Origin of the sequence: Ruegeria sp. HKCCD6428, from assembly GCF_013110595.1 — a bacterium.
In the GTDB taxonomy this organism is placed as follows: domain Bacteria; phylum Pseudomonadota; class Alphaproteobacteria; order Rhodobacterales; family Rhodobacteraceae; genus Ruegeria.
The window spans coordinates 1-112,350 of record NZ_WVQX01000005.1 but is presented as its reverse complement, the minus strand read 5'-3'; the positions used below and the strand labels follow the sequence as shown (position 1 = coordinate 112,350).

Genomic DNA, 112,350 nt, shown 5'->3' with positions numbered 1-112,350 from the left:
GGGCGCGACTGGGGCAGTTCCTGCACCACAAACATCATTCTAACCGGCCCCCATCCTTGTGTCTGGTGGATGTTTTTCCAGTGCATGTAAGCACTGTGTCGCAGGAATACCCGGAAAAGACCGAGCGTCGGCGCAAATGGTTTTCGCCGAAAAAAGCAGCGCTAAAGGTCGATTCTCATGAGCTTGCTGAATTGTTGCGCGACTTTAAGCCGTACTCACATTAAAGTAGCATCTGATAGGCTTGATATTGTCACCTTGATCGGTATCTATTCGCCAATCGTTTTTTTGGACTGAACATGATTCAATACGCGTTGAAATGCAGCGAAGGCCACAGTTTCGACAGTTGGTTCCAATCCGCAGAAGCCTATGACAAGCTGGCCTCTGTGGGTATGGTCACCTGCGCGGTTTGCGGGTGCACACAGGTTGAGAAAGCGGTCATGACGCCACGCGTCCGCCCGGCGCGGAATGCCCGGAAGGAAAGTGAAATCCGTTCCGCCCCGGAACAAAAGATCGACGTTGCCACCCCATCGCCCGAAGTTGAGAAGGTTTTGGCCGAGATGCGCCGCCATGTCGAAGAAAACTCGGATTATGTCGGGAAAGATTTCGCCAGTGAGGCGCGCAAGATTCATCTGGGCGAGGCGCCGGAGCGTGCCATTTACGGAGAAGCCAAGCTGGATGAGGCGAAATCCCTGATCGAAGATGGCGTGCCGGTGGCTCCGCTGCCGTTTGTCCCCAGCAGAAAGACCAATTGATCATGCACATCATGATCACCGGCGCCAATCGCGGCATCGGGCAAGCCCTGGCAAAGGGTTACGTGAACCGGGGGGACAAAGTCACTGGGACGGCGCGTGACGGCAGCATGCAGGTGCGTCTGGATGTGGCCGATCCCGTGCAGCAATCAGCCATGGCAGAACAGATGAAAGACCAGCCTGTCGACCTGCTGGTCTGCAATGCCGGCGTGTATCTGGACAAGGGGCATTCGATCGATGGCTATCCGGCCGACATGTGGGCGCACAGCTTTGCGGTAAATGTCACGGGGGTTTTTCTGACGATACAGACCCTGTTGCCCAACCTGCGCGCCGCGGGCGGCAAAGTTGCGATCCTTTCGTCGAAAATGGCGTCGCACACGCTTGCACCGGGTGGCAGTTACATCTATCGCGCGTCCAAGGCGGCGGCTCTGAACCTGGGGCGGAATCTGGCGATGGATCTCAAAGATGACGGGATTGCCGTCGGCATCTATCATCCGGGCTGGGTTCAGACGGATATGGGCGGTGCAGCGGCGGATATCGATGTGGATCAGGCCGTATCCGGCCTGATTGAACGATTTGATGCCTTGTCTCTAAGCACTACGGGCTGTTTTGAAACCTATGACGGGCAACCGCACGCCTACTGAGAGGCCAATGCGGCTTTGGGGATTTCGAAGACCTCACCAGGTTCAATGTAGACCACCATCATATCGCCTCGCGTTTCATGTGAGATTTTCGAGGTCGAATTGCTGGATTCCGGCACACCATCCTTGAAATAGATATTGCGCACATGTCCGCCTCCCAAGGCCACTGCGACCGTTATGCTTCCGTCATCATGGCGGCGCAGTTCGGCGTGGCAGCTTTGTACGGGATCACCGGCATTTGCAGCGCAGGGAATTGTGCCCAGCGCGTTCTTGCCATCTGTCCCGGCGACACTCGCGACCTGGGCCAGTGCAGGCGATGACAATAGGACTAAGGCGAGGGCTAGGCGAAACATAAAGAACCTCTTGATCTGGTTGGTGTCCTTAGGCTGACATTGCGCCAGTGCAATGTAAAGCGGCCCTGCGCCGCAGGGGCGACCGCTTTGCGCCCTTGCCCTTGCGGTGCCCCTCGCTTATGAGGCACGGAACTTCTAATCCAAGGCGCGGAGACTTTTGCCCCCATGCCCGTACTCGTAATGAAATTCGGCGGCACATCGGTCGCCAATCTGGACCGCATCCGCCGCGCCGCCAAACGTATCGGCGTTGAAGTTGCCAAGGGCTATGACGTGATCGTCATCGTCTCGGCCATGTCGGGCAAGACCAACGAGCTTGTGGGCTGGGTGAACGAAACGTCGCCTCTGTTCGACGCCAGGGAATACGATGCCGTCGTGTCCTCGGGCGAGAACGTAACCGCTGGCCTGATGGCCCTGACCTTGCAGGAAATGGACATCCCCGCGCGCAGCTGGCAGGGCTGGCAGGTGCCGCTGCTGACCACCAGCGCGCACAGTCAGGCGCGGATCGAAGAAATTCCGACAGAGAACCTGAACCAGAAATTCAGCGAAGGTATGCGTGTTGCCGTGGTTGCCGGGTTCCAGGGCATCAGCCCGGAAGGCCGGATCACGACATTGGGCCGGGGTGGGTCGGATACAACGGCGGTTGCCTTTGCAGCAGCCTTCGACGCCGAACGCTGCGATATCTATACGGACGTTGATGGCGTCTATACCACCGATCCACGCATCTGCGAAAAGGCACGTAAGCTGGACCGCATCTCGTTCGAAGAAATGCTGGAACTGGCGTCGCTTGGTGCCAAGGTTCTGCAAACCCGCTCGGTCGAACTTGCGATGCGATACAAAGTGAAACTGCGCGTTCTCTCAAGCTTTGAAGAACAATCCGATGAGGCCGGCACGCTGGTCTGCGACGAGGAGGATATTATGGAATCCAATGTTGTGGCCGGTGTGGCCTATTCCCGCGACGAAGCCAAGATGACCGTTGTTTCCGTGGCCGACCGACCGGGCATCGCCACGACTATCTTCTCGGCGCTCAGCGAAGAGGGCGTGAATGTCGACATGATCGTCCAGAACATCTCGGACGAGGGGCGCACGGACATGACCTTTTCCTGTCCCACCGATCAGGTGGCCCGCGCCGAAAAAGCGCTGCTGGCGATCAAGGAAAAGGGCGAGCTGAACTATGCCGAACTGGTTGCAGATACTGATGTCTGCAAGGTCTCGGTTGTGGGTATCGGGATGCGCTCGCAATCGGGCGTGGCGGCCAAGATGTTCAAGGTGCTCTCGGATGAGGGGATCAACATCAAGGTCATTACAACCTCCGAGATCAAAATTTCCGTCCTTGTCGACAGGAAATACATGGAACTTGCTGTTCAGGCACTGCATGATGCCTTTGAACTGGACAAGGCGGCCTGAGCTTATCGGCCAAAGGTATCGCCTGACACACTAAATCGGTTGGGCCATGGCGGACGGCACGGAAACAGAATCCCGCAAGCTGCTGCGGCGGTTGCGCGAAGAAATGGCGAGCGAAGCCGCCGGTCAGGAACGTCTTGACCGGATCACGCACCTGATTGCCGACAGTATCAGGGCCGAGGTGTGTTCCATCTACCTGTTTCGCGATGAAGACACGCTGGAGCTTTGCGCGACCGAGGGGCTGTCTCCGGAAGCGGTCCATAAAACCCGGATGCGCATGGGCGAAGGTCTTGTGGGGCGGGTCGCCAAGTTCGGCAAGGTCGTCAACACCGCCGACGCGCCGTCGGCCAAGGGCTTTCGTTACATGCCGGAAACCGGCGAGGAACGATTTTCCTCGTTCCTTGGTGTGCCGGTTCAACGCCTTGGGGAAAAGCTGGGCGTTCTGGTCGTCCAGTCCCGCGAGGCGCGCGAGTTTTCCGCCGATGAGGTCTATGCGCTGGAAGTAGTGGCCATGGTGCTCGCCGAAATGGCCGAGCTTGGCGCCTTTGTCGGCGAAGGCGCGGCCCTGTCACCTCTGCACCAGCAATCGGTTCTGCTGCGCGGCGGCCCGGCGCAGGAAGGGTCTGCCGAAGGGCATGTCTGGCTGCACGAACCCCGCGTTGTGGTTACCAATCCCATTGCCGAAGACCCGCACAAAGAGCGCGAACGTTTGGTCGAGGCGGTGGAGGAACTGCGCGTTGGCGTCGACAAGATGCTCGAAATTTCGCAGGGCGGCGACAAGGAACAGCTGAAGGTTCTGGAAGCTTACCGCATGTTTGCCAATTCCAAAGGCTGGATGCGGCGGATGGAGGAAGACATAGCCCTGGGTCTCAGCGCCGAAGCTGCGGTTGAAAAAGAACAATCTCAGGCCCGGGCGCGCATGGGGCAGGTCACCGATCCGTACTTGCGTGAACGTCTTGCGGATCTGGACGATCTCAGCAATCGCCTGCTGCGCATCCTGACCGGGCAAGGCAAGACGGACAGTGCTGATCTGCCACCCGATCCGATCCTGATCGCGCGCAATATCGGCCCCGGCGACTTGCTGGAATACGGACGGGCGCTGAAGGGGATCGTGCTCGAAGAAGGCTCTGTCGGCAGTCATGCCACGATTGTTGCGCGGGCGCTTGCGATTCCTTTGGTCGTGCATGTGGGCCGGATCACCACCGAGGCCCTGAACGGAGATCACATTCTGGTGGATGGTGATCAGGGCGTTGTGCATCTGCGCCCGGAAGACAGCGTGGTCAGTGCCTTCCGCGACAAGATCGCGATGCAGGCAAAGGCGCAGGAACGTTATGCGTCGATCCGCGAAACACCCTGCGTGACGCGGGACGGATCGCGTATCAACCTTGTGATGAATGCAGGTCTGATGGCCGACCTGCCATCGCTTGGCACCTCGGGCGCTGAGGGCGTTGGCCTGTTCCGCACTGAACTGCAATTCCTGATCCGCAACCAGATGCCGAAACGGTCAGAACTGGTCAGCCAGTATCAGCGTGTTCTGGACGCGGCTGGTGGCAAAAGGGTGGTATTCCGCACACTCGATATCGGGTCGGACAAGGTTCTGCCCTATATGAAGCACGTGGCGGAACCAAACCCGGCGCTGGGCTGGCGCGCCATTCGGGTCGGTCTGGACAAGCGCGGCGTCATGCGGATGCAGTTGCAGGCCTTGCTGCGGGCGGCCAATGGCCGGCCGCTGACCATCATGTTCCCCTTTGTCGCACAGGCCGAGGAATATCGCGAAGCCCGCTGGGAAGTGAACAAAACCATCGAGCGGGAAAAGCGACTGGGCCATGTCCTGCCCGAAACGCTTGAAGTGGGCGCGATGCTGGAAACCCCGTCACTGGCCTTTGCACCGCAGAAGTTCTTTGACGAGGTGGATTTCATTTCGATTGGCGGGAACGATCTCAAGCAGTTCTTCTTTGCCGCTGACCGTGAGAACGAACTGGTCCGGCGCCGCTATGACACGCTGAATGTCAGCTTCCTGAGCCTGATGGAACGCATCGTCGAACGCTGCGATATCTCGGACACGCCACTCAGCTTCTGTGGTGAAGATGCAGGCCGCCCGGTCGAGGCTTTGTGCCTTGCGGCGATGGGGATACGGACGCTGTCGATGCGGCCTGCCTCGATCGGTCCGGTCAAAAGCCTGCTGTTGCGGTCCAATCTGGCGGAGGTTCGCAAAATCATCGCTGACGCGCGCCACCGCGGAGAGCAATCGGTGCGTCCTGCGGTCATGGACTGGCTGCGCCATCAGACCTGATGCGCTGAACGGCACGGTTTCTTCAAACTGTGCTTGATTTTTCATGGGCGGCTTTCTAATAGACAGGCAGTGTTAGCGATAACATGTCAGGTTTTGCGCGGAATCACGCCGTGCTAAGCTGATATCGGCAAATTCAGAAGGAGCCTGTGATGGTTTCACGCGTAATTCCGGTAGAGCCATTTGATCTGGTGCTTTTCGGTGCGACCGGCGATCTGGCGCAGCGTAAAATCCTGCCGGGCCTGTACCATCGCTTTGAGGTCGGCCAAATGCCCGACGGCGCGCGGATCATCGGTACGGCACGCTCTGATATCGACAATGACGGGTTTCGCGATCAGGTCCGCAAATCGATGGAACAGTTCGCGCCCGGTTTTTCCCGGGAAACATTGGATCAGTTTCTTGCCCATGTCGAATATGTGCCCGTGGATGCGCTGGGCGAGGCCGGGTGGTCCGATCTGAAAGAACGGATGCGCGAAGACGTCGTGCGGGCCTTTTATTTATCCGTTGGTCCAAGCCTTTTTTCGGGTATAGCGCAGCGGCTGCATGACGCCGGTCTTGCGACACCGGACAGCCGCATTGTCGTCGAAAAACCATTTGGGCACGATCTTGCCTCGGCGAAGGCGCTGAACGAAGGCTTGCGTGCCTGTTTCGAAGAACATCAGATTTACCGGATCGACCATTATCTGGGCAAAGAGACCGTGCAGAACCTGATGGCGCTGCGCTTTGCCAACTCGCTGTTCGAACCCCTCTGGAATTCGACCCATATCGACCACGTGCAGATCACGGTGGCCGAGACCGTAAGCGTCGAAGGGCGCGGGGCCTATTACGATCAGTCCGGCGCAATGCGGGACATGGTCCAGAACCATCTGGTTCAGTTGCTGTGTCTGACCGCAATGGAACCGCCGTCGAAATTCTCACCCAACGCGGTGCGCGACGAAAAGGTCAAGGTGATCGAAGCGCTCGAGCCCGTGGCCCAGTCTGACATCGCGCGCGGTCAGTACCGGGCCGAAAAGGGCGAGGGCGGTTATGTCGATCATGTCGGCAACCCCGCCAGCCGAACCGAAAGCTTCATCGCCCTCAAGGTTCATATCGGCAACTGGCGTTGGGCAGGTGTGCCGTTCTATCTGCGCACTGGCAAGCGTCTGCGCGCGCGGGAATCCGAAATCGCGGTGTTCTTCCGCGATCCGCCGCACACGATTTTTCCCAATGTCGGCCCTCTGCACGGAAACGTTCTGGTGATCCGGTTGCAGCCTGACGAAGGCATCACCCTGCGCACCACGATCAAGGATCCGGGGCCGGGGGGCTTCCGGCTGTCGGATGTTGCGCTGGACATGAGCTTTGCCGATGCACTTGGGGCCGAAGCGCAAGCCCCCGACGCTTATGAGCGGCTGATCATGGATGTCATCCGTGGCGATCAGACACTGTTCATGCGTGGGGACGAGGCCGAGGCCGCCTGGGCTTGGGTCGATCCCATCATTCAGGGCTGGGAGCAGCGCGGAGACTGCCCATCCCGATACGATCAGGGCAGTTCAGGCCCCGAAGAAGCATTGATGCTGATGCATCGCGACGGGCGCCGCTGGCGTCAGATCGGAGGGTAATCATGGTTCACTCAGTCATTTCCGATGTCACCAAACGGATCATCGACCGCAGCGCCGATCTGCGCGGCCCACATCTTGAACGGATGGAGCAGGCCAGATCCAAGGGTCCTGCCCGTGCGCATCTGTCCTGTAGCGGTCAGGCCCATGCCTATGCGGGCGCAGGCGAAGATCAGCAATCGATGGCCACCGGCACCGCCGGCAATCTGGGCATTGTCACCGCTTATAATGACATGCTTTCGGCCCATCAGCCGTTTGAACGTTATCCCGCCCTGATCCGCGACGCGATCCGCGCCGCCGGCGGAACGGCACAGGTGGCAGGCGGTGTGCCAGCCATGTGCGACGGTGTCACCCAGGGCGAAGCGGGGATGGAGCTGTCGCTGTTCTCGCGCGACGTCATCGCGCTGGCAACCGGTGTGGCGCTTAGCCACAACACCTATGACGCGGCTGTTTTTCTTGGGGTGTGTGACAAGATTGTGCCCGGCTTGATCATCGGCGCGCAGGCCTTTGGCCATCTGCCGGCCGTATTCCTGCCCGCAGGCCCGATGACCAGCGGCTTGCCGAACGACGAAAAAGCCAAGGTCCGACAGAAATTCGCCGCCGGGGAAGTGGACCGCGAAGAGCTGATGAAGGCTGAAATGGCGGCCTATCACGGCCCCGGCACCTGTACCTTTTATGGCACCGCCAATACCAACCAGATGCTGATGGAGTTTATGGGGCTGCACCTGCCGGGTTCCAGCTTCGTCAATCCGAATACCCCGCTGCGTGACGCCCTGACCGAGGAAGGCGCGCGCCGTGCCCTGTCGCTCAGCGCGCTGGGCAACAGCTATACACCGGTCTGTCAGGTTCTGGATGAACGCGCTTTCGTCAATGGCATCGTCGGTCTGATGGCGACCGGTGGTTCAACCAATCTGCTGATCCACCTGATCGCCATGGCGCGCGCTGGTGGTATCGTGTTGGACTGGCAGGATTTTTCCGATATTTCCGCTGTGGTTCCGCTGGTTGCGCGGGTTTATCCCAACGGCCTGGCGGATGTGAACCATTACCACGCGGCCGGCGGACTTGGGTACACGATCGGTACATTGCTTGAACAAGGCTTGCTGCACCCGGACACGCTGACCGTCGCAGGGCAGGGGCTGCACAACTATACCAAGGAACCCAAACTGATCGATGGTGAGTTGATCTGGCAGGATGGTTCGGGACACAGCCTGAACGAAAAGATCCTGCGCCCGGCCAATGACCCGTTCCAGCCCACCGGGGGCCTGTCGCGCCTGACCGGTAATCTGGGCACCGGGGTCATGAAAGTATCAGCCGTCGCGCCAGAACATCAGGTCGTCGAAGCACCCGTGCGGGTGTTCCACGATCAGGATGAGGTCAAAGCCGCATTCAAGGCCGGAGAGTTCACTGATGACGTCATCGTCGTGGTCCGCTTTCAGGGGCCAAAGGCCAATGGGATGCCTGAACTGCATTCTCTGACCCCGATACTGTCGATCCTGCAAGGCAGGGGGCAAAAGGTGGCGCTGGTCACAGATGGTCGCATGTCGGGTGCATCCGGCAAAGTACCCGCCGCCATCCATGTCTGCCCCGAGGCGCTGGACGGCGGGCCCATCGCCTACCTGCAAGACGGTGATATCCTGCGTGTCGACGCGGTCAACGGCGACCTGGATATCCTGACCAAAGGGGTATTGGACCGGTCCCCCGCCACCGCCGACCTTTCTGCCAATCAACACGGTGTCGGGCGCGATCTCTTCGCTGCGTTCCGGCAGAATGTCGGGTCCGCCGACACTGGCGCCAGCATATTCGGAGCGTAATAGATGTCCAAAACTCAACGCACCCGCGAAATCTGCGCCCTGGCGCCCATTGTTCCGGTGCTGGTTGTCGATGACGCCGCACAGGCCCGCCCGCTGGCCGAGGCGCTGATCGCCGGCGGCTTGCCCGCGCTCGAGGTGACCTTGCGCACCCCGGCGGCACTGGATGCGATCAAGGTCATGTCCGAGGTGCCCGGCGGCGTGGTCGGTGCAGGCACACTGGTCACGCCCGAAGATGTCCGCGCTGCCAAAAAAGCGGGTGCGCTTTTCGGCGTTTCCCCCGGTGCCACGGATGCCCTGATCGCGGCCTGCGAGGCCGAAGACCTGCCGCTGCTGCCCGGTGCCGCGACGGCAAGCGAGGCTATGGCGTTGCTGGAAAAGGGCTATGACATGCTGAAATTCTTCCCGGCCGAGGCGTCGGGCGGCGCGCCCGCGCTCAAGGCAATCGGCGCGCCGCTGCCCCAGATCAGCTTCTGTCCGACGGGGGGCGTGTCCCCCTCCAACGCCCGCGACTACCTGTCATTGCCCAACGTGATCTGCGCTGGTGGAAGCTGGGTCGCACCAAAGCAAATGGTCGAAAACGGCGATTGGGCCGGGATCGAGACACTTGCGCGCGAGGCGTCGAAGCTGGCGGATTGACGCCGCGCGGCCTCTCGGTAATGTGGGCGTCAATTCATACAGGTTGACCCCATGACACAGACAGTTGCCCTTTCCCAGGGGCGGACATATTTGGCCATTCCGGGCCCTTCGGTCATGCCGGATGCGGTTTTGCAAGCCATGCATCGTCCGTCGCCCAACATCTATGATGGCGAACTTATTGATATGATGCCCGGCCTGACGCGCGATCTGTGCCGGGTTGCCGGCACAAAGCACAACGTTGCCATCTATATCGCCAATGGCCACGGCACCTGGGAGGCGGCACTGTCCAACGTGATCGCCCCCGGCGAAACCGTTCTGGCCCCTGCCTCGGGCAGGTTCACCCATGGCTGGGCAGAAATGGCCGAAGGGATCGGGGCAAAGGTCCAATTGATCGATTTCGGCACCTCGTCAGCCTGGGATTTCGACCGGATCGCAGACGCGTTGCGTGCGGATCGAAACCACCAGATCAAGGCGGTTCTGGCGGTCCACGTGGATACATCCAGTTCGATCCGGAACGACATCCCGGCGCTGCGCAGGCTTCTGGACGACCTGCAACACCCGGCGCTGTTGATGGCAGACTGCATTGCCTCGTTGGGTTGTGACAGGTTCGAGATGGATGGCTGGGGCGTCGATGTCACAGTTGCCGCTTGCCAAAAAGGCCTGATGACTCCGGCGGGCATCGGCTTTGTTTTCTTCAACGAGAAAGCACAAACCAAACGGGCCACCATGCCGCGCGTTTCGCACTATTGGGACTGGCAGCCGCGCGCTAATCCAGAACTGTTCTATCAGTATTTCAACGGCACCGCGCCCACGCACCACCTCTACGGCCTGCGCGCCGCGCTTGATCTGATCCATGCAGAGGGGATCGAACAGGTCTGGGCCCGCCATGAGCGCCTGGCCAATGCCATCTGGGCGGCCTGTGAGACCTGGGCCGAAGGCGGCATGTTGTACCTGAACGTCGCCGACCGTGCCTTTCGCAGCCACGCCGTCACGGCCCTGCGATTGACGGAAGGTCGCGGCACGGCCCTGCGTACGTTCACCGAAACCCGGTTGGGCCTGACATTGGGCATCGGCTTGGGGATGGAGGATTATGACAGCTGTTTCCGTCTCGGTCATATGGGGCATATCAACGGGCAGATGGTCATGGCGATTCTGGGCGGTGTGGAAACGGGCATGGCTGCACTTGACATATCGCGTGGAAAGGGGGCCCTCGAAGCCGCCGCCGCCGTGCTGGCGGCCTGACACCCTTCGGGCGTCTCCGCAGGATCCGCCTCTTCATCTGGCCAAAAATATCCTCGGGGGGAATCGCGCCTTGGCGCGATGGGGGGCAGACAGCCCCCCTTTTCTGTCCGACTGGGCGCAAAGGGATCAATCAGCGCACCCGCGCAACCGCGAGCGCCTCGGGCAAAGCGGCGGCGAACGCATCCAGATCAGACGCCGGGCCACAGCTCACCCGAATGCACCTGTTCTGCGGTGCCGCGAACGGCATTCGGACAAAAATCCCCTGCGCCACCAGGGCGTCCAGCACGGCCTTGGCAAAATCCCCGTCGCGCCCGCAGTCAATCGCCACGAAATTGGTGGCCGAAGGCAGGGCCGCCAATCCGTTTTCCCGGGCAATCGTACCGATCCGCGCGCGCGCCTCTGCGATCTGCGCCTGAACATGCTCCAGCCACGCGCCATCCTGCAAAGCCGCCAAAGCACCGGCCTGTGCGGCGCGGTTCATGCCGAAATGGTTGCGCACCTTGTTGAAGGCCGCGATCAGATCTGGCGTGCCCATGGCATAGCCAACCCGCGCACCCGCCATGCCATAGACCTTCGAGAAGGTCCGCATCCGGATTACGCGCGGATCATCTATACTGACAGGTGCCGCCGTCCCTTCGGGCGCACATTCCACATAGGCCTCATCCAGAACCAGAAGGCACCCATCAGGCAAGGCATCCATGGCAGCCACGATGTCCGCGCCGGAATGCCAGCTGCCCATCGGATTGTCCGGATTGGCCAGATAGACCAGCTTGGCACCAACCTCAGCTGCCTTGGCAAAAAGCGCCGAGGGGTCCTCGTGATCACCTGAATACGGCACTTTGTGAAGAATGCCGCCGAACCCGGCCACATGATAGTTGAAGGTCGGATAGGCCCCGTCCGAGGTGACAACCGCATCCCCGGGCCCGACGATCAGCCGCACCAGATAGCCCAGCAGCCCGTCAATACCTTCGCCCACGACGATATTTTCCGGAGATACGCCGTGATGGTCGGCCAAAGCATGGCGCAGGTCATGGTTTTCGGGGTCACCGTACATCCAGATCTCTGACGCGGCTTGCGCCATGGCCTCGATCGCGCGGGGCGAGGGGCCGAAAATGCTCTCATTGGCGCCCAGTCGGGCCACAAAGGACGCGCCGCGCTGGCGCTCTTGCGTTTCCGGGCCGACAAAGGGCACGGTGGCGGGCAGGGATTGGGCAAGCGGGGTGTATCGAGGTCCGGTCATGTCCGCAGATAACCCCAAGCCCGATCGATGAGCAAGCGCGCACAGGCGTTGGGCGTGCTGGAAAAGAAGTATGAATAAAGGAGCGCAGATGCGCATTCTCTCGATCGTTATTCTCCTGGGGCTCGCCTATCTTCTGATCTGGCCGGTCCCGGTAAAACCTGTCGCCGTCAAAATGCCGGAAGATGCCGGGTTTGTCAGGGATTTCGTTGAAAACACGGCACTGGATGCGGCGCAGCTGATCCCCCTGCCGGGTCAAGAGATCGGGCCCGAAGACATCGCCGTCATGCCAGATGGGGCGATCTACACAACCGGCCTGTCAGGTACCCTTTACCGCATCGACGGGGTGGAACCGGTCGAGGTTGACCAACTTGGTGGGCGTCCCCTGGGCCTCAAGGCCGGACCGGATGGCGCGCTTTACATCGCTGACAGCTATCGGGGGGTGATGCGTTGGACCGGTCCGGGCACATTGGACACGCTGGTGGGCGACATCAACGGCGCCCCGGTAATCTACGCCAACCAGCTGGATGTGGCGCGGGATGGCACGATCTACTTCTCGAATTCATCTGACCGCTTCGATCCTGAAACCATGGGCGGGACCAAACCGACCTCTGTCCTCACCATCTGGGAACAGTCCGATACGGGTTACGTCGCGCGTCGCACACCCGATGGCCGCACCGAGAAAATCGCCGAGGGCTTTGTCTATACCAACGGTGTCGCACTTTCACCTGACGAGGATTTTCTGCTGATCGCGGAAACAGGTCGCGCGCGCGTGCACAAGCTGTGGCTGACCGGACCAAATGCAGGGCGGCAGGAGATCCTGCTGGAAAACCTGCCCGGCTATCCCGACAACCTCGAGGCTCAGGGCGACGGCACCTATTGGATGGCCTTTGCCAGCCCGCGTGTCCCGTCCGAGGCGCTGATGCCGTACCCGTTCCTGCGCAAGGTGATCTGGCGATTGGGTCCGGCAGTGCGCCCCGCGCCGATCCATCGCGGCATGATGGTGCAGTTCGATGGCGAAGGAACGATCCTGCGCACGCTACAGGACCCGCAAGGCCGCTTGGGCATCACGACCGGGGGCAAGATTGCGGGGGATCAGTTCTATGTCATGACCCTCGATTCCCCGTGGTTCGGGCGAATGCCCGTCAGCGACATGCCCTGACGTCGCAGTGGTATTTGGCCCTCTGTCCGGGCATGTTTGTCACGATTGAATTACCGGAGGTCCTCCATGTCACGCGTATCCGTTGCCTATCAAAACCACGTTGCCCATGTCACTCTGACCCGAGGCGACAAGATGAATGCGCTGGATGATGCAATGATCAAGGCGCTTTTGTCCGCCGGGCAAGAGGTCGCTGCGTCGGACGCCCGTGCCGTGGTTCTGTCCGGCGAAGGCAAAAGCTTTTGCGCCGGGCTCGACATGGCAAGCTTTGCCAAGATGGCCCATATGGACCCCACGGAATGGCTGATGACCCGCAGCCATGAAGACGCCAACGAGATGCAGGAGCTGGCGCTGATCTGGCGTCGCGTACCGGTTCCGGTGATCTGCGCAATTCAGGGCGTGGCTTATGGCGGTGGCCTGCAAATCGCGCTGGGCGCGGATATCCGTATCGCGCATCCCGAAGCGAAACTGGCCGTGATGGAGATGAAATGGGGCATCATTCCCGATATGGGCGGAATGGTTCTGCTGCCCCGGCTGGTCCGGTCGGACGTGCTGCGGCTGCTGACCTACACGGCCCGCCCGATCGGTGCGCCGCAGGCGGCGGAGTGGGGCCTTGTGACGCAATTGTCCGACGATCCGCTGACCGAAGCGTTGGCCATTGCCGAAAACATCGCGGGTCAAAGCCCTTCGGCCATCCGTGCTGCCAAGCGTCTGATCGAGGTTGCCGAAACTCAGTCCCGCGCAGACATTCTGATGGCGGAATCCGCTGAGCAGGTGGAACTGATTGGCAAACCCGACCAGATGGAAGTTGTCATGGCGCAGATGCAGGGCCGCAAGCCCGTGTTCAAATGATCACCGCATGAAGGCCCGCCGTGCGTCGCGGGCCATATTGTAGCGCATTTCCAGATCGGCGATACGGGCCATTGCGGCCTTACGCTCGGCGGGGCCCGTCAGGGTCGCATAATCGTGCCGCGCTGTGTCGAGCTGCTTTTTGATGTCGAATTCTTCCGGCAACACGCCTGCCTGCGCCATGATCCGATGGCTGGCGGCGGTGGCCGGATCGCTCAATGCCTCGGATGACCGGTCAGGCAGTGGTTGGCCTTCGCCCTCGAGGCCCTGCAACTGACCCTCGGCCTGGGCTTTCTTGATCTGGCGCTCGACCAGTTTTCCCAACGCTCCAAACATGGCCTCTTCATACTTGCTTTGAAGTGCGGTTTGAACCCGTTTAGCGAAAGCGTAGTTTCACAAGATAGGCCATCCCGCCTGCCAGCAAGCCCCAGACCGCCGCACCAAGCCCGAACGCGGTGATCCCTGATGCAGTGATGGCAAAGGTCAGGATGGCCGCTTCGCGCTCGGCCGGAACTTCCAGCGCGGCGGATGTGGCATTGGCCATCACCCCGATCAGCGCAACACCGGTCAGCGTGCCCATCAACAGTGGATCGGCATGAATGGCGAACCCGGTAATCGCCACGGCGAACACCCCGAACAGGCAATAGAACAATCCACCCATCACGGCAGACCAATAGCGTTGCGCGGGGTCGGGGTGGCTGTCCTCGTTCGCGCACATCGCAGCGGTGATCGCCGCAAGGCAGGTGGCGGGGGCACCGAACGGAGAAGACAAGATGCTGGAAATACCCACGGACGAGAACAGTTTGCCGGTCTGCGGCGCATAGCCAAAGCTGCGGATCACCGCGATGCCGGGGATGTTCTGGGTCGCCATCGTGACGATGAACAGCGGCACGGCAATCCCGATGACCGAAGCCACAGAGAAGCTGGGCGTGGTCCAGACCGGAGCCGCGATCCATTGCTTCGGCGTCAGCGACGCGTCCCCGGCGTTCAGAACGACGACGGCTGCCGCTGCCACGACCGCAGCCGGAACGGCAAACAGGCGGTTGATCCGGCCGGCGATGAACCATGTCAGAATTACCGGCAAGGCTTGCCATGGCAGGTCAACCGCTGCCTGAAAGGGCAATATGCAAAGCGGCAGCAAGACGCCCCCCAACATGGCCTGCGCCAGGGTCGTCGGTATAGCCGCAGCCATTCGCCCCAATGGTCGCCACAGCCCGGCCAACACGGTCAAAGCCCCTGCACAAAGGAACGCGCCTGTCGCTTCGGCAAACCCCAGCGCAGGTGTGGCGGAAACCGCCAGTAGGGCCGCACCCGGCGTGGACCAGGCCACGCTGATCGGCTGTCGGTACCACAGGCTCAGCACGATGGCGGTCAGGCCCATGGCGATCGCCGCCATCATCAATCCGGACGCCGCCTGCGCCGGGGACGCGCCCATCGCCGCCAACCCCTGCAAGACGATCGGGAAAGAGCTGAAAAAACCGACGATTGCCACAACCAGCCCGGTCGAGACTGTCTGGAGCGGTGGGGCATTGTGCGTCATGACGGCCTCGGAGAAATGTGTTCGCTGATTGCTAACAAGCAGGGGCAGGGTCGGGCAAGGCCCGAGCGTGCAAAAGAAAACCCCGCCGTTGTGGCCGCGGCGGGGTTCCGGATTTGAGTATTTGTGAAAAGATGAAGATCAGGCGATTTCGGTCAGTCGGGCCAGCGCCTCGTTCAGTTTCGCCTCTTCCTCTTCGCGGGCGACGAGGTTGGCTTTGGCCTCTTCCACGACCTCTGCGGGGGCCGAGGCCACGAATTTCGGGTTGTTCAGACGGCCACGCAGGCCACCAAGTTCCTTGGCCAGCTTGCCCTTGGCCTTTTCCAGCCGTTCCTTTTCCGCGCCGATGTCGATGATATCCGCCAGCGGCAGGCCAAAGGACGCGCCGGGCGCCGCGATAGAGATGGTGCCCTTGGGCAGCGTGTCGGCCTTGGTCAGGCTGTCGATCCGGGCCAGTCGCTTGATCAGCGCCTCGTTCCGGTCCCAGGCGGCCTGGCCGTGGGCGTCGATCTCGGTCACCAGCATCGGCACGTACAAACCGGCCGGAACGCGCATCTGGGCGCGGGCCGAACGGGTGTTCTCGATCACCGAGATCACCCAGTTCATTTCGCGATCCGCGTCGGCATCGACCAGTTCGGCGGCGGCATAGGTCGGCCAGTCGGCATGCACCAACATCTTGGCGCGGGTGCCGGTCAGGCCCCACAGTTCCTCGGTAATGAATGGCATGATCGGGTGCAGCAGGACCAGGCACTGATCCAGAACCCAGCGCATGGTGGCGCGGGTTTCAGCCTGGGCCTCGGCGTCATCGCCTTGCAGCAGAGGTTTGGACAGTTCCACATACCAGTCACAGACCTTGCCCCAGACAAAGGCATAAAGCCCGTTCGCCGCGTCGTTGAAGCGGTAACTGCCCAGCGCCGCGTCGACCTCTTCGCGCACCCGGGCGGTTTCGCCGATGATCCAGCGGTTCACGGCGGCCTTGGGTTTCAGATCGGCAACGTCCAGCTGCGGAACGGCGTCGGTGAAAACTTCGTTCATCTCGGCAAAGCGGACGGCGTTCCACAGTTTGGTGCCAAAGTTGCGATAACCGGTGATGCGTTCGCGGGAGAGTTTCAGCACCCCGCCAATCGCCGCCATCGACGCGTTGGTGAAGCGCAGCGCGTCGGCGCCGAATTCGTCCACAATCTCCAGTGGGTCGATGACGTTGCCGGTGGTCTTGGACATCTTCTTGCCCTTCTCGTCGCGGACGAGCTGGTGCAGGTAAACGGTGTGGAATGGGATCTGATCGACCACGGCCAGCTGCATCATCATCATCCGGGCGACCCAGAAGAACAGGATGTCGAAACCGGTGATCAGGACATCGGTGGGGAAGTAGCGCTGCAACTCTTCGGTCTGTTCGGGCCAGCCCAGCGTGCCGATGGGCCACAGGCCGGAGGAGAACCACGTGTCCAGCACGTCAGGGTCGCGCCACACCGGGTAAACCAGCTTGGTCGGGTCCTGTTCAACGGCGTACTGCGCCAGGCTTTCGGCGAACCGATGGATCGCCTCCTGCTTGTCGGCGACTTCGATCACGGTCGCGTGGCTCAGAGGGCTGGGAATGTCCGCATTGTCGTCCAGGAACTTTTCGGTAACGGCCTCAAAGCTCGCGGCACATTCCATGACATTGCCACGGTGCAGCATGCCGCCTTCGTTCAGCAAACGACCCAATTCAACCAGATCAAGGTCGCCATCATTCTCGTCGTCAATGAAGTCTTCTGCCGACAGGTCGAGACCATACCAAACCGGAATCTGATGCCCCCACCACAGTTGGCGGCTGATACACCAGGGCTCGATATTTTCCAGCCAGTGGTAATAGGTCTTCTCGCCCGACTCGGGGATGATCTTGACCGTGCCGTCCTTGACCGCGTCCAGCGCAGGGCCGACGACCTTGGCGGCATCGACGAACCACTGATCGGTGAACATCGGCTCGATCACCACCTTCGACCGGTCGCCGAAGGGCTGCATGATCGGTTTGCTTTCGACCAGCGGCACCAGCGTGTCGGCGCCTTCCTGATCCGGCTTCAAAGCGGTTGATCCCAGGCGCGGATCATCCGCGCGGGTCATCACAGCCAGACCATCAGCCGTGATCTCTTCCACCACCTTGGCTCGCGCTTCGAACCGGTCGAGTCCACGCAGATGATCCGGCACGAGATTGATCGCGTCGATTTCGTTCTCGGTGAACGCGCGCCCACGCGCATAGTCCTGCGCCTTGCCTGCCTCTTCGGCATAAGGAGCCCCATCGGCGCGCATCGCGCCCTTGGTGTCCATCAGGCGGTACATCGGAATACCACCGCGTTTGGCGACCATGTTGTCATTGAAGTCATGCGCGCCGGTGATCTTCACCGCGCCCGAGCCGAAATTCGGGTCGGGGTAGTCATCGGTGATGATCGGGATCTGGCGGCGATGCTCTTTCGGACCAACCGGGATTTCGCACAGCTTGCCGACGATCGGCGCATAGCGTTCGTCCGAGGGGTGCACCGCAACCGCGCCGTCGCCTAGCATGGTTTCGGGGCGGGTGGTGGCGATGGAAATATAATCCCGCTCCTCGCGGAAGATCACATTCCCATCTTCATCTTTTTCCAAATACTCATATGTCTCACCGCCCGCCAAAGGGTACTTGAAGTGCCACATATGGCCGGCAACCTCGATATTCTCGACCTCGAGGTCCGAAATCGCGGTTTCGAAATGCGGGTCCCAGTTGACCAGCCGCTTGCCGCGATAGATCAGGCCTTTGTCGTACATGTCGACAAAAACCTTGATGACCGCGTCGTGGAAGTTGGGGCTGTTTTCGTGGCCCGTGCGCGGATCGCCCGCCGCACCGGCCATGGTAAATGCGTTGCGCGACCAGTCGCAGGAAGAGCCGAGGCGCTTCAGCTGCTCGATGATAGTGCCGCCGTATTCACCCTTCCATTCCCAGACTTTCTCCAGAAACTTTTCGCGGCCCAATTCGTTGCGGCTGGGTTGTTGGGTGGCGGCCAGCATCTTCTCAACCTGCATCTGGGTTGCGATACCGGCGTGATCCTGCCCGGGCTGCCACAACGTGTCAAAGCCACGCATCCGGTGCCAGCGGATCAGAATGTCCTGTAGAGTGTTGTTGAATGCATGGCCCACATGCAGCGCACCGGTCACGTTCGGCGGCGGGATCATGATGCAAAAGCTCTCGTCGCGCGATTTGTTCGCGCCTGCCTTGAAGGCTCCGGCCTGTTCCCAGGCCTCATAAATGCGGGCCTCGGCCTCGGCCGCGTTGAATGTCTTTTCCATCGCCATGGGATGCGTCCTGCGTCAACAAATTCGGGTCAGCGCCTGCAATAGCGAATGCGCGCGGCAAGGGGAAGGCCTAGTGCGCCTAAGCCACGCCAAAGCGTGCTTTGAAATAGGCGTCAACGCGTTGATAGGCGGGTTCATGGAAATCCAGCGTCAGCAGCGAATGATCCTTGCCGGGATATTCGACGGTTTCCAGCAGATTGCCGAATGCCTGTTCAAGCGCCCGCATCAGTTTCTTTGGTGCAAGCTTGTCTTCGGAATACCGCATCGCCAGACCGGGGCCTTTCGCGGCCATACCCGCAGAGGCCGCGCCGATGTCTTCAGCGCTCATATGCAGATGGCGGCCCCCGAGGATCGGCAGCGCAGTTTGGCTGGCTACCCCGCCCAGAACGGCGTCTTCGGCCATGAGGGTAAGGGCAAAACTGCCGGTCAGGCACATACCGATGACGCCCACACCCGCGCTGTTTTCGCGCTGCTTGATTTCACGGGTCAGGGCGCGCATCCATCCTGCAATGGGGCTCTGCTTGCCACGGGCGAAAATGTTGAACTCGCGCCGTACGCAGAACAACCGGGCCATGTTCTTGCCCATTTCAACCTTGCCATAGGTTCCAAACAAATGAGGCAGGTAGACGCGAAAGCCGGATGCGTTGAGCTTGGCGGACAACGCCAGCGTTTCGGGCCCGATCCCGGGCAGTTCCTGAAGGATCAGGATCGGTGGGCCTTCGCCGCCGACATAAACGTCATGTGTGGTCGACTGCCCGCTGGTCATCAGGGCAGAGAAAGGAAAAACGGTATCATGCGTCCAGCTCATGGCCCAAGGCTAGCCGAACATCCTTTGGGCGCAAACGAATTTCGGTGAACCCCGCTGGACATCGCCGGGTCGCGGGCTAGGCTCGCCCCTGATATCGCGCAGGAGGGCCACCCATGGAAAAGTTCGGCAGAAGCCAGCCGGTGAAACGGACCGAGGATCAACGGTTCCTGACCGGGCAGGGGCGTTACATGGATGATGCGGTGCCCGGGAACGCTTTGTTTGCCGCATTCTTCCGCAGCCCGGTGGCGCATGGTGACATCACGTCTCTGGATGTCGAGGCCGCACGGGCTGCCGACGGCGTTCGGCTGGTCATGACGCTGGACGATCTGGCAGCATCAGGCATCGATACGGTGCTGAATGCGGCCGTCTTGCAGAACCGGGATGGGTCCAGGGCCGCTGCGCCCGATCGGCACATGCTGGCCAGGGATCGCGTGCGTTTCGTGGGCGAGCCGGTGGCAGTTGTCATTGCGGATACCCTGACGCAGGCGCAGGACGCGGTTGAATTGATCTGGATGGATACGCAAGAGCGCCCGGCCAAGTTGGACGTCGAGGCCGGGGGCGAGATCCTGCACGTGGAAGCGCCCGAGAACCGTGCGTTCGATTGGGGGTTGGGCGACGAAACCGCGACCCAGGCAGCCTTTCAGGCGGCCGCGCATACCGTGTCGCTGAACGTCACCGACAACAGGGTCATCATCAGTTCGCTGGAGCCGCGCGGATGTCAGGCGAACTGGTCCGAGGGGCGCCTGCATTTCTCCTACGGAGGTCAGGGCGTATGGGCGATGAAGGCCCAACTGGCACAAAAACTGAAACTGGATGCGGACGACATACGCGTCACGACCCCGGATGTGGGTGGTGGTTTCGGTATGAAAGTCATGCCGTACCCTGAATATTTCTGCGTCTCCGTGGCGGCGATGAAGCTGGGTCAGCCGGTGCACTGGATGTCCGACCGATCCGAGGCGATGCTGTCTGATCATCATGGCCGCGATCTGACCTCGCTGGCCGAGCTGGCCTTTGACGCCGATCACAAGATCACCGCCTATCGGGTCCACAGCAAGGTGAACCTTGGCGCATACAACAGCCACTTTGGTCAGGCGATCCAGACCAGCCTGTTCAGCAAAGTGCTGATGGGTGTCTATGACGTCCAGACCACTTATTTGCGGGTCGAAGGCTTTTATACGAACACGACGCAGGTGGATGCGTATCGCGGTGCGGGCCGCCCCGAGGCGATTTACGTGCTTGAACGCGCGATGGACCGCGCCGCGCGTGAACTGGGCGTTGACCCATGGGAACTGCGGAGCAGGAATTTCATCCGCCCCGGCGATTTCCCCTACACCACTTCCACCGGCGAAACGTATGATGTCGGCGATTTCGACATGGTTTTCACCCGCGCGGCCGACCAGACCACAGGGTTCGAGGCCCGCAAAGCTGCGGATGCCGAACGCGGTCTGATCCGGGGGCAGGGTCTCTGTTACTATATCGAAAGCATTTTGGGGGACCCTTCCGAAAACGCGAAGGTCGCGTTTTGCGAGGATGGAACGGTGAATCTTTACGTCGGCACACAATCGAACGGGCAGGGGCATGAGACGGTCTACGCCCAGTTCCTGTCAGATCAGACGGGTATCCCCATGGACAAGATCACCGTCATTCAGGGCGATACCGACCGGCTTGCCCATGGCGGCGGCACTGGCGGGTCCCGCTCGGTCACGGTGCAAAGCACGGCCACCCTGGCCACGATTGACAAGATGATCGCCGCATTCACGCCTTATCTTGCCGATAAGATGGGGGTAGAGGAAAATGATGTGAGTTTTGACCACGAGACATTCCGAGCGCCGGGCTCCAACCTGACGCCGACCCTGACCGAAGCCGCCGAGATGGCGCGTGCCGATGGTCGAACGGATCTGCTGCAACATGAGGCCCGCGCCAATCTGGATGCGCGCAGCTACCCGAACGGCGCGCATGTTGCCGAAGTCGTGATCGATTCTTGCACCGGCGAAACCTGGGTGGATCGCTACACGGTGGTTGACGATTTTGGCAATCTTATCAACCCGATGCTGGCCGAAGGGCAGGTGCATGGCGGGGTGGTGCAGGGTATCGGCCAGGCCCTGACCGAACATGTCGTGCACGATGCACATGGGCAACTGCTCACGGCTTCGTTTATGGATTACGCCTTGCCCCGTGCAACCGACATACCCATGATTAAGTTTACCTCGGCGCCGGTTCCGTCAACCTCGAACCCGATGGGGATGAAAGGGTGTGGCGAGGCTGGCACCGTGGGCGCACTGGCCGCTGTCGCGAACGCGGTTCAGGATGCGCTCTGGGACCACGGGGTGCGGCAGGCGGACATGCCTTTCACACCTCACAAAGTATGGGAATTGCTGACGCATGAATCTGTCGCGGCTGAGTAGAAAGGTTCTGGGATGGCTCGGGCGCCCTTTGCGGTCCGAGCATTCCGCCGAGACGCGGCACCGCGAACCGATCAGCCATGTCATCATTCTTGATGGCACCATGTCCACTCTGGTACCGGGGTTTGAAACCCACGCCGGTCAGACATTTCGCCTGTGCTGCGAGATGGGCAGCAAGGTTTCGGTGTTCTACGAGGCAGGCGTGCAGTGGGAAAGCTGGAAGTCCTCGCTGGACGTGATGATGGGCCGGGGCATCAACCGCCAGATCCGTCGCGCCTATGGGTATTTGGCGTCCCGCTACAAGCCGGGCGACAAGATCTTTTTCATCGGCTATTCGCGCGGTGCCTATGGCGTGCGCAGTCTGGCCGGCGTGATCGACATGATCGGCCTGCTCAAGGCGGAACACGCCACCGAGCGAAACATACTGCAAGCGTATCGCCACTATGAATGCAATCCAGACGGCATCGCCGCCAGCGAATTCCGCCGACGTTTCTGCCACGACGGGGTCGAGATCGAGATGATCGGCGTCTGGGACACGGTCAAGGCGCTGGGTTTGCGTCTGCCGCTGCTGTGGCGCTGGGCCGAAGAGAAGCACGCCTTTCACAACCATCAGCTGGGCCCGGTCACCCGCCACGGGTATCACGCTTTGGCGCTGGATGAGACGCGCGAAGTGTTCGAACCAGTTCTGTGGACCTGCACGCCCGAGTTCAAGGGCCATGTGGAGCAGGTCTGGTTCCGTGGAACCCATGGCGACATAGGTGGCCAATTGAACGGCTACGAAGAGGCGCGGCCGCTGAGCAACATTTCCCTGATCTGGATGCTGGACAAGGCGGAATTGCACGGTCTGACATTGCCCGACGGCTGGCGCGATCGGTTTCCCATTGACCCCCATGCGCCGTCGGTTGGCACATGGCGCGGTTGGGGCAAGATTTTCCTGCTGCGAAAGCACCGCAAGGTCGGGCAGGACCCGTCAGAACGCCTGCATGTTTCCGTTTCGCCGGACGAACTGCCCGGATGGGTGGCGATGCCGAACCTGCCGACACATCCCGCGCAGTGAAAGGCTGCCATGTGCCAGTGACTCCAAGATCACCGGCACTTCAATGTCAGGTTCGAGCCCAAAGCAGACAATCTCGGAACGAAATGATATGTTCGCAGAACCAGAGGCGCTCATACATTCAGGAACCGTACTTTACGGAGGTCGGATGAATGATCATGCGTATTTTTCAGGTCGTGACACGGCCGGGCAAAGAGGAAGAGTTCAGCAAGTTCTTCCATGAAACAGCTATCCCCTTGATGAGAGGTACCAAGGGCATCGTTCAAGTGTTTCCTGGTGCCGCACGTGCTGACACACCGCGAGAGTTCAGCTTTGTGATGATTTGGGAAAACCTGGAGTCACTAAAGGCTTTTGTCGGCGATAACTACCAGAGCCCGCATATCGATCCGGCGGAAGCCGAATTGGTCGAGTCGCGTTCGATCAAGCATTATGAACTGGTTCAATAAGAGCGATGGCTTGAATGCAAGGAAGCAATTAGGGGGAAACAATGATCAAGGGGAAATGCGGTTGCGGAGCCGTAACGTATCAGATGACGTCACCACCCATGTTCGTGCATTGCTGCCACTGCGGCGAATGTCAGCGGCAAACCGGAGCGGCCTACGTCTTGAACGCCATCATTGAGGCTGATCGCGTGCAGTTTGAGGGGCCAATCACTGAACATGAGCTCTCTACTCCAAGCGGGAAAGGTCAGATCATTACGCGCTGTAGGGATTGTGGCGTCGCCGTTTTTAGCAGCTACATGATCCGCCTTGGCAAGCTAAGGTACGTGCGTGTCGGAACATTGAACAACCCGGATCAATGTCCTCCGAATGTACAGATTTTCACCAACAGCAAGCAGGCTTGGGTGCCACTCAGCAAAGACATTCCTATCTTTGAGGAATTTTACAAATTCGATGAGGTGTGGCCGCCCAATGCGTTGGACCGTTTGGAGATAGCTCTTTCCTGACGGGTCAGTCGCTCGGGCCATAAGGTCCGCATTGTCCGCAAAGCTGACGCTCCGAACTAAAACACCCTCGCAGCATTCAGCGAGGGTGTTTTCTTTGTAAGAACCAGTTACGCCTTGCGTCGTTTTTGACTATGCAACGCCTCCGATAAGAGGCGCGGCGAAACGCCTGCGCCCTTTTCACGTTCCATAGACATGATTTAGGTTCTTGTGTTCGCAATTACCGCCGACGATCCCTGCGCGAGCTCATCGGCTGGAAGGCCACGCCCACATGCGCCTCGCAATAGGGTTTGCCCGCCTCAACCGGAAGGCCGCAGAACCAGAAATCCTCGGTCGCGGGGTCGCCCACGGGCCACTTGCAGGTTTTCTCTGTCAATTCCATCAGAGTCAGCTTCTTGGCTTTCTTTTCAACCTCGTTGACCTTGGCCAGCGCCTCGGGGCTGATCTCGTTGGCCGATGGCTGCGGTGGCAGCGGCTGACCGGCGGGGATGATCTGACGGCGGGCCGGAACGACCGGTTTCGCCTCGGCGGTCGGGGCCGGGGCCGGACGCGCCGGTTCGGTCTTGGGCGCAGGTTTGGGCTTGGCCTCGGCCTTTGGGGCGGGCGCCGGTTTTTCTTTCGGTTCCGCCTTGGCCGGGGATGCGCCTGCCGTCCGGTTCGACAGGCCCAGGCGGTGCACCTTGCCGATCACCGCATTGCGGGTCACGCCGCCCAGTTCCTTGGCAATCTGGCTGGCCGACTGGCCTTCGCCCCACATCTTCTTCAGCAGTTCAACACGCTCGTCTGTCCAGGACATCGTTAGCCTTTCAAAAGCGGAAAGCGGCCCCGGATTCGGGCCGCCTTGGGAATTCGTCTCAGCCCCCTATTCTAAACACTGCTGCCCGAGTTACAAGCTGTCTTCGAATCAGGTTGAGGGCAAATCATGCAAAATCCCGCAGATCAGACCGCGCGTCGCTTCGGAGCAGTCAACTGGATGGGCCTGTACACGCTGGCGCAGCGCGAAACCCTGCGTTTTCTGGCCGTCTGGACGCAGACGGTTCTGGCACCACTGGTTACGGCGGGGCTGTTCCTGTTGATCTTCACCATCGCCATCGGACCCAGTCGGCCCGATGTCATGGGGGTGCCGTTTGTGATGTTTCTGGCACCGGGGATCATGATGATGACGGTGATCCAGAATGCCTTTGCCAATACCTCGTCCTCGATGGTGATCGCCAAGGTGCAGGGCAATATCGTCGATACTTTGATGCCACCGCTGTCACCGCTCGAGATTCTGCTGGGCTATCTCGCGGGTGGCATTGCCCGAGGCGTGATGATCGCACTGGTGATCTCGATTGCGTTCTTGGTCTTGCTCTCCATTGCGCCTCAGCACCCCCTGATCGCGCTGACCTTTGTTGTTCTGGGTGGGGCATTAATGGGCGCGTTGGGCCTGTTTGCCGGTATCTTCGCCAACAAGTTCGACCAGATGGCAGCAATCACCAACTTTATCGTCACGCCGCTGGCCTTCCTGTCGGGTACGTTCTACTCGGTCGAGGCGCTGCCGCCCGTGCTGAACCGCCTGACCCACCTGAACCCGGTGTTCTATCTGATCGATGGTTTGCGCTATGGAATGATCGGAGTGTCCGACAGCTCTCCGTGGCTGGGGATGGCGGTATGTACGTTTGCGACTTTCGTGATCGGAGCCATCACCTGGCTGATGCTGCGCACCGGATATCGCCTCAAGGCTTAGGGCGGCCTGGCCATCGCGGCTGGTTGCAAAGGCCGGGATACAGACCCACCCGTTCCCGCCGTGCGGGGCAGGCTCTCAGGCACGGCGCCGCACCGCTTCTCGCCAGACCAGGATCAGCCCGCCGGCCAGGATGGTCGCAGATCCGACCAGACTGATCCAGTCGGGGATCACATCAAAGACCGCAAAGTCGTAAAGGGCGGCAAAGATCAGCGTGGCATAGCTGATAGGGGCCACGAAGGATGCATCCGCCCGCGCCATGCCGTTGACGAAACAGGCCTGGGCGCAGGCCATCAGAACGCCGATCCCCACCAATGCCGCCCACTGCTGCGGGGTTGGCATCTGAAAGACGAAGCTGACGGCTAAAGTGGCGATCAGCAAACCCATCGCGTTGTTGATCAGCAGGATCTGCATCGGTGGCTCGCGCCCGGACAGCTTTTTGATGAAAATCAGCTCCATCCCGATCAGCGCAGCCGCCGCCAGCGCCAGAAGGGCTGCGGGCTGAAAGCTGGCGGGGGTCGGGCGCAGCAGGATCATCGCGCCCGTCAAGGCGACAGCCGCCGCCAGCCAGCGCCAAGGACCAACCCGCTCTTGCAGCAGCGGAATGGCCAGCACCATACCAAAGACAGGGTTCAGAAAGGATATGGCCGTCGCATCCGCCATCGGAATGAAGGCAACCGATGCGAACATCAATGTCACCCCCGCCCAGCCAAAACTGGTCCGCCCGACGTGAAGCCCCCAGTGGGGCCGCACCAACCGGGGCCGCAGAGTTGCAACCGCCAGCACAATCGCCAGCAGGGCAAACAGAAACCGCCCGTGACTGATCTGCATGGCGTGCAAGGGCGGGCCCAACGCATCCGTCCCCAGCGCCTTGGCCAGCAGCGTCGTCGCCGCGATAAAGGCGGTGGCGACAAAAATGAGCGCAGCGGCAAGCGGTGGATTGTGGTGCTTGGGTTGGAACATGGCCAAGCGGTGCGCGGTTGCACAGGCTTTGGCAAGGGCAAAATTCGATCCCTGCAAAATATCGGCTTCCCAACCTGCGCAAGCATCGCTATACGGTCGGCCATGATCAAACATGTGCATATCCAACTGCTCCGACGCCGACGCATCTTTGCGTAACCGGCCTGTTTGATCTCGTGTGCCCGGCAAATCGGCACAGAACTCACCAAAATTGTTGACGAACAGGGCCTTCGTGTATCACTCACGAGGCTCATACTACCTGAAAAGGATGATCCCATGATCCCGTCCGTTCTGCCGACCTATAACCGTGCGCCCCTGACATTCGTGAAGGGCGAAGGCGCCTGGCTGACCGAGGCGGATGGCCGACGTTTCTTGGACCTCGGCGCAGGGATCGCCGTGAACGCGCTGGGCCATGCCCATCCGGCATTGGTGGCCGCGCTGACGGACCAGGCCCATGCGCTGTGGCATGTCTCGAACCTGTACAACATTCCTCAGCAACAGGCGTTGGCTGACAAGCTGGTGGAACACAGTTTTGCCGATACGGTTTTCTTTACGAACTCCGGCACGGAATCCTGCGAACTGGCCGTGAAAATGGCCCGCAAGTATTTCTATAACAAAGATCAGCCCGAGCGGGTCGAGATCATCACTTTCGATGGTTCGTTCCACGGCCGGTCGTCAGCGGGCATCGCCGCTGCCGGGTCCGAGAAAATGACCAAGGGCTTCGGCCCTCTGCTGCCGGGTTTCGTGCATGTGGCCTTCGGCGATCTGGACGGCGTGACCGACGCCATCACCGACAAGACCGCCGCGATCCTGATCGAGCCCATCCAAGGCGAGGGCGGTATTCGCCCCGTCCCCGACGCCGAACTCAAGGCGCTGCGTCAGATCTGCGACGACAACGGGCTATTGCTGATCCTTGATGAAGTCCAGTGCGGCGTCGGCCGGACAGGCAAGCTCTTTGCCCATCAATGGGCCGGCATCACACCTGATATCATGATGGTCGCCAAAGGCATCGGCGGGGGCTTCCCGCTGGGGGCCGTCCTGGCGACGGAGGACGCGGCATCCGGCATGACCGCAGGCACCCACGGTTCGACCTATGGCGGCAACCCGCTGGGCTGCGCGGTGGGCTGCGCGGTGATCGATCATGTGGCAACACCTGCCTTTTTGGAAAGCGTCAACCGCAAGGCGGGCCTGCTGCGCCAAAAGCTCGAAGCCCTGATCGCAGATCACCCCGACGTGTTCGAAGAGGTGCGCGGATCGGGCCTGATGCTCGGCCTCAAGTGCAAGCCTGCCAATATCGACGTGGTCAATGCAGGTTATGACAACCTCGTCATCACCGTTCCCGCCGCCGACAACGTGATCCGCCTGTTGCCGTCTCTCACCCTGACCGAGGACGATATCGCTCAGGCCATGATCCGCCTCGACAAGGCCGCCCGGCAGATCGAGACCCAACTCCAAACCGCCTGACCTTCATCTTTTCCCAAATACTCCGGGGGTCCGGGGGCAGCGCCCCCGGCAACCGACAGCCAGGAAACGAACCGACATGAACCATTTTCTTGATATCCACAAAACCGATTCCACCGATCTGCGGGCCATGATCGATCAGGCGGGCGTGATGAAACAGGCGCGTTTGGGCCGCCCCAAGGCCGCCCCTGACGACGAACAACCGCTGAAAGATCGCATGGTGGCGCTGATCTTCGAAAAACCTTCGACGCGGACGCGCGTGTCTTTCGACGTGGGCGTGCGCCAGATGGGCGGGCAGACCATGGTGCTGTCCGGCAAGGACATGCAGCTGGGTCACGGCGAAACCATCGCCGACACCGCCCGCGTGCTGTCGCGCTATGTCGACATGATCATGATCCGCACCTTTGATGAAACCATCCTGACCGAAATGGCTGAATACTCGGACGTGCCGGTGATCAACGGCCTGACCGACCGCACCCATCCCTGCCAGATCATGGCTGACGTTCTGACATTCGAGGAACATCGCGGCCCCATCGCTGGCAAAAAGGTGGTCTGGACCGGTGATGGCAACAATGTCTGCGCTTCCTTCCTGCACGCCGCCGGTCAATTCGGATTCGATCTAACCTTCACCGGACCGGCTCAGCTTGACCCGGAAGAGGAGTTCATGGGGTTTGCCCGTCAAAAAGGTTCGAAAATCGTGATCGAAAGGGATCCGCACAAAGCGGTGGAAGGTGCGGACCTCGTCGTCGCGGATACCTGGGTTTCGATGCATGATTCCCAGTCGGCCAAAGAGCGCCGCCACAACATGCTGCGCCCATATCAGGTCAATGCTGAACTCATGTCGCATGCCAAACCGGATGCGCTGTTCATGCATTGCCTGCCGGCCCACCGCGAGGAAGAAGCGACCTCCGAGGTCATGGATGGACCGAACTCGGTCATTTTTGATGAAGCCGAAAACCGTCTGCATGCACAAAAGGCGGTGATGCGCTGGTGCCTAGGCGTCTAAGGGCGTCGACGGATATCCCAAACTTTCAATTTGGCGAGCGTACTTGCGCTCGCCAAGAGGACCAGCGCGCAAAGCGCTGTTTTGGTCACGATCTCCATCGTGCCTTCGATCAGCATGGCGTGAACAAGGCTGCCGACAATTGTCACCCCGGCCAGTGCGGTGTGGCTCAGCCGCCAAAGACGAAAGCGCTGGCGCAGACGTTTGCGGAAGACCCCTAACAGGGCCGCCCCGAAAGCGGCCCACATGGCAATGACACCCCAGGCCGAGAACGGCGTTGGCGATACGAACAACAACGCATCCACCACATCCGGCGGGCTGGTAAGCCACAACCCCGCGACATGGACCACAATCGCCAGCACCAGGGTCAGACCGATCCAGCGGTGAATGTGGCGGCTTATCACTGCGGACAAGCCCGGAAGGTATCTTCCGGCCAGAAGCGGCTGCAGCAACAGCAGGCCCAAGCTCAGAATTCCGGCAAACCCGGCGAGGATATAGGTTGGATCGCGCCACGCAAGATACGGGCTGCCTGCCGCAGCGATTAAAGGAACGGCAAGGGCGGCGATCAGGGTCGCCCAAATGACACCGGTTCGGATCACCGGGATCAGAGCGGTTGCAACACGAAATGCGCAGCCAGTGTCTTGTCTTTGGAACTGGACATCACAGGCCGCAGGAACACGGTTTCGAACGCGCCGCTGTCATAGGCCAGATGCCCGTGCGGTTGACCGAATGCAGGAACGATCTGCGGCATTTCCAGGCGGAATTCACCCTTTTCATCCGTCAAGGTCGCCCCATGGCTTTGCGGGTCACGCTCGTGCCCTTCTGTGGTATGGGCCCAGATCTGAATGCGCTGGCCGGGCAGGGGAGCGCCATCGCCCGCCCGTCGTACGGTGCCGGTCATCCAGAACCCGCCGCCACCGATCCGGTCCACGATTGGCGCACCGGGGCGATAGTTGTTCGATCCGCCCCGCATCGAAGGCGTCGGCGCAATCCCGGCTGCGCGGGCAGGCACCAAAAGCCCTGTGGCGCCGGTCGCCAAAACGGCAACACCTTGGGTGATCAGGGAACGACGGGACAGCAACGCATCTGTCATCGAGAAACCTCCAATACGCGATCCAATCTTGTCAGTCTGCGGCTTCCATCTGAAACATAGCATGTTTCTTTCAAAATCCGAGGCCGTGCGCGGTTGGATTCCCGCGCCCTCACGGTTCTGTGAGTGATTCCGGGTCGTCGAAACGAATCTCTTTGACCTCTGGCGGTGCGTGGTGCGATGCTCGGGGCCACCGAACCACATCGGGATGATCCTTCCATGACGACAGCAGATCTGGTTACACAGGAAGACATTGCCGCCTTCCAACGCGATGGCGCTATTGTTCTGCGGTCGAAATTCTCATCCGACTGGTTGTCATTGCTGCGTGCAGGTATCGACGCCGATCTTGACAATCCGACCGATAATTTCACCCGTCATACCAAGGATCCGAACGCCCCGGGCTATTACGAAGACTACTGGGCCTGGAACAAAATCTCGCAATTCAACGAATTCGTTCATAAGTCCCCCTGCGCACCGCTTGCCGCCGGGTTGCTGGGGGCGCCATCCATCAACCTTGTCATGGACAACTGGTTCCTGCGCGAGGCCGGCTCGACCTCGCGCCCGCCCTTCCATCAGGACCTGTCGTACTTCGACTTCGAAGGCACGATGTGCGTCCTTTGGCTGCCGCTGGAACCCGTGACCAAGGAAAACGGCATCGCATTCGTGAAGGGTTCACACCTGTGGGACAAGCTGTTCATGCGGGTGCGGTTTGCCGATGGGCATCCCAGCTATGAGCCCACCGAAGTCGCCGGGCTGACCTATCACCCGCCACCCGATGTCAATGCCGACCCCGGCGCGTATGAGTTGCTGCAATGGGATCTGGAGCTTGGGGATTGTATCTTTTTCGACATGCGAACGCTGCATGGCGGGCTGTCCTCGACCACGCCGTCGGAAACGGTGCGGCGCTTCACCCTTCGCATGACGGCACCTGATGGTGTCATCCGGTATCGCGGCGACTGGGCCAAGGACGAGCGCGCGCAGTTCGAGGCGGCAGGCTATGGCGAGGGGGATCGGATTGACGGGCCGTTTTTCCCGCAACTCTGGCCGCGTTGATTGGAACGGCGCCGCACTCAATCTGTGCGATTGTGCACTTTATGGGCTGCTTTGCGTGGCTATTTCTTACCTGAGTGAACGCGGGTGGCCTGACCATCTGCAACGAAGGGAGAGCTGAAATGAGTTGGAACCCGACACACAATCCGGACTGCATCTCGGAGAATCCGGCGCTGGACACATTAATCATCCCGCGTGCCCGTGACCTGGGAGGGTTCGAAGTGCGCCGCGCGTTGCCTTCGGTAAAACGACAGTTGGTGGGCCCGTTCATCTTTTTCGATCAAATGGGCCCCGCTGAATTCATCACCGAAGGCGGCATCGACGTGCGGCCCCACCCCCATATCGGACTGGGCACGGTCACCTATCTGTACCAGGGCGAATTCGAGCACCGTGACAGCCTTGGCACACATCAGATGATCTATCCCGGCGAGGTCAACTGGATGGTTGCAGGGCGTGGTGTCACCCATTCCGAGCGCACCAGTGACGAAACGCGCGGCAGGAAACACAGCCTGTTCGGCATTCAGACCTGGATCGCCTTGCCCGAAGCGCATGAGGATATGGCCCCGGATTTCGAACATCACAAACAGGCCGCGTTGCCGCATATTCAGGATGCAGGCGTCAGCGCCCGGTTGATCCTGGGTTCAGCCTATGGTGAGACCAGCCCGGTCACGATGCTGTCCGAAACCTTCTATCTCGACGTGCAATTGGAACCCGGCGCGTCTTTGCCTCTGCCTGACGACCACGAAGATCGAGGTGTCTATGTCACGCAAGGTTCGGTCGAAATCGCGGGTGACAGGTTTGACGAGGGCCGCATGATGGTGTTCCGGCCCGGGGACAAGCTGTCTGTCAAGGCCGGTGCGCTGGGCGCGCGGCTGATGCTGCTGGGCGGAGCGACCCTGAATGAAGACCGCTACATCTGGTGGAATTTCGTTTCGTCTTCGAAGGAAAAGATCGAAACCGCAACCCGTGAGTGGAAAAGCGCCGATTGGGCCAATGGTGCATTTCAACTGCCTCCGGGTGACGATCAGGAATTTATCCCTATTTCCAAAGAGCTTGAGCGCACCAAACCCCGGCTGGCCCGCTAGCGCGTGACGTCGGGGGCAAGCGGGCTTGTGTCACAGGACGTTTGCGGTGATCCTTTTCGGGTGTACCGGAGGGGGTATCATGAAACTTGTCCTTGCAGGCGCGGGCAGCATCGGCTGTTACTGTGGTGCTTTGCTGGCCCGGTCGGGGCACTCCGTGACCTTGCTGGGCCGCGCCCGTGTGCTGGACCCGATCCGAGAGCACGGGCTGAAGGTTACTGACTTTGATGGCCTTGATTACACGGTCCCGCCGGAATCTCTGACGCTCAGCGAAGATCCGGCCTGTCTGGATCAGGCCGAACTGGTCATCGTCACCGTCAAATCGGGTGCAACCGCAGACATGGCCGAACAAATTGAGCGCTTTGCGCGGCAGGATGCCCCGATCCTGTCCTGGCAAAACGGGATCGAGGCCGCCGAGACGTTGCGCAATGCCCTTCCCGGGCGCGACATACGCGCCGGAATGGTTCCGTTCAACGTGGTGCCAACTGCCCCCGCCACCTATCATCGGGCCACGTCCGGAGAGATCGTCATCCAAAGCGGTGCTGGTGATCTGGCCGCGCAGCTGAGCAGCGCAGACCTTCCCGTCACGTCCAGCGACCAGATCGAAGCCGTGCAATGGGGCAAGTTGGTGATCAACCTGAACAATGCGCTCAATGCCTTGTCGGGCCTCACGCTGGTGGATCAGCTGATGAACCGCGACTGGCGCAATCTCATGGCGGATCAGATGTCCGAGGCGCTGACCGTCCTCAAGGCGGCGGGTCATCCCGTGGCTTCGACCACACCGCTTCCGGCATGGATGACCCCGCATATTCTGCGGCTGCCGACACCGCTGTTCACCAGGATCGCGGCCCGGATGCTGACAATCGACCCGAGCGCGCGAACGTCCATGGCCTATGACCTCATGGCTGAGCGGCAAACGGAAATTGACAGCCTGCAAGGTCAAATCATCCGGATGGGTCACGAAACCGGAGTGCCGACACCCATCTGCACGCAGGTGTCTGACCTGATCAAACATGCACCCGATCACCCGTTGTCGCCGGAACAGATCAGGCTCTGACGTCATCCCTCAGGCGAACGCGGTCAGCACCCAGTAAATGACGGCCGACATGGTTGCGGCGGCGGGCACGGTGACTACCCACGCGGCCACGATGGTCATGAAATGCGACCGCCGTACCAGCTTGCGACGGCGGTATTCTTCCGGGGCAAGGTGTTGTGCTTTGCGTTGAAGCTTTCCCCGTTTGCGCCGGCGCTCGGAATCCCACTCGCGGTAGAAGCCGACGCCAAAGACTGCTCCAACAGCGATATGGGTCGAACTGACCGGCAGGCCAAGCCAGCTGGCCAGAATCACGGTGATCGCCGCCGACAGGGCAACGCAAAAGGCGCGTATCGGGTTCAGCTTTGTGATCTGGCGGCCCACCATCCGAATGAGCCTGGGGCCGAACAGGAACAGACCGAAGGAAATCCCGAACGCTCCGATGATCATCACCCAAAGCGGGATTGGAACTTTCGCGGCGAACTCTCCGAACTCGGCTGCGTGGACAATCGCAGCCAGCGGGCCGACCGCATTGGCCACGTCATTTGCGCCGTGGGCAAAGCTCAGGAACGTGGCCGAGATCACAAGCGGCAGGCCAAACAGCGTCTTCAGCGACCGGGTCCGGTTCTCCATCCCTTCGGATCTGCGTTTGACCCACGGGACGGTCACGGACCAGGTCAGCAGCCCCACGCCCAACCCGATCAACAGGGCCATCTTGGGGTCGATATGCACGATCCGTTGCAGGCCTTTGACGGACAGATAGGTGGCAAAGGCCCCCGCCATCACCGCCAAAAGGATAGGTACCCATTTTCGCGCGGCGGCGATCTTGTCGTCCTGATTTTGGATTTTCGACTTGATCAGCGCCAGAAAAGCCGCGGCAACCGCCCCCCCGAGCATCGGCGAAATCACCCAGCTGGCTGCAATTGCACTCATCGTGCCCCAGCTCACCGCGCTCAGGCCCGCTGCTGCAATGCCTGCACCCATCACCCCGCCCACGACTGAATGCGTTGTGGACACAGGGGCGCCGATCCAGGTCGCCAGGTTGACCCACATGGCCGAAGATATCAGCGCTGCCATCATGGCCCAGATGAACACCTCGCTGTTTTGCACCGAGGCGGGGTCGACAATCCCCTTTGAGATGGTCGAGACCACGTCACCCCCCGCAAGCAACGCACCTGCGCTTTCGGCTATGGCGGCGATCACGATGGCGCCGCCCATGGTAAGCACATTCGCACCGACCGCTGGGCCCATGTTGTTGGCCACGTCATTGGCACCGACATTGATCGCCATATAGGCCCCGAACGCGGCCGCCGCGACCACGACATTGCTGCCATCCGCCCGACCGAACAGGACCGCCGCCGTCAGCCCGGCAAGCGCCATGAAGGCCAGTGCGACCCCCGGTGCCAGCAGGTGGCGCGCGACATGGATGTTGGCGGTTTCGACCCGCGAAATTCGGTGCAGGTCGCTGTCCAACGTTTGCCAGCGTGGTTTCGGATTCGTGTCAGACATGAACTTGGTCAGATATTGAAAGATCGTGCGCCACTAACGGTATCCGGATGCTCAGGCAAGCTGGGTGCCATCGAAATGTTGCGAATTCCTTACAATCTGCGCAACAAAGCCTGAAGCTCGGGCTCTTGCACCAGGGTGGCAGCTTCAGCCGGCGCAAACCAGCCGCGCTCGCGCTGATCGGCCTCGGGAAAGTCATCGGCCAGCGCACGCACCGATATCCTGTAGACATTGGTCAATACCGGTTGCGCCGATCCGTCTTTGAGGATCTTGTCGTAGGTGAATTGGCCGATGGGTTCATCGTGAACCGCATCCGCGCGCACCCCGGCCTCTTCCCAGGCCTCCTGAAGGGCTGTTTCCGCGCCACTCAAACCATCGATGGGCCAGCCTTTCGGGATGATCCAGCGTTTGGTGTCACGGCTGGTGATCAGCAAGACCTGGTCCTGCCCGTCATAAGTGCGGGTGCACAACGCCGCAAACTGCACCCGTCGGGGGCGCAGGAACAGCGGTCGTCCTACCTCTTCCCAGATATTTTGCAGCCATGCATTCATCAGCTATTTTGTCAGTCTACTCTATGCCTTCAAAGTTGATACGACTTAACAACGGAAATGGTGAGTTTCAATTAAACCTTCCAGTTTTGGCCGGGTTTGGCCGATTTTTTGAGGGTTTTCTGGGTTGTTTTGTGGATTGTGGGCAAGGCTCGGGCTTTGCTGACGGCTCTAGTCACGTCTGCGTTTTGCCCTCAGCGTGGGATCAGCCTGGGTCGGGTCTTCGGGCCAGGGGTGTTTGGGGTATTGCGCCCTCATGTCCTTGCGTACATCCGCGTAAGAGCCTGCCCAGAAACCGGGCAGGTCACGCGTTATCTGGATCGGGCGCTGCGCCGGTGACAGCAGAGTGATCTTCAAAGGCTGGCCGCCGATCGCCGGGTGTCGGGTCACGCCAAACACTTCCTGCAAGCGGACCGAGATTTCCGGCACGGCCGCGCTGTAATCAATTGGAACCTTGCGCCCCAGCGGCGTTTCAAATGACCCCGGAGCTCGCCGGTCCAGTTCCTGCATCTGTGCCCAGTCCAACCGCGCGCGCAGGGCGGGCAAAAGGTCGAATTTCTTCCAGTCTTCAGCGCTTTTGACCCCTGACAGCATGGGCAGCAACCAGTCCTCCATGTCGGCCATCAGGCCTGCGACCGAAAAATCGGGCAGATCGACGCCATCGGCGCGCACCAGTTCGACACGGGCGGCCAAGCGCGCGGCGGCACCCTCCAGCCGCAGGCCAAGATCGCGTATCCCATCCAGCATCGCGCGGGCCACGGCGTCGTCCGGGACGTCCTTCCATATGCGGTCGTCCAATGTGATCGCGCCGAACCGCTCTTGCCGCCGCGACACGACCCGCCGCTCGCGTTTGGACCAGGCGCAGGTCTCGACCCAGCCGATCTGATCCGCGAACAGATCGCGGATGTCGCGTTCCGAAATCTGGGTGGCCATCCGGACCTTCGCCTCGCGCGGGTTGCCATCCGTGTCGATGGCGACCAGAAACGGCGCGTTGGCCAGTGAATCCGCACTGTCAAGAACAACGCCTTTCCCCCCTGACAGCACATAGCGCGGCGCGTCACCCTTGCGCCGCTGCCCGATGCGGTCAGGATAGGCCAGCGCAGCCATGGCGGCGGAGCTCAGATCGGCCGAGTCGCCCTTGACCTGTTTCCGCAGCCGTCTGGTCTCGGCATTGATCCGATCCACTGCGCCCATGTTGACCTGCCAGACCCTGTTGCGCTGAAAGGCCCGGGGATCGCGCAGCGCCTCTTGCCGCAGGGTGATATCCACCGGCGCACCGCGAAGGGGGTCACGCTCGGCCATCAACGCCGCCAACGGGGCGGCGTTCGGACCGGCCCGCACAAGCATGTGCCCCAGCCGGGTATGCAAGGGCAGTGCCGCCAGGGCGCGCCCATGTTCGGTGATCCGTCCATTGGTGTCGAGTGCGCCCAGCATCGTCAGCAAAGCCCGCGCCTCGGCCATCGTCCCTTCGGGAGGTGGAGTCAGGAAGGCAAGATCGGCCGGGTCGGCGCCCCACAGGGACAGCTCCAGCGCCAGCCCGGTCAGGTCAGCCGCTTCGATCTCGGCAGGCGGGTAGGCGGCCAGCGCACCGTCTTCCCCCTTCGACCAGAGCCGGTAACACACCCCTTCGGCCACCCGTCCGGCCCGGCCCGCGCGCTGTGTGGCCTCGGCCCGGGTCACCCGTTCGGTCACCAGCCGGGACATGCCCGATCCCGGATCGAACCGAGCCCGCCGGGCCTGTCCCATATCCACCACGACCTTGATGTCGGGGATCGTCAGCGAGGTTTCGGCAATCGACGTCGCCAGCACGACTTTGCGCCCATGTTCCACCGGGGCATTCGCGGCACGCTGGGCTGCAAAGGGCATGGCTCCGAATAACGGGCGCACCACGCAACTGTCGGGCAACCGACCGTTCAAAAGGCTTTCAGCGCGTCGGATTTCGCCCTCTCCTGGCAGGAAAACCAGAATTCCGCCGCCGGATTTTTGCGTCTCACGCTCGGCCTGCACCACCAGATCGATCAACGCATCCAACCGTCGCGCTTGCGGCCCCAATGGCCGATCCAGCCAGCGCGTCTCAACCGGAAAACTGCGCCCGTCCGATGTGACCAGAGGCGCCGCCATCAACGCACCGACGGGATCCGCATCCAGCGTGGCTGACATGGCCAGCAGGATCAGATCGTCCCGCAATGCGTCGGTCACCTCGAGGCACAAGGCCAGCCCCAGATCGGCGTTCAGAGATCGTTCGTGGAATTCATCGAAAATCACTGCGCCAATTCCCGGCAGATCCGGGTTGGATTGCAGCATCCGGGTCAGGATGCCCTCGGTCACCACCTCGATCCGGGTGTCTTTCGACACTTTCGCCTCGCCGCGCACACGGTATCCCACGGTCTGGCCCGCGCGCTCTCCCAACGTCTCGGCCATCCGTTCGGCCGCGGCCCGGGCCGCCAGCCGCCGGGGTTCCAGCATCACGATCCTGCCATCGCACAAACCCGCCTCGAGCATTGCCAGGGGAACCCGCGTGGTCTTGCCCGCCCCCGGTGAGGCCTGCAATACCGCGCGACCCTGCGCGCGCAATCTGTCCAGCAGTTCGGGAATGGCGTCGTCGATGGGCAGGCGTATCGTCATCCGGCTCTTATCGGCGATCATGCAGGTGGCGTCCAGTTCCTGCACCGCGCGTGTTCTGGTGACACTGGGGCTGCAGGTCCAACCCTGAACGGCCAAGCGACGCACGAATTGACGCAGCTTTCGCTTTGATCGTATTTCCGGCGACCTGCGGTCTGGACAAACACCCCCCGAGCGCGGCAACTATTCCTGCCTCTAGGATCGGGACAAGAATGCAGACAGACAGCCTCAGCGACAGGATTTTGAAGGGCGAGCGCCGGGCGCTGGCTCGCGCGATCACACTGGTGGAAAGCAATCGTGCCGATCATCGTGCACAGGCCAGCGAGCTGTTGGCCCAGCTCGCGGGATCGGGGCGTCAGGCGCTCCGGATCGGTTTGTCGGGTACGCCCGGGGTGGGCAAGTCCACCTTCATCGAAAGCTTTGGCATGATGCTGACGGGGCAGGGGCTGCGTGTCGCGGTTCTGGCAGTCGATCCCAGCTCTGCCCGTTCAGGGGGCTCGATTCTGGGGGACAAAACCCGGATGGAACGCCTGAGCCGCGAGAAGAACGCCTTTATCCGCCCCTCCCCCAGCCAGAGCCATCTCGGGGGCGTTGCCCGACGGACGCGTGAGGCCATCGCCCTATGCGAGGCCGCAGGCTATGACGTGGTGCTGATTGAAACCGTGGGCGTCGGGCAGTCCGAAACGGTGGTGTCCGAATTGTCGGACCTGTTCCTGTTGCTGTTGGCCCCGGCGGGTGGGGACGAATTGCAGGGTGTCAAACGTGGCATCATGGAGATGGCCGATATCATCCTGATCAACAAGGCGGATGGCGACCTGAAGGCCACGGCGACCCGGACATGCGCAGACTATGCCGGTGCGTTGCGATTGCTGCGCAAGCGCCCGCAGGATCCCGAAGGTTTCCCCAAGGCAATGACCGTTTCAGCGGTCGAAGAACAGGGGCTGGAGCAAGCCTGGCACGAGATGCAATTCCTGACCCGGTGGCGCCGCGACAACGGTATCTGGGAAGCCAACCGGGCCGCCCAGGCGCGATACTGGTTCGATCAGGAAGTCCGCCATGCCCTTCTGGCCCGGCTCGACACGCCGCAGGCCAAGGCCGAGATGGAACGCCTGAACGCCGAAGTCTCGGCCGGGCGTCTGAACCCGGCCCGCGCGGCCGAGGAACTGCTTGGCACGCTGAGCTGACGGGGTGAAAGGGGGCAAGGTTTCAAAGGCGGGCGCAAAATGAAAGAATTCGTTCGGTCCGTCTTGACCCTTCCTGCGATTCCCACTACACGCATCCAACCAGTTTTCGGGCGCGACTTCGGGTTGTGCCCCTTGTGATTTGGCCGAGGGCTTTGTGCCCGGCCTCCAGAAACAAAGGAAGAAACCATGTCGCGCCGTTGCGAACTGACCGGAAAAGGCCCGATGACTGGCAACAATGTCAGCCATGCCAAAAACAGAACTCGTCGTCGTTTCCTGCCGAACCTGAATGACGTTACCCTGCAGTCCGAGACCCTGGGCCGCGGCGTGAAGCTGCGCATCTCGGCAGCCGCCCTGCGTTCGGTTGACCACCGCGGTGGTCTGGACGCATTCCTGGCAAAAGCCAAGGATGAAGAACTGTCGGCGAACGCACTGAAAGTGAAGAAGGAAATCGCCAAGGCGCAAGCCACGGCCTAAGCCTTTTCGCGGATTGATTTTCAGGCCCTGCACCTCTTTGGTGCAGGGCTTTTTCGTTTTGAGCCGCCCGCTGCAGCCCGACACTGTTTTCAATTTCGAAATTATTTTCCGCTATTGGTGAATTGCTTCACATACGGAATGCCGAATCTGACCTATCGTCACTGTCATTCATCAGGCGGGGGCCTCACTATGACGTTAAAAAGTTTCTACCTTTTCCTGTTTCTGGCCGCGGTTTTTCGCAAAGCAATTTCGGCTTGTACGCGGATGCAGCGCAGGGTGAATCGTTCCCACACCAGCTTCAATACAAGCAAGGTGAAACGACCGGGAATTGATTACTGAAACCAGCTTCAAGCGCGACCCTTTGGCGCTTGAAGCTACTCTGCCGACTGACCTATACCCGGGTCAGGATGAGACCAGCCATAACACGATTCCTGCCTTATGTTCTGTCCCTGCTTTTGGTTCTGACCGGGCAGGGCCTTGCCGTGTCCCGCGGCATGGACAGGGCCGTGGGTCAGATGGTGTTGTGCACAGGCACCGGTCCGGTCGTTGTCTATATGGACGAAAACGGACAGCCCACCGCGCCACCGCATTACTGCCCGGATTACGCACTGTCCCTGATGGGCGCGGTCGCCGTTGCCCTGCCGCCCATGCCTATGGCGCCAGAGCGGGCGCAGATAGCGCCGCTGCGACATCTGGTCAATCAAATCGCCTTGCCGGTCCCCGGCACCCCGGCGCGCGCGCCGCCTGTACGTGTTTGAAGACGCTACTTTTTCAAACCTACAATACAGGAGAGGCACGATGTCCCTCAAAACTACTCTGTTTGCAACCCTGGCCGCCGTGACCCTGGCCATGCCTGCTTTTGCCGAAGGCACTATCAAAGTTGATGACGCCTATGCCCGGTCGTCGGGAAAGACCGCTAAGGCAGGCGCCGCGTTCATGATGATCCAGAATCTGGGCGATGCGGACGACCGTCTGGTCGGCGTGACGTCGGATGCCGCTGCCCGGGTTGAACTGCATACGCACAAAGTCGACGACAATGGCGTGGCCAAGATGGTGCATGTCGAGGAAGGCTTTGCCATTCCGGCAGGTGAAACCCACATGCTGAAACGTGGCGGCGACCACGTGATGTTCATGGGGCTGACCGAACCGTTCGAGCAGGACGCCATGGTTCCGGTGACGCTGATCTTTGAAAAGGCTGGCGAGGTTGAAATCGAAATCCCGGTCGATCTGGAGCGTCAGGACATGGGCGGGCACGGATCTCATTCGAACTAGGGCAACGCCTGTCTTCGGGCCGCGCTGCGGCCGTCATCCATGCGTCAGGCCGGGCATTGCCCGGCCTGTTGTTTCTGCGGCCGCCACTGGTGCTATTTGTTGATGGTTTTCATACCAACACGGTCACCGGCCTGGCGGAAACGGGATGCCAGCCAGAACATGACCGCGGCAATGGCCAGCGCCGAAAAGGCGATGCCCCATCCCAGCGCAACAAGCGCGACCGCTGGCCAGATCATCAAAACAAGTCCGACCACAAGCGCGACAAAACCCGAAACGCGCATGGAGCCGCGTTGAGGGTCTCTCTCGTGCATTTGCCCAGATGCCGCCAGCGAGCCGATCCCGATGATCAGCGCCCATGCGCCCATCAGGAAAAAGGCCAGTTTGACCGTCCCTTCCGGCCAGATCAGCAGGACAAGCCCGATCAGAAGCGCACCGATTGCAGCGCCGCCCATTACCCCACGACGCCCAACGCCCAAAAGCGTCAGGCCACCATCGAGGATCAGCAGCACACCAACCAGCCGCAGCAGCAACGCGATGCTGCCAGACGGCCAGAACAGTGCTGCAATACCGACAAGCCCAGCCAGTATTCCGCGCAGCAGAAAGGTCCACCACAGGCTGGAAAGCTGCTCTCCAAGCATGTCGCGCCCGGCCATGCTGCCTTCATCCAGAATTTCACCAGTCCGGGGGTCCTGATCCGTCATTTCTTGTCCTCCAGTCGTTTCGGGGGCAGTCTAACCGAATTAAGCGAGTGTTGTCTGTACTTTAACTGTGCGGCGCAAGCAGGTGCCCGACCCATCGCGGAACTGTCTGGGTCGCTTTGCCGACAAGTCTTTCATCAAACCCGGATGCGCCCGGCGACGGTTCCAGATTGATCTCGATCGTCCGAGCGCCCGCCGCTTGTGCCTCGTGCACGAACGCTGCCGCCGGATAAACCTGACCCGAGGTGCCAATGGCGGCAAAAAGCGACGCGCTGGTCAGGTGGTCATAAATCTCGTCCATGAAATAGGGCATCTCTCCAAACCAGACCACATCGGGCCGGGCCGTGGGCCGCGCACAGGCGGGGCAGGATTCCCCAACCGCCATTTCGGGCGGGGCGGTCCAGCGATGGCCACAGGCTGAACACAGCGCGCCCGCCAAAGTTCCGTGCATGTGGATGACATCCTTTGCGCCGCCGGCCTCGTGCAGGCTGTCCACGTTCTGGGTCACGATCACGACGTCCCCGGGCCAGTCCCGTTGGAGCCGGGCCAGTGCCTCATGAGCGGCATTGGGTTGAACTTTGGAGGCCTGAACCCGCCGCGCATTGTAAAACCCTTGAACCAGTGCAGGGTCGCGGGCGAATCCTTCCGGTGTGGCTACATCCTCGATGCGGTGCTGGGCCCATAATCCACCCTCATCGCGAAAGGTGCTCAACCCGCTTTCGGCGGATATTCCGGCCCCGGTCAGAATCACGATCTTTTCCATTTCTCCTCCGCGCGGTACAGCATGGTACATGTCACACCGTATCCTCTTTGTCTGCCTGGGCAATATCTGCCGCTCGCCTGCGGCAGAGGGCGTTTTTCGCGCCCGCGCGCCGCATCACGTAACCGATAGTGCCGGAACCATGGGCTGGCATGCGGGGAAACCGCCCTATGGCCCGATGCAGGCAGCTGCGAAGGTCAGGGGAATCGACTTGGGCGACCTGCGCGCCCGTCAGTTCACCGCTGCCGATTTCGACCGCTTCGACCTGATCCTGGGCATGGACGCCAACATCATCGCGGATATCGAGGATCTGCGCCCCGTCGGCAGTGACACCCCGGTGCGCCTGCTGACCGATTTCGCCCCTGAAGCCGGCGCGGATCATGTGCCTGACCCATATTACACGCGGGATTTCGATGGCGCTCTGGACCTGATCGAAGCGGCGGTCGAGGGGCTTGCCGCCCATCTGGACAGTTAGCCGCCGATCACCCGCAGCGATCCGCTCAGCCAGGGCAGTTTGGCCAAAGCCGGGTCAACGATCTGGTTCTGCATCAGACGCCGTGTCATGCCCGCCACCTCCTGCGGTACCTGATCGGACCAGCCCGTTCGCGCCAGCAATGATATGCTGCGCGAGAAATCCCCGAACGGGGCAGCGTGGGCCTCCAGCCCGTCATGGAACCGCGCGGCGCGCATGAAACCCAGCGGCGTCGTGATCGCCCAACCCAGACCCCGTGCAACCATGGCCATCAGCGCCATGTGCGAGCCGATCTCGAACCGTTCCTCGAACTCCTGCGCGCCGCGCGCCATATGCGCCTCGATCTGCCGGCTGATCAACTGCTCGCGGGCATAGCGCAGATACGGCAGGCTGTTCTGCACAGCCTCCACTCCGCCCGCCCCCTGAGGCGCAACCAGAATGAACGGATCCCGGACCAGAGGGTACTCGACCACCCCCTCCAGCACTTCTCCGCTATGGGCGGTGACGGCCATATGCAGGCGTTGTTCGGCCAAGGCCTCGAACAGATCGAGGCTCGACAAGGTGATCAGCTTGAAATTCGATCGGGTCAGACTGTCTGCCAGCAACGTGGCCAGCCGCGGGGTCAGATCATTGTCGAAGTCGTCGATCAGCCCGATGGACAAAGTGGTCAGATGCCCCAGATCCATGACTGACAATTCGCTTTGTGCCATTTGCAGCTCGGCCAGAACCGCCTCGGCGCGCACCAGAAAGCTGCGCCCGGCCTGTGTCAGGCGCATCGGTCGGCGCCCGTGATCGACCAGTTCGGTGCCCAGAGCCTTTTCCAGATTGCGCAACTGTTGGGAAACGGATGGCTGGCTGAGCCCCGTGATCTCGGCGGCCTGTGCCACCGATCCCGTCCGCGCCAAAGCCTCGAACACCTCAAGGCCCCGCAGGGTCAGCCCTTTCATCACCATAAGATACACCTTTCGCTGCGCCTTTCTGGGGCGCAGCGTGGATCAGGTCAAGGTTTCAGAAGGGCTTAGCTGCAGATCGCCTGTGCCATCTGGCCAAAGTTCTGATACCGGTCCCACAGCGCATCATCGCGCGCGGTCTGCGACATCTTTAACTGTTGCGCCTGATGGGGGTCAGTGAACCACTTGGCCACGGTTTTCTGATCGCTATGGGTAAGCGCCTGATCTGCTACGCGCTGGATGCAACTGCACCGATCCCGCGTCGCTGCTGACCGATCCGACGCCAGACACGCCCGCTTGATCTGCGCCGCGTCCGCAACCGGAGCCACAGCCGTCAGCGATGCCGCACAAAATGCGATTAAGAGTAACTGTTTCATGCTCATGCCTCGTTTTTGCCTGCCCGGAGGGATCTTGCGCCCCTCTCGGCCTGCGGCGAAGTATGAATCAAACTGGAGTTTGGATCAACGGACAAGATGCTGTTGATCAGGAATGTTGCCTCTTTTCTCTTCAGCGTCAGCCTCGCGGTTTCAACGGCATATGTATCCTGATCGACCAGGCTGCGAAAGAACAGATCATCCGGGTTCTGGCCGCTGGTGGATGGTGCCAGCAGCAGGCTTTCGGAAATTGCTCCGTTGGCGTTAATGACATTATGTGTCTCAAGCAGCAGATGATGGTAAATTGCACTGTTTTCTCTGCACAATGTTGCAATGCTCGCATCAACAAGGCTGATGGCTGGAACAAACACTTCGTTCTCTGCACAAAGGATTTCAGCCAAAGGGTGCGTAACCAGCATTCTGTGTTGCTGTGACACTTTCAAAGGCGCGAAATTCGAAAGCGTTCCCTCGGGAATTTCGACCATTCTGAAACGTCCGGCTGTGATGACAGCCTGTTCGCCCGTCCAGATGACGGGTAGATAGCCATTGTCACGGGTCCAAATCTCATCACCCGGCTTCAGCATTTCGATGGGGCGGTATCCGGATTTGGTTTCGATCAGTGTCCCACGGCAGTAGCAAATGGGGCTGACATATGCGTTTGATGCGAAGCTTGGGCCTTCTTGTGTACTGACGACCGTCAGAGGGACTCCGGCTGGTGGAAACTGTCCGGGTCCGCCGATGAATGCGATGCCCTCGACGGTTCCATATGCCGGTGATGAGTTGTTCACGTTGAACGCAACCGCCTGCCACGTGGTTGTCCCGTCTGTCAAAGTAATACCATATTCGGCTTCAACACGCGTGCCGCTGGCGAAAAGCGTAACATCGATTGTCTGATCGCCGTTTAACCGCTGATTGCCATCATTGTCGGAAAAGTTGGTGTCCGATCCGGCATCCGTGATGAAAACTTCGGTCGCAGTGCGCGAATTGATTGTAATCGTCTCGCCAATAAGATGTATCCCCGTGCCCTGATTGATCCCGTCCAGACCCTGCGCCACAGAGACGGACAATTGACCTTCACCCAACACAAAGATCGAATAATCGGCCAAGTCTTCCCTGCTTTCTGTTTTTGAAACGGCCAGATGATGCGATCATCTTAACTATTCGCTGATTTCGGGTAAATGCCGCTGAACAGAAAGGCGCGGGTGGGACCTTTTTTGCAACGCTTCAACGCTTGACGAGGGGCAAAACTCCCGACATATCCCACTCCATGACAGACCTCGCTCATATCCGCAATTTCTCCATCGTCGCGCATATCGACCATGGCAAATCCACCCTTGCTGACCGGCTCATCCAAGAGACCGGAACGGTCAAGGATCGCGACATGAAGGAACAGCTGCTCGACAGCATGGATATCGAGCGCGAACGCGGCATCACCATCAAGGCCAACACCGTCCGCATCGACTATACCGCCGACAATGGCGAACAGTATGTGCTGAACCTGATCGACACCCCCGGCCACGTGGATTTCGCCTACGAAGTCTCGCGGTCCATGCGCGCGGTCGAGGGTTCGCTGCTGGTGGTCGACTCGACCCAAGGGGTCGAGGCGCAGACATTGGCGAACGTGTATCAGGCCATCGACGCGGATCATGAGATCGTGCCGGTGCTGAACAAGATCGACCTGCCCGCGTCCGACTGTGACCGCGTGGCCGAACAGATCGAAGATGTGATCGGCATCGACGCGACCGATGCCATTCAGGTTTCCGCCAAAACGGGGCAGGGCATCCACGAAACTCTGGAAGCAATCGTACAGCACCTGCCCGCACCGAAGGGCAATCTGGACGCGCCTCTCAAGGCGATGCTGGTGGATTCGTGGTACGACGCCTATCTGGGCGTCATCGTTCTGGTCCGCATCATGGACGGAACGCTGAAAAAGGGCATGCGGGTGAAGTTCATGTCGAATGGCACCCTGCACCATGTCGACCGTGTCGGCGTCTTCCGGCCTGAGATGGAGATGGTTGACAGCCTTGGCCCCGGTGAGATCGGCTTCCTCACCGCATCCATCAAACAGGTCCGCGACACCCGCGTCGGTGACACCATCACCAATGACCGCAACGGCACCGAAGAGGCCCTTCCGGGCTTCAAACCCGCGCAGCCGGTGGTTTTCTGTGGTCTTTTCCCGGTGGACTCGGCCGAATTCGAAGACCTGCGGGATGCGATCGACAAACTGGCGCTCAACGATGCCAGCTTCAGCTTTGAAATGGAAACTTCGGCCGCACTCGGCTTTGGCTTCCGCTGCGGCTTCCTTGGCCTCTTGCACCTCGAGGTCATCCGCGACCGCATCGAACGCGAATACGATATCGAGCTCATCACCACCGCGCCGTCGGTGATCTATCACGTCTACATGAAAGACGGCGAGATGATCGAGCTGCACAACCCCGCCGACATGCCCGACCCCTCGAAGGTCGACCATATCGAGGAGCCGCGCATCAAGGCGACCATTCTGGTGCCAGACGAATACCTCGGCGACGTGCTGAAACTCTGCCAGGACCGCCGCGGCATCCAGCTGGACCTGACCTATGCAGGCAGCCGCGCCATGGTCGTCTATGACCTGCCGCTGAACGAGGTTGTCTTTGACTTCTACGACCGCCTGAAATCGGTGACCAAGGGCTATGCTTCGTTCGACTACCAGATGACCGGCTATACCGAGGACAATCTGGTCAAGATGTCGGTGCTGGTGAATGACGAACCGGTTGACGCGCTGTCAACCATGGTTCACCGCGACCGGGCCGAGATGCGGGGCCGGGCGATGTGCGAAAAGCTCAAGGACCTGATCCCGCGCCACATGTTCAAAATCCCGATCCAGGCCGCCATCGGAGGCAAGGTCATCGCCCGCGAGACCCTGTCCGCCCTGCGCAAGGACGTGACCGCCAAATGCTACGGAGGCGACGCCACGCGGAAACGCAAATTGCTGGACAAGCAGAAGGCGGGTAAGAAAAAGATGCGCCAGTTCGGGAAGGTCGATATCCCGCAGGAGGCGTTTATTTCGGCGTTGAAGATGGATAGTTAGGTGCGCGTTAGCTTTTTTAGCAACGCAGTAAATACTTTGTCTGGTCCGGTAGCTTCTTTGGCCTCAACTGACAGAACCTTGATTCCTGGTGTCGCTATTTCGTCTAACCAACTTGTTTCCGATGTAACGGATCCATCGGTAAATTCGTACTCTTCACTATCTTTGGAGTATGGAGAAGTGGCGGCTTCTATATAGTAAAGGCTTGCCTTCTCAGCGGGAACGCCAAACGCGATTGTCAAATTCTCAATTTTGCCTTGTGTGGCAGGAGAATACTCCATGTAGTCCCAACCTTCGGTCGCGATTTTTGTAAACTGATCTTTAATTAGTTCGCGTTGAATTAGAGTAATCGTCTTAGTGTCGCCCGGTAGCAGACACTTTTTAAACATAATAACAAGTACTTTGAAGCCTTTACTTAAGTCACTCGGTTTGGCTGGAAGAACCACAAGAGGAAGTTTGTTGTCAAATTCATCGCGTGCGATGATGTCAGCATACATCGCAAATTCCGCTTCGTTCTCGTATTCGCTAATTACAACTCCAAGGCAATCAATCCCTTCTTCAGGAACTTTGTAGATCATTTTTTGATAAAATGTATCGAACCCATTCTTATATGCTGGATCGGATTCCGAGCATTGACTGTTGAGCTCAACGTAGACTTTGGCATCTAGGTCTAGCTTATTGTTTCTCCTCAATTTTAGAAGGTCTGCACAGGCAGCTGTCATCTGTTCGTACGTGAAAGGGATCAGCGTTTTTTCGCTCCATTCCCGTTTTTCGTCCATGCCACGGATTTTGTCCATGATTTCAGTGGTTTTCGAGTAGGTTAGATCGGAAATTTCCAAATGCCTTTTTTCGGACAGCAGCATTTCATTGATAGCTGTGTCAAAGCTCAACATGTCAAAGTCGGAAGGTAACTGAATGACGTTCTCTTCTGGCAATTCTCTTAGCGAGGCAGAGATATTCGCGTTAATTGCGGCGGATATTACTTTTCCAACGTATTGGCTAAGCTTCCAATCTGAAGTCTCGCGAAAGGGCTTGTTGGGGTAGTCTTTTCGAAAGCTAAGACCCATAACTCGGTTTGGATCGTAGTTTTCAACCAGTTTGGAAGTAGGGAAATTTTCGAACAACCCGCCGTCAGCTTTGTCAGCATTAACAGTATCGTTGTGGTTCCTAAAAATAATCGGAATCGCACAACTGTCGACGACTGTTTGTACGCCCTCTTTTAGTGACTTGCCTTCAATGCTGAAGAAATCCACTTCTTGGTTATGTATGTCAGTTACGGTTACCTTTAGTGGATATTTGAGTGAAATCGTTTCTTTGTCATCCTTGATACCAGCGAGGCTGAAAATTTCATAAACTACCTCTTTTATCACGCTGTCCCGCAAGACGGTTGATCCAGAGATTGTCTTCCAGAAAACATCTGCCTTTGAGGGGGGCTTTAGTTGCGCGAGCCGTCGGCGCATGTTTTCTTGTTTGAAGTGCTCCCTGACTCTGTCTGCAGGAAGCCCCAAAGCGAGTACCAATCCTGCAATTGAGCCTGCCGATGACCCGGAAACCTCCGAGAAACTTAATTGACCGTCGTCAGTCAGTTTTTGAACTCCGTGAACCGCAGACAAAAGTGTCAACAGTTTAGCGCCGCCACCTTGCAGTACGATTTTCATCTCAATCATGCTAAAATAAACCTTTTGTAATATACCTTGCCTTAGTATCGTTGCTGCACCATCTATGCTAAGTCAATGACAATCATGGAGAAAAAAATGCTTGTTAAGTTGTTGAATATTATCGCATCCCAGACGAATGCGGCTAAATTGAATGGTATCTCTAAAATCGTTTGAAGTTTGACGGGAGAAGTTTGACGGGAAAGGTAAATGGAAAGCCCGCAAGCATCGGGCGGGCCTCAACGTGACTTCTGTCGTCACAAAACCCAATGCTCCTGCATGGTCACGCCGATTGGCCGATGTGAACATACGCCCCAACTAAGTCGGGCTTCACTCCAACCATTTGCCACTGTGACCCACCTCACAGCCTCGACACCGCCCCCCTGCTAATGTTGACGCGCCGGCAACCTCGGCAGGAGGCCCCTATGTCAACATCCATGATCCCCCTCATCGCCCTCGGGTCGGCGGGTCTTTATTCCGTTGCCATGATCTCGATGAAATTCTGGTGGAAACTCCCCGGTGTTGGTCTGACCCTTCTGATCGTCGCTACATTGCTGGCCGCCGCAACGCTGGAACTCGCCGCGCTGCGCAACGAACGGTTGGGCATCATCTATACCGGCATTCTGGGGGCCGAGGTCGTGCTGATCGCCATCGCCTCGTATTTCCTGTTTGGCGAGAACTTTTCCTATCGCGAGGGGATTGGCATCGCGCTGGTCATTGTCGGGACAGCTCTGGCCTGGGCCTGAAGCCCCATTCTAAGCCGCCGCTGAACCAATCATGAAGTTTCCCTTAAGTAAGTTGTAACCCGCCCGGGCGCTCCCAATCTGTTTACCAGACAGAAGGAGAGAGCCCATGACCAGATACATGACTGCCGGAGCAGCCGCTTTGGCCACGACCCTCGCCCTTGGAACGGCCGCGCTGGCCGATACCACGCCCGACCTGCGCGGCACCTGGCTGGGGTCCTACACGACCGTCCAGCCCAGCCATTACTACAAAGGCGATCAGCCCCGGTTCAATCAGGCCGAATGGATGCTGGATGTGCAGCTTCAGGACGGCAACGTTTTCTGGGGGCACAGCAAATGGCGTCGCGATGGCGATACCGACTGGAATGAATACGAGGCCACCGGCACCATCAGCCTCGATGGGGCGGGCAGCATCGGCATCGTCGAAACCTCACCTCTGCTGATCGGCGCGAATGCGTTGATCGATGCGCGGTACGAAGATGGCAAGATCTTTGCCGATTTCCGTAGCCTGCGGAACGGAACGACCTACAGCACCGTTCTGGAACGTCAGGTGAACTGAAGCGTGTCCGGCCCGGGCGATTGTAGGGGGTAAGTATCGCTGCTGCAATTTTGACTGCGGCGGAGGTTAGTAGGTTGCCACGCGCGGGTCGGACCGCTTCTCAAAAACGGAACAATCGTCTCCACAGCGAGGAGACGGGCCGGGCGGCCAGTTCACCGCCTGCGACAGGATCCAGACCACCCCGCGCAAGAATGCGGCGTTCCTCGGCACGGGTCATCTGGATCTCGCGAACCTTCAGCGCGGCTTCGCGCGCGGTGACATAGCTGCCGTCCGGTCCCGGTTCCATTCCGGGGATGTTGCGTCCCCGCGACCACATCCCGCGAATGCCCGACAGCGGATGTTTCCACCCGATTTCGTCATCATCCTGCAAATGCCAGATCCGCTTCGCTTCGGCGACCGAGACCAGAGCGGCCAGCGGTTTACCGTGCCGGGTCAGTATGATCACTTCTCGCGGGTCCTGTGCGCGGGTGACCAGAGCGCCCAAATGGGCGCGCGCATGGGAAATGGTGCAACGCATCGGCGAATCTCCGTATGTACGATTCGAAAGATTGGTGGTCCGAAAGTTGTACAAATCCTTCGATTCTCAACTAATGGCGCGTACGGTGGCCTTTGCGCCCGCAGCATTGGGCCAAAAACCGGGCTCAGGTTCAGGCCTGAAAATGTCCCGGGACAAACATGCGTGGAGTCGAAACTTCTCGGATTATCCACAAAGATTTCCCGGCAGATACCAACAGTTTATCCCCGTCTAATTTTCATGCTGCGGTGCTATTTTCTTGTCAGATACAAGGCATGCTGCAACAGTCTGAACACCACACAGGTTTTTCGGAACCGAAGGTGGGACGCAAAGGCCCGGGGGTCTTGGCAGAGAGACTGGATCTTAGGATTTGCGTTGAACTGCAATGGCTTACCGGTGGGTGATCAGCCGAGTGAGGGCTTCATGCCCAAGTCGGATGGTTACCTTCTCAGAAGGCCGATGCATGCTGTGATGTCTCTTCGGGGACAATGCAGTCGCTGCAGTCTCTCAGGGGGCTGTAGCAACTGGATCGGGTGCTCTTCGGAGCGCATCGACCCGGTAAGGCGTCAGGAGTGTCCGAAAGGATGCATGCAAAGACCGCGTCTGCGCACCTGGCGCCTTTTCCTTTGCCGGATTTCGGTTTCATACAGGCTACCACTCACCCCTGCCGAAAGGGACCGGGGCTCTTCTGCGTGTGCGAAAGAGCCCCGATTTAGCGTCAGATGATGCAATGCCGCGTCTATGCACCTGTAAGGGCAAGCTACCGCGGCATGCCGTGTCTTTCAACTATATATTGAGAGAAAGCCCGCGTGCGGCGCAAAATAAAGTGTATTACAGGCTTTCCTGCACGTCGGTTGCTGCGCCTTGGATGGCATCTCCGGCTTTTTCGATATCCTTGCCGGCGCCTTTGGCGGTTTCGCAGGCAGTCAGTGCAAACAGGCTCAGGCCCATCAGAATTACGCGGATCATGTTCGTCTCCTTGGTGCTCGATTGTTTTTCGGTAGCACCTTTTAGCAGCCGGAGCCAGTTCCTAGGTCCGGTCGTCGCTGCAGAAGAGCTCGTAAACGACTTCGAGCATGCGGCGGGGACGATCATCCGCCAGACGATAATAGATGGCTTTGCCTTCCCTGCGAGGTATCACCAACCCTTCAAGTCGCAGACGGGAAAGTTGCTGTGATACAGCGGCTTGTCTGGCGGACAGCAATTCTTCCAGTTCGGTGACGGATTTTTCACCGGACACCAGATGGCAGAGGATCATCAATCTGCCTTCGTGGCTTATTGCCTTGAGAAAATTGGAAGCGCGTGTCGCGTTGGTGACCATGCGGTCAAAATCTTCTTTTGACATGTCATTGGACAGCTGAGGAAGTGCCATCGATTGAGTTCCTTGCAAACCCGTTGGCCGGGTGTTGTTTCCGTTACGTAAAGAGACGTGAGTGTGAGACCCTTCACTACATGTTTCGTACATTCATTTCTATATGTATGAATCAAAATAGCGTGATGTATGAAAGGGGAATTCGGATTGAACGTTCCCGCAACGCGAGGGGGCAGATGATTCACTTTAAGGCGATCTGCGGATCGTTGCCGGAAACAACAGATGGTTCGCCTTGACGATTGATGATGATCGCTATTCGGTCAGCGTTCTCACTTGCCCCCCTTGCAGCCCCCCTTAGCCGACACTAAGACTCAGATAACACTTGTTGGGATATTGTCCCGATCCATAGCTAAACAGGCAGGTTACGAATGTTCGATCCCGTAGAAACCTACATGAATACACTTGTTCCCATGGTCGTTGAGCAGACCAGCCGGGGCGAGCGCGCCTATGATATTTTCTCCCGCCTGCTGAAAGAGCGGATCATATTCATCAACGGACCGATTCATGATGGGATGAGCCATCTTGTTGTGGCGCAATTGCTGCACCTCGAGGCGGAAAACCCCAACAAGGAAATCTCGATCTACATCAACTCGCCGGGCGGGGTGGTGACCAGCGGTTTGTCGATTTACGACACAATGCAATACATCAAGCCAAAATGTTCCACATTGGTGATCGGTCAGGCGGCTTCAATGGGCTCGGTCCTTTTGGCCGGGGGCGAGAAGGGAATGCGCTTTTCACTGCCCAACAGCCGCATCATGGTGCACCAGCCCAGTGGCGGATATCAGGGTCAGGCCAGCGACATCATGATTCACGCGGCCGAGACGCAAAAGCTGAAGGATCGCCTGTATGACATCTACGTACGTCATACGGGGCAGACGAAAAAGGCGGTCGAAAAAGCGCTGGATCGTGACAATTTCATGAGCCCGGAAGAGGCCAAGGAATGGGGTCACATCGACGAGATTGTCGAAAACCGAGCGAAAATGGACACGGAAGAGGCCTGAGGCCGATACCTCGCGTCACCGGCGCGGGGGTCATTTTGAGATTGTAGCCGCCAGAGTGCTGGCCTAAGCTGCACACACAGGTGTAAGCGCCCCCGAAAAGGGGCGCAGGGACGAAGCCCGAAAGGTAGATCATGGCGACGAATTCAGGCGGCGATGGAAAAAACACGCTCTACTGCAGCTTCTGTGGCAAAAGCCAGCATGAAGTCCGTAAGCTGATCGCAGGCCCCACAGTTTTCATCTGTGATGAATGTGTTGAGCTGTGCATGGACATCATCCGCGAAGAGACCAAGGCCAGCGGGCTGAAGTCATCTGACGGTGTTCCGACGCCCAAGGATATCTGCGAAGTACTGGACGATTATGTAATCGGTCAGGCCACGGCAAAGCGGGTTCTGTCGGTGGCCGTTCACAACCATTACAAGCGTTTGAACCACGCTCAGAAAGCGGGCAGCGATATCGAGCTGGCAAAGTCGAATATCCTGCTGATCGGTCCGACCGGTTGCGGTAAGACGCTGCTGGCGCAAACGCTGGCGCGTATTCTGGATGTGCCGTTTACCATGGCCGACGCGACGACCCTGACCGAAGCCGGCTATGTGGGTGAGGATGTCGAAAACATCATCCTCAAGCTGTTGCAGGCGAGTGAGTACAACGTCGAACGCGCGCAGCGCGGCATCGTCTATATCGATGAGGTCGACAAGATTACCCGCAAATCCGAAAACCCTTCGATCACGCGTGACGTGTCGGGTGAGGGCGTGCAGCAGGCCTTGCTGAAACTGATGGAAGGGACAGTGGCCAGCGTCCCTCCACAGGGTGGCCGCAAGCATCCCCAGCAGGAATTCCTGCAAGTTGATACGACGAACATTCTGTTCATCTGTGGCGGCGCGTTCGCGGGTCTGGACAAGATCATCGCGCAGCGTGGCAAAGGCTCGGCCATGGGCTTTGGTGCCGATGTGCGCGACAATGACGACCGCGGTGTGGGTGAGATATTCAAGGATCTGGAGCCCGAGGATCTGCTGAAATTCGGGCTGATCCCGGAATTCGTCGGTCGTCTGCCGGTTCTGGCGACGCTTGAGGATTTGGATGAAGACGCGCTGGTGACCATCCTGACCAAACCCAAGAACGCATTGGTCAAGCAATACCAGCGTTTGTTCGAACTGGAAGATGTTGAACTGGCCTTTACGGATGATGCCTTGAAGGCAATCGCAAAAAAGGCCATCGAGCGCAAAACCGGTGCGCGCGGTCTGCGGTCTATTCTCGAGGATATTCTGCTGGACACCATGTTCGAACTGCCGGGCATGAAAAATGTCAGCGAGGTTGTGGTGAACGAAGAGGCGGTGATGTCCGACGCGCAGCCGCTGTTCATCTATGCCGATGCGGCCAAGGAATCGGCCTCGGCGGGCTGAGGCCGGGCTATTTGCCGCGACGGTGGGACTTCACTTGAACCGGTTCAGGGGGCTCTGCCCCCGCTGCCCTTCGGGCATCCCCCCGGAATATTTTTAGCCAGATGAAGCTGTGGATCCGTCGCTCGCACATGGGTGTCGGCGCAGTTAGGCGGCGGAAGCTTTAGCAAGTTTTCGAACCACAAAGGTGACGAATTATGGCAGTGAAGCGCATTTCTTCGGGCGGTGAGTTCGAAGCCAAGGTCGGGTACTGCCGTGCGGTGGTCGCGGGCGGATGGGTTCACGTCGCCGGGACCGTCGGGCAGGGCGAGGACGTGGTGGCGCAATGCCGGTCTGCGCTGGACATCATCGGCAAAGCGCTGTCTGAGGCGGGCGCAGGCTTTGACGATGTGGTTCGGGTCACATACATGCTGCCCGATCGCAACGAGTTCGAGCCGTGCTGGCCGATCCTGGCCGAAACTTTTGGCACCAATCCTCCGGCAGCGACAATGATTGAATGCGGTTTGATTGATCCGAAATACAGGATCGAGATCGAAGTGACCGCCTTTCTGCCGGAGTGACGCAGGTGGTATCAGGGCACTGGACCTTGGCGGGCCTTTGGTCCATACCTTTCTTCGACGAAATGCCGGAGGTACCCGATGGGAATCCTGAACAGTCTTTTGCGAGCCGTGACCTGGTGGAATGGGTCAACTTTGAACACTCAGATCTACACTGCACGCAAGGGCGTGAAAGTGGGCGAAGACAATGAAGGCAACGTGTTCTATCGCAATGCCGATGACAGCAAGCGTTGGGTTATCTTCAATGGCGAGGCCGAAGCCAGCCGGGTTGATCCTGAATGGCATGGTTGGTTGCATCGCACTTGGGACGAACCTCCGACAGATAAACCGCTGCCGCATAAATCCTGGGAAAAACCACATCAGGAAAACCTGACTGGCACCGCGCTGGCCTATGCTCCTGCCGGATCTCTGCGTCGCGCGGAACCGGTTGAACGTAAGGACTATGAGGCCTGGAGCCCGGAATAAACGAGGCGAAAATGTCGACCCATAACTGGACCGAAGTTCTTGTCGGCGGCGTCGTTTTGGCCGGTGCTGTGGCATTTGGTGTCTATGCCAGCCAATCGACGGGCTTGTCGCAAGGGGCTGCTGGATATGAACTGGGTGCGTCTTTCAGATCTCTGGAGGGGGTGGGTGTCGGCACGGATGTTCGCCTTGCCGGCGTCAAGATCGGAACCGTAACGGGCGTCACCCTGAACCCTGAAACCTACCGCGCAGACACGACTTTCACGATTGCGGACGGGATTCTGGTGCCGGACGACAGTGCCATTGTCATTTCCTCAGAAGGTCTGCTGGGGGGCAATTTCGTCGAGGTGATGCCCGGTGGGTCGCCATTCTACTTTGATCCCGGCGATGAGATCGAGGATACGCAGGGCGCGGTCAGCCTGATTTCTCTTCTGGTCAAGTTCGTAGCCGGAGACGGCAGCGAATGATACGCGCCGCGTTTCTTGCCTTGTTGCTGGCCGCCACTGGTGCGGCTGCGCAGCAGAAAGTTCAATCTGGACCCGGGGCAATGTTGCGGGGCCTCGACAAGGTCAACGGCCAGACCGTCGATGTTGAATTGAAAACCGGCGAGACGGCAGCGGTATTTGGGCTGGATGTTGCCTTGGGAGATTGCCGTTTTCCCGTTGACAATCCAACGGGTGACGCGTTCGCCTATCTGACCATCTGGGAGAGCGGGAAGGCGGATCAGCTGTTTGACGGTTGGATGATCGCAACCTCCCCCGCGTTGAACGCGCTGGATCACGCGCGTTATGACGTTTGGGTCATACGGTGTATCACACCTGCCGCCGACTGATTCAGCGGTGCCGTGAAATCGGCGCTGTGGTTCAAGGCCTCTTCCAGCTCTTTCTTGTAGGCGCCGCGCGGAATTTCGATTGCGCCCAAAGAGGCCAGATGCGCGGTCAGAAACTGCGTGTCAAACAGACGGAATCCGGTTTGCCTCAGGCGGTCCACAAGATAGGCAAGGGCGATTTTCGAGGCGTCTTTGCGTCTTGAAAACATGCTTTCGCCGAAGAATGCTGCGCCCAGGGTCACGCCATAGACGCCCCCCACCAGCGTGTTGTTTTCCCAGACTTCCAGTGAATGCGCATGCCCGGTTTGGTGCAACTGACGGTACAGGTCATGAAGTTCGGCGTTGATCCAGGTATCTGCCCTGTCGGCACACCCGTCGACGACGCCGGAAAAGTCCTGGTCGATCGAGATATCGAACCCGCAGTTTCGGATACGGCGCGCCAGGCTTCGGGAAATGTGGAATCCGTCCAGTGGAAAGACGCCGCGAAACTTGGGATCGACCCAAAACAGCTCGGGGTCATCGCGATGCTCGGCCATCGGAAAGATACCGATGGAATAGCCATGCAACAAAAGTTCGGGGGACAGGCTCATGTCAGGTATGAGGCAACCGGAGGGCAGGGGCCCTCCGGTCCTTGGTGACTATTGTTCCATGTTCTCCGCAAGCCAGCGCTCCAGCCAGTGGATGTTGTAGTCGCCGCTGCGCAGATCGGGTTCCTGCAACAGTGCGTGGAACAGAGGGACCGTGGTATCGATACCGTCGACAATCAATTCCCCCAGTGCGCGTTCCAGTCGGGCCAGCGCTTCGGCCCGGTCACGGCCCTGCACGATCAGCTTGGCGATCAGAGAGTCATAATAGGGTGGAATCGAATACCCGTCATAGAGAGCCGAGTCCATTCGAACGCCAAGGCCCCCCGGCGCGTGGTACGCGGTGATCTTGCCGGGGCAGGGCGAGAAATTTGGCAGCTTTTCGGCGTTGATCCGAACCTCGATGGCGTGGCCGTTGATTTCCAGATCGTCCTGACCGAACGACATCGGCTCACCCGCTGCGACAAGGATTTGTTCGCGCACCAGATCGACGCCAAAGATACCTTCGGTGACTGGGTGTTCCACCTGAAGTCGAGTGTTCATTTCGATGAAATAGAACTCGCCATTTTCGTAGAGGAACTCGATGGTGCCGGCACCGATATAGTTGATTTTCGCGACCGCATCCGCGCAGATCTTTCCGATCCTGGCGCGTTCTTCGGGTGTTATGCAGGGGCCGGGGGCCTCTTCGAACACCTTCTGGTGGCGCCGCTGAAGCGAACAATCCCGTTCGCCCAGATGAACAGCCTTGCCTTTACCGTCGCCAAACACCTGAATTTCGATATGGCGCGGCGTGGTCAGGTATTTCTCGATATAGACTTCGTCATTGCCAAAAGCGGCCTTGCCCTCGGCCCGCGCAGTCATGAAGGCGCTTTCCATTTCGTCAGCGTTCATCGCAACTTTCATGCCGCGACCACCGCCGCCTGCGGTAGCCTTGATGATGACCGGATAGCCGAATTCCTCACCGATCTTCTTGGCCGTCGCAAGATCCGGCACGCCGCCGTCTGATCCCGGCACGCAAGGCACGCCCAGAGCCTTCATCGTGTCCTTGGCCGTAATCTTGTCGCCCATGACGCGGATGTGTTCCGCGGTGGGGCCGATGAACGTGATGCCGTGATCTTCGACGATCTGCACGAACTCGGCATTCTCGGACAGGAAGCCATAGCCAGGGTGGATCGCCTGCGCACCGGTGATTTCACAGGCCGAAATGATCGCGGGCACGGACAGGTAGCTTTGGGGGCTGGGCGGGGGGCCGATGCAGACCGATTCGTCCGCCATGCGCACATGCATTGCGTCGCTGTCCGCGGTGGAGTGGACGGCTACCGTCTTAATCCCCATCTCGCGGGCGGCGCGGATGACGCGCAGGGCGATCTCGCCTCGGTTGGCAATCAGGATCTTGTCGAACATGGGCCCGCCTTACTCGATGATGACCAGAGGTGTACCGAATTCCACAGCGTCGCCATCGCCGACCAGAACACGCTTGATCGTGCCCGATTTGGGCGCGTGGATGTGGTTCATGGTCTTCATCGCTTCGACGATCAGCAGCGTGTCGCCTTCGGACACGGAAGCGCCGACCGAGATAAACGCGGGCGCGCCGGGCTCGGGCTGCATGTAGACGGTTCCAACCATGGGTGAGGTCACCGCGCCAGGGTGGCTGGCCGGATCTTCCTGAGCAGCCGGGGCTTCGGCCACGGCAGGCGCAGCCGCAGCAGCAGCGGCAGGAGCTGGTGCTGCCGCAGGGACGGCAACCTGAACTGGTGCGGCTGCGGCCTGTGTCATGCGGCTTACGCGCACGTTCAGGCTGTCCTCCTCGCCATATTCGCGCTTGACCTGCAATTCGGTCAGGTCATTGTCACGCAGCAACTCGGCCAGAGCCTTGATGAATGCCACATCCGCTTCGTGTTTGGTGTCTGTCATGAGTGTCCTCGACGGTTCCCCTTTGGCCCGTCTGTTTCTTGCGGGCTCTGATCAAATTACGCAGGGTTATAGGCTAAGCGGCGGTGCATGAAAAGCGCCGACTCGCACCATCACAGGCGGGAATCCCGTATAATTTAAAGGGGCGGACAGGTTACAGAGGCATCCCTGACAATTTGGCGACAAGCTCGGACAGTTTGCGGGCGCCGAATTTCTCAAGCAGTCGGGCGCGATAGGCTTCGATTGTGCGGTAACTCAGGCCCAGTTCGGCACCGATTTCCTTGGCGGACAGGCCACGGCAGGACAGGATCGCCACTTCGCGTTCTCGAACGGTCAATTCGACAAGGGGACGTTCTTCCGAGATGTCGGAAAAGCTCCAGATTCCATGGCGGAACGGGTCATCGGGCGTCAAAGAGCGGCCACGTGCGCGGCACCAGAACAGATCGCCATTGCGCCGCCGCATGACGCGTTCATCCGTGTAGTACCCGGTGTCTCGCATCACTTGCAGGCTGCGTTCCCCGATCCTCTCCCAATCCGCGACCGAGGGATAGAGATGCAACAGCGGCATGTTGCGGTAATCGGCCTCTTCCCCGCCGAAAGTGCGGGCGAATTGCAGATTGCAGCGTCTGATGATCCGGTTTTCCAGTTCAACAAGCCCGATCGGTGCATATTCAAAGGCGGGGTCACTCATCTGCTTATCGTGCCGGGAAACCACGCGGAATTGAAGGGGAGATGCGGTTTCTTGTGGCCATTGATGCGCATTGGCGGCTGTCGCCTTTGTTAAGGTTGTAAACATGGTTTGATAATATCTCGGTAAACCAACGAAACCCATGATATGTTCTGAAAAAAGAGGCTGAATCCTGGTCAGGAGAATACGATCATGCGTGATATGTTGACGGGAAGCCGTATTCGGGAAAGACGGCAGATTGCCGGGCTTCGGCAGGCGGAACTTGCCCGCCTTGCCGGGATATCCGCGTCCTACTTGAATTTGATCGAACATAACCGCCGCCGGATCGGTGGCAAATTGCTGGTGGATATAGCGTCTGCGCTTTCCGTCGAACCCTCTGTCCTGACACAGGGGATCGAGGCAACCCTTGTGTCGGCCCTGCGGGAGGCGGCGGATGACGCCGTCGGGCAGCAGGCCGAAGTGGACGGGCTGGAGGAATTTGCCGGGCGCTTTCCCGGATGGGCCGGAGTTCTTACGCAGATGCACCGCCGGGTTGTTTCGCTTGAGCGGAATGTCGAGATATTGTCGGACCGGCTGACTCATGACCCGCATCTTGCGGCATCAATGCACGAAGTGCTGTCAACGGCGGCGGCGATTCGTTCAACAGCGGCAATTCTTGCAGACACAGAGGACATCGAGGCAGAGTGGCGAGAGCGGTTTCACAAAAACCTGCACCAGGATGCAGAGCGGCTGGCCGGCAGTTCAAAGGCACTTGTAACCTTTCTGGACGAAAGCGACTCGTCAATTGATCCGCGCGGTGTTCCGCTTGAAGAGGTCGAAGCGTTCTTCGAATCCCGCAGGTACAGTTTTCCGGAATTGGAACAGGGCGAGGACGTGGATGCCGTTGATCTGAGCAGTCTCAACACGTCGGCTGCCCGAACTGTGGCGCGTGAAGTTCTGAAGATGTATCGCGATGATGCAATCGCATTGCCGCTGGATGCGCTTCGATCGAGCCTGCAAAAAGGCGACACGGATCCCATCGCGTTGGCTTATCGCTTTTCCGTGGACGTCGCCACCGTTCTGCGTCGATTGGCGTTCATACCCGATGACGTGTTGCCGCAGCCGGTTGGCATGGTGCTGTGCGATGCATCCGGCAGCATATTGTTCATCAAGCCGATTCCGGGCTTTGCTTTGGCGCGGCATGGTGAGGTTTGCCCGCTGTGGCCGTTGTTCACGGCTTTGAGCCGCCCACTTGTTCCGGTGCGCAAGCAGGTTGTCCAGTTGGGGCGGACCCCGGCTGAATTCGAATGTTTCGCCTATGCTTGGCCTTATGCGGTATTGGGGTATGATCAGGATCCCGTTTATCGCTCGGTTATGCTGGTCCGTTCGGGCAACGAGGCAGCAGGTGACGCTCCGGTCACGCAAGTCGGGCCGAACTGCCGCGTCTGTCCCAGCAATGCTTGCAAGGCCCGCCGCGAACCGTCGATTTTGAGCGAAGGCTTTTGACACTTTCCCGACAGAAGGCTTAATCTGGCGGGGACCGATCTGAGGATGGAGGAACGGTCTTGGGGAGGAACTGAAAATATGAGCCGTAAGGTTCTGTTGATCGAGGACGAGCCGAACATTGCCGAGGCAATCCGGTTTCTGCTGACCCGAGAGGGATGGCAGGTGGACACGCATGGCGATGGCACGGATGCCGTTCAGGTGATTCAGACGGCACAGCCCGATCTGGTAATTCTGGACGTCATGCTGCCGGGCAAGAGCGGCATGGATATCCTGCGGGACATCCGAGAGATGGAAGAGCTGGCAGGTTTGCCGGTTTTGATGCTGACGGCGCGCGGTCAATCGCGCGACAGGGAAATGGCGGAAAACGCTGGTGTCAGCCGTTTCATGACCAAACCGTTTTCCAATGCCGAAGTTCTGACGGCCGTGCGCGATCTTCACGCGCAGGCGACGCGAATATGATGTCTGGCGAGGGCAAAAAGGGCGCACCACAGGGCGCACGCCCCTCGCTTTTTCTCGAACGTCAAAGCTATCGCCGACGTAGGCTGGCAGATGCGGCGCGGCTGCTGCCGTTCTTGGGGGCGGCTCTGCTGGCGCTTCCGTTGCTGTGGCCCGATCAGCCCGGCAAGGGCGAGGCTGTCCCCTTGTCTTCGGCAATGTATTACATCTTTATCTGCTGGGGCGCTCTGATCGTGGTTGGGTTGGTTTTTGGAATTGCCGCCCGCCGTTTGGGCGTGCGCGAGGATCAAGACGCGGACGCTGAGTGATGGCAACCATTAACACGCTGATCCTGGTCTGCCTTGGCTATGTCATCTTCTTGTTCGCCGTGGCTTTCGCCGCTGACCGGATGGCTGCGGCAGGGCGGGGCAAGTGGCTGCGGTCTCCCCTGATCTATACCTTGTCGCTGTCGATCTATTGCACGGCATGGACGTTCTATGGTGCGGTGGGCAATGCCGCGCGGTCCGGGTTGGAGTTTGTAACGATTTACCTTGGCCCAACCCTGGTGATGGTCAGTTGGTGGTGGGGACTGCGCAAACTGGTGAGGGTCGGGCGCAGTCAGCGGGTGACCTCGATCGCGGACCTGTTGTCATCGCGCTATGGCAAGTCGAACACGCTTGCCGTGTGTGTGACCGTTCTTGCCGTGCTTGGCGGGACACCCTACATCGCGCTCCAGTTGCAATCGATCACCCTGTCCTTTTCGATTTTCGCCGAAGCCGATCCATCGGGTCTGTATCGCGAAGGGTCCAGCGTATTCTGGATGGCAGCGGGGCTTGCCGTGTTCGCAATTCTTTTCGGCACGCGCAACCTGGACGTGAACGAGCGTCACCACGGTGTGGTCACCGCCATCGCCGTGGAGGCCGTTGTCAAACTGTTTGCTCTTATCGCCGTGGGCGTTTTCGTGGTGTGGGGCATTGCCGGTGGCGTTGGCCCGATGATGGAGCGGATAGATGCCTCGGAAATCGGACAGTGGAACGTCGACGCCGGGCGCTGGACGACTTTCATATTCCTGTCCGCCGCGGCCTTTATCTGCCTGCCGCGCATGTTTCAGGTGATGGTGGTCGAAAATGATGACGAAAGCCATCTGCGAACCGCCGCCTGGGCGTTTCCGCTCTATCTGCTTTTGATGAGCCTTTTTGTCGTGCCAATTGCCGTCGTTGGTCTGGATCTGTTGCCAGAGGGGGCCAATCCCGACCTGTTCGTGCTGACGGTGCCGCTGTCGCAGGGCAATGACTGGTTGGCCATGCTGTCCTTTATCGGCGGGTTTTCGTCCGCAACGTCGATGGTCATCGTCAGCGCAATGGCCTTGTCGACGATGGTTTCGAATCATGTGGTCATGCCCATTTGGTTGAACACGCATGAGGGTACGGGCTCGGTCTCGGGCGATGTGCGCAGCATCGTTCTGGTTGCGCGCCGCGTGTCCATCGCCGTGATCATGGCGTTGGGATACTTTTATTATCGGTTGTCCGGTGGGGGTGCGGCACTGGCCTCGATCGGATTGATTGCCTTTGCCGGAATTTCACAGATTCTGCCAGCTTTGGTCGGGGGATTGTTCTGGCGCGGAGCAACCCGGACAGGGGCGCTGGTCGGGTTGAGCGTGGGTTTCGCACTTTGGATATATACGCTGTTGTTGCCAGGTATGGGCGCGCCGTGGATGCCGGAAGCCGTCATGCAGAATGGGTTGTTCGGCCTTGCCTGGTTGCGTCCTCATGCCCTGTTCGGGATCGAAGGGATCGATCCGATGGTCCATACCGTGATGTGGTCCCTGTCCCTGAACACCATTGCCTTTTGCATAGCGTCCCTTCTGAGCTTTCCCAGCCCTCTGGAGCGTTTGCAGGGGGCGCAGTTCGTCAATGTTTTCGATCACTCGGTTTCACCCGGTGGCTGGTCCGGCTCGGTGGCGCAAAGCGAAGACCTGATGATCATGACACAGCGTATTCTGGGCGCCGCGCCGGCGCAGGAGTTCTTTCAGGCAGAGGCTGAAAAACAGGGCGGCCGGTCGCATATGCCGGAACCGACCCCGGGTTTCCTGAACCGGCTGGAGCGAGAGTTGAGCGGGTCGGTCGGCACCGCCACGGCGCATGCGATGATTGCGCAAATCGTCGGTGGGTCTTCAGTTTCCGTAGAAGATCTGCTGGCGGTGGCGGATGAATCGGCCCAGCTTTTGGAGTATTCGGGGAAGTTGGAAGAGAAGTCGTCGGAATTGTCCCGTACGGCGCGCCAATTGCGCGAAGCAAACACCAAGCTTACGCAGATTTCCGAGCAAAAAGACAGCTTCCTCAGCCAGGTCAGTCACGAGTTGCGCACGCCGATGACCTCGATCCGAGCGTTTTCCGAGATCATGCGGGATACAGAGGGCCTGAGCCGAGAGGAGCAGACCCGCTATGCCGCAATCATTCACGATGAGGCCTTGCGCCTGACCCGGCTTCTCGACGATCTGCTGGACTTAAGCGTGCTGGAAAACGGGCAGGTCAATCTGAACCTCAGCGATGACAGTTTGCGTTCGGTTCTGGACCGGGCGGTGTCCAGCGCACTGGCCGGAGCAGAGCGGAAAATCATGGTCCGGCGGACTCTTACGGCAGAGCGAATGCGCCTGCATACGGATCTGGACCGGTTGGGGCAGGTGTTCATCAATCTGATCTCGAACGCGCAGAAATACTGTGACGCGGAAGATCCGGTATTGGTCATTTCAGCCCACGACGTCGGCGGCAGGGTCATCATCGATTTCATCGACAACGGCAGCGGCATTCCACCCGGCGCGCGTTCGATGGTGTTCGAGAAATTTGCCCGAGTCGGGGTCGACAAGGCAGGGGGCGCAGGTCTGGGCTTGGCCATTTGCCGCGAGATCATGCAACGGTTGGGCGGTGAGATCACCTATTTGCCCGGGCAGGGCGGTGCGGCGTTCCGGGTCAGCTTGCCTTTGGCTTTCCAGCAGGCCGCGCAATGACACGGCCATAAAGAACTTCGTAACGCTCGGCAGGGTAAACCAATAGCCAGTTATTGAAGCAACTGGTGATCGGGCGCCATGTCACAAACCGTCAGCGCCGCTTTGGCGCGCAAACTGTCTGTTGGACGAAAAGATCTGGGCGATCGCCCGCGTTCGGTTCTGCGGGCGCTGCGCTTGGGGTTTGCGCGGGCAGCAAGTGAGCGATTGAACCTTCCCTTGGCCGTCATCGGGGCAAAACAGGCCAACCGCACGCAGGATGACATGGTGGAATCAGTCGCTCAGGATTGGCTGATGTTGGTGTTTGACGGGCCGGAGGCGCGCGCTGGGATTTGCCTGAGCCCGCACGTGGTGTCCGCCGTTGTGCAAACCCAGACCATCGGTCACGTACTGCCCGGTGATCCCGCCCCAAGGGCCTTCACGGATACGGACGCCGCCATGGTGGTGCCATTTATCGAAACCGCTCTGACCTTGTCCGCCGGCTCCATAGACGCTGCGGCCGAGGAGGTCTGCCTGACGGGATATGAGTTCGCGGCACGTACGAAAGATTCGCGCGGCTTGTCGTTGGCCATGACTGAAGATGAATACCGCGTCTTCGATCTGACGGTTGATCTGGCCGGCGGGGCGCAGCAGGGACAGATCTCGATCTTTCTTCCAGAGCATCCTGCCACGCCGGAAAAGGCGGAGGAGGTCTCGGACCCGGCCGGTCCCCGGCTTGAGCAGGCATCGGGTGTTGTTCGGGCGGAACTGAACGCCGTCTTGTGCCGGATGTCGCTGCCACTGTCCGATCTGTCAGAGATTCAACCTGGATGTGTTTTGCCATTGCGCGGCGCGCGCCTGGACAGAACTGAGATATTGACCATCGACCGAAAGCCAACGGGCATTGGCCGCCTTGGTCAATGTGGTGGGTTGCGCGCCGTTCGGTTGAACGAACATTCGACCCTGCCCGCCTTGTCGGGGGACGAAGCGCAGGGGTTCATCGAAAGCCGAGGGAGAATGCAGCCGCACGATGGCCTGGTCGAACCGGTTTCCGGCGCGGTGGATGTCATGCCTCCGGAAATAGAGGACGCGGGTTTGGATCTGACGGGCAACGATCTGTCACTGAACGATTCCGAACGCATGGTCGCAGAGATTTCGCAACTGGCTGGCCTTGACGCGGCCGACACGAATCCCGGCGCGGAATAGGGTTTAGTCTGCCTTGCTGCGGAAGTGTTCCAGGGCAGGGCGCAGGTTTTCCAGTTGATACCCGGCATTTGTCGTGGCAGCCAGAATGTCGTCCGTGCTCATGCGGTCGCATTGACCAAGGGCCCAGACCACCGAACACCGAGTGCCCGAGGCGCAATAAGCTAGAACCGGGCCATCGCAGCTTTCTGCCAGGTCACGCTGCTGCTTTGCAATCTCGGGCGTCATGGTCTGGTGGGTCAGCTCCAACACCTCGTATTCCATGCCTGCCGCACGGACGGCTTCACCGATCGCGTCGGATTGCATGATCGTGGGAACCTCAACATCGGGCCGGTTGCAGATCACCTTGACGAAGCCTGCCTCGGCAATTGCCGGGACGTCTTCTACCGTGATCTGCGGTGAGACAGCATAGCGGGGCGTGATCGGTCGAATCTCCATGCCAAATCCTTAGGCCGCGTTTGCGGCTCTGTCCAGTTGCGCCCCCAGCGTTGGCGCGATGAACATGCCTACAACCATCGCGATCAGGAAGACCAAGCCACCCAAACCACCATATGTCAGCGAGGCCATCGCCGGCCCCGGGCAAAGCCCGGCCAAGCCCCAGCCCATTCCGAACAGGACGGAACCGATGATGAGCCTGCGATCAACCTCGGACCTTGCAGGGGGTGGAAAATCGCCTCCGGTCAAAGCCTTGCGCCCGGAGGTCAGCCTCCAGGCCACAAGCATCGGCAGGATGGCGCCACCCATCACAAAGGCCAGGGTCGGGTCCCAGTTTCCGAAAACATCCAACCAGCCCTGAACCTTGGTCGTGTCCGTCATGCCCGAAATCAACAATCCGGCACCGAACAGGGATCCTGCGAGCAAAGCAATCAAAAGGCGCATCAGATCAACCCCCAAACATGGCGCAGCAGAACGAGGGTCATTCCGCCGGCAAGGATATAGAATACGGTGGCCACGATGCCGCGCAGAGAAAATCGTGAGATGCCACAGACCCCGTGACCCGACGTGCAGCCATTAGCGATACGCGTTCCCACACCGACCAGAAGCCCGGCCACAACAACAAGGCCCAGATTGCTGGTGAGATGCGTTTGGGCCTCGGGGGCGATCAGTGGCCGCAGCAGAAGCGGCATTCCGATCAATCCGGCGATGAAGGCCAGGCGTTCGGCTTTGGTGTCGCGGGCCTCACCGTCGACAAGGCCACCCAAAATGCCGCTTGCACCCATGATCCTGCCATTTCCAAGCAGGTACACGGCTCCGCCCAGGCCAATCAGCAGGCCACCGCACAACCCCCAGATCCACTCGATGTTCATGTGGGATTATCCTTTTTTGATTGACTTGACTTGCGTCAGATTTTGTTCACCGGCAGCTTCAGGAATACATCGCCTTGCTCATCGGCAGGCGGCATTTGCCCCGCCCGCATATTGACCTGCAAAGAGGGCAGGATCAGGCGCGGCATGGCAAGGGTGGCGTCCCTTGCGTCACGCATTTCCACGAATTCTTCGATGCTGCGTCCTTGTCCGATATGGACGTTCAGCGCTTTCTGTTCACCTACCGTCGTCTCCCAAGCATATTCATCTCGGCCCGGCGCTTTGTAGTCGTGCCCGACAAAGATGCGCGTTTCGTCCGGCAGCGACAGGATTTTCTGGATCGATTCAAACAGTGTGGCTGAGGAGCCTCCGGGAAAATCGCAGCGGGCCGTGCCGAAATCCGGCATGAACAGCGTGTCGCCTACAAAGGCGGCGTCGCCTATTACATAGGTCAAGCAGGCCGGGGTATGGCCCGGGGTATGAAGTACATCGCCGCGCATCTGCCCAATGTGAAAACTGTCCCCCTCCGAAAACAAGGCGTCGAACTGGCTGCCATCGCGCTGGAACTCGGTTCCTTCATTGAAGACTTTGCCGAACGTGTCCTGCACTGTGACGATCTGAGCGCCAATTCCGATTTTGCCACCCAGTTCCTGTTGCAAGTAGGGGGCCGCAGACAGGTGATCGGCGTGAACGTGGCTTTCCAGAATCCACTCAACCTTTAGATCATGCGCGCGCACAAAGTCGATGATTGCGTCAGCCGATTTTGTCTCTGTGCGCCCCGAAGCATGATCGAAATCCAGAACACTGTCGATGATGGCGCAAGCACGCCCTTGCGGTTCATGAACAACGTAGGACACCGTGAAGGTTTGATCGTCAAAAAACGCTTTCACTGCGGGTGTCATGATTTCCTCCGTATCGGTTGTCATTATCATATATGTAAAATGGAATGTGATGCAACATCGAACCTGTGTTTGATGCGCGTCAAGGCATTCACGATTAAATCAGCTTAAACTTTAGCCCATCCGCGCCGGATTGCCGAAAACGCGAATGTGTTGGGCAATATCCCGCACAATTTCAGGTTAATATCAGCGGGTCTTATTCCCGTTACCTATATCTGGGATACTGGCGACACTTGGGAGGGTATTATGACATCGACAAGTCTTTATTCCGAAGCAGAACGGCTTGAACAAGAGCTCAGAAATGCGTGCCTTGATACGCGTTTGGCGCTTCAGCCGAGTGTGAGCAAGGTTGTCGACCGTATGCGACAGCAGGGGATGCAGGTGCCGTCCCGCCTGCGGCGTCTGGATGCAGCCCTGTGCGAAGACGCTATGGAAGCGCAGTTCGACAACTTGCCGATTTGAAACAAGTGGTCATCCAAAGGATATCCCGAGGATGACCAGCATCAATCCAAGGACGGACAGGAACAAAGACGCCAAGTTCCAGGGCAAAACGCCCTGAACGGTCGCGCGCAGTTCGTCGTCTGACAGACCCGCCTTGCGCGCTTTCATCACGCGAAGAATACACCAGATCAGGCCGGCGAGGCCGGTCAGAGAAAGGGCTGCGCCGCCCCAAGTGATGAATTCGAACATGGTGCCCTACATCTCTTCGTGAACTACCCCCGCGCTTACCGGATCGGATCACGCCGTACAAGTGCGCTTGGGGATTGTGTGGGATTGGGTGCTTGCGACCCGGGCGGCGGCATTGTATCCGGCTTCCTGCATCAGATTTCAGCCCTTGGGACGGACGCGTATGGAAGGCATCATCAAAGATCAGGCTGCCCCCAACTGTCGCGTGACTGCCGATGAGCCGTGCCAGTTCATCGAACGGTTTGAGGGGCTGGATGCGGTGAATACAACCTGGTGGAACAACGGAAAGAAGCCATGGCCGCGGCCCGGGCACGTCGTTGCTTCTACCTCTCGAAAACTGTTTTGTGTGTAGCAACCAAAGCTTGAGGCGAATACACGAGGTATGAACTGTATTCTCTTAGCGGTGATGATCCAGAATTGGGAAGAATTGGATGAGCATGTCGGAAGAAGCAGAAGCAAGTTACAAGGTCACCTCTGGGGAGTTGCGCCAATTTGTTGAGCGTATCGAGCGCCTGGAATTGGAAAAGAAAGACATCGCGGATCAAATAAAGGAAGTGTACGCAGAGAGTAAATCGCGCGGCTACGATGTGAAGGCTCTTCGCAGCATCATTTCTCTCAGAAAAAGAGATAAGGATGATATTGCCGAGCAAGAGGCTGTCATCGAGATGTACAAAGAAGCCTTGGGCATGAACTAAGGCCGGTTCTTGGCAAAAGCGCTAATTCATTCGGGCTGACGAAAGCTTTGCGAAGAAATGCGTGTCACTGGCCAAGACTGCAACATGTACAGCCAGACAGGGCAGAGAATTCAAAAATCGCAGACTTGGCTGGCTGTCCGGTGATTGCTTTTTTGCCTCGGTGGCCTTGTGGGATTGCAGGGTCCTTGCTGACGACCAAATCTCGTTTTCGCTGGCAGGTCTTCAATGTGTCAGAAAGCCGAAACTACGGTTGCTGAAGTCCTTGTTGCCTTTTTTGATAGTTTATCCGAGGCAAGACCTGCCTCGTGATTGCCTGAAGGCTTGCGGCTCAAAGGCTGGGTTCTTTTGGCATTGAAGATCGTTGAAGATTCCTGTTCCGCCTTTTGCGGAGTGACGCATGCGATTGGGCTGTGCAGAATTCTCGACCGACCCTGGGACATTGCGGGTGCGAGCGCCGCAAACCATTCTTTAGATCAACCAAAAGACCGGTCATGTACCAACCAACAAAGCCTGACCACTCAAGTGGGGCTACTCGGCGCGACCGACACCTTTTTGGCATAAGGCATGGTGGTGTTAAGAACTCAGCGCTCGGTAATGAAGGACAGCCCGGACACGAGTTGTCTCAGTCCAAGCGCCGCGCCTGCAAAGATCGCGGCGAATGTCACAGGCGCGCTGTAGGCCAGAAGTGAGAAGGCAGATATGCCTTGTCCGACGCTGCAACCTACTGCGATGATCGCTCCGGGGCCCATGATCGCCGCGCCCAGCATCTGCCGTTTCAATTCGCGCGGATCTTCGCAGGCTTCCCAGCGAAAATGACCCTTTGACCAGGACCCCAAAAACGCGCCGATCAGAACGCCCGAGACTGATCCGACGGCAAAAGACAAAGTGTTTCCGGACGCTGTCATCAAATAGAATATCGTGTCACCCAAGGGTGCCGCGAAGGTATGGGTTTGCACCGGCTCACCGTCAAAACCGTGGGTTGTTACCCAGTTTGTGCCAAGCCAGCCCGAGACGATCGCCAGTCCAACCACAGATCCCCAGAACACCTGCGCTGGCGTGCGGCGGAACTGCTGGTTCGCCAAAGCGAAGACCACCAAAACGACACCGACGGCAGAACCGACGAACCACGCCGGAACAGAGGTCAACCGTTCAGCTAGAAAGCTGACGCTTTGGGGCGCGCTGATATCCATTTCCACTGGAAACAGCCAAACCCGCAGATATGCCAGGGGGCCGGACATTACGACATACGCCGAAAGGCCCATGATCAGGACGATGACGAAGGATCGAAGGTCGCCACCTCCCAGCCTTGCCAGCGCCCCATAGCCGCAGTTCCCGCTGATGGCCATTCCATAACCGAACATGAGGCCGCCCACGATCGAACCGATCGGGTTCCAGGTCTGGGCAAGGTAGCGTGTTCCTACAGGGTCAAGCCACCCGAACGCCATGGCGGCATGGCATCCAACAATCGCAACGCCAATCGCAACCGCCCACATGCGAAGTCGCCGATCATCGCCTGCGTAAAGGAAGTCTTCGATTGCACCCAGCGTGCAAAAGCGACCGATGCGTGCAGCCAGCCCCAAAGCGATGCCCCCAATCAAACCGATCAGAGCAACGGCATTTGCGTCTCCCAATGCTTCGAACATTGCCAGTCTCCTCCCAAAGCTGGCGGCGTCTTGACCGGCTTCTACGTCTCCCGGCAGAAAAGATCGTAAACGACTTCCAGAATTTGCGTCGAACGATCATCAGCCAATCTGTAATAAATTGTCTTACCCTCGCGCCGTGTTTTGACCAAGCCTTCAAAGCGCAGTCGGGATAATTGTTGGGATACGGCGGCCTGTCTCGCCGACAGCATCTCTTCCATTTGGGTGACGGACTTTTCACCCGATGACAGATAGCACAAGATCATCAGACGCCCCTCGTGGCTGATGGCCTTCAGGAAGTTTGATGCCGTCTGGGCATTCTCCATCATTCGGTCCAGATCTTCCGCACACATGTCCTTTGTGAACACCGGCAGTTTCGATGGTTTGTCCAAAAGGATCGCCTCGCTTTCTCAGCTTCACGCATTCAAAACAGTTTATGTAATTTGCCGCCGATTAGCCAGAGGTCTCAACCTGTACCCCTGCGTCACGCAGCATCACGCCCAACAACCCCCAGAAAAAGTCTTCGCCGGGGTAGCCTTCGATCCGGCCGACTTCTTGGCCGTTGTCCAGCAAAACAAAGGTCGGAGTGTAGTAGAGAGGTCGTTTTAGGGTGATCCCATCCGGCAGGGATTCATGGATGTCGACACGCTGAAGCGGGGCGGCAACTCCTTCTTGTGTTTTCGGGTAGATCCCCGAGATTTCGGAATCCCATCGGGCACACCACATGCACCCATCTTCTTCGGCCATCAGAAGCGTCATTTCAGCCCGTAAAGCCAGGGGCGAAACAAGCAACGTGACCGCAAGCACAAGCAGGAAAAAGTGGCGCATCTCAAGCTCCGATTGACCGCAGCGTCATATCTTTATTACTTTGAATGTATGAATGATAACGTGCCAGGACGGGTTTGACCATGCTCGACATCACATTTGCAGGGGCTTTGGTCGCAGGGCTGTTGTCATTTCTGTCCCCGTGCATCCTTCCGATTGTGCCGTTTTACCTCAGTTACCTGGCGGGTGTCGGGATGGAGCAGATTTCTGCCAGTTCAGTCATTTCTGGGAACGTTCGCCGCAGGGCAGCGCTTTCTGCAATCGCTTTTGCAGCAGGGATCATAACGATATTTATGGCCCTTGGAGCCACGGCTTCGATATTCGGTCAAATGATCCGCGAATACTTCGATATCCTTCGTTGGATTGCCGCGGCCATCATCATGGCGATGGGCTTGCATTTCCTGGGGCTGATTCGCATCGGATTCCTGTATCGCCAGTTTCGGGCAGATGTCGGTGAAACATCAAACCCGAGCCTGATTGGTGCGTATGTTCTGGGATTGGCGTTTGCTTTTGGCTGGACGCCCTGTGTCGGGCCCGTGCTTGCTGCAATCCTGTTTACGGCGGCCGGAACCGAGACGGCTTGGCGCGGTGCGATGCTTCTATTCGTTTACGGGGTGGGAATGACCGCCCCCTTTGTTCTGGCGGCCTTTTTGGTGCGCCCCTTCATGCAGTGGATGGCGCGGTTCAGAAAGCATTTGCCTCTGATCGAGAAGGCCATGGGCTGTCTGTTGATTCTGTTCGGCGCTCTGATCGCAACCAACTCGATCAATCGCGTGGCTCAATGGATGCTGGACCATATGCCCTGGCTTGCGACCATCGGATAATTCGGGAGGACAACATGAAGCGAACATTGTCAGTTTTGATGGCGTGCTTGGTGGGCGTGGCGGTTTCCGCCGCCGAGCTTGGCGACGACGGGTTGCATAAAACACCGTGGATGCGCGACACGTTCAAAGACCTTCGCGAGGATCTTGAAGAGGCGTCAGATGAAGGCAAACGCCTGGTTTTGTTTATCGAGCAACAGGGCTGCATCTATTGCAAGAAAATGCACGAAGAGGTTTTCCCCCAGCCCGACCTGGCGGCGTACATCGAAGAGAACTTCTTTGTCGTCCAACTGGATCTGCACGGAAGCACCACGGCCACCGACTTTGACGGGGAAGAGAGCGAGCAAAGAGCGCTGATGCGCAAATGGGGGATTCTGTTTACGCCGACCCTTGTATTTCTGCCGGAAGAGGTTCCCGAGGACGCCACCGCCATTGATGCAGCGGTTGCAGTCATGCCGGGGGCGTTTTCGAAAGGAACAACCATGGATCTGTTCACCTGGGTCTTCGAAAAGCGGTACGAACTTGAAAATGGTGAAGATTTTCAGCGTTACCACGCACGGCGCATTCAGGAGCGAAACAATGTTTCGCAAGACTGAGGTCGGGGGATATAAATAAAAAAATTCATTGTAATGAATTTAATGTTGCGACAGACCGCCCTCGTCGACTACGGTACACAAATGCTTTGGGTCGCAAAGCGCCGTCGGCGTGTTAGCAAATGGGAGGGATCATGAAGCTGAGACTCTTAACATTGGTCTGCGCAATGACAGGGGGTGCCGCGTTCGCCGCGGATACCGACCCGAAAAACGTAACCTACGGTGAATATGGTGCCGTAGAGGTCTCGTTGACCGGCGCGGCCGGTGACGCGGCAAATGGCGCGCTGATCGTTGGCGACAAGTCAAAAGGCAATTGCGTGGCGTGCCATGCGGTCTCGGCTTTGGCCGATATTCCGTTCCATGGCGAGGTTGGCCCGGCGCTGGATGGTGCCGGTGATCGTTGGTCCGAGGCCGAGCTTCGCGGATTGGTTGCAAACGCGAAAATGACGTTCGAAGGCACGGTGATGCCGGCATTCTACAAGGATGACGGCTATATCCGCCCGGGCGACGCCTATACCGGCAAAGCCCCGAGCGAACCTCTGACGTCGATCCTGACAGCGCAGGAAATCGAAGACGTGGTCGCGTTTCTTGCAACCCTGAAAGAGGAATAGTCGCGCTTGTCCAGCGTGATTTTTCGAAGATTCAAAGGAGATTGAAAATGGAACTCTCTCGCCGCGAAACTCTGGCCCTTGGGTTGGGCGCCGCGTTCCTGACAATGATGCCGTTTCGTGCAAATGCGGCCGCTGAGGATGCGATTGCCGCGTTTACCGGTGGGGCGGATGTGGCTGACGGCGGTGTTACACTGACGGCACCTGAAATCGCCGAAAACGGAAACACCGTACCGATCGAAGTAAGCGCCCCGGGTGCGGCGTCGATTCTGATCGTTGCAGCAGGCAACCCCGAACCGGGCGTCGCAACGTTCAACTTCGGCCCGTTGGCCGCTGAACAGGCTGCTTCAACCCGTATCCGCCTTGCCGGAACGCAGGATGTCATTGCCGTGGCGAAGATGGCAGATGGCAGCTTTGCCAAGGCATCCGCGACCGTAAAAGTGACAATCGGCGGCTGCGGCGGCTGATAGCCACGCGCGCCTCGAAGAACAGGAGACTAACCAATGGCATCCGGTGTGAAACCCCGCGTCAAGGTTCCCAAGAAAGCCGCAGCTGGCGAAACCGTCACGATCAAGACATTGATCAGCCACAAGATGGAAAGCGGACAGCGCAAGGACAAAGAAGGCAACGTCATACCTCGGTCGATCATCAACCGTTTCAGCTGTGAGTTTAACGGCGAAATGGTGATCGATGTGACGATGGAGCCGGCAATCTCAACCAACCCGTATTTCCAGTTTGAGGCAACCGTGCCCGAGGCAGGTGAGTTCGTGTTCACCTGGTACGATGACGACGGCTCTGTCTACGATGAGAAGAAATCGATCGAGATCGCCTGACGGCTCGACCACTAAGGCAGATCAGCGCCGGACATGACGTTTGGCGCTGGTCCACCAAGGGAGGAACGTAATGAATACAAAGGCATTAACGGCGATCGCGGCAGTTCTGGTTTTCCCAGTGGCAGCAATGGCCGGACCTGACGAAGACGATCTTGTGATCAATGACGAGCTGGACATGACCTCGGTCACCGAAGCGCCGGCGCATCTGGAAAACCTGGACACGATCTATTCCGGTTGGCATTTCCGTACGGATGAAACCCAGGCCCTTCAGATCGATGATTTCGACAATCCGGCGATGATCTTCGTCGATCAGGCTGCTGACCTTTTTGAGACGGTCGATGGGGCTGCCGGCAAAAGCTGTGCCTCGTGCCACGACGGGGTGGAAAGCTTCAAGGGATTGCAGGCTTCCATGCCGAAGGTTGATGCCGAAACCGGCAAGCTGGTGGTCATGGAAGATCTGATCAACGCGTGCCGGACCGAGCACATGGAGGCCGATGCCTGGAAATGGTCCGGCGGCGATATGCAGGGCATGGTCGCTTTGATCGGACTACAGTCACGCGGGATGCCCATGAACGTTGCCATCGACGGTGATGCCGCCCCGTATTGGGAACAGGGCAAGGAAATGTACTATACTCGCTATGGCCAGTTGGAGCTGAGCTGTGCCAACTGTCATGAAGACAATTGGGGCAACATGATCCGGGCAGATCACCTGAGCCAGGGAATGATCAACGGGTTCCCGACGTATCGCTTGAAACAGGCCAAGCTGATTTCGCGACACAATCGTTTCCGCGGTTGTATTCGTGATACGCGGGCGGAAACCTTTGCCGAAGGTTCAGACGAATTCCGTGCGCTGGAGCTTTACGTTGCCTCGCGTGGCAACGGGCTTTCAGTCGAAACCCCGGCTGTGCGCCAATAACGAACGACCCGCGTGGGCGATGTCCGGCGCGGGTTTTTCAAGAATGCAACATTCACACATTTATATGTGTAACAGGAAAGCCGAAAGATGATTTCTCGACGTGACTTCTTGCAGGTTTCAATGGCGGCATCGGCTCTGTACGGAGCGTCCGGGTTTGGCAATTGGGCCAGGCTTTCCGCGCAGCAAAGTCTGACGCAGGATCAACTGCTGGAGTTTGAGACCTTTGGCAATATCAGCCTGATCCATGTCACTGACATCCACGCGCAACTCAAACCGATTTACTTCCGTGAACCCGAGATAAACCTGGGTATCGGCGAGGCGAAAGGGCAGATGCCGCACGTCACGGGGGCCGCATTCCGCAAGGCCTACGGGATCGAGGATGGCAGCCCGTCCGCCTATGCGCTGACATACGACGACTTTGCGGCCCTGGCAAAGACCTACGGTCGGGTCGGTGGTTTGGACCGGGTCTCGACGGTGATCAATGCCATCCGTGCGGACCGGCCCGATGCCCTGCTTTTGGATGGCGGCGATACCTGGCACGGGTCTTACACCTGTTACCAGACGGCTGGTCAGGACATGGTCAATGTCATGAACGCGCTGAAACCTGATGCAATGACCTTTCATTGGGAGTTCACTCTGGGCAGCGACAGAGTCAACGAAATCGTCGAAGGGCTGCCCTTTGCCGCCTTGGGTCAGAACATTTTTGATGCCGAATGGGATGAACCAGCGGAATTGTTCAAGCCCTACAAGTTCTTTGACCGGGGCGGTGCAAAGGTTGCCGTGATCGGGCAGGCGTTCCCTTACATGCCAATTGCGAACCCGGGTTGGATGTTCCCTGAATACTCTTTCGGCATTCGGGATGAGAACATGCAGGCAATGATCGACGAGGTTCGCGATGCCGGTGCCGATGTCGTCGTCGTCCTCAGCCATAACGGCTTTGACGTGGACAAGAAAATGGCCGGTCGGGTGCAGGGGATCGACGTGATCCTCAGTGGCCACACCCATGATGCGCTGCCCGAGCCGATTCTGGTGGGCAAAACGCATATCATCGCGTCAGGCTCGAACGGCAAGTTCGTCAGCCGCGTGGATCTGGATGTGCGGGATGGGCAGTTGATGGGGTTGAAGCACAAGCTGATCCCGATCTTCTCTGATGTTATCGCTCCGGATCCTGCGATCACCGCCCTGATAGATGAGCAGCGCGCGCCCTATGAGGCGACGCTTAGCGAAGTGATCGGCAGAACGGACTCGTTGCTCTATCGTCGCGGCAATTTCAACGGAACCTGGGATGACCTGATCTGTGATGCCCTGCTCAAAGAGCGGGAGGCAGACATTGCCATGTCCCCCGGTGTTCGTTGGGGGCCGTCGATCCTGCCGGGGCAGGAGATCACGCGCGAGGACATCTGGAACGTCACTTCGATGTCATATCCGAATGCCTATCGCACGGAAATGACGGGAGAGTTCATCCATGTGATCCTCGAGGATGTTGGCGACAACCTGTTCAACCCTGATCCCTACTACCAGCAGGGCGGCGACATGGTCCGTGTCGGTGGGCTGGGCTACCGCATCGATGTGAACAAGCCGCAAGGGCAGCGGATCAGCGAGATGACCCTGCTCAAGACAGGTGAAGCGATTGATCCGTCGAAAACCTATGTCGTGGCCGGCTGGGCCAGCGTCAACGAAGGCACCGAGGGTCCGCCGATCTGGGATGTCGTCGAAAACCACATTCGCAACCTTGGAACCGTAACGGTGCAAGAGAACACCAGCGTCGATGTCGTCGGCGCCTAAGAAACAGATGGAGACCTAAGAGATATGGATGACGCGTTCAAACCGTCCCGCCGGGCCTTCCTGAAAGGCAGTGCCGCGGTCGCCGCGGGGTCAGTTGCAGGTGCGGCAGTGGCAGAAACGCCCGACCCCCTGATAACAGAGCTTCAGGATTGGGCGTCTTACACGGGTGCAGGCGTTGACGAGACACCCTATGGCATGCCGATAAGCTATGAATCCCATGTCGTGCGCCGCAATGTGGAATGGCTGACCGCCTCTCCGATTTCGTCGATCAACTTTACTCCGATCCACGCGCTTGATGGCACAATCACACCCCAGGGATGTGCTTTTGAACGGCATCACTCGGGCGCAATCGAGCTGCGCAAGGAAGACTATCGGCTGATGATCAACGGGCTGGTCGATCGCCCGCTTGTCTTTACGTATGACGACATCGAACGTTTCCCGCGCGAAAACCACGTGTATTTCTGCGAATGCGCGGCGAACACCGGGATGGAGTGGGCGGGCGCGCAGCTCAACGGCGTGCAATTCACCCATGGTATGATCCACAACATGGAATACACCGGTGTTCCGCTGCGCACGCTGTTGCAAGAGGCCGGCGCCGATATCTCGCCCGACAAATGGGTCTATGTCGAGGGCGCGGACGCGTCGTCCAATGGCCGCTCCATTCCGATGGAAAAAGCGCTGGATGATGTGTTGGTGGCCTTCAAGGCAAATGGCGAGGCCCTGCGGATGGAACATGGCTATCCTGTGCGCCTGGTCGTGCCAGGCTGGGAAGGCAACATGTGGGTCAAATGGCTGCGCCGGATCGAGGTCGTCGACAGGGCGGTCGAAAGCCGCGAAGAAACTTCGAAATACACCGATGTCTATTCCGATGGCACGGCCCAGAAATGGACTTGGGTGATGGATGCGAAATCCGTCATAACCTCGCCCAGCCCGCAAATGCCGATCAAACATGGGCCCGGGCCGCTGGTGATTTCAGGGCTTGCATGGTCAGGCCACGGACAGATTACCCGTGTCGATGTGTCCAAGGACGGCGGCATCACGTGGGAGACAGCACGCCTTGGCAAGCAGGGCGACACCAAGGCTTTGACACGTTTCTATCTCGACACGAATTGGAACGGGGCGCCCATGCTCCTACAGGCCCGAGCAATGGATGAGACCGGCTATGTACAGCCAACCAAAGACCAGCTGCGCGAAAAGCGCGGCGAGAACTCGGTCTATCACAATAACTGTATCCAGACGTGGTACGTAAGCGCAGAGGGGATCGCCGAGAATGTCGAAGTCTCTTAGTCATGTTTTCCTGCCCGTATTCGGCGGCACGGCGTTGGTGCTTGCGGGGGCGTTGGTGTTCGCCAACCGAAACTTCGGCCAATCGAAGATCGAAATTTTGGAAACCCGGATTGGTCAGGTTGAGGCCCACGCAGCAGCCGCACAGGAAAAAGCGAAGACAGAAGCCGCACGAGCAGCCCAGCTTGAGCTCAAAGTTCAGGAAATTCAGGCCGCCGCAGCGGAACGGGTTGCGAATGGCGCGAACCTGACCGCACCTGCGCCCAGCCACGAGGGCACCTATGGGCTTGGACGGCCTGCGCTAGAAGAAGAGATCGCGGCCTGGGACGTTGACGTTTTGCCGGACGGGCGGGGCTTGCCTGTCGGATCGGGCGACGTTTGGACCGGGGAAGAAGTGTTTGCCGACCGCTGCGCGTCATGTCACGGAGAGTTCGCGGAAGGTGTGGACAACTGGCCCGTTCTTGCCGGTGGGTTCGACACGCTTGCAAACGAAGATCCCGTGAAGACCGTCGGGTCCTACTGGCCGCATTTGTCTACAGCCTGGGATTACATTTCCCGATCCATGCCATTTGGCGAGGCGGGCACTTTGACCGCAGATGAGACCTATGCGATTGTTGCCTACATCCTTTATTCAAATGATTTGGTGGATGACGATTTCGAACTGAGCAACGAAAACTTCGCCGAATTCGAGATGTACAATAAGGACGGTTTTGTCGTCGATACACGACCCGAGACCGAGTACGCCGAATGGCGCAAAGAGCCTTGCATGGAAAACTGCAAGGCAGAGTCCGCTGTCACGATGCGTTCCGTTTTTCTGGTCGAGACGCCGCCCGAAGGTGGGTCGAACTCGGTGATGAATGATGCCACCGTTGAGGGGTTGCCGACATTCACTGCGGACGGCCCGTCGTTCATTCCGGCAGCGGCACCCAAGCCCGAGGAAGAAGCCGCTGCGGAGCCAGCCGTTCAAGAGGCCGAAGAGACCGACGAAGCAACGGAACTGGTTGCCGCCGGAGCGAAAGTCTTCAAGAAGTGCAAAGCCTGCCATCAGGTTGGTGAAGGTGCAAAGCACGGCACCGGGCCGGCTTTGAACGGAATAGTCGGGGCCAATGCAGGATCGGTCGAGGGGTTCAAATACTCCAAGGCGATGAAAGCCGCATCCGAAGCCGGCCTTGTTTGGACGGATGAGGAAATGGCGGCCTTCCTGACGAAACCCAAGGATTACATGAAGGGCACGCGAATGTCTTTTGCAGGGCTCCGGAAGCCAGACGACGTTGAGGCCGTGATTGTCTACCTCAAATCGTTCGGAAGCTGATCGTGCGGTGGTCGGACATAGTGGCGTGTGCGGCGGTTGTGGCGGCTTTCGCCACATCGACCTACGCAACCGAAGACCTTGGTGATGCCGAGGCCGGGAAAACAGTGTTCGCCAAATGCAAAGGCTGCCATCAGGTTGGCGAAGGCGCGGAAAACAAAATCGGTCCGCATCTGAATGGTGTCTTTGGGCGCAAGGCTGCGGGTCTTGATGGTTTCAATTATTCCAAGAGCCTTGTGCGCGCGGGAAATTCGGGTTTGAAATGGCACGCTGACACTTTGTCAGCCTATATCGAAAATCCACGTGCATTTGCGTCGGGCACAAGGATGAGCTTTCGCGGTCTGAAAGACCCGGAAGACCGGGCCAATGTGATTGCCTATTTGCGAGGGTTTTCAGACAACCCTCGGGACATTCCCGAAGCGGACCCAACCGCGAAAGGCACGGACCATTCCGTCGATCCAGCGATCCTGGCGATTCAGGGAGATCCCGAATACGGCGCATATCTCAGCAGCGAATGCACGACGTGCCATCAGATCGAGGGAAGTGACGAGGGTATCCCGTCGATCGTGTATTGGCCCGACGAGGATTTTGTCGTCGCCATGCACGCATACAAGGACAAAAAGCGGCCACACCCGGTTATGCAAATGATCGCCGGAAGGCTGAGCAATGACGAGATCGCGGCGTTGGCCGCATATTTCAATAACCCAGAGTGATTGTGCCTAAGGGGAGGAAACGCGATGACACTCAATAGACGTATATTTCTAGGAGCCGCCGGGGTGGCGGCAGCCGGATTATCTGCACCGATGGTTCTGGCTCAGGGCAGGCCCCGGGTCGTTGTTGTCGGCGGCGGTGCAGGCGGCGCTACGGCTGCCCGTTATATTGCGAAGGACAGCAAAGGTGAGATCGACGTGACGCTGATCGAGCCGTCGCGGACCTACTACACCTGCTTCTTCTCGAACCTGTATCTTGGAGGGTTCCAGGAACTTTCGGATATCGCGCACAGCTATGGAACGCTTGCTGCCGACTATGGGATAAACGTGGTCCACGATTGGGCCATCGGTGTTGACCGCGATGCCAAGACTGTATCCTTGGCCGGGGGGGGCTCGGTCCCGTATGACAAACTGATCCTCAGCCCGGGTATCGATTTTGTCGACGGGGCTGTTGAAGGCTGGGACGTCTCGGCGCAAAACAAGATGCCGCATGCGTACAAGGCCGGCTCGCAGACAGAGCTTCTGAAAGCTCAGATCATGGCGATGCCCGAAGGCGGTACTTTTGCGATGGTTGCACCACCAAACCCGTACCGCTGCCCGCCCGGACCCTATGAGCGGGTCTCGATGGTTGCGCATGTTCTGAAAGCAAACAATCCCACGGCGAAAATCATCGTGGCGGATCCGAAACCGAAGTTTTCGAAGATGGCATTGTTCCAGGAAGGCTGGGCAAACCATTACGAAGGCATGGTCGACTGGATTGGTGAAGACTTCGGTGGGGGAAATGTCTCGGTAAACCCGGACGCGATGACGGTGACCATCGACGGAGAAGAGACCAAAGTCGACGTCTGCAACGTGATTCCGGCGATGAAAGCCGGACGCATTGCCGAAATGGCCGGAGTGACCGAAGGCAACTGGGCGCCGGTCATTGCCGCGGACATGTCCTCCAAGGCGGATCCGGACATCTATGTCCTGGGCGATGCCAGCCAGCAGGGTGACATGCCGAAATCGGGTTTCTCGGCCAACAGTCAGGCGAAAGTGTGCGCGAATGCCGTGCGGGGCGCGTTGACCGGATCCAAGGTGTTCCCGGCCAAGTTCTCCAACACCTGCTGGTCGCTGATCGACACGGATGATGGCGTGAAGGTTGGCGCAACCTACGAGGCGACGCCGGAAAAAATCGCCAAGGTAGACGGCTTCATCAGCCAGACGGGCGAAGATGCCGATCTGAGAAAAGCAACGTATGAAGAGTCGCTGGGTTGGTATGCCGGTATCACCTCGGACATGTTTGGATAGAAGTTCTCGGGTGTTTTGACAAGGGTCAAAGCCCCCGAAGCTCAATCTGAGAAACTGCGGCTCAGGAGGAGGATCAAGATCATGAAACACTTAATCATCACGGCCGCGTTTTTTGCGGTCTCTGCCAGTCAAGGGCTTGCCGAGGATATCATCACGACCCCCTTTGATGGAAGTTTTGATGATGCCACCTTTGCGGTCGAATCCGCAATTGTCGGGCAGGGGCTGGTCATCGACTATGTGAGCCACGTTGGCGAAATGTTGAACCGAACGGGCGCTGATGTCGGCAGCGACAAACAGATATTCGCGGCGGCGGACATCTTTATTTTTTGCTCGGCAAAGATTTCGCGTGAGGTGATGGAAGCAGATCCGATGAATATCGGCTATTGCCCATACGGGATATTCGTGACCGAGGACGATGACGGGGTGAAGGTAGGATACCGAAGCTATCCGGACGGCCCAATGCAAAAGGTCCAGACCCTGTTGTCTGGAATCGTTGAAGAGGCCGTTGGGGATTGAAATGAACTACCGGCAGTATTTTCGAGATCAACTTGATCAACTGAAACAGGAAGGAAACTACCGGGTTTTTGCAGACCTCGAACGTCAGTGCGGCGCGTTTCCTAAGGCGCGCAGTTACACGGGGAATGGTCCCGAAAAAGTCACTGTCTGGTGCTCGAACGACTATCTTGGAATGGGCCAGCACCCAAAAGTCCTCGCAGCCATGCACGGGGCGATTGACAAAAGTGGTGCCGGGGCAGGGGGAACGCGGAATATCTCGGGGACCACGCACGAACATGTGCTGTTGGAGCAGGAGCTTGCGGACCTTCACGGCAAGGACGCAGCATTGCTGTTCACGTCCGGCTATGTATCCAATTGGGCTGCGTTGGGAACCTTGGCGTCCCGCATCCCCGGCATCACGGTTCTGTCCGACGAATTGAACCATGCCTCGATGATCGAGGGGATTCGTCACAGCCGTTGTCAAAAGCGGATCTGGAAGCACAACGATCTTGAAGACCTTGAAAGGCAACTTGCGGACTTGCCTGCAAATGCGCCCAAGCTGATCGCGTTTGAAAGCGTCTATTCCATGGATGGCGATATTGCACCGATTGCCGAGATCTGTGATCTGGCGGACCGATATGGCGCGATGACCTATCTGGATGAGGTTCACGCGGTCGGGCTGTACGGTCCGCGCGGCGGTGGCATCGCCGAGCGCGAGGGCCTGATGGACCGCCTGACCGTGATCGAAGGGACTTTGGGCAAGGCGTTCGGCGTGGTCGGTGGGTACATCGCGGCGTCGAAAGAGCTTGTCGACTTTGTCCGATCCTTTGCCAGCGGATTTATTTTCACCACTGCTTTGCCTCCGGCCGTGGCGGCAGGAGCTGCGGCTTCGGTGAAGCACCTGAAGCAAAGCAATGCAGAGCGGCAACAGCACAATAAGCGCGTGCGCGAAGTCCGGGACAGGCTGGACGATCTGGGTATTCCCCATACACCGAACCCAAGCCACATCATTCCGGTCATGGTCGGCGATCCGGTCAAGTGTCGCTTCATTTCGGATGTGCTGATGCGTGACTATGGGATCTACATTCAGCCCATCAACTATCCAACTGTCCCCAAAGGAACGGAACGTCTGCGGATTACGCCGTCGCCGGTGCACACCTGTGAAGATGTCGACCGGCTGGTATCCGCATTGGGTGAGTTATGGACGCAATGCCAATTGGCGCGCAGGCCGATGGCCGCGCAATGACGATGACGAATTGATCAAAGGCAAGGACACATACGCAACGAAGTGAGAGTTTCTGCCCATGGAGAGGCTCATCGATCTGCTGGGAGACCCGGGCGCCTTGGCATTTGCCGGAGTGCTCGTCGGTATCTTGTTCGGCGTGACGGCTCAGAAGTCCCATTTTTGTTTGCGCGCGTCGACTGTCGAAGTCGCCGAAGGTAAGCTTGGCCCCCGTTTGGCGGTTTGGCTGATCGCCTTTACCGCGGCACTGACGCTGGTCCAGGCGCTTGTCTCGCTTGAATTGCTGGACCTTTCAGAAGCACGCGCCATCGCGTCAACTGGCAGCCTTAGCGGTGCGGTTATTGGTGGGGCGATGTTTGGCATAGGCATGGTTCTTGCGCGCGGATGCGCATCTCGCCTGCTGGTCTTGGCCTCGTGCGGCAACCTGCGTGCACTTGTGACAGGATTGATTTTGACCTTGGTGGCCCAGGCAGCCTACACAGGAGTACTCAGCCCGGCCCGTGAAGCGATTTCCGGTCTGTGGACCATCTCAGGAGGCGCACAGCGCGATCTTTCAGCAATAATCGGGCTTTCACCACCGGCCTATACAGCCGTTGCCGCAATTGGATTTGTTCTGGCAATTGTGTTTGCTTTTCATAGAAATGTCGCACCTGCAAAGATCGTGACAGCCGCAGGCGTGGGCGGGGCAGTGGCGCTTGGGTGGTTCATGACATATTCCATCGCGCAAGCTTCTTTCGAAGTCGTGCCTGTGTCTTCAGTGACGTTTACCGGCCCGGCCACAGACACGCTGATGGCGTTGGTTGCAGAGCGAAATGTGGTGCTGTCTTTCGGCATCGGCCTTGTTCCCGGCGTGGCCATTGGCGCAGCAGGATCTGCCATCATTTCCGGCGAGTGGAAGATCGAACGTTTTGGCTCGGATACCCCGATGGAACGTTACCTGGTCGGAGCTGTCCTCATGGGGTTCGGAGCGATGCTTGCCGGAGGTTGCGCCGTGGGCGCCGGGCTTTCAGGCGGGTCCGCCCTGTCATTGACAGCCTGGCTTGCCGTTTTCTTCATGTGGGTTGGGGCGATAGGCACGCACAGGTTTTTGATGCGGCTGCCGGTATTGCAGCATTCCTGACTTACTCGAACTCCATCTGTTCGAAAACGCGCCCGGCATTCTTTGTTGCCAGTTCCTCGTACGTGTCCAGATGGGCATAGGGGGATTGATCGACATAGTAGGCTTCGGTCAGATCGCCGCCTGCATCCATATGTTCTTGAATCCTGGTTCGCAGGTACACCAGGTAATCGCGTGTATAGCGGCGCACCTGATCCATATTCGTGGGATGACCGTGCCCGGGAATGACATACGTGGCATTCAAAGCCTCGAACTCGTTGTCCCAGGTTTCCAGCCAATCCGCGGTATAGGTATCCTGAAAGATCGGCAGCATGCGCTCGTGGAACGCCATGTCACCCGCGATGACAAGGCCTTGGTTCGGCAGCCAGATCGAGATATCGCCGGGGCTGTGGGCCGGTCCGAGGTATTTGGCCTCGATCCGGAAGTCGCCCATCTCGATCACGTATTCATCATCGAATGTCTCTGTTGGGCCTGCCAGAAACGTGCCCTCTGCCTTGTCCTGATTGTATCGTTTCATGCCCTCCAGAATCTGAGGGCCATACTCCTCGAACTCAGCTGCTGCATCCGAATGGGCGACGATTGGAACACCGATTTCCGACCAGTAGGCATTGCCAAGCATCGCGTGCCCCTGACCGTTTTCGTTGAAGACAAGCGTGACCGGCTGATCCGTAACCGCCTGAATTTCCTTGTGCAGCGCCTCGGCAAGGACATAGGCCGCACCGCCGTTGACAACGACCACGCCTTCACCGGTCACGATGAAGCTCAGGTTGTTGTTGTGACCAGAGTTTTCGTAGGTCGGCGGAGCGGTTGCGCCAATTGCGGAATAGACGCCAGGAATGAACTCGACCGGCTTGGAATACAGAACGCTTTGCGGATACTGGTCAGCAATATCCTCGCTTGCCCAGGCTGGTGTGACCAAAGCAACCGCAATCACGAATGATCGTATCATGACGCCTCTCCAATGAATCTGTAGGCAGAACCGGTCTTTTCGACGCGGCCAATTCCACCGTTCGGCAGGTGGAAGCCGATTATTCTCATTTCCTCTTCGGAAACCTGATCCAGCAGAGAGTAACGCGCCGCTGCGGCGACCTGGGGATCCTGATCCGTTCCACCGTGCCAATCGGGGTGTTCAAACGCCACGTGCGGATTTCCCAGCGCGTCGCCGACGACCATCACGGACTCACTCCCATTTCGAAGCTCAAAAGCCATGTGACCGGGCGTGTGCCCAAAGCTTGCCCGTGCCGCAATGCCCGGAAGTATCTCTTGCCCATCCTCGAAGAACGCGACCTGATCTTCAATTGCTTCCAATCGCCGTTTTGCACCGGCCGCGAACGCGGTGCGATCTTCACCTATCGTGTCCACCGTTGAGGGGTTCCACCAATAATCCCATTCTTTGCGTCCAATGAGGTGCGTCGCATTTGGGAAAAGCAGGTCGTCGAAATCATCCAGAACACCCCAGATATGATCCGGGTGCGCGTGGGTGAAAACCACATGCGTGACACTTTCGGGCGACAGGCCGATTGCTTCAAAAGTTTCCATCAGTTTGCCCGATGTGGGCATGAAGTCCGGCCCCGCTCCAGCATCGAACAGCACGGTGTTTTCATCACCTCGATAAAGCGTGACGTTGCACTCTGGCTCGTACTTGGTCGCGTCCGCTTGAGTGCGGGTCAGAAATTGCTCGACCTCCTCTTTGGGCATGGCTCCGAAAACAACATCAGGTGGCAATGACAGGTATCCGTCTGACACGGTCGTAATTCGGGCTGAAGGACCGAGCCGCAGCTCTGCTTGCACGATCCTGGCTTGAGCTCCAAGTGCCGCAAGACACGTGGCATTGAACAGGAAGCTGCGTCGGGACAAAGAAATTCCATTCATACGAAATCATTAAAATGAATATTATTATTTGTAAACGATGGAAGTGCCAACAAAGGATCATTCCAAGACGCTGAAAAACCGGCCAGGTCTACTTTGCGATTGGGCGAAGAACGGTTCTCAGCGGTGGCAAATGGACAGGACGACAAGGTCATGCGCAAAGTGAACGCGCAGCGCAATCCGCGCGAAGATGGATTGCCGAGGAAGGGATGATGTCGGAAAGGCGATTGTTACGTGACCTCGAAACAGGGGAGGGGCCCAGCTGCAGAACGACGGCGATGGCAGAACCAGCTTTCCACCGAAAAATCCCAAACCATCTGCGTCAAAGCGCATTGTTCTCATCCCTCTGTGCTTGTAAGGAAATTGCACGGCCTTAGGGGCTGCGCCGTGCGGGCGTGATGGAATGGTAGACATATCAGACTTAAAATCTGAAGGGCGTATGCCCGTGTGGGTTCGAGTCCCACCGCCCGCACCAAAAAACCGTATTAGCGTTTTTGAAAAAAACAAATATAATATGGCGACTTTCGTGCCCCACATTCTGCGCCACACTTGTTGAGGTATGCTTGCCAATCAGGCGGCCTTTTCTTCGATTAGACTTTCCAGTTCAGCAACCTTCGCCAGATTGACGCCTGTGCCCTAATGAACCATCAATTTGCGGTCTTTCTCGGTGCACAAGAACGATTGATCCGATTGAAATGGCGTGTAGACCATTCACTAATGATCCAGGGAGGAACGCATAGGCTCTGAAACTCGATCAGTCTGGAGCCTGGTCTTCGCTTGGCCTACAGTGTTGCTGGGCAACTCTCCAACCGAAAAAGGAGCACTTATGTCCCGACTTTCAGAACGTAGAGACTTTGCCACCGAAATCTGCAGGCAGGCTGGGTTAGTGGCCAAAAAGTTCTTTGCAGATCGGGTCAATCTTGTCGTTGATCAAAAAGGCGCTCAGGATTGGGTCAGCGAGGCGGACAGGAGCGTCGAGACCTTCATTCGTCAAAAGATCTCGGAGGCTTGGCCCAAAGATGGCGTTTACGGTGAAGAACATGGCGCGGTAGCGGGAGAGAGTGGCTTTGACTGGGTTATTGATCCAATTGATGGAACCACGAATTTCGTGAACGGTATTCCAGCATGGACCATTGTTCTGGCTGGTGTCACCAACGGCCAAACGGAGATTGGCGTGATCCATGATCCAAACGTGGATGAAACATTTGTCGCAACGCGCGGAGAAACAGCGACACTTAACAGATCACCGATACGCGTCGCTTCAGGAGTGCCGTTGCGCGACGGAACTGTGGCAGTAGGATACTCGAACCGGATTGAGAGCCGTCATGTTTTACCCGTGATCGAGGATTTGATCGAGCACGGGGCGATGTTTCACAGAAATGCCAGCGGAGCGCTTTCGTTGGCCTACGTCGCTGCCGGACGCCTTCTGGGCTATGTCGAGGAACACATGAATGCTTGGGATTGTCTGGCTGGGCAATTGATGGTCGCGGAAGCGGGTGGCGTTGTCGAGGATCAGAACGCCGATGCGATGATCCGAGACGGCGGGCGCGTGATCGCAGGCACGCCAGATGTGTTCGAGACGTTGCGTGAGATCGCAGAGAACGCTTGGAGCGCTTAACGTCTAAGTAAAAGAGACCCAACCTGAATCAGGTTTGAGTGTCGCTAGATCAGCCTGCCAGAAATGGCCTTGTGAGGGCTGGTCATACTTGCGGTCTATCAAACAATCCGAAAGTGCGCACCAAAGCAATGTGCCTACTGCCCCGTGGGTCGCGATTGCAAGATCCCCGGCATGATGCGTCTGGACTATCTCTGTTACTGCGCGATGAATGCGTCTCTGCGCCTCGACAGCTGTTTCCCAACCACGATAGCTCCTATCCGGCTGAGCAAAGAAAGCATCGGCTGCGGCCTCGAAATCGTCCCGAGGCAAGTAACCGGTTGCGCTGCGGTCGTTCTCACCAAGGCCCAAGTTGCAATTCACGGGTAGCGCTCGTGGTGCAGCAAGAATCTCACCTGTTTCGCGGGCCTTCCGCTCGCTGCTGGTCCATATCTGCGCCACGTTGGACAAGACTTCGCTGGATGCAAATTCAGTAGCGCGTTTGCGGCCCACAGCGTTCAAGCCCCATTCGGTTATCGGGACGGCCGGATCGATTGCGACCTCGGGGTGCGTAATGATAATGAGTTTCGGCATTTAATCCGGCAAAAGAACGGGGCCTTTGTCAGAAAAGCCCATTTTGATTTCGGTGCCGGGATCCAGCGGCGCATCGACGTCATCGTGAACGGCAAAAACCTGACCGAATTCACCGGTCAGCGTGTATTCCATCCGAACGCCAACATAGGTCGCCTTGGCCACCGTGGCTGGGATGCCTTGGTCTGAGCCGATGACCAGACGAGAGGGTCGCACGGCAATGGTCGCGGGTCCTTCGGACAATCCGCGACGTGGTAGCGTGTGACGGTAGCCTTCTATTTCTATCGTTGCCGCGTCGCCATTGATATCGACGATTTGGCATTCCAAAAGGTTTGCCTCGCCTATGAAATCCGCAACAAATCGGTCGTTCGGGGCATCATAAAGCTGGCGTGGTGTGCCCATTTGGGCGATTGCTGCATTGCGCATGACAACAATTTCATCCGAGACCGCCAGTGCCTCCTCCTGATCGTGGGTCACGTAGACAACTGTCAAACCAAGATCTTGCTGGATTGCCCGAATATCCTCTCGCACCTGACGGCGAAGCTTGGCATCGAGGTTGGACAGCGGCTCGTCGAACAGCAGAACCTGCGGCTCAAGAACCAGCGCGCGGGCGACTGCAACACGCTGTTGTTGACCCCCTGACAGTTCAGAGGGAAGACGACTGTCGAACCCCTGAAGGCCAACCAGTTCCAATCCATTCAGAGCGCGGCTGCGGGCTTCTTCCTTTGCAAAGCCCGAGAATGTGAGGCCATACATCACGTTTTCCAGCACGCTCATGTGAGGGAAAAGCGCGTATGACTGGAACACCATGGATACGTCGCGGTCGGTGGCAGGCAACTTGGTCACGTCCCGATCTCCGATCAGGATCTTGCCCGAGCTTGCCATTTCCAACCCGGCAATCATGCGCAGAGTCGTTGTTTTCCCACAGCCTGACGGGCCAAGCAGTGTGACGAGCTTTCCCGCCTCGACGTTCAGGTTGATGTTGTCGACGGCAACGACATCCTTGCCGAACACTTTCGACACGTTCTCAAAGCGTACCGGGGCGGCCTTGGAACCGATTTTGGTGTCGGTCATGGCGATGTCTCCGTTCCGTGCTGCGTGCGTCGGCCAATCTGGACCCGACCGACGAGAAGTTGCAATAAGCCGACCGCCGCGAGCATCACGAAGATCAGCGTCGTCGAATAGGCGATCGCAAGGCCATAGTCGTTGTTCTCGACCCGACCGATGATGTAGCTGGTCGCCATGTCATATTCTGCGCTGACCAGAAAGATGACGGCCGAGATCGCCGTCATGGCGCGCACAAAGCTGTATACAAGCGCGGCAAGTATCGCAGGGCGCAACAGCGGCAGAATGATATTTCGGAACGTCTGCCACGAGTTTGCACCAAGGGTCAGCGAGGATTCATCAAGGCTGCGGTCAAGCTGCGACATGCTCGCGATCCCCGCACGAACGCCGACCGGCATATTGCGGAAGATGAAGCTGACAACGAGAATGACACCCGTACCCGTGATTTCAATTGGCGGAACGTTGAAGGCCAGGATGTAGCTGACGCCGATCACTGTCCCGGGGATAGCGAAGGACAGCATTGTTCCAAATTCGAAAGCGTTCTTGCCTGCAAAACTTTGTCTTGTCAGCAGATAGGCGGTCACCAGGCCAACGGCGGCAGTCAATGGCGCAGCAATGGCCGCGATGGTTATGGTGGTCCAGAAACTGTCCCAAGCTGCCCCGGTCCAGCGAATACCCTCTTCTTCGAAGCGGACCGAGAATGCAGTGATATAGTGTTTGATCGTCAGCGAGTTATCGACGCCCCACAGCTCGACAACACTGCCGTAAATGATCATCGCGTAGACAACAATTGTGAACAGCGCCCAGCCCAGAGCGATGAGCAGCACCGGAACAGAAAGGCCAGTGGGCATCAGTGGATGAACGCCGGCATCCCCTTTGCCAGTGACGGTTGTATAGCTTTTCTTCCCCAGCCAGACACGCTGCGCGTAGAAGGCGGAAAGAGTAAAGAACAGCAGCACCATGGCCAGAACCGCGGCCCTGCCCTGATCGTACTGAGCGCCGACGATGGCAAAGAATATCTCGGTCGAAAGCACGTCGAAATTCCCGCCCAATACAAGCGGATTTCCGAAATCGGCCATGCTTTCGATGAAGCCCAGAAGAAATGCGTTCGCAAGACCAGGCCGCATCAGGGGCAAGGAAACCGTCTTGAATGTCTGCCATCTGCTGGCGCGGAGCGTTTGCGCCGCTTCTTCCATCGACGGAGAGACACCTTCAACCACACCGATCAGAACAAGAAACGCAATTGGCGTAAACGCGAGTGTCTGCGCGATCAGGATGCCCGGCATTCCGTAAAGCCAGCGTGTCGGTTGCGTGCCGAACAGTTCGGCAACGAACCGGGTGACAGAGCCGGACAGGCCAAAAAGCAGGATCAGCGCCAGGCCGATCACGAATGGCGGGGTGATTATTGGCAGAACGGTCAGAGCCCGCAGCACGCGCTTGAAGCGAAAGCCTGAGCGCGTCACGACAAGTGCAAAGCAAAGACCCAGGACCGTGGTGATGACGCCAACGAGGATGGCGAGGAACAGTGAATTCCAGGCTGCGCCACAACGCGCGCCCTGAAAACACCCCAGACCCCACAATCGATCATCGAAAAACTTCGAGAAGAAGACCGCGATGGAATACGCGCCGTCTTCGGTGATGAAGGCAGCGAAAAGCATCTTCGCGATGGGAAAAAAGACAAACGCGGTGACAATTGTAATAACGCCCCCGATGGCGCTTACGACAAAGACGTCACCGTTAATGGCACCCCTTGCCGCGATCCCCTGAGTAAGCAGGAACAGAAAGCTCGAGGCGCATATCATCGCGCCATAGCCCATGCCGAACTGACGGTCGCCAAGTTCGCCAAACATCGCCTCCAGCCAATTGAAGTTGAAACCTCTGATGCCAATGCTGAACCCCTGAGCGATCAGCCAGCCAAAGCCAAGCGCCCCTGACAGGATCAGTATGCGGGCGTAAACTGGATCAGATTTGGTGCGCTTCAACACCAGAAGCGGCAGGGCCAGTGCGATCAAAAGCGGAGCGAGCCAAAGTTTTTCACCTTGGCCAATCAGAAACGCAGCGGGGGCGTAATCCTCATCGAATGGATAGCCGTCCAAAAGCCACTCGAACGACCAAAGGCCGCCGTCGACCATGTACCAAGGTAACAGGCAGAATCCGACCCACCCGGCCGTGATCCAGAAGATCAGGACCGGATGGGTCGTTTTTGACGTCTGGTCAGTCATTTACTGCGGCAGAGTCGAAACCTCTTCGTCCCATTTCTGCAACAGACGCTTCCGTTCGTCTGAGGACCCATACTTTTTGAAGTCATAATCAATCAGCTTGATCTGACTCATGTTTGGCGCGCTCTCCGAAGTTATTGCGTTCTTGTTCGACGGTACCTGAAACGCGTTGACCTGAAGAGCAAGATTCTGAGCTTCTGGAGACAGCGCCCAGTCATAGAACTTTTTCGCCTCTTCTTCGTTGCGCGCCCCTTCAATAATCGACATCGAGCCGATTTCGTATCCCGTGCCCTCGCATGGCGCGACGACCTTAATCGGGAATCCTGAAACGGCCTGCTTCACGGCGTCATGCATGAAGACGATACCAATGGTGTTCTCACCACGACCGGCGGCCTTGATGGGCGCGGACCCGGACTTGGTATATTGGTTGATGTTCGAATGCAGACCCTTCATGAACTCAAAGCCTTCGTCCTCGCCAAAGATCTGAACCATCGACGCCAGCGTGGTATAGGCCGTACCTGATGAGTTCGGATTCGCCATCTGAACGTGGCCTTTGTATTCGGGCTTCAGCAGGTCTTTCCAACAGGCCGGTTCGGGCAGGTTGTTTGCAGCGATAAGATCGGAATTGTAGCCGTAGCCAAGTGCGCCTGAATAGATGCCGATCGTCTTGTTGCCCGCGCTTTCTGCCTGGGATATCGCCCAATCATGAAGCTGGTCGCGCATCGGCGAAATGTATTCCATCGTCAGGCCCTCTTCGGCGGCCTGCAAATGCGGATCACCCGTACCGCCCCACCAAACGTCCCCTTTCGGATTCGAGCTTTCGGCGCGTATTTGTGCAAAGGTTTCCCCTGACGACTTCCGGGTCATGTTGACGTCGATGCCTGTTGCATCTTCAAAGCTGCGCGCCATCAGTTGGCACCAGTCTTCTTGCGCCGAACAATAAAGTGTCAGCTTGTCGGCCTGTGCCGCCGACAGTGACGCAGCCAGGGCGATCACCGATCCAACTGTTGTGGATATCAATTTCCTCATTTTCTTCCTCCCTTTGAGCTTGATGCGTCCGGGTTTCCCGGTTCTTTCATGCCCTTCCTCATGCAGCCTGTCGAAGTTTCTTTATGACAATTTTGACTTCTGGATTGTCTGTCAGATTGTTCAGCAAATCTGACAGGTCGCTTTCTTGAACCAACTTTGCGGCCTTTGCCGGTGAAAACCAGTGACGCGTACGTTCACCTTTTTCCTTCCAGCGTCGCTTCAGCTTTTCGACGACCATCGGATAAAGGGTGACGCGGCAGCGAACGCTGCTTTGCCCCTCGTATCGTTTATCATAGAAAAAATGACCGATTGGCCGTTTCGATATGGTGCCGACGGCGCCTGCTTCTTCTTGCGCTTCGATTTCAGCAGCTTGCCATGGTTTTTTGCCGTCCATTAGCCAGCCCTTCGGGATAACCCACCGGCCGGTGTCCCGCGAAGTGACCATAAGAACGCGCAACTTGCCAGTCTTGTCCCAGCGCATCGGAAGCGCCGCAATCTGATCTGCCGTTTCGCTGTCGCTCATGCCGCCTCTCAATGCCACACGATCTAGAACCAAAAGGAAGCTGTCTTGTTGGCAAGTTGGCCGGTCAACGCTTTGCCTTGGCTCGTATTCTGAATTTGATCAGCCTGTGCATCTTTGCTTTGCGCTTCGAAATACTTGTGTTCGCTCGAATTCTCACAACCTTCCGAGGGTTATGCAACAAAAAATATTGCATTATGACCGAAAGCCCACAAAAGTGGATTTCGAAACCTAGTCGGGTCGTCGGATGTCCAAAACTAAAACGCGCGGCAAAATGTCTGAAAAGAACCACAGCCGGGTAAAGAAATCCGACCGGCGCCAGCAGATATTGCTGGAACTGAAGCTGCGCCCGCACGTTCGCATCAACGAACTGGCGCAGCGGTTCAACGTCTCCACCGAGACGGTTCGCAGAGACTTCGATGCTCTGTCGAATGATGGCTTGATAGCGCGGGCACACGGGGGAGCATCGGCCGCCGCGCAAGGGCACTATCCGGGTTTGGATGAGCGAACAAACGCACAGGTTGAGGAGCGCGAACGGATAGGTGCCACAGCGGCAGAACTGATCCAGAGCGGTGAAACGGTCATGATCGATTCCGGCTCGACCACAATCGAAATGGCACGTGCACTGGCTTATATTGGCACATCTTGCACCGTAATCACCAATTCCATTCCCGTAGCCATGACCCTTGGCCATGGGGCTGCACAAGTGCTGTTATGCCCGGGGGAATACTTGGCAACTGAGTCTGCAACGATCGGAACCGAGACGCTGGAGTTTCTGTCCCGTTTCAACGTCGACAGGTGCATGATCGGTTCCTCGGGGTTTTCGACCGATGGCCCTTCAGAAACAGTGCGCGGCTTCGCGGCAATAAAGAGGGCAATGCTGTCGCGAGCCGAGAAACGGCACCTTCTTGTTGATTCCGGGAAATTCGGCCGGAAAGGCCTGTCTCAAGTGGGGGGGCTTGACGACCTGGATTCAATAATCACCGACAAAAAACCAACAGGAGAATTGCATAACGCCATTGAAGGCGCCCGGGTCGACGTTCTCGTCGCCGGGTAGATATGAAATGACTGATTAACGGCGGACAAAAAGCACCGCACTTGACTGGGAGGAAAACATGAAGATCGATATCAAACTATTGCTTGGGGCATCTGCAATCGCGCTCATGTCGATAAGTGGAACGGCGTCGGCGCAGGATTGTCCACGCGGTGACTTGGACGAGCGTTTTTGTGATGCCGACGGGGATTTGATCGCGGATATCCCCACAGATCCTTCCGAGCAGATAGATCCTGACACTTTGATTTTTGCCTATACGCCGGTTGAAGATCCCGCCGTATACAAAACCGCGTGGTCAGATTTTCTTGACCATTTGAAAGCAGAAACTGGCAAGGACGTCGTCTTTTTTCCAGTCCAGAACAACGCGGCCCAGATCGAGGCGATGCGTTCGGGCCGTTTGCACATTGCAGGTTTCAATACCGGTTCCAACCCACTGGCGGTAAACTGCGCCGGGTTCCGCCCCTTCACGATCATGGCTTCGAAGGACGGAAATTTTGGTTACGAGATGGAGATCATCACCTATCCAGGTTCGGGCATCGAAAAGGTCGAAGACATCAAGGGGAAGCAACTGGCTTTCACATCGCCTACATCCAACTCGGGATTCAAAGCGCCCTCGGCGATCCTGAAAAGCGATTTTGATCTTCTGCCCGAACGCGATTTCGAACCTGTCTACTCGGGCAAGCACGACAACTCGATCCTGGGTGTCGCCAACAAGGATTACCTGGCGGCTTCGATCGCGAATTCGGTAAAATCCCGGATGATCTCGCGCGATGTGATCAAGGAAGATGATGTCGTTACGATCTACAAGTCGCAGACTTTCCCGACCACTGGGTTTGGCACCGTCTACAACTTGACACCCGAGCTGCAGGAAAAGATCCGCAATGCCTTCTTCAATTTCGATTGGGAGGGGACGACACTTGAAGCTGAGTTCTCAAAATCAAACGAAGGCCAATTCCTCGAGATGACCTATCAGGAATTTTGGGACGTCATTCGTAAAATTGACGCGGCAAATGGCGTCTCTTACGCCTGCCAGTAACTTTTGGCTCATCCGGCGGGCCCGAAAGGGCCCGCTGTTCACCCTAATCTGGGGCATTTCATGCTGCGTCTTCAAAAGCTGACGAAAACATACAAGACCGGAGATCAGGCGCTGAAGGCGATTGATCTTGAGGTTCCAAAAGGACAGGTTCTGGCGTTGATCGGGCCTTCGGGCGCGGGCAAATCGACCATGATCCGCTGTGTCAACCGGTTGGTTGAACCGACAAGCGGCGGTGTCCTTCTGGATGACGTTGACGTGACCAAACTCGGCTCGGGAGCGTTGCGGAAAGCACGCCGCGAAATGGGTATGATCTTTCAGGAATATGCTTTGGTTGAACGCCTCACTGTGATGGAAAACGTATTGTCCGGCAGGTTGGGATACGTGGGATTCTGGCGCAGTTTCCTGCGGCGGTATCCGCAGTCGGATGTGGACGAAGCCTTCCGCTTGCTCGATCGGGTGGGGCTGTTGCACATGGCTGATAAGCGGGCGGATGAACTGTCGGGGGGTCAACGCCAAAGGGTGGGCATCTGCCGCGCCTTGATTCAAAACCCGAAACTGTTGCTGGTTGATGAGCCAACTGCGTCGCTGGACCCCAAAACCAGCCGTCAAATCATGCGGCTAATCACCGAGTTATGTCAGGAACGCGGATTGGCAGCCATCATCAATATCCATGATGTGGCGCTCGCTCAGATGTTTGTTCCCCGCGTCGTGGGACTCCGATTTGGCGAAATCGTGTATGATGGGCTTCCCACCGGCCTTACCCCTGAGAAGCTGACCGAAATCTATGGGGAAGAAGACTGGGAGGCAACCATCGAAAAAGTGGACGAAGATGAAGATGTCGAGGCCGCAGAATGAGCCATCGAGAACTGGACGACATGTTGGGGAAAGGCTGGCGTAAGCCTGCCTTTGTCAAGAACCCAGTGCTCCGCTGGGCATTGCTCCTTGGATTTTTCGCCTACCTGATCGCAGCTTTTATGACCATCGAAGTCGATTGGGGCCGTGTCTATGAAGGGCTGGATCGCGGTTGGGCGTTTGTTCTTGCATTCACCAGCCCAGACTTCATTTCACGGTGGTCAGATATTTGGAGCGGCCTTCTGGAAAGTATCGTGATGACCGTGGCCGCGTCGGTCGTGGGCATCCTGATATCGATCCCGATTGGGCTGGGGGCTGCCCGCAATATCGCGCCATTGCCAATCTACATGATTTGCCGAGGCATTGTTGCGATAAGCCGGGCATTACAAGAGATTATCGTTGCCATATTGCTTGTGGCGATCTTCGGTTTTGGCCCGCTGGCCGGATTTCTGACGCTTTCCTTCGCCACCATCGGGTTTCTTTCCAAACTTCTGGCCGAAGACATCGAAGCCATGGACAAAGTTCAGGCCGAGGCGATCAAGGCCTCTGGAGCGCGTTGGCCACAATGGATCAACTATGGAGTTCAGCCGCAAGTGATGCCGCGACTTGTGGGCCTTTCCATGTATCGGATCGACATCAACTTCCGGGAAAGCGCGATCCTCGGGCTTGTGGGGGCTGGTGGAATTGGTGCGACTTTGAACACCGCATTCGACCGCTATGAATACGACACCGCGGCGGCCATTCTCATTCTGATCATCGGCATCGTGATGGCTCTGGAATACCTTTCGGGAATTATTCGAGCGAGGGTTCAGTAATGCCGATACTTGAACGCGACGATGCGCAAATCTGGCGTCGCCGGACAACAGGTCAGAGCTTGGTTCGTTGGTTCGGCTGGCTGTTGGGCGTGGCGATCTTTGTTTACTGCTGGCAGTTGATCTCGGCATCGACCACTTGGTTTTTCGTCTGGGACGCGCCCCGCATCGCCAATGATATCTGGACCCGGGCAACGCCCCCCAAATGGGAGTATATCACCCAACTGGGCCGCCCGATTTGGGACACCCTGAACATTGCCACTCTGGGAACGATCATCGCCCTGTGCATGGCAGTGCCCGTCGCCTTTTTGGCGGCCCGCAACACCACGCCATCGGCCTTGTTCATCCGGCCGATTGCCCTGTTGGTCATTGTCTCGACCCGCTCCATCAACTCGTTGATCTGGGCGCTTCTTCTGATCGCGATTATTGGTCCCGGAGTGTTCGCCGGTGTCATAGCAATCGCCATTCGTTCAATCGGGTTTTGCGCAAAGCTTCTTTACGAAGCGATTGAGGAGATTGATCACACGCAGGTCGAAGCAATAACGGCAACCGGTGCTTCACGCTGGCAGGTCATGGCCTATGGGATCGTACCGCAAATCCTGCCCGCGTTTGCAGGCATTGCTGTTTTCCGTTGGGATATCAACATCCGCGAATCCACGGTGCTCGGGCTGGTTGGTGCTGGTGGCATTGGGTTGCAATTGTCGGCTTCGCTCAACGTTCTGGCTTGGCCACAAGTCAGCCTGATCCTGATTGTCATTCTCGTCGCGGTTATGATCAGCGAATGGGTTTCGGCGAAAGTACGAGGGGCCATCATTTGACCGGTTTCTCTGTGCAAGAAGCTTTTGACGCCTACGAGGCTGTGCGACATCGCCTGCCGCAAACCAGATCAACTGAATTGAACTATCGCCAGGCGGACACGCTGGAGGACATAGCTCATGAGTTTGACGTGTTCCTCCTCGATGCTTTCGGGGTTCTCAATATTGGCGATACGGCGATCCCCGATACGCCAGATCGGGTCAGATCGCTGACAGCCGCTGGCAAACGTGTTCTGATCGTGTCGAATGCCGCCGGGTTTCCCCACGCAACTCTTATGGAGAAGTACAATAGGCTTGGTTACGATTTCGCACCACAAGACGTGATCACCAGTCGGGCCACGTTGTTGTCTGAACTGAACGGCCAAAGTGATTTGCATTGGGGATTGATGGCGGCCCCCAGTGCCGGCCTTCGCGATCTGGAGGGGCTGAAACTGTCCTATTTGGAGGATGACCCCAAGCCCTACGAAACCGCCGACGGGTTCTTGTTGATCGGGTCAGCGGTTTGGAATGAAGCGCGACAAGCCATGTTGGAGGCCACTTTGCAAGAGCGTCCCCGCCCGGTATTGGTCGGCAACCCTGACATTGTCGCTCCGCGCGAGTACGGTTTTTCCAAGGAACCCGGTCTTTACGCGCACCGGCTGGCAGACCGGACAGGCGTCGCCCCTCAGTTCTTTGGAAAGCCTTTCGCCAATATCTATGATCTTGCTTTCCAATGTCTCGGGCACATCGACAAGTCCCGGGTTCTGATGGTGGGCGACAGCCTGCACACCGACATACTGGGCGCACGAGAAGCAGGCATAGCTTCCGCCCTCATCTCGGGATACGGTTTCTTCGCAGGACATGACGTTGAAGCAGCGATCATAAAGGCAGGGATAGTCCCTAACTTTGTCGTAAGCCGGCCTTGATTCCAGGGCGTTACCCTTAGATGCGTTTTCCTGTTAACGCTTACTCGTATGTCGGCTGACACCGCGTGGCAAACATGCCGACCATATACATGCAGTGCCACGTGTGAGCGGCGGCTTTGGAAAACTCCTCCGCAACCACAGAACTCTGAACTCATGTCTGGATTGGACTGTTATCACACATCCAAACAATCTGACGTATCGGCCGCTTTGACCGCAATTCGCAGCATATCTCAATCAGGTTCACGGCCTCAGTCCACAGCGGGTTTCAGAAACCGTGTACTTTTTCCATTAGCTTTTTATGGGTTCTTTCGGGACCGTTCACAAGTCGCCGTCTATCTCATCGAATCAAGTCCCCGAACCGGCGTACTGCGCGCACCGTCGCCGCGCAGCCGTTTCTTGAACCGATCAAACGCGATGAACGCCATGTCCTCAAATGTCGGGTCGTTCGGGTTGTTTTCTGCATCAAGACGCCGGAGCTCAAGTTCCGCAATCGGATCGTCGTCGCGTTCCGTATTAGAGGACCATTTTTTCGTTCTGTGCGCGCATCAAACAGGGACATGTCAGGGAAAGATCCAATCCCCCATCCTGGCGCTTGCCGTTGTCTTAGACCCGATAGAACCAGCGACTTCCGTTCTGCGACTTCTTGAGAAAGAGCCCGCCACCGTATTGAACAACGATACAAAGCGCGGCATTTATTACCTGCGCTGCTGATAGTCGGTTTACGTTTCTTGCTTTAACTGCCCCACACTTTCAGCGCGGTGCTTTCCCAAATTCTGTTGCAGTGTCCTGCAGGTGACGGACTAATTTAATAGTAATATTAATGTTTTAGGGTCTATACGCAGCATGTTGTACAAGCCGCATCGTGCTCACCGCCCGTACCAAAAAGAATAAGAAAAATGCCGTGACTTATGTGTGCGTGGCAGAACGCACGGGAGCTGCAAAGCCCCCCATAAAACTCTGCTGTGCAACTATGCTTAAACCGGAAACCCCAATTGTCGGATCAGTTTCCAAATGTCCCTGTTCGCGGCTGACAGCTGATCAACGACTGCTTCGATCTGGAGCAGCGCGTTGTCGTCCACGGTATCTTCGCGGCCCAGTTTTATGTCGGTTTTGCGGTCAGCGATCCGCATAAGGATCGTTTTCGGGTTTCCGCTTTCAGGGTCGAAGGAATAGATGCAATGGTTGTACTTGTTGCGGATGCCAGAAAGCTTGGCCAGCCTTTGCGTATGTTCAAGGATCGGATCTCGGAGCTGGGCAGGGCGCCCTTCCATTTTTGCAAGTCTTTCAACCAGATCTATTCGCGCGCGGGTGGTGTTCAAAGTCAGAAATATGATTACGGCCACGTCCTTGGACGTTCCAGTCAGGCCGGCGATCAGATGGATCAGCAGGCTCTCGGTGTTTGTCCACATGTAGTTCAGCCTGCCGACCAAAAGGATCAGGCGGTCGAACCGGGCTTCAAAGGGATCAGTCAAGGGCGGTCTGCTGCGCCTCATGAGGCGCAACCTCGAAATAGAAATGAGCAGCCGCCGTCCGGTTGCTGACGCCAATCTTTCCGACAACGTTATGCATGTGCAGCTTGACCGTGTGTTCCGTGATGCCCAGCTTGGCCGCAATCAATTTGTTGCTTTTGCCTTCTGAGACCAGTTGCAAAACCTGTTTTTCGCGGCGTGTCAGCTTGGAGTACTGTGCGTGCCGATCCGCGCCGTTGGATGTAATTGTCTCCCGTTGCCGTGGTCTCTCGGGCGCGCGCTGACAGGGGGTTGAAACACAGTCAGCCAGAAAGCTGGGAAGATAAAGTTCCTCGTGCATCAGCAGTCTGAGGATGGCGCGCCACGCGTCCGGTGCCACGTTCATCGGTAGAAAGCCAACATCTCCAAACTGCGCGCGGTTCCAGCCTTCGAACAGGTGCCGGGCCGATTCCTCTTTGCGATAGGCGAAGGCAAGACAGCCGGAACCTGCACTTTTGGTGTATGCATTTGGGCGCGCCAACAGGTCTTCGATCAACATCTGATCCACGACGACGATCTTGCCGCTGTCCGGAACACTTGCACGCATAGCCTCGAGTGTTTCGAAGCGAAAAGCGCGGACACCAAACTCGGTTTGAACGCTTCTTAGGGTTTGATTTGAATAGAATAGTTCTTTCCCGAGGAAGACAATTGAAAAATCTTCTGAATAAAAACTCTGATTGCCAGATTCATTGTTCAAAGACTCACTCATTATATTCCCTCACAAAACGGGGTTAATCGGAAATGGCTTTATCGAAATGGAATTACCGGTGTAAAAGTAGTTAACTAATCAAAGAATTACGTGAGGTTTATTGTAGCTGAAAACGTGATTTTCTACAACCAGACGGTATAGTTCAAGTGCCTTAGATATAGAACTATTGTTTAGGTTTTTCGGTGTGGCATTGTGTAACCAGCGGAAACAATTGCATTATTTTTTATTGCTTTCTTAATTTAGAACTTTTTGTTCCAGCCCGGCGAAAGTTCCGCAATATTCTCAAAATAAACATAAAAAACAATAGTTTATCCTCATCAGAACTTTCAGTTAGCTAGTCGCAAGCGTGCGTCGCTGCGAACATGGTCAGGCTTTAATTGTGAAAGCGTCTGTCCCTGCCGCGCCCGTTCCTTGCGCATTTCAGCATCGATTGTGAACGGCCGCGTATTCGGCTTAGCCGGGAAAGGAGGTGGCCTCAGAAAAACTACCGTGAACCGCATTCAGCGTGCTTGAACGCTGTGCGGGTATTTTAGTTTCAATCACGCCCGTTGCCGCTTTGTAGATGAATGGCGGTCAGGCGTTCCAGAAATGGGAATTTGTTATGAGACGCAATGTTAATAATACAAACGTAACGACCGTTGACGAAATCGTTGTCGAAAACCTGGATGCTCCGGTGGATGTTGAAATTCAGGTTGATGAGGCTCTTGTCGAAGCTGATGTGACTGCGCAGCAACAGCAGCAGGACCAGAATGTAGAGAACGCCAACGAACAGGGTCAGGATCAGGGTCAGGACCAAGGCCAGGATCAAGACCAGGGTCAGGATCAGGACCAAGGTCAGGATCAGGACCAGGGTCAGGATCAAGACCAGACGCTTAATGCCGGCGACAACACCAACGACAACTCCAACAGCAACTCAATCAATATCGATTTCGGCGGCGGTGAGTGGATTCCGCGCGACGATGATCAGGTTGATCTGGACCTCGGCGATTCGGCGACAGTGGGTGACGTGATCACTGCTGGTCGCGATCTGACCTATGATCCAGGCGATGACATGAATCTGGATATCTCGATGGACGGCGCCGGAACGGCAATGTCATCCGTGAACAGCCAGGTCGCTAGCCTGAGCGACGACGACACGCTTGATTCACCGACCGTATCCAACAACGCCGACTTCACCCAGAACGGCGATGCCAATGGTGGCACGGCAACTGCGGCTGAAGGTATCAGTTCGGATGCCGGCGGTGGAAAATCGGGCGACGGTGGAACCAGCTACGGTGGCGCGGCCGATTCATCAACCTTGGGCAGCCACGCGTGGGCTGACGGTGGCGATACCGGCAGTGCGGATGCCGATTCCAGCGCTGGTCGGGGCGGATCGACCGGTGACGCAAGCAATGCCAGCAATGGTGTTGGTATGGCGGGCGCAGGATCCGACGGTGACAGTGCCGGTGGAGATGGCGGTGCCGCAGATGGCTCAGCCTCGTCCGACAATGATGGCAGCACAAGTGCCGATGGCAGCGGAACCGGCGGAGCCGGCGGCAGCGCGGATTCGTTTGGTCTGGGTCTGGGCTTGGGTCTGTCCGGTTCGAACGCAGCCGGTAACGCAAACGGCGGCGACAGCGATTCCGACTCGACAGGAACCGGGACCGGAACGGCGGACAACGCTGCGGACGCGTCCGGCGCGGACGGTGGCGATGGTAATGCTGCGGCAGATGGTTCGGCTTCGAACACCAGCGACAGCAACACCGATGCGAATGACGCCACTGCGGGTGACAACACTGCGGACGGCTCTGCTGACAGCGGCGCGGACAGCTCGGCTGACGGCTCTGGCGGAACCGGAACTGGTGGTGACGGATCCGGCGGTGACGGCACTGGTGGTGACGGCACCGGTGGCGACGGCACCGGCGGCGACGGCGAAGGTGGATTCGGCGCGATGGTCGAAGCTGCAATCATGGCTCTGCAGGAAGAGCTGGGCATGATTGACGCCGAAGCAGGCGAAGGCGGCGACGGAACCGGCGGTGACGGCACCGGTGGCGACGGCACGGCCGGCGACGGTTCAGGTGGCGACGGCTCGGGCGGCGACGGCTCCGGTGGGACCGCTGACGCGGATTCCGATGCTCAGGGTGTTGGCGATCAGTCGGCAAGCGGGCCGGATATCGACCAGAGCCCGGGCGACGTGAACGGCGCGGCCAGCAACTCGCAAGACACCGACGGAAGCGGCGGTGACGGCGGGTCGAACGCAGCAGATGGCGCAGCGGATGCGGCCGGTACCGGAACATCGGCTGCCGACGGCGACGGCGGTGCGGGCGGTAGCACAACGCCAACATCATCGTCTACCGGCAACGGAGCCGGGTCTGCCGACGCGGCCAATACCGCAGGCAACGGCGGAGCTGCCGACATCTTCGGAGACGCCGACACAAACGGTGCGGCTGACAGCTTGGCCGAAGCAATTGCCGGATACGGCGGCGAAGGCAGTTCCGACAATGATGCCACATCGACTGGGTCGGGCGACGCAGCTGGTGCGGCTGACTCGGGCAACGGTGGTGCCGGTGGCGCATCCGCCGCGAACGGTGGAACCAGCGGAGCTTCGATGGGCACTGCAACGTCAGGCGATACCATGGGTGGCATGATCACCGGTGGTAACGGTGGCGGCGCCTATTCAGGTGACGGTGGTGCCGGCGGCAATGGTGGTGCCTGGGGCGCGAACAATGGTGGCGATGGCATCGTGACCGGTGAGTCCTATGCATCGGCGGCAGCTGTTGTTGATACGTCTGCGTTCAACCAGTCGATCATCATGGGCGCCAACGTCCTGGGCAACACGGTCGATACGACCATGGTGGGTGGTTCGATGAACATGTCCCACGCCAGCGACGACACGGACGTTTAAGTCAAAAGGCGGGGCTCGCATTTTCGGGCCTTGCTACCTTTCGAAAATGCCGGGGCCGCAAAACGCGGCCCCGGCCCAACTGAACCCAAAGCGGAAATTACGAGCCGCCGCGGGCAAAAAGGATAACCGACATGGCACTTGACGGTATTACGGAAACGATAGCGCATTTTGTTGGAACTTTTGAGCTTACGATAGAACAAGCCCGCCTGAGGGATCAGTACGAAGAATTCAGCGCCCTGAGGCGTAAAGCCGAAATAGACGGGCTTGACGAGCCTACCTCGATCAACATCAAAGCTGATCTGGATGTCCCGGCGGGCGAATACAAAGCCCTGCCATTCAATTTTCTTCCCTCTCAACCAGAACTTCCGTTGCCGAAGGCTCCTGTCGGGCCGGTGCATGAGTCGGTCATCATCCTCAATGGTGACAGCGCGGAATCCACGCGATTTGTTCCAGACAGCGTATCCGGCCCGTCTTCTGCACCGGAACTGATTATTCTGCGACCGGATACGGTGCCGCTGGGTTCGGCAATGACGTTCACCGTGCAAAAGGTGGTCATGCGCGACAACGACACGGTGGGGGAAGGGGACTTTCGCGATACCGAGGCGCTGATCGCCCAGGGCGAAGAGATGATGGACATGGCGCTGTCGCTTCATGCCATGGCAGCCCCTTCGCTTTCGCTCGCGGATTACAAGTCGACCGAAATGCTCGAGGCGCTGGCCGAACAGATGTTGGCCCCGGCAAACGCGAATATCGACGGGGTCACGGTACATCAGTTTCATGGCAATGATGCGTTGGGGGTGATCGTAAACGGTAAGTACGTTGAAGAAGCTCCGGTATGGACAGACATCCTGCCTGCGTTCCATCAGCCGGATGAAGCCGGAGAGGATGAGGCAGAGGCCATGCTTCCGGCCGAGTGGGATCAGTCGAAAGATCCTGACTTTGACGACGGACACCTGGTCGTGACCGGAGGGAACCTTGCGATCAATGCTGTCTCGGCATCTGTAGGTTGGGTTGATGCCCCCTATATCGCCGTCGGAGGGCAGGCGATCAGCCTGACCGCCATCAGCCAGGTCGCGCTTGTGTCAGATTGGGATGTGGGGGCGCCGGGAACGGGCAGCGGCACAAATGTGATCCAGTCCTCGAAGATCGAAGTCGAAGGCCGAGATGCCCCCTGGCTGGACAACGGCGCCGGAACAAGCGGACAGCCTGACTTCATCGTTGTGGATTGGGTCCACGGTGATCTGGTTGTGGCAAACTTCGTCAAACAGGTTATCGACGCCACGGATATCGACAACATACAGACCGAGATTTCGGCCGCATCGACCTTGTACGCGCTGGGCGACAACGAAATGTTCAATGTCACCGACATCGTGCAGCTGGGCAGTTTTTACGACCTGATCATGATCGACGGGAATATGATTTCCGTGGACATGTTGTACCAGACCAACGCCCTGATGGATGACGATATCATCAGCGGCGGTATGCCCGGCGCAATGGCCGGAGATGATGAAAACGTGATCATGAATGACGCGTCGGTCAAAACGGTAGGCGCAGATACTCATCAGGATTTGCAGCAGAACCTGTCCGACGCCATGGCGCTTGATCAAACGGATATCGATGCGTTGGAGAACGCGCTGCTCAACGATCCCTTGTTCGCAGGGATGGAGCAGTTGCGCGTGCTCAAGATCGACGGAGACTTGTTGCAGGTGAACATCGTTGAACAGGTCACCATGATGCTGGATCAGGATCAAATTGACCTGTCCGGTCCCAGTGCCGCCGATACCGATGTCGTCGCAGGCAGCAACGCCCTTTTGAACTCCGTCAATCTGACCAAAATGGGTGTGGATTCGACGGTTATGGCCGCTGACGGATCTTATTCTGACCTGCTGCTTCATCAGGCCAGCCTGATTGACGTGCCGGACAACCAGGAAATCACAGATATGACTAACGAGGCGATCGCCGCAATCATGGCGGACATGTCTGTGCCGCAACCGGATGCGGCCCTGGCACTGGACGCACAATCCACTGACACAACGACACCAGATGACGGCCTGCAATCCATGCTGGCCTGACCCCCCAAGTTTTTATCGAGTGACCAGAAGGTTTGTATATGTCGATTGTTTTTTCGTCGCGCCGTCCACTCATATCCAGTCCACTGGACAGGCAGGGCGGTTTGGGCCCGAAGCGCCAGCGCGCAGACGGTGGGGCAGATCCAGCGACACAACGGGTCAAAGCCCGGTTGCACCTGACGCAGGAGATGCGCGTGTCTGAGTCAGATCCAGATTCGACGGTTGAAAGCGAAGCGCCACAGCAATCCAAAGACCAAAAACACTCACGCGAACAACGGCGCGCTGATCCTCCCCATCAGCGTGCGCAGCCGCAACCCGCGCAAGATGAAGAGCCGGCGGGTGGCGGCAATGGGGTGGCCGACGCCGACGGCCCGGATCCGGCATCCGCCGGGGACTCGACTGCGCGCAAGACCCCCTCTGCACGCGCATCCGGTGAGAACGGCATAGGCACCACGATCGAGGCCAAGGCAAACCAGCCACTGTTGCAAACGAATTCCGGCGGCGGTGATGGGAACGGGCCACCCCAAACCTTCCACAAACGCACCCCGCCCGAAGATTTCCAGCGCACGTTGCGCGTTTCGATGCGGGCGATCCGGCGCAATCTTGCGTTTGTTCTGGTCCTGACCTGCGCCACGAACATCCTGATCCTGGCGATTCCGATCTATTTGTTCCAGATCAGTGACCGTGTTCTGACCAGCCGGTCGCTGGATACGCTGATCATGCTGACGGCCATCGTGGCAGGGGCGGTGATCTTCCAGTCTGCTTTTGATGCGGTGCGGCGGTTCATGCTCATGCGGACCGGGGTCGAAGTGGCGGCCCGGCTGGGCGCACCGGTTCTGAGCGCGGCGGCCCATGCGTCGCTGCACGGAAACGGGCGCGAGTATCAGACATTGGGCGATCTGCAACAGCTTCGTGGTTTTCTGGTCTCGGGCACGCTGCTTTCATTTCTGGACGTGCCGTTTGCACCGCTGTTCATTCTGATGATCTTCCTTGTGCATCCGCAGCTGGGCATGATCGTGGTGGTTACTGCGTTGATTCTTATGACGATTGCACTGATCAACCAGAAAACGACTGCCAAGCCGTTTGCCGAGGCCAACAAGGCGCAGTCCATGGCGAACCTGCATCTGGATTCGATGTCTCGCAACAGTCAGATCATTAATGCTCTGGCAATGATACCCGAGGCCGTGCGGATCTGGGGGCGGGATACTGCCCAATCGCTGACCTGGCAGGTGCGGGCACAGGACCGCAACGTGATCTTCGCTGCAATCTCGCGCGCCGTTCGCCTTTTGACGCAGATCGGAATTCTGGGTTGGGGCGCGTTTCTGGCGCTGCAAGGAGAGATCACGGGCGGTATGGTGATTGCGGCCTCGATCATCGCCGGGCGTGCCTTTGCGCCAATCGAAGGTTCGATTGAAGGATGGAACAGCTACCTGCTGACGCGCGGAGCTTATGGCCGAATCAAGGCGCTGCTGTCGACTTCGGCCCTGCAATACGAAAAACTGCGCTTGCCACGCCCCGAAGGTCGTCTGGATGTCGAACGCCTGCTCTATGTACCGGGCGGAACCAAGCGCGTGGTTCTGAACGGCATCACGTTCTCACTGGTTCCCGGCGAAACATTGGCCATCATCGGCAATTCCGGTGCGGGGAAAACCACGCTTGGAAAAACTCTGGTGGGATCCATCCTGCCCACATCGGGCAGCGTCAGGCTTGACCTGATGGACATCCGAAACTGGGACCCGCGCCAGTTTGGCGAAAGCATCGGCTACCTGCCGCAGGATGTTCAGTTGTTCCCGGGCACGATCAAGGACAATATCGGCCGGATGCGGGCGGATGCCACTGACGAACAGATCCATGATGCCGCCGTTCTGGCCGATGTTCATAACATGATTGCAACGCTGCCGCAGGGATATGAGACCGTGGTGGCGGCTGATGGCTCGCCTTTGTCCGGTGGTCAGAAGCAGCGTATCGCACTGGCACGGGCGTTCTTCGGCAACCCCAGAATGGTTGTGCTGGATGAACCGAATTCAAATCTCGACGTCGCGGGCGACAAGGCGCTGGCATGTGCAATCGAACAGGCACGTCAAAGCAAGATCACCGTTGTCGTCATTACGCAGAAGCCAACGTTGTTGAATGTTGTCGACAAGATCATGCTGCTGACGGATGGGCGTGTGGCCCTGTTCGGTCAGCGTGATCAGGTTCTTCAGCAGATCAACGGGCCGCGCAAGCAGACTGGAATTGAAGGCCAGCAGGGGGGCTGACCATGAATGACCTCGTACCTGTGAACAACTCATCCAATGAACCAGAAGTCTGGTATGCTGAGGTTCCGCGCTCGATCAACAGGTTGATAGTGATCGGGGTGGTCTTGCTTGTCGTTTGCTTCGGCGGTTTCGGGGTCTGGTCGTTCAGTGCCCCGCTGGCCGCAGCGGTCATCGCGCAAGGCAGCTTTGTTGCCACGGGCCGAAACAAGATTGTGCAACATCTTGAAGGTGGTATCATCGAAGACATCAAGGTTGTGGAAGGTCAGGCGGTTCAGGCAGGTCAGGTGTTGATGACCCTGGACCAGACCTCGGCCCAGGCCAATGAGCGTGAATTGCATATTCGCAAGCTGCGCCTTCAGGCCATGACCGAGCGGTTGCTGGCCGAGTACGGGGAACGCGACCGCCTCGTGTTTTCGCAGGCGCTTGTCGAAGCATCCGAAGATCCTGAAGTAATGGCCATTCTGGATGGTCAAAAGCTCAGCTTTGATGTGTCGCGCAAGACGCTGCTGAATGACTTGGCTTTGCTGGAGCGCAATATGGAAGCGCTGAAAATCCGATCCAGCGGATTTGAGGCGCAACTGGACAGCATGGCCCGGCGCGCCGAGATATTGCAGGAGGAATTTGAGGCCAAAAGCCAACTGTTCGAAAAGGGCCTTGTCCGCAAAGGGGAGTTGAACACGATCCGTCGTGTGCAGGCCGAAGCCGAAGGTCAGCAGGCCCGGTTGCAGGCGGAAGCCGCTGAAATCAACCAGATGCTGCTGAAATATGACGAACAGATCGCGCGTACGCGGTCCGCCTATCGTGAGGCCGCACTGGATGAACTGGGCGTGATCGAAGCTGATCTGGAAAGCGTGCGTGAAAAATCCCGACAGGCGCGCAGTGTTCTTGACCGGGCCGTGGTGCGCGCGCCGGTAACCGGAACGGTGGTGCGATTGCATTATCACACGCCGGGCGGTGTGATTGAGACCGGGGAACCGATAGCCGAAATCCTGCCCGCAGATGCGCCCCTGATCATCGAGGCACAGATTCCGCGTACCGAGATTGACAGTGTCGTCACGGGGCAGACCGCCACAGTCCGCCTGATCGCGTTGAACCAACGCACGACGCCTGTTTTGTATGGCGAGGTGTTCTATATCTCGGCCGATGCGCTGCTTGAGGATTCGACCGGTGTTCCGCAGGAAGTCTATCTGGCACGAATCTCACTGACCCCGGATGAGTTGCAGCGCGTGCGCGGCTTTGTTCCGACACCGGGGATGCCCGCTGAAATCATGATCCAGACCGAGGAGCGCACCTTTGCGGCCTATATCGCCAAACCGGTATCAGACAGCATGTCGCGCGCGTTTCGCGAGCAGTAACACGCGCGTTTCCTTCCATGTCTACACCTTCCAAAATTCGCATGTTAACCTCTGCGCGGTGACGTAAAGGAGAACTCACATGCCGGTGACGGTGAAAGAGATGATGGAGGCGGCCAACGCGGTGGTCGAGCGTATCGATGCTGCCAAGGCAAAGACTTTGACCGAACAGGGCGCGCTACTGTTGGACATTCGCGATGCGAATGAGCTGGAAAACACGGGCCGCGCCGTCGGGGCGCATCATATACCCCGCGGCATGCTGGAGTTTCGAGCAGACGATGCATTGCAATCACATGACCCTGAACTGCGCAAGGATCGCCCCATCGTGTTGTACTGCGCATCAGGCGGGCGCGCGGCTTTGGCCGGAAAACTCCTGAAGGATATGGGATACCAGAGGGTGTACAATCTTGGTGGATTGACGGACTGGGTGAATGGTGGCGGTGAAATCACCAAGTCCTAGCTTCGGAACCGTCTGAAACTGACACAAATCAAAGTACAACACATTCGAATCGTGAAATATTTTGCCGGAAGCCATAAAAAGGAAAGCCCGGCCATGTTTCGCCTTGCCGCTATGCTGTATTCACTGATTGCAACTGCTCTGTCTGGTTCGGCCGTAATCGCCGTGCTGTCGGCCGGAATGGTGTCCGTCAGCGCAATTGTGGGCGCCGCGGCCGCGGGGGCCGTAATCGCCGCTCCGGCATCCTGGATGGTGGCCAGGCGGTTGTATCAAGGCGCTTGATCAGGCGTTCAGGAAGGTTCTGACCGCAGCTTCGAACTCGCGCGGTTTTTCGGCGTGCAGCCAGTGCCCGGCGCCGGGGATCTTGGCAAATCGCGCGCCGGGGAACAGTGCGCGGATTTTGGCCCGATGTTCCGGCAAGACGTAATCTGACTCGGCCCCCGACAGGAACAGCGCGGGGCCTTGCCACTGGGCGTCCAACTCGGGAAATCCCATGATATTTGGCATCTGGTCCGCCAACACGTCCAGGTTCAGCAGCCAACGCTTTCCCTTGATGTCCAGCGATTGGGTGAAGAAGCTCTGCAATGCTTTTTCAACGCCTTGCTCGGCCAATTGCTGTTCGGCATCCGAGCGGCGTGTAATGCGCGAGAAGTCCACGGCACGCATGGCCTCGATAAATTGAATTTGGCTGTGCGTGTATTTCACCGGCGCAATATCTGCGACCACCAGTTTGTTCACCAGCGCGCCGTGTTGCAGCGCAAGTGTCATCGCGGCCTTGCCGCCCATTGAATGCCCAAGTACGTCCGCCGTCCCGCCGATCCGTTCGATGACCTCGGCGATATCCTGCGCCAGATGTGGATAGTCATGACAAGCGTCCCACGCGCTGTAGGCGTGGTTACGCATATCGACGGCCACAACCTGCCGCTGGTCTGATAGCCGTCTGGCAATCACGCCCCAGTTTCGGGCCGACCCATACAGGCCGTGGGCAATGACAAGGGGCGGTCGGGCGGTCGGTTCGCCATGTATGATGGTGTTCAGCATGTACCGCGTGATACAAGTCACCGCCGGAAACGACCAGCCCCATTGTAGGTCATAGACGCTGCCGCTAGATTGCCTCCGCAGGAGGCCACCAATGGCGCAGGACCCAGACATTCAGACTCGGATCGCCGAAACGGTTGTGTTGCTGCGCGCAAAGCTCGGGTTGCGCGACAAGACGCTCGAGGCATCAATCCGCAAGGCCAAGCGCCGACTGCCGCGGCGCGTCTACAAGCAGGCCTTGATTCTGGCCCGGGCCGAGGCGATGGCTTCTCATCCCAAATTGAGGCTGGTTCTGGACAACCCCAAGCTGATCAAGGCGTCCGACGTGGTGCAGGAACATCTGGGGTCCATCAATCTTGCGGATCGCAGATGGGGTTGGTTCCTTGGCCTGCTGGGGGGGCTGGCCTTCAACATGCTGGCACTGACGACGCTTCTGTTGGTTTTTCTGTGGTGGCGCGGCTTGATCTGAGCTTGGATTCTGGACTGCGCGCCAAGGTCTGAACATGGCGCAAACCCCTGTGTGCGGTGACATCGAATGCACGGATTCGGTGTGACCAGCTGCGCGAAAGGCTGGTCGGGGCGGAAAAAGCGCGTATTGACCAGAATGGCTTGGGCGACCGTGGGGCCCGGGACCTTGCCCAAAACACCGGATTTGCGCTGGGCGAGATCCAGAACGTTTTCAGGGATCTGACGCAAAAAAACGGCGCCTCATGGCGCCGTTCCGTGTTGGAGGATGGACCAGTTACAGGTTCGGATAGATCGGGAAGCGTGCGCAGAGGTCTGCGACTTCGGCTTTGACCTTAGCTTCGACCGCGCCGTTGCCGTCTTCGCCATTGGCGGCCAGGCCGTCTACCACTTCGATGATCCAGTCGGCGATCTGGCGGAATTCGACCTCGCCGAAGCCGCGGGTGGTGCCGGCGGGCGACCCCAGACGGATGCCCGACGT

114 protein-coding genes, 1 tRNA gene and 1 pseudogene (1 of these 116 only partly in view) are annotated in these 112,350 nt (G+C 58.2%); 71 read left to right on the top strand and 45 right to left on the bottom strand.

All coding sequences use genetic code 11. The annotated features are described in order from the left end of the window. The 3 genes from GS620_RS13100 to GS620_RS13090 all read left to right on the top strand — a co-directional run. Window positions 1–224, top strand: partial view of an NUDIX hydrolase gene (locus GS620_RS13100; RefSeq protein ID WP_171117562.1) — the 3' portion only. It extends 238 nt beyond the left edge of the window; 224 of the gene's 462 nt are visible here — the last part of the coding sequence; its start codon lies beyond the left edge, outside the window; its stop codon occupies window positions 222–224. Window positions 225–296: 72 nt separating this feature from the next. Further along, window positions 297–752 carry a DUF1178 family protein gene (locus tag GS620_RS13095; RefSeq protein ID WP_152457280.1) on the top strand — a complete coding sequence of 152 codons (456 nt, stop codon included), beginning with the start codon at window positions 297–299 and terminating at the stop codon, window positions 750–752. Window positions 753–754: 2 nt separating this feature from the next. After that, a complete protein-coding gene (locus GS620_RS13090; protein ID WP_171205657.1) occupies window positions 755–1,393 on the top strand; it encodes an SDR family NAD(P)-dependent oxidoreductase in 639 nt (212 codons plus the stop codon). Here the strand turns inward: GS620_RS13090 and GS620_RS13085 are convergent. Further along, a complete protein-coding gene (locus GS620_RS13085) occupies window positions 1,387–1,743 on the bottom strand; it encodes a hypothetical protein (protein WP_171616254.1) in 357 nt (118 codons plus the stop codon). The genes GS620_RS13090 and GS620_RS13085 overlap by 7 nt on opposite strands. Window positions 1,744–1,908: 165 nt before the next feature. Between GS620_RS13085 and GS620_RS13080 the strand changes: the two genes are divergently transcribed. The 6 genes from GS620_RS13080 to GS620_RS13055 all read left to right on the top strand — a co-directional run bounded on the left by GS620_RS13080 (window position 1,909) and on the right by GS620_RS13055 (window position 10,718). Continuing rightward, window positions 1,909–3,147: an aspartate kinase gene (locus GS620_RS13080; protein ID WP_152457283.1), complete on the top strand. Its 1,239-nt coding sequence runs from the start codon at window positions 1,909–1,911 to the stop codon at window positions 3,145–3,147. A gap of 46 nt (window positions 3,148–3,193) precedes the next feature. Continuing rightward, entirely contained in the window at window positions 3,194–5,437 is a 2,244-nt protein-coding gene (gene ptsP, locus GS620_RS13075) for a phosphoenolpyruvate--protein phosphotransferase (protein WP_171616252.1), read from the top strand. Between the two features lie 149 nt (window positions 5,438–5,586). Continuing rightward, window positions 5,587–7,032: a glucose-6-phosphate dehydrogenase gene (gene zwf, locus GS620_RS13070; RefSeq protein ID WP_171616250.1), complete on the top strand. Its 1,446-nt coding sequence runs from the start codon at window positions 5,587–5,589 to the stop codon at window positions 7,030–7,032. A gap of 2 nt (window positions 7,033–7,034) precedes the next feature. Beyond that, window positions 7,035–8,840 (top strand): phosphogluconate dehydratase, encoded by a 1,806-nt coding sequence (edd, locus tag GS620_RS13065; protein ID WP_171616247.1) that lies wholly within the window; start codon window positions 7,035–7,037, stop codon window positions 8,838–8,840. A 3-nt stretch (window positions 8,841–8,843) separates the two neighbouring features. Beyond that, window positions 8,844–9,476 carry a bifunctional 4-hydroxy-2-oxoglutarate aldolase/2-dehydro-3-deoxy-phosphogluconate aldolase gene (locus GS620_RS13060; RefSeq protein ID WP_171363720.1) on the top strand — a complete coding sequence of 211 codons (633 nt, stop codon included), beginning with the start codon at window positions 8,844–8,846 and terminating at the stop codon, window positions 9,474–9,476. Window positions 9,477–9,527: 51 nt separating this feature from the next. Continuing rightward, window positions 9,528–10,718 (top strand): alanine--glyoxylate aminotransferase family protein, encoded by a 1,191-nt coding sequence (locus GS620_RS13055; protein ID WP_171616245.1) that lies wholly within the window; start codon window positions 9,528–9,530, stop codon window positions 10,716–10,718. A gap of 130 nt (window positions 10,719–10,848) precedes the next feature. Here the strand turns inward: GS620_RS13055 and GS620_RS13050 are convergent, their stop codons facing one another. Further along, the gene (locus GS620_RS13050) at window positions 10,849–11,958 is read right to left on the bottom strand and encodes a pyridoxal phosphate-dependent aminotransferase (protein WP_171616243.1); all 1,110 of its coding nucleotides are present in this window, start codon (window positions 11,956–11,958) and stop codon (window positions 10,849–10,851) included. An 88-nt stretch (window positions 11,959–12,046) separates the two neighbouring features. Between GS620_RS13050 and GS620_RS13045 the strand changes: the two genes are divergently transcribed. Both GS620_RS13045 and GS620_RS13040 read left to right on the top strand, forming a co-directional pair. Next, the gene (locus tag GS620_RS13045) at window positions 12,047–13,117 is read left to right on the top strand and encodes an SMP-30/gluconolactonase/LRE family protein (RefSeq protein WP_171616446.1); all 1,071 of its coding nucleotides are present in this window, start codon (window positions 12,047–12,049) and stop codon (window positions 13,115–13,117) included. 66 nt (window positions 13,118–13,183) lie between these two features. Continuing rightward, window positions 13,184–13,966 carry a crotonase/enoyl-CoA hydratase family protein gene (locus GS620_RS13040; RefSeq protein WP_171205664.1) on the top strand — a complete coding sequence of 261 codons (783 nt, stop codon included), beginning with the start codon at window positions 13,184–13,186 and terminating at the stop codon, window positions 13,964–13,966. Here the strand turns inward: GS620_RS13040 and GS620_RS13035 are convergent, their stop codons facing one another. From GS620_RS13035 to GS620_RS13020, 4 genes are all read right to left on the bottom strand, one after another. Then, window positions 13,967–14,299 (bottom strand): DUF1992 domain-containing protein, encoded by a 333-nt coding sequence (locus GS620_RS13035; RefSeq protein ID WP_171117581.1) that lies wholly within the window; start codon window positions 14,297–14,299, stop codon window positions 13,967–13,969. It abuts the gene before it with no gap. A gap of 40 nt (window positions 14,300–14,339) precedes the next feature. Next, window positions 14,340–15,503 carry a benzoate/H(+) symporter BenE family transporter gene (locus tag GS620_RS13030; protein ID WP_171616241.1) on the bottom strand — a complete coding sequence of 388 codons (1,164 nt, stop codon included), beginning with the start codon at window positions 15,501–15,503 and terminating at the stop codon, window positions 14,340–14,342. Window positions 15,504–15,641: 138 nt separating this feature from the next. Then, the gene (locus GS620_RS13025; protein ID WP_171616239.1) at window positions 15,642–18,803 is read right to left on the bottom strand and encodes a valine--tRNA ligase; all 3,162 of its coding nucleotides are present in this window, start codon (window positions 18,801–18,803) and stop codon (window positions 15,642–15,644) included. 79 nt (window positions 18,804–18,882) lie between these two features. After that, complete coding sequence (locus GS620_RS13020) at window positions 18,883–19,611, bottom strand: dienelactone hydrolase family protein (RefSeq protein ID WP_171117594.1); 729 nt, start codon at window positions 19,609–19,611, stop codon at window positions 18,883–18,885. Between the two features lie 113 nt (window positions 19,612–19,724). Between GS620_RS13020 and GS620_RS13015 the strand changes: the two genes are divergently transcribed. From GS620_RS13015 to GS620_RS13000, 4 genes are all read left to right on the top strand, one after another. Then, window positions 19,725–22,016 carry a xanthine dehydrogenase family protein molybdopterin-binding subunit gene (locus GS620_RS13015; protein WP_171616230.1) on the top strand — a complete coding sequence of 764 codons (2,292 nt, stop codon included), beginning with the start codon at window positions 19,725–19,727 and terminating at the stop codon, window positions 22,014–22,016. Continuing rightward, on the top strand, window positions 21,994–23,070 hold the full coding sequence (locus tag GS620_RS13010; protein WP_171205669.1) for a DUF2235 domain-containing protein: 1,077 nt from the start codon (window positions 21,994–21,996) through the stop codon (window positions 23,068–23,070). The genes GS620_RS13015 and GS620_RS13010 overlap by 23 nt, the downstream gene beginning before the upstream one ends. Window positions 23,071–23,219: 149 nt before the next feature. Then, the gene (locus GS620_RS13005; protein ID WP_152456701.1) at window positions 23,220–23,513 is read left to right on the top strand and encodes a putative quinol monooxygenase; all 294 of its coding nucleotides are present in this window, start codon (window positions 23,220–23,222) and stop codon (window positions 23,511–23,513) included. A 41-nt stretch (window positions 23,514–23,554) separates the two neighbouring features. Then, window positions 23,555–24,013, top strand: coding sequence for a GFA family protein (locus GS620_RS13000; protein WP_171205670.1), 459 nt, complete (start codon window positions 23,555–23,557; stop codon window positions 24,011–24,013). Window positions 24,014–24,230: 217 nt separating this feature from the next. On the opposite strand, the gene GS620_RS12995 is transcribed toward GS620_RS13000, so the two are convergent. After that, entirely contained in the window at window positions 24,231–24,806 is a 576-nt protein-coding gene (locus GS620_RS12995) for a GcrA family cell cycle regulator (protein ID WP_152457300.1), read from the bottom strand. 126 nt (window positions 24,807–24,932) lie between these two features. On the opposite strand from GS620_RS12995, the gene GS620_RS12990 reads away from it, so the two are divergent. After that, window positions 24,933–25,736 carry an ABC transporter permease gene (locus tag GS620_RS12990; protein ID WP_171205671.1) on the top strand — a complete coding sequence of 268 codons (804 nt, stop codon included), beginning with the start codon at window positions 24,933–24,935 and terminating at the stop codon, window positions 25,734–25,736. A gap of 75 nt (window positions 25,737–25,811) precedes the next feature. Here GS620_RS12990 and GS620_RS12985 read toward each other — a convergent pair whose 3' ends face one another. Then, entirely contained in the window at window positions 25,812–26,696 is an 885-nt protein-coding gene (locus GS620_RS12985) for a DMT family transporter (RefSeq protein ID WP_171616444.1), read from the bottom strand. 273 nt (window positions 26,697–26,969) lie between these two features. Between GS620_RS12985 and GS620_RS12980 the strand changes: the two genes are divergently transcribed. Next, complete coding sequence (locus GS620_RS12980) at window positions 26,970–28,157, top strand: aspartate aminotransferase family protein (RefSeq protein WP_171616228.1); 1,188 nt, start codon at window positions 26,970–26,972, stop codon at window positions 28,155–28,157. A 76-nt stretch (window positions 28,158–28,233) separates the two neighbouring features. Further along, complete coding sequence (gene argF, locus GS620_RS12975; RefSeq protein WP_152457303.1) at window positions 28,234–29,160, top strand: ornithine carbamoyltransferase; 927 nt, start codon at window positions 28,234–28,236, stop codon at window positions 29,158–29,160. Here argF and GS620_RS12970 read toward each other — a convergent pair. Both GS620_RS12970 and GS620_RS12965 read right to left on the bottom strand, forming a co-directional pair. Then, window positions 29,157–29,753 carry a ferric reductase-like transmembrane domain-containing protein gene (locus tag GS620_RS12970; protein WP_371419741.1) on the bottom strand — a complete coding sequence of 199 codons (597 nt, stop codon included), beginning with the start codon at window positions 29,751–29,753 and terminating at the stop codon, window positions 29,157–29,159. The two genes, argF and GS620_RS12970, sit on opposite strands and share 4 nt — an antisense overlap. An 8-nt stretch (window positions 29,754–29,761) precedes the next feature. Then, window positions 29,762–30,250, bottom strand: a complete 489-nt coding sequence (locus GS620_RS12965) for a twin-arginine translocation pathway signal (RefSeq protein WP_171117607.1) — start codon at window positions 30,248–30,250, stop codon at window positions 29,762–29,764. Between the two features lie 216 nt (window positions 30,251–30,466). Between GS620_RS12965 and GS620_RS12960 the strand changes: the two genes are divergently transcribed. From GS620_RS12960 to GS620_RS12950, 3 genes are all read left to right on the top strand, one after another. Beyond that, window positions 30,467–31,300 (top strand): phytanoyl-CoA dioxygenase family protein, encoded by an 834-nt coding sequence (locus GS620_RS12960; protein ID WP_171616226.1) that lies wholly within the window; start codon window positions 30,467–30,469, stop codon window positions 31,298–31,300. Between the two features lie 119 nt (window positions 31,301–31,419). After that, window positions 31,420–32,382, top strand: a complete 963-nt coding sequence (locus GS620_RS12955) for a pirin family protein (RefSeq protein ID WP_171616224.1) — start codon at window positions 31,420–31,422, stop codon at window positions 32,380–32,382. A gap of 79 nt (window positions 32,383–32,461) precedes the next feature. Beyond that, window positions 32,462–33,436, top strand: a complete 975-nt coding sequence (locus GS620_RS12950) for a 2-dehydropantoate 2-reductase (protein ID WP_171616222.1) — start codon at window positions 32,462–32,464, stop codon at window positions 33,434–33,436. A 9-nt stretch (window positions 33,437–33,445) separates the two neighbouring features. Here GS620_RS12950 and GS620_RS12945 read toward each other — a convergent pair whose 3' ends face one another. From GS620_RS12945 to hrpB, 3 genes are all read right to left on the bottom strand, one after another. Then, window positions 33,446–34,921 (bottom strand): inorganic phosphate transporter, encoded by a 1,476-nt coding sequence (locus tag GS620_RS12945; protein WP_171616220.1) that lies wholly within the window; start codon window positions 34,919–34,921, stop codon window positions 33,446–33,448. An 89-nt stretch (window positions 34,922–35,010) separates the two neighbouring features. Further along, a complete protein-coding gene (locus GS620_RS12940; protein WP_152457326.1) occupies window positions 35,011–35,469 on the bottom strand; it encodes an NUDIX hydrolase in 459 nt (152 codons plus the stop codon). A gap of 168 nt (window positions 35,470–35,637) precedes the next feature. After that, complete coding sequence (gene hrpB, locus GS620_RS12935; protein WP_371809806.1) at window positions 35,638–38,112, bottom strand: ATP-dependent helicase HrpB; 2,475 nt, start codon at window positions 38,110–38,112, stop codon at window positions 35,638–35,640. Window positions 38,113–38,300: 188 nt separating this feature from the next. Here hrpB and meaB point away from each other — a divergent pair, with 188 nt between their 5' ends. The 4 genes from meaB to GS620_RS12915 all read left to right on the top strand — a co-directional run bounded on the left by meaB (window position 38,301) and on the right by GS620_RS12915 (window position 41,018). Next, entirely contained in the window at window positions 38,301–39,272 is a 972-nt protein-coding gene (meaB, locus tag GS620_RS12930; protein WP_171170748.1) for a methylmalonyl Co-A mutase-associated GTPase MeaB, read from the top strand. 186 nt (window positions 39,273–39,458) lie between these two features. Further along, a complete protein-coding gene (gene rpmB, locus GS620_RS12925; protein WP_050603240.1) occupies window positions 39,459–39,746 on the top strand; it encodes a 50S ribosomal protein L28 in 288 nt (95 codons plus the stop codon). Between the two features lie 407 nt (window positions 39,747–40,153). Next, window positions 40,154–40,504, top strand: coding sequence for a hypothetical protein (locus tag GS620_RS12920; RefSeq protein ID WP_171616218.1), 351 nt, complete (start codon window positions 40,154–40,156; stop codon window positions 40,502–40,504). A 40-nt stretch (window positions 40,505–40,544) separates the two neighbouring features. Next, entirely contained in the window at window positions 40,545–41,018 is a 474-nt protein-coding gene (locus GS620_RS12915) for a copper chaperone PCu(A)C (RefSeq protein WP_152457330.1), read from the top strand. Window positions 41,019–41,110: 92 nt separating this feature from the next. On the opposite strand, the gene GS620_RS12910 is transcribed toward GS620_RS12915, so the two are convergent. Both GS620_RS12910 and GS620_RS12905 read right to left on the bottom strand, forming a co-directional pair. Then, complete coding sequence (locus GS620_RS12910) at window positions 41,111–41,719, bottom strand: HdeD family acid-resistance protein (protein WP_171616216.1); 609 nt, start codon at window positions 41,717–41,719, stop codon at window positions 41,111–41,113. 61 nt (window positions 41,720–41,780) lie between these two features. Continuing rightward, complete coding sequence (locus GS620_RS12905; RefSeq protein WP_171616440.1) at window positions 41,781–42,479, bottom strand: NAD-dependent deacylase; 699 nt, start codon at window positions 42,477–42,479, stop codon at window positions 41,781–41,783. Between the two features lie 28 nt (window positions 42,480–42,507). Between GS620_RS12905 and GS620_RS12900 the strand changes: the two genes are divergently transcribed. Next, window positions 42,508–42,951 (top strand): low molecular weight protein-tyrosine-phosphatase, encoded by a 444-nt coding sequence (locus GS620_RS12900; protein WP_171616214.1) that lies wholly within the window; start codon window positions 42,508–42,510, stop codon window positions 42,949–42,951. Here the strand turns inward: GS620_RS12900 and GS620_RS12895 are convergent. The 3 genes from GS620_RS12895 to GS620_RS12885 all read right to left on the bottom strand — a co-directional run bounded on the left by GS620_RS12895 (window position 42,948) and on the right by GS620_RS12885 (window position 45,378). Then, window positions 42,948–43,901 carry a LysR family transcriptional regulator gene (locus GS620_RS12895; protein WP_171117629.1) on the bottom strand — a complete coding sequence of 318 codons (954 nt, stop codon included), beginning with the start codon at window positions 43,899–43,901 and terminating at the stop codon, window positions 42,948–42,950. The genes GS620_RS12900 and GS620_RS12895 overlap by 4 nt on opposite strands. A gap of 65 nt (window positions 43,902–43,966) precedes the next feature. Continuing rightward, complete coding sequence (locus GS620_RS12890; RefSeq protein WP_171616212.1) at window positions 43,967–44,275, bottom strand: hypothetical protein; 309 nt, start codon at window positions 44,273–44,275, stop codon at window positions 43,967–43,969. Between the two features lie 2 nt (window positions 44,276–44,277). Further along, on the bottom strand, window positions 44,278–45,378 hold the full coding sequence (locus GS620_RS12885; RefSeq protein WP_171616211.1) for a Hint domain-containing protein: 1,101 nt from the start codon (window positions 45,376–45,378) through the stop codon (window positions 44,278–44,280). A 161-nt stretch (window positions 45,379–45,539) separates the two neighbouring features. Here GS620_RS12885 and lepA point away from each other — a divergent pair, with 161 nt between their 5' ends. Continuing rightward, window positions 45,540–47,339, top strand: a complete 1,800-nt coding sequence (gene lepA / locus GS620_RS12880; RefSeq protein ID WP_171616209.1) for a translation elongation factor 4 — start codon at window positions 45,540–45,542, stop codon at window positions 47,337–47,339. Here lepA and GS620_RS12875 read toward each other — a convergent pair. Further along, window positions 47,336–48,994 (bottom strand): patatin-like phospholipase family protein, encoded by a 1,659-nt coding sequence (locus tag GS620_RS12875; protein WP_171616206.1) that lies wholly within the window; start codon window positions 48,992–48,994, stop codon window positions 47,336–47,338. The genes lepA and GS620_RS12875 overlap by 4 nt on opposite strands. Before the next feature lie 422 nt (window positions 48,995–49,416). Between GS620_RS12875 and GS620_RS12870 the strand changes: the two genes are divergently transcribed. Then, on the top strand, window positions 49,417–49,737 hold the full coding sequence (locus tag GS620_RS12870) for a hypothetical protein (RefSeq protein WP_050603250.1): 321 nt from the start codon (window positions 49,417–49,419) through the stop codon (window positions 49,735–49,737). Window positions 49,738–49,843: 106 nt separating this feature from the next. Continuing rightward, entirely contained in the window at window positions 49,844–50,293 is a 450-nt protein-coding gene (locus GS620_RS12865) for a hypothetical protein (protein WP_171616204.1), read from the top strand. Window positions 50,294–50,393: 100 nt separating this feature from the next. On the opposite strand, the gene GS620_RS12860 is transcribed toward GS620_RS12865, so the two are convergent. The 3 genes from GS620_RS12860 to GS620_RS12850 all read right to left on the bottom strand — a co-directional run bounded on the left by GS620_RS12860 (window position 50,394) and on the right by GS620_RS12850 (window position 52,179). Next, window positions 50,394–50,810, bottom strand: a complete 417-nt coding sequence (locus GS620_RS12860; RefSeq protein WP_152457341.1) for a type II toxin-antitoxin system Phd/YefM family antitoxin — start codon at window positions 50,808–50,810, stop codon at window positions 50,394–50,396. A gap of 828 nt (window positions 50,811–51,638) precedes the next feature. Beyond that, window positions 51,639–51,776 carry an entericidin A/B family lipoprotein gene (locus GS620_RS12855; protein ID WP_152457342.1) on the bottom strand — a complete coding sequence of 46 codons (138 nt, stop codon included), beginning with the start codon at window positions 51,774–51,776 and terminating at the stop codon, window positions 51,639–51,641. A 61-nt stretch (window positions 51,777–51,837) separates the two neighbouring features. Continuing rightward, a complete protein-coding gene (locus GS620_RS12850; protein ID WP_152457343.1) occupies window positions 51,838–52,179 on the bottom strand; it encodes a helix-turn-helix transcriptional regulator in 342 nt (113 codons plus the stop codon). Between the two features lie 368 nt (window positions 52,180–52,547). Here GS620_RS12850 and GS620_RS12845 point away from each other — a divergent pair, with 368 nt between their 5' ends. The 6 genes from GS620_RS12845 to GS620_RS12820 all read left to right on the top strand — a co-directional run bounded on the left by GS620_RS12845 (window position 52,548) and on the right by GS620_RS12820 (window position 56,428). After that, window positions 52,548–53,180, top strand: coding sequence for an ATP-dependent Clp protease proteolytic subunit (locus GS620_RS12845; protein WP_117869644.1), 633 nt, complete (start codon window positions 52,548–52,550; stop codon window positions 53,178–53,180). 131 nt (window positions 53,181–53,311) lie between these two features. After that, window positions 53,312–54,580: an ATP-dependent Clp protease ATP-binding subunit ClpX gene (gene clpX / locus GS620_RS12840; protein WP_152457344.1), complete on the top strand. Its 1,269-nt coding sequence runs from the start codon at window positions 53,312–53,314 to the stop codon at window positions 54,578–54,580. A gap of 194 nt (window positions 54,581–54,774) precedes the next feature. Beyond that, window positions 54,775–55,137 carry a RidA family protein gene (locus GS620_RS12835; protein ID WP_171330238.1) on the top strand — a complete coding sequence of 121 codons (363 nt, stop codon included), beginning with the start codon at window positions 54,775–54,777 and terminating at the stop codon, window positions 55,135–55,137. 78 nt (window positions 55,138–55,215) lie between these two features. Further along, window positions 55,216–55,599 (top strand): NADH:ubiquinone oxidoreductase subunit NDUFA12, encoded by a 384-nt coding sequence (locus GS620_RS12830; RefSeq protein WP_152457346.1) that lies wholly within the window; start codon window positions 55,216–55,218, stop codon window positions 55,597–55,599. Window positions 55,600–55,610: 11 nt separating this feature from the next. Continuing rightward, window positions 55,611–56,063 carry an outer membrane lipid asymmetry maintenance protein MlaD gene (mlaD, locus tag GS620_RS12825; RefSeq protein ID WP_170345068.1) on the top strand — a complete coding sequence of 151 codons (453 nt, stop codon included), beginning with the start codon at window positions 55,611–55,613 and terminating at the stop codon, window positions 56,061–56,063. Then, window positions 56,060–56,428 (top strand): DUF2155 domain-containing protein, encoded by a 369-nt coding sequence (locus tag GS620_RS12820; protein WP_171117650.1) that lies wholly within the window; start codon window positions 56,060–56,062, stop codon window positions 56,426–56,428. Before mlaD ends, GS620_RS12820 begins: the two co-directional genes overlap by 4 nt. Here GS620_RS12820 and aat read toward each other — a convergent pair. The 4 genes from aat to GS620_RS12800 all read right to left on the bottom strand — a co-directional run bounded on the left by aat (window position 56,383) and on the right by GS620_RS12800 (window position 59,611). Next, window positions 56,383–57,015 (bottom strand): leucyl/phenylalanyl-tRNA--protein transferase, encoded by a 633-nt coding sequence (aat, locus tag GS620_RS12815; protein WP_216597906.1) that lies wholly within the window; start codon window positions 57,013–57,015, stop codon window positions 56,383–56,385. The genes GS620_RS12820 and aat overlap by 46 nt on opposite strands. A gap of 48 nt (window positions 57,016–57,063) precedes the next feature. Further along, on the bottom strand, window positions 57,064–58,413 hold the full coding sequence (gene accC, locus GS620_RS12810) for an acetyl-CoA carboxylase biotin carboxylase subunit (RefSeq protein WP_171117652.1): 1,350 nt from the start codon (window positions 58,411–58,413) through the stop codon (window positions 57,064–57,066). A gap of 9 nt (window positions 58,414–58,422) precedes the next feature. Next, window positions 58,423–58,923, bottom strand: coding sequence for an acetyl-CoA carboxylase biotin carboxyl carrier protein (gene accB, locus GS620_RS12805; protein WP_152457351.1), 501 nt, complete (start codon window positions 58,921–58,923; stop codon window positions 58,423–58,425). A gap of 151 nt (window positions 58,924–59,074) precedes the next feature. After that, complete coding sequence (locus GS620_RS12800) at window positions 59,075–59,611, bottom strand: LuxR C-terminal-related transcriptional regulator (protein WP_152457352.1); 537 nt, start codon at window positions 59,609–59,611, stop codon at window positions 59,075–59,077. Window positions 59,612–59,800: 189 nt separating this feature from the next. Between GS620_RS12800 and GS620_RS12795 the strand changes: the two genes are divergently transcribed. The 5 genes from GS620_RS12795 (at window position 59,801) to GS620_RS12775 (ending at window position 65,717) form a co-directional block, all read left to right on the top strand. Next, window positions 59,801–61,093 (top strand): helix-turn-helix domain-containing protein, encoded by a 1,293-nt coding sequence (locus GS620_RS12795; RefSeq protein WP_171616202.1) that lies wholly within the window; start codon window positions 59,801–59,803, stop codon window positions 61,091–61,093. A gap of 78 nt (window positions 61,094–61,171) precedes the next feature. Next, complete coding sequence (locus GS620_RS12790) at window positions 61,172–61,552, top strand: response regulator transcription factor (protein WP_171616200.1); 381 nt, start codon at window positions 61,172–61,174, stop codon at window positions 61,550–61,552. Continuing rightward, window positions 61,549–61,857 (top strand): hypothetical protein, encoded by a 309-nt coding sequence (locus GS620_RS12785; RefSeq protein ID WP_253282543.1) that lies wholly within the window; start codon window positions 61,549–61,551, stop codon window positions 61,855–61,857. Before GS620_RS12790 ends, GS620_RS12785 begins: the two co-directional genes overlap by 4 nt. After that, window positions 61,857–64,535 carry a sensor histidine kinase gene (locus tag GS620_RS12780; protein WP_171117658.1) on the top strand — a complete coding sequence of 893 codons (2,679 nt, stop codon included), beginning with the start codon at window positions 61,857–61,859 and terminating at the stop codon, window positions 64,533–64,535. Before GS620_RS12785 ends, GS620_RS12780 begins: the two co-directional genes overlap by 1 nt. 78 nt (window positions 64,536–64,613) lie before the next feature. Further along, window positions 64,614–65,717 carry a FliM/FliN family flagellar motor C-terminal domain-containing protein gene (locus GS620_RS12775; RefSeq protein WP_171616198.1) on the top strand — a complete coding sequence of 368 codons (1,104 nt, stop codon included), beginning with the start codon at window positions 64,614–64,616 and terminating at the stop codon, window positions 65,715–65,717. Between the two features lie 3 nt (window positions 65,718–65,720). On the opposite strand, the gene GS620_RS12770 is transcribed toward GS620_RS12775, so the two are convergent. The 4 genes from GS620_RS12770 to GS620_RS12755 are packed head-to-tail and all read right to left on the bottom strand — an operon-like array spanning window position 65,721 to window position 67,920. Next, a complete protein-coding gene (locus GS620_RS12770; RefSeq protein ID WP_171330248.1) occupies window positions 65,721–66,152 on the bottom strand; it encodes a TIGR01244 family sulfur transferase in 432 nt (143 codons plus the stop codon). Window positions 66,153–66,161: 9 nt separating this feature from the next. Next, a complete protein-coding gene (locus GS620_RS12765; protein WP_171616197.1) occupies window positions 66,162–66,593 on the bottom strand; it encodes a DUF6691 family protein in 432 nt (143 codons plus the stop codon). Continuing rightward, the gene (locus GS620_RS12760) at window positions 66,593–67,021 is read right to left on the bottom strand and encodes a YeeE/YedE family protein (protein ID WP_152457359.1); all 429 of its coding nucleotides are present in this window, start codon (window positions 67,019–67,021) and stop codon (window positions 66,593–66,595) included. Before GS620_RS12760 ends, GS620_RS12765 begins: the two co-directional genes overlap by 1 nt. 35 nt (window positions 67,022–67,056) lie before the next feature. Continuing rightward, window positions 67,057–67,920: an MBL fold metallo-hydrolase gene (locus tag GS620_RS12755; protein ID WP_152457360.1), complete on the bottom strand. Its 864-nt coding sequence runs from the start codon at window positions 67,918–67,920 to the stop codon at window positions 67,057–67,059. 243 nt (window positions 67,921–68,163) lie between these two features. On the opposite strand from GS620_RS12755, the gene GS620_RS12750 reads away from it, so the two are divergent. Further along, window positions 68,164–68,379: a hypothetical protein gene (locus GS620_RS12750; RefSeq protein WP_152457361.1), complete on the top strand. Its 216-nt coding sequence runs from the start codon at window positions 68,164–68,166 to the stop codon at window positions 68,377–68,379. Window positions 68,380–68,388: 9 nt separating this feature from the next. On the opposite strand, the gene GS620_RS12745 is transcribed toward GS620_RS12750, so the two are convergent. Next, window positions 68,389–68,607 (bottom strand): hypothetical protein, encoded by a 219-nt coding sequence (locus tag GS620_RS12745; RefSeq protein ID WP_171117671.1) that lies wholly within the window; start codon window positions 68,605–68,607, stop codon window positions 68,389–68,391. Between the two features lie 428 nt (window positions 68,608–69,035). On the opposite strand from GS620_RS12745, the gene GS620_RS12740 reads away from it, so the two are divergent. Then, window positions 69,036–69,299 (top strand): DUF2312 domain-containing protein, encoded by a 264-nt coding sequence (locus tag GS620_RS12740; protein WP_152457363.1) that lies wholly within the window; start codon window positions 69,036–69,038, stop codon window positions 69,297–69,299. A 581-nt stretch (window positions 69,300–69,880) separates the two neighbouring features. Here GS620_RS12740 and GS620_RS12735 read toward each other — a convergent pair. From GS620_RS12735 to GS620_RS12725, 3 genes are all read right to left on the bottom strand, one after another. Beyond that, window positions 69,881–70,942, bottom strand: a complete 1,062-nt coding sequence (locus GS620_RS12735; protein ID WP_171172628.1) for a YeeE/YedE family protein — start codon at window positions 70,940–70,942, stop codon at window positions 69,881–69,883. Window positions 70,943–70,983: 41 nt separating this feature from the next. Beyond that, window positions 70,984–71,292, bottom strand: a complete 309-nt coding sequence (locus tag GS620_RS12730; protein WP_152459831.1) for a metalloregulator ArsR/SmtB family transcription factor — start codon at window positions 71,290–71,292, stop codon at window positions 70,984–70,986. Window positions 71,293–71,392: 100 nt separating this feature from the next. Then, window positions 71,393–71,767, bottom strand: a complete 375-nt coding sequence (locus GS620_RS12725; protein ID WP_152457366.1) for a hypothetical protein — start codon at window positions 71,765–71,767, stop codon at window positions 71,393–71,395. Between the two features lie 80 nt (window positions 71,768–71,847). On the opposite strand from GS620_RS12725, the gene GS620_RS12720 reads away from it, so the two are divergent. From GS620_RS12720 to GS620_RS12655, 14 genes are all read left to right on the top strand, one after another. Then, window positions 71,848–72,588, top strand: coding sequence for a cytochrome c biogenesis CcdA family protein (locus tag GS620_RS12720; RefSeq protein ID WP_171616194.1), 741 nt, complete (start codon window positions 71,848–71,850; stop codon window positions 72,586–72,588). 14 nt (window positions 72,589–72,602) lie between these two features. Then, entirely contained in the window at window positions 72,603–73,181 is a 579-nt protein-coding gene (locus GS620_RS12715; protein WP_171330254.1) for a thioredoxin family protein, read from the top strand. Window positions 73,182–73,312: 131 nt separating this feature from the next. Then, window positions 73,313–73,789 (top strand): sulfur oxidation c-type cytochrome SoxX, encoded by a 477-nt coding sequence (soxX, locus tag GS620_RS12710; protein WP_171330255.1) that lies wholly within the window; start codon window positions 73,313–73,315, stop codon window positions 73,787–73,789. A gap of 47 nt (window positions 73,790–73,836) precedes the next feature. Next, entirely contained in the window at window positions 73,837–74,253 is a 417-nt protein-coding gene (gene soxY / locus GS620_RS12705) for a thiosulfate oxidation carrier protein SoxY (protein ID WP_152457370.1), read from the top strand. A 36-nt stretch (window positions 74,254–74,289) separates the two neighbouring features. After that, complete coding sequence (gene soxZ / locus GS620_RS12700) at window positions 74,290–74,619, top strand: thiosulfate oxidation carrier complex protein SoxZ (RefSeq protein WP_171207066.1); 330 nt, start codon at window positions 74,290–74,292, stop codon at window positions 74,617–74,619. Between the two features lie 70 nt (window positions 74,620–74,689). After that, window positions 74,690–75,535, top strand: a complete 846-nt coding sequence (gene soxA, locus GS620_RS12695) for a sulfur oxidation c-type cytochrome SoxA (RefSeq protein ID WP_171207067.1) — start codon at window positions 74,690–74,692, stop codon at window positions 75,533–75,535. An 87-nt stretch (window positions 75,536–75,622) separates the two neighbouring features. Beyond that, complete coding sequence (gene soxB / locus GS620_RS12690) at window positions 75,623–77,320, top strand: thiosulfohydrolase SoxB (protein WP_171616192.1); 1,698 nt, start codon at window positions 75,623–75,625, stop codon at window positions 77,318–77,320. 24 nt (window positions 77,321–77,344) lie between these two features. Then, entirely contained in the window at window positions 77,345–78,607 is a 1,263-nt protein-coding gene (gene soxC, locus GS620_RS12685) for a sulfite dehydrogenase (protein ID WP_171616190.1), read from the top strand. After that, window positions 78,591–79,916, top strand: a complete 1,326-nt coding sequence (locus GS620_RS12680) for a c-type cytochrome (RefSeq protein ID WP_171363800.1) — start codon at window positions 78,591–78,593, stop codon at window positions 79,914–79,916. The genes soxC and GS620_RS12680 overlap by 17 nt, the downstream gene beginning before the upstream one ends. 17 nt (window positions 79,917–79,933) lie before the next feature. Then, the gene (locus GS620_RS12675) at window positions 79,934–80,626 is read left to right on the top strand and encodes a c-type cytochrome (protein WP_171616436.1); all 693 of its coding nucleotides are present in this window, start codon (window positions 79,934–79,936) and stop codon (window positions 80,624–80,626) included. A 24-nt stretch (window positions 80,627–80,650) separates the two neighbouring features. Then, the gene (locus GS620_RS12670; RefSeq protein WP_171207071.1) at window positions 80,651–81,913 is read left to right on the top strand and encodes an NAD(P)/FAD-dependent oxidoreductase; all 1,263 of its coding nucleotides are present in this window, start codon (window positions 80,651–80,653) and stop codon (window positions 81,911–81,913) included. 81 nt (window positions 81,914–81,994) lie between these two features. Beyond that, window positions 81,995–82,429 (top strand): DUF302 domain-containing protein, encoded by a 435-nt coding sequence (locus GS620_RS12665; RefSeq protein WP_171363802.1) that lies wholly within the window; start codon window positions 81,995–81,997, stop codon window positions 82,427–82,429. Between the two features lies 1 nt (window position 82,430). After that, window positions 82,431–83,654 (top strand): 5-aminolevulinate synthase, encoded by a 1,224-nt coding sequence (hemA, locus tag GS620_RS12660; RefSeq protein WP_171616188.1) that lies wholly within the window; start codon window positions 82,431–82,433, stop codon window positions 83,652–83,654. Between the two features lie 58 nt (window positions 83,655–83,712). Continuing rightward, the gene (locus tag GS620_RS12655) at window positions 83,713–84,771 is read left to right on the top strand and encodes a YeeE/YedE family protein (protein WP_171120759.1); all 1,059 of its coding nucleotides are present in this window, start codon (window positions 83,713–83,715) and stop codon (window positions 84,769–84,771) included. A gap of 1 nt (window position 84,772) precedes the next feature. Here the strand turns inward: GS620_RS12655 and GS620_RS12650 are convergent, their stop codons facing one another. Beyond that, a complete protein-coding gene (locus tag GS620_RS12650) occupies window positions 84,773–85,717 on the bottom strand; it encodes an MBL fold metallo-hydrolase (RefSeq protein WP_171616186.1) in 945 nt (314 codons plus the stop codon). Beyond that, window positions 85,714–86,640, bottom strand: a complete 927-nt coding sequence (locus GS620_RS12645; protein WP_171616184.1) for an MBL fold metallo-hydrolase — start codon at window positions 86,638–86,640, stop codon at window positions 85,714–85,716. Before GS620_RS12645 ends, GS620_RS12650 begins: the two co-directional genes overlap by 4 nt. A gap of 386 nt (window positions 86,641–87,026) precedes the next feature. Between GS620_RS12645 and GS620_RS12640 the strand changes: the two genes are divergently transcribed. After that, a tRNA-Leu gene (locus GS620_RS12640) sits at window positions 87,027–87,112 on the top strand. 351 nt (window positions 87,113–87,463) lie between these two features. Then, entirely contained in the window at window positions 87,464–88,255 is a 792-nt protein-coding gene (locus GS620_RS12635) for an inositol monophosphatase family protein (RefSeq protein WP_171616182.1), read from the top strand. A gap of 3 nt (window positions 88,256–88,258) precedes the next feature. Here the strand turns inward: GS620_RS12635 and GS620_RS12630 are convergent, their stop codons facing one another. The 5 genes from GS620_RS12630 to GS620_RS12610 are packed head-to-tail and all read right to left on the bottom strand — an operon-like array spanning window position 88,259 to window position 93,616. Beyond that, complete coding sequence (locus tag GS620_RS12630; protein WP_171616180.1) at window positions 88,259–88,825, bottom strand: histidine phosphatase family protein; 567 nt, start codon at window positions 88,823–88,825, stop codon at window positions 88,259–88,261. Beyond that, window positions 88,826–89,896, bottom strand: coding sequence for an ABC transporter ATP-binding protein (locus GS620_RS12625; protein ID WP_171616178.1), 1,071 nt, complete (start codon window positions 89,894–89,896; stop codon window positions 88,826–88,828). Then, window positions 89,893–92,109 (bottom strand): iron ABC transporter permease, encoded by a 2,217-nt coding sequence (locus GS620_RS12620; protein ID WP_171616176.1) that lies wholly within the window; start codon window positions 92,107–92,109, stop codon window positions 89,893–89,895. Before GS620_RS12620 ends, GS620_RS12625 begins: the two co-directional genes overlap by 4 nt. Beyond that, complete coding sequence (locus GS620_RS12615) at window positions 92,110–93,135, bottom strand: ABC transporter substrate-binding protein (protein WP_171616174.1); 1,026 nt, start codon at window positions 93,133–93,135, stop codon at window positions 92,110–92,112. 58 nt (window positions 93,136–93,193) lie between these two features. Further along, on the bottom strand, window positions 93,194–93,616 hold the full coding sequence (locus GS620_RS12610; RefSeq protein WP_253283925.1) for an NUDIX hydrolase: 423 nt from the start codon (window positions 93,614–93,616) through the stop codon (window positions 93,194–93,196). 286 nt (window positions 93,617–93,902) lie between these two features. Here GS620_RS12610 and GS620_RS12605 point away from each other — a divergent pair, with 286 nt between their 5' ends. From GS620_RS12605 to GS620_RS12580, 6 genes are read left to right on the top strand one after another with little or no spacing between them, the layout of a single operon-like run. Next, on the top strand, window positions 93,903–94,712 hold the full coding sequence (locus GS620_RS12605) for a DeoR/GlpR family DNA-binding transcription regulator (RefSeq protein ID WP_171616172.1): 810 nt from the start codon (window positions 93,903–93,905) through the stop codon (window positions 94,710–94,712). Between the two features lie 58 nt (window positions 94,713–94,770). Next, the gene (gene phnD, locus GS620_RS12600; protein WP_171172652.1) at window positions 94,771–95,745 is read left to right on the top strand and encodes a phosphate/phosphite/phosphonate ABC transporter substrate-binding protein; all 975 of its coding nucleotides are present in this window, start codon (window positions 94,771–94,773) and stop codon (window positions 95,743–95,745) included. A gap of 60 nt (window positions 95,746–95,805) precedes the next feature. Then, entirely contained in the window at window positions 95,806–96,600 is a 795-nt protein-coding gene (gene phnC / locus GS620_RS12595) for a phosphonate ABC transporter ATP-binding protein (RefSeq protein ID WP_170336879.1), read from the top strand. After that, a complete protein-coding gene (gene phnE, locus GS620_RS12590; RefSeq protein WP_152457392.1) occupies window positions 96,597–97,412 on the top strand; it encodes a phosphonate ABC transporter, permease protein PhnE in 816 nt (271 codons plus the stop codon). The genes phnC and phnE (GS620_RS12590) overlap by 4 nt, the downstream gene beginning before the upstream one ends. Next, the gene (gene phnE, locus GS620_RS12585; protein WP_152457393.1) at window positions 97,412–98,227 is read left to right on the top strand and encodes a phosphonate ABC transporter, permease protein PhnE; all 816 of its coding nucleotides are present in this window, start codon (window positions 97,412–97,414) and stop codon (window positions 98,225–98,227) included. Before phnE (GS620_RS12590) ends, phnE (GS620_RS12585) begins: the two co-directional genes overlap by 1 nt. Continuing rightward, on the top strand, window positions 98,191–99,129 hold the full coding sequence (locus GS620_RS12580) for an HAD family hydrolase (RefSeq protein ID WP_171616170.1): 939 nt from the start codon (window positions 98,191–98,193) through the stop codon (window positions 99,127–99,129). The genes phnE (GS620_RS12585) and GS620_RS12580 overlap by 37 nt, the downstream gene beginning before the upstream one ends. Before the next feature lie 974 nt (window positions 99,130–100,103). On the opposite strand, the gene GS620_RS12575 is transcribed toward GS620_RS12580, so the two are convergent. Together GS620_RS12575 and GS620_RS12570 are read right to left on the bottom strand one after the other, a co-directional pair. Next, window positions 100,104–100,601, bottom strand: a complete 498-nt coding sequence (locus GS620_RS12575) for a hypothetical protein (RefSeq protein WP_152457395.1) — start codon at window positions 100,599–100,601, stop codon at window positions 100,104–100,106. Further along, window positions 100,594–101,184, bottom strand: coding sequence for a response regulator transcription factor (locus tag GS620_RS12570; RefSeq protein ID WP_171172655.1), 591 nt, complete (start codon window positions 101,182–101,184; stop codon window positions 100,594–100,596). The genes GS620_RS12575 and GS620_RS12570 overlap by 8 nt, the downstream gene beginning before the upstream one ends. Window positions 101,185–101,947: 763 nt before the next feature. Between GS620_RS12570 and GS620_RS12565 the strand changes: the two genes are divergently transcribed. The 6 genes from GS620_RS12565 to GS620_RS12540 all read left to right on the top strand — a co-directional run bounded on the left by GS620_RS12565 (window position 101,948) and on the right by GS620_RS12540 (window position 110,648). Beyond that, window positions 101,948–104,230, top strand: coding sequence for a hypothetical protein (locus GS620_RS12565; protein WP_171120791.1), 2,283 nt, complete (start codon window positions 101,948–101,950; stop codon window positions 104,228–104,230). Window positions 104,231–104,361: 131 nt separating this feature from the next. Next, on the top strand, window positions 104,362–106,302 hold the full coding sequence (locus GS620_RS12560) for a type I secretion protein (RefSeq protein WP_171616167.1): 1,941 nt from the start codon (window positions 104,362–104,364) through the stop codon (window positions 106,300–106,302). Between the two features lie 38 nt (window positions 106,303–106,340). Further along, a complete protein-coding gene (locus GS620_RS12555; protein ID WP_171616165.1) occupies window positions 106,341–108,557 on the top strand; it encodes a type I secretion system permease/ATPase in 2,217 nt (738 codons plus the stop codon). Between the two features lie 2 nt (window positions 108,558–108,559). After that, window positions 108,560–109,912, top strand: a complete 1,353-nt coding sequence (locus tag GS620_RS12550; protein ID WP_171616163.1) for an HlyD family type I secretion periplasmic adaptor subunit — start codon at window positions 108,560–108,562, stop codon at window positions 109,910–109,912. A 79-nt stretch (window positions 109,913–109,991) separates the two neighbouring features. After that, a complete protein-coding gene (locus tag GS620_RS12545; RefSeq protein WP_171616161.1) occupies window positions 109,992–110,369 on the top strand; it encodes a rhodanese-like domain-containing protein in 378 nt (125 codons plus the stop codon). A gap of 93 nt (window positions 110,370–110,462) precedes the next feature. Then, entirely contained in the window at window positions 110,463–110,648 is a 186-nt protein-coding gene (locus GS620_RS12540; protein WP_152457401.1) for a hypothetical protein, read from the top strand. Here the strand turns inward: GS620_RS12540 and GS620_RS12535 are convergent, their stop codons facing one another. Continuing rightward, complete coding sequence (locus GS620_RS12535; RefSeq protein WP_171172660.1) at window positions 110,649–111,407, bottom strand: alpha/beta fold hydrolase; 759 nt, start codon at window positions 111,405–111,407, stop codon at window positions 110,649–110,651. It abuts the gene before it with no gap. A 91-nt stretch (window positions 111,408–111,498) separates the two neighbouring features. On the opposite strand from GS620_RS12535, the gene GS620_RS12530 reads away from it, so the two are divergent. Continuing rightward, window positions 111,499–111,873, top strand: coding sequence for a hypothetical protein (locus GS620_RS12530; RefSeq protein ID WP_171172661.1), 375 nt, complete (start codon window positions 111,499–111,501; stop codon window positions 111,871–111,873). A 273-nt stretch (window positions 111,874–112,146) separates the two neighbouring features. On the opposite strand, the pseudogene glyA reads toward GS620_RS12530, so the two are convergent. Next, window positions 112,147–112,350, bottom strand: a pseudogene (gene glyA, locus GS620_RS12525) (serine hydroxymethyltransferase); the annotation flags it as partial.

Bases quoted from the DNA above. Each gene is read 5' to 3' on its own strand.
- GS620_RS13095 (WP_152457280.1), top strand. From the start codon at position 297: ATGATTCAATACGCGTTGAAATGCAGCGAAGGCCACAGTTTCGACAGT.
- GS620_RS13090 (WP_171205657.1), top strand. From the start codon at position 755: ATGCACATCATGATCACCGGCGCCAATCGCGGCATCGGGCAAGCCCTG.
- GS620_RS13085 (WP_171616254.1), bottom strand. From the start codon at position 1,743: ATGTTTCGCCTAGCCCTCGCCTTAGTCCTATTGTCATCGCCTGCACTG.
- GS620_RS13080 (WP_152457283.1), top strand. From the start codon at position 1,909: ATGCCCGTACTCGTAATGAAATTCGGCGGCACATCGGTCGCCAATCTG.
- ptsP (WP_171616252.1), top strand. From the start codon at position 3,194: ATGGCGGACGGCACGGAAACAGAATCCCGCAAGCTGCTGCGGCGGTTG.
- zwf (WP_171616250.1), top strand. From the start codon at position 5,587: ATGGTTTCACGCGTAATTCCGGTAGAGCCATTTGATCTGGTGCTTTTC.
- edd (WP_171616247.1), top strand. From the start codon at position 7,035: ATGGTTCACTCAGTCATTTCCGATGTCACCAAACGGATCATCGACCGC.
- GS620_RS13060 (WP_171363720.1), top strand. From the start codon at position 8,844: ATGTCCAAAACTCAACGCACCCGCGAAATCTGCGCCCTGGCGCCCATT.
- GS620_RS13055 (WP_171616245.1), top strand. From the start codon at position 9,528: ATGACACAGACAGTTGCCCTTTCCCAGGGGCGGACATATTTGGCCATT.
- GS620_RS13050 (WP_171616243.1), bottom strand. From the start codon at position 11,958: ATGACCGGACCTCGATACACCCCGCTTGCCCAATCCCTGCCCGCCACC.
- GS620_RS13045 (WP_171616446.1), top strand. From the start codon at position 12,047: ATGCGCATTCTCTCGATCGTTATTCTCCTGGGGCTCGCCTATCTTCTG.
- GS620_RS13040 (WP_171205664.1), top strand. From the start codon at position 13,184: ATGTCACGCGTATCCGTTGCCTATCAAAACCACGTTGCCCATGTCACT.
- GS620_RS13035 (WP_171117581.1), bottom strand. From the start codon at position 14,299: ATGTTTGGAGCGTTGGGAAAACTGGTCGAGCGCCAGATCAAGAAAGCC.
- GS620_RS13030 (WP_171616241.1), bottom strand. From the start codon at position 15,503: ATGACGCACAATGCCCCACCGCTCCAGACAGTCTCGACCGGGCTGGTT.
- GS620_RS13025 (WP_171616239.1), bottom strand. From the start codon at position 18,803: ATGGCGATGGAAAAGACATTCAACGCGGCCGAGGCCGAGGCCCGCATT.
- GS620_RS13020 (WP_171117594.1), bottom strand. From the start codon at position 19,611: ATGAGCTGGACGCATGATACCGTTTTTCCTTTCTCTGCCCTGATGACC.
- GS620_RS13015 (WP_171616230.1), top strand. From the start codon at position 19,725: ATGGAAAAGTTCGGCAGAAGCCAGCCGGTGAAACGGACCGAGGATCAA.
- GS620_RS13010 (WP_171205669.1), top strand. From the start codon at position 21,994: ATGAATCTGTCGCGGCTGAGTAGAAAGGTTCTGGGATGGCTCGGGCGC.
- GS620_RS13005 (WP_152456701.1), top strand. From the start codon at position 23,220: ATGATCATGCGTATTTTTCAGGTCGTGACACGGCCGGGCAAAGAGGAA.
- GS620_RS13000 (WP_171205670.1), top strand. From the start codon at position 23,555: ATGATCAAGGGGAAATGCGGTTGCGGAGCCGTAACGTATCAGATGACG.
- GS620_RS12995 (WP_152457300.1), bottom strand. From the start codon at position 24,806: ATGTCCTGGACAGACGAGCGTGTTGAACTGCTGAAGAAGATGTGGGGC.
- GS620_RS12990 (WP_171205671.1), top strand. From the start codon at position 24,933: ATGCAAAATCCCGCAGATCAGACCGCGCGTCGCTTCGGAGCAGTCAAC.
- GS620_RS12985 (WP_171616444.1), bottom strand. From the start codon at position 26,696: ATGTTCCAACCCAAGCACCACAATCCACCGCTTGCCGCTGCGCTCATT.
- GS620_RS12980 (WP_171616228.1), top strand. From the start codon at position 26,970: ATGATCCCGTCCGTTCTGCCGACCTATAACCGTGCGCCCCTGACATTC.
- argF (WP_152457303.1), top strand. From the start codon at position 28,234: ATGAACCATTTTCTTGATATCCACAAAACCGATTCCACCGATCTGCGG.
- GS620_RS12965 (WP_171117607.1), bottom strand. From the start codon at position 30,250: ATGACAGATGCGTTGCTGTCCCGTCGTTCCCTGATCACCCAAGGTGTT.
- GS620_RS12960 (WP_171616226.1), top strand. From the start codon at position 30,467: ATGACGACAGCAGATCTGGTTACACAGGAAGACATTGCCGCCTTCCAA.
- GS620_RS12955 (WP_171616224.1), top strand. From the start codon at position 31,420: ATGAGTTGGAACCCGACACACAATCCGGACTGCATCTCGGAGAATCCG.
- GS620_RS12950 (WP_171616222.1), top strand. From the start codon at position 32,462: ATGAAACTTGTCCTTGCAGGCGCGGGCAGCATCGGCTGTTACTGTGGT.
- GS620_RS12945 (WP_171616220.1), bottom strand. From the start codon at position 34,921: ATGTCTGACACGAATCCGAAACCACGCTGGCAAACGTTGGACAGCGAC.
- GS620_RS12940 (WP_152457326.1), bottom strand. From the start codon at position 35,469: ATGAATGCATGGCTGCAAAATATCTGGGAAGAGGTAGGACGACCGCTG.
- hrpB (WP_371809806.1), bottom strand. From the start codon at position 38,112: ATGATCGCCGATAAGAGCCGGATGACGATACGCCTGCCCATCGACGAC.
- meaB (WP_171170748.1), top strand. From the start codon at position 38,301: ATGCAGACAGACAGCCTCAGCGACAGGATTTTGAAGGGCGAGCGCCGG.
- rpmB (WP_050603240.1), top strand. From the start codon at position 39,459: ATGTCGCGCCGTTGCGAACTGACCGGAAAAGGCCCGATGACTGGCAAC.
- GS620_RS12920 (WP_171616218.1), top strand. From the start codon at position 40,154: ATGAGACCAGCCATAACACGATTCCTGCCTTATGTTCTGTCCCTGCTT.
- GS620_RS12915 (WP_152457330.1), top strand. From the start codon at position 40,545: ATGTCCCTCAAAACTACTCTGTTTGCAACCCTGGCCGCCGTGACCCTG.
- GS620_RS12910 (WP_171616216.1), bottom strand. From the start codon at position 41,719: ATGACGGATCAGGACCCCCGGACTGGTGAAATTCTGGATGAAGGCAGC.
- GS620_RS12905 (WP_171616440.1), bottom strand. From the start codon at position 42,479: ATGGAAAAGATCGTGATTCTGACCGGGGCCGGAATATCCGCCGAAAGC.
- GS620_RS12900 (WP_171616214.1), top strand. From the start codon at position 42,508: ATGTCACACCGTATCCTCTTTGTCTGCCTGGGCAATATCTGCCGCTCG.
- GS620_RS12895 (WP_171117629.1), bottom strand. From the start codon at position 43,901: ATGGTGATGAAAGGGCTGACCCTGCGGGGCCTTGAGGTGTTCGAGGCT.
- GS620_RS12890 (WP_171616212.1), bottom strand. From the start codon at position 44,275: ATGAAACAGTTACTCTTAATCGCATTTTGTGCGGCATCGCTGACGGCT.
- lepA (WP_171616209.1), top strand. From the start codon at position 45,540: ATGACAGACCTCGCTCATATCCGCAATTTCTCCATCGTCGCGCATATC.
- GS620_RS12875 (WP_171616206.1), bottom strand. From the start codon at position 48,994: ATGAAAATCGTACTGCAAGGTGGCGGCGCTAAACTGTTGACACTTTTG.
- GS620_RS12870 (WP_050603250.1), top strand. From the start codon at position 49,417: ATGTCAACATCCATGATCCCCCTCATCGCCCTCGGGTCGGCGGGTCTT.
- GS620_RS12865 (WP_171616204.1), top strand. From the start codon at position 49,844: ATGACCAGATACATGACTGCCGGAGCAGCCGCTTTGGCCACGACCCTC.
- GS620_RS12860 (WP_152457341.1), bottom strand. From the start codon at position 50,810: ATGCGTTGCACCATTTCCCATGCGCGCGCCCATTTGGGCGCTCTGGTC.
- GS620_RS12855 (WP_152457342.1), bottom strand. From the start codon at position 51,776: ATGATCCGCGTAATTCTGATGGGCCTGAGCCTGTTTGCACTGACTGCC.
- GS620_RS12850 (WP_152457343.1), bottom strand. From the start codon at position 52,179: ATGGCACTTCCTCAGCTGTCCAATGACATGTCAAAAGAAGATTTTGAC.
- GS620_RS12845 (WP_117869644.1), top strand. From the start codon at position 52,548: ATGTTCGATCCCGTAGAAACCTACATGAATACACTTGTTCCCATGGTC.
- clpX (WP_152457344.1), top strand. From the start codon at position 53,312: ATGGCGACGAATTCAGGCGGCGATGGAAAAAACACGCTCTACTGCAGC.
- GS620_RS12835 (WP_171330238.1), top strand. From the start codon at position 54,775: ATGGCAGTGAAGCGCATTTCTTCGGGCGGTGAGTTCGAAGCCAAGGTC.
- GS620_RS12830 (WP_152457346.1), top strand. From the start codon at position 55,216: ATGGGAATCCTGAACAGTCTTTTGCGAGCCGTGACCTGGTGGAATGGG.
- mlaD (WP_170345068.1), top strand. From the start codon at position 55,611: ATGTCGACCCATAACTGGACCGAAGTTCTTGTCGGCGGCGTCGTTTTG.
- GS620_RS12820 (WP_171117650.1), top strand. From the start codon at position 56,060: ATGATACGCGCCGCGTTTCTTGCCTTGTTGCTGGCCGCCACTGGTGCG.
- aat (WP_216597906.1), bottom strand. From the start codon at position 57,015: ATGAGCCTGTCCCCCGAACTTTTGTTGCATGGCTATTCCATCGGTATC.
- accC (WP_171117652.1), bottom strand. From the start codon at position 58,413: ATGTTCGACAAGATCCTGATTGCCAACCGAGGCGAGATCGCCCTGCGC.
- accB (WP_152457351.1), bottom strand. From the start codon at position 58,923: ATGACAGACACCAAACACGAAGCGGATGTGGCATTCATCAAGGCTCTG.
- GS620_RS12800 (WP_152457352.1), bottom strand. From the start codon at position 59,611: ATGAGTGACCCCGCCTTTGAATATGCACCGATCGGGCTTGTTGAACTG.
- GS620_RS12795 (WP_171616202.1), top strand. From the start codon at position 59,801: ATGCGTGATATGTTGACGGGAAGCCGTATTCGGGAAAGACGGCAGATT.
- GS620_RS12790 (WP_171616200.1), top strand. From the start codon at position 61,172: ATGAGCCGTAAGGTTCTGTTGATCGAGGACGAGCCGAACATTGCCGAG.
- GS620_RS12785 (WP_253282543.1), top strand. From the start codon at position 61,549: ATGATGTCTGGCGAGGGCAAAAAGGGCGCACCACAGGGCGCACGCCCC.
- GS620_RS12780 (WP_171117658.1), top strand. From the start codon at position 61,857: ATGGCAACCATTAACACGCTGATCCTGGTCTGCCTTGGCTATGTCATC.
- GS620_RS12775 (WP_171616198.1), top strand. From the start codon at position 64,614: ATGTCACAAACCGTCAGCGCCGCTTTGGCGCGCAAACTGTCTGTTGGA.
- GS620_RS12770 (WP_171330248.1), bottom strand. From the start codon at position 66,152: ATGGAGATTCGACCGATCACGCCCCGCTATGCTGTCTCACCGCAGATC.
- GS620_RS12765 (WP_171616197.1), bottom strand. From the start codon at position 66,593: ATGCGCCTTTTGATTGCTTTGCTCGCAGGATCCCTGTTCGGTGCCGGA.
- GS620_RS12760 (WP_152457359.1), bottom strand. From the start codon at position 67,021: ATGAACATCGAGTGGATCTGGGGGTTGTGCGGTGGCCTGCTGATTGGC.
- GS620_RS12755 (WP_152457360.1), bottom strand. From the start codon at position 67,920: ATGACACCCGCAGTGAAAGCGTTTTTTGACGATCAAACCTTCACGGTG.
- GS620_RS12750 (WP_152457361.1), top strand. From the start codon at position 68,164: ATGACATCGACAAGTCTTTATTCCGAAGCAGAACGGCTTGAACAAGAG.
- GS620_RS12745 (WP_171117671.1), bottom strand. From the start codon at position 68,607: ATGTTCGAATTCATCACTTGGGGCGGCGCAGCCCTTTCTCTGACCGGC.
- GS620_RS12740 (WP_152457363.1), top strand. From the start codon at position 69,036: ATGAGCATGTCGGAAGAAGCAGAAGCAAGTTACAAGGTCACCTCTGGG.
- GS620_RS12735 (WP_171172628.1), bottom strand. From the start codon at position 70,942: ATGTTCGAAGCATTGGGAGACGCAAATGCCGTTGCTCTGATCGGTTTG.
- GS620_RS12730 (WP_152459831.1), bottom strand. From the start codon at position 71,292: ATGTGTGCGGAAGATCTGGACCGAATGATGGAGAATGCCCAGACGGCA.
- GS620_RS12725 (WP_152457366.1), bottom strand. From the start codon at position 71,767: ATGCGCCACTTTTTCCTGCTTGTGCTTGCGGTCACGTTGCTTGTTTCG.
- GS620_RS12720 (WP_171616194.1), top strand. From the start codon at position 71,848: ATGCTCGACATCACATTTGCAGGGGCTTTGGTCGCAGGGCTGTTGTCA.
- GS620_RS12715 (WP_171330254.1), top strand. From the start codon at position 72,603: ATGAAGCGAACATTGTCAGTTTTGATGGCGTGCTTGGTGGGCGTGGCG.
- soxX (WP_171330255.1), top strand. From the start codon at position 73,313: ATGAAGCTGAGACTCTTAACATTGGTCTGCGCAATGACAGGGGGTGCC.
- soxY (WP_152457370.1), top strand. From the start codon at position 73,837: ATGGAACTCTCTCGCCGCGAAACTCTGGCCCTTGGGTTGGGCGCCGCG.
- soxZ (WP_171207066.1), top strand. From the start codon at position 74,290: ATGGCATCCGGTGTGAAACCCCGCGTCAAGGTTCCCAAGAAAGCCGCA.
- soxA (WP_171207067.1), top strand. From the start codon at position 74,690: ATGAATACAAAGGCATTAACGGCGATCGCGGCAGTTCTGGTTTTCCCA.
- soxB (WP_171616192.1), top strand. From the start codon at position 75,623: ATGATTTCTCGACGTGACTTCTTGCAGGTTTCAATGGCGGCATCGGCT.
- soxC (WP_171616190.1), top strand. From the start codon at position 77,345: ATGGATGACGCGTTCAAACCGTCCCGCCGGGCCTTCCTGAAAGGCAGT.
- GS620_RS12680 (WP_171363800.1), top strand. From the start codon at position 78,591: ATGTCGAAGTCTCTTAGTCATGTTTTCCTGCCCGTATTCGGCGGCACG.
- GS620_RS12670 (WP_171207071.1), top strand. From the start codon at position 80,651: ATGACACTCAATAGACGTATATTTCTAGGAGCCGCCGGGGTGGCGGCA.
- GS620_RS12665 (WP_171363802.1), top strand. From the start codon at position 81,995: ATGAAACACTTAATCATCACGGCCGCGTTTTTTGCGGTCTCTGCCAGT.
- hemA (WP_171616188.1), top strand. From the start codon at position 82,431: ATGAACTACCGGCAGTATTTTCGAGATCAACTTGATCAACTGAAACAG.
- GS620_RS12655 (WP_171120759.1), top strand. From the start codon at position 83,713: ATGGAGAGGCTCATCGATCTGCTGGGAGACCCGGGCGCCTTGGCATTT.
- GS620_RS12650 (WP_171616186.1), bottom strand. From the start codon at position 85,717: ATGATACGATCATTCGTGATTGCGGTTGCTTTGGTCACACCAGCCTGG.
- GS620_RS12645 (WP_171616184.1), bottom strand. From the start codon at position 86,640: ATGAATGGAATTTCTTTGTCCCGACGCAGCTTCCTGTTCAATGCCACG.
- GS620_RS12635 (WP_171616182.1), top strand. From the start codon at position 87,464: ATGTCCCGACTTTCAGAACGTAGAGACTTTGCCACCGAAATCTGCAGG.
- GS620_RS12630 (WP_171616180.1), bottom strand. From the start codon at position 88,825: ATGCCGAAACTCATTATCATTACGCACCCCGAGGTCGCAATCGATCCG.
- GS620_RS12625 (WP_171616178.1), bottom strand. From the start codon at position 89,896: ATGACCGACACCAAAATCGGTTCCAAGGCCGCCCCGGTACGCTTTGAG.
- GS620_RS12620 (WP_171616176.1), bottom strand. From the start codon at position 92,109: ATGACTGACCAGACGTCAAAAACGACCCATCCGGTCCTGATCTTCTGG.
- GS620_RS12615 (WP_171616174.1), bottom strand. From the start codon at position 93,135: ATGAGGAAATTGATATCCACAACAGTTGGATCGGTGATCGCCCTGGCT.
- GS620_RS12610 (WP_253283925.1), bottom strand. From the start codon at position 93,616: ATGCGCTGGGACAAGACTGGCAAGTTGCGCGTTCTTATGGTCACTTCG.
- GS620_RS12605 (WP_171616172.1), top strand. From the start codon at position 93,903: ATGTCCAAAACTAAAACGCGCGGCAAAATGTCTGAAAAGAACCACAGC.
- phnD (WP_171172652.1), top strand. From the start codon at position 94,771: ATGAAGATCGATATCAAACTATTGCTTGGGGCATCTGCAATCGCGCTC.
- phnC (WP_170336879.1), top strand. From the start codon at position 95,806: ATGCTGCGTCTTCAAAAGCTGACGAAAACATACAAGACCGGAGATCAG.
- phnE (WP_152457392.1), top strand. From the start codon at position 96,597: ATGAGCCATCGAGAACTGGACGACATGTTGGGGAAAGGCTGGCGTAAG.
- phnE (WP_152457393.1), top strand. From the start codon at position 97,412: ATGCCGATACTTGAACGCGACGATGCGCAAATCTGGCGTCGCCGGACA.
- GS620_RS12580 (WP_171616170.1), top strand. From the start codon at position 98,191: ATGGGTTTCGGCGAAAGTACGAGGGGCCATCATTTGACCGGTTTCTCT.
- GS620_RS12570 (WP_171172655.1), bottom strand. From the start codon at position 101,184: ATGCGTGCAAGTGTTCCGGACAGCGGCAAGATCGTCGTCGTGGATCAG.
- GS620_RS12565 (WP_171120791.1), top strand. From the start codon at position 101,948: ATGAGACGCAATGTTAATAATACAAACGTAACGACCGTTGACGAAATC.
- GS620_RS12560 (WP_171616167.1), top strand. From the start codon at position 104,362: ATGGCACTTGACGGTATTACGGAAACGATAGCGCATTTTGTTGGAACT.
- GS620_RS12555 (WP_171616165.1), top strand. From the start codon at position 106,341: ATGTCGATTGTTTTTTCGTCGCGCCGTCCACTCATATCCAGTCCACTG.
- GS620_RS12550 (WP_171616163.1), top strand. From the start codon at position 108,560: ATGAATGACCTCGTACCTGTGAACAACTCATCCAATGAACCAGAAGTC.
- GS620_RS12545 (WP_171616161.1), top strand. From the start codon at position 109,992: ATGCCGGTGACGGTGAAAGAGATGATGGAGGCGGCCAACGCGGTGGTC.
- GS620_RS12540 (WP_152457401.1), top strand. From the start codon at position 110,463: ATGTTTCGCCTTGCCGCTATGCTGTATTCACTGATTGCAACTGCTCTG.
- GS620_RS12535 (WP_171172660.1), bottom strand. From the start codon at position 111,407: ATGCTGAACACCATCATACATGGCGAACCGACCGCCCGACCGCCCCTT.
- GS620_RS12530 (WP_171172661.1), top strand. From the start codon at position 111,499: ATGGCGCAGGACCCAGACATTCAGACTCGGATCGCCGAAACGGTTGTG.